Raw genomic sequence first — 97,951 nt, 5'->3', positions numbered from 1 at the left:
GATGATCTGTTCCTCGGTAAAACGCTTCTTCACGTCCAATCTCCTTCCGTTGCGGGATTGGACTCCAAATCCTTGCGCTACTCAAAACCGGGGGGACGTCGCAAGAACAGCCGTGGTGTAGCGAACGGCATTCGGGAAAAGATGCGCGATGGAAAGCTTCCAGCTTTCAAGCTGGGCGATGGAGAAGACGCGTGGTACATGCCTCTCACTGCGCTGGCTGAGATTCTCGATAAAGCACACGAACTCCCCAAGGTCGGGGCGTCAGACCCCATCGACGCTGCATTGAAAGCGCCACTACGGGGTGGGAAGCGTCACCGCCCACTTATCAATCCGAACATTCGTAGTTGGCTAGTAATCTGGAAAGACATTTTCAGCCTGCTCGAATGGGCTGAAGAAGTGGACTTAGTAAGCTCAGACATCATCAAGGTTGATGAGTTTGAATTCTTCTTCGAAACTCAGGAAGACCGCTCTTCTTTGGATTCCACTCTTCCGCAAGCAATGAAGATGAAGCCATTCGAGCCTCTTTGAAGAGGTCGTCTCTTTTCGTTGACGGGTTGCTTCCCCGCTTGTTTAACCCTTCGCTCAACAGCTCTACTAACCGAAGGCCCCTTGACAACTTTGCACACTGAGTTATGCATAGAGCACTTTAGCTATTCATCTCTCCTAATTGTGCTCAAAGAACTTCAGTCACACTTCAATCAGCTTGAACTTTAAGTTGCACCAATCCATTCTGATAAACATCCTAACTATCGCTGGCAATTGCGCCCTTTAAATAGCGACAAGCATTACTTACTCATCTTTCAACGCCTCAAATTACCTTTGACGAAGATCAATACTTCGCGCCAAGCGCCAGGCTCCAACCTCGCTCAGGCTCTCCAGTGTCCTCGCGACGACCACTTGAGTACGTCAAATCAAGCGTGAAGTCCTTCTTACTGTCTAAGCCAAAAGAGAATGTCGATTTGAAGTAATGGATATCACGCGGTATTCCATGAAAACCGTATAGAAGCGTGTCCGTCACTAGCCAGTCAAGAGAATGTTGCCAATTTGGAAGGGCCGATATCTCAAAACCAAAACGACTCCCGAATCTCAAGTAGTTATTGAGCGTTCCTGGCTTTGCGTCCCCGAAACTCGTGTAATGTCCATCATCCAGACGTAGATCAAAAACGCTGCTTATCGTTAACTGGCTTTCATCATCATTGAGACGTGCATTGAGAAACTTCGCCCTATACGGCACAAAGCTCCCGTTAAGGCTCGCAATATGACTGCCATTGACCTTGTTCCACAGATAGTCTGGTCGTAAGGTCAACGCATAGGCTGTGCTCGGACTTCCAGATGAAGCCTCCTCAGGCCACCACTCATACAACAAGGTTGCCCCAGCGTCTCGAGTGTTCGCTGTATAAGTTGTCCCTTTCTTGGAGATATCGGTGGAATTGTCGTTGATTCCAACATAGGGAACCAACTGCCAGATGTTGCTGACATGACCGCCCTCTTGGCCCTGACCGGTGCCATTCAATGTAAATGCGTATCCAACCGCACCAACAAATTTCCTAGTGTTCTTACCTTGGACCTTATCATCCGAAAGTCCAGCCTGAAATTTATCGAGGCTCGAATACTCAGCCGTCGATGATTTACGCGCATAAATCTGATCCCCTCCGCCACGGACCCGCCACGAACTATCGCCACCTGTGGCATGGTCTGGCTTCGCCGAAGGAGAATCTTGTACTACCGTCCCACCCGTGCACGCAATGACAGCCTTGGGATTGAGAAAAAATTCTTCAGCGGTCTTTGCTTGTCCATCGGAGTGAAAACCAGGCATCTGATTTTTCAGAAGGTTGTTCATATCGATAAACGCGCTAACCATCGCAGCTTGGTCGTTTTCACCACATCCATCTTTATCTTGCTTGTTGAACTTCGGACAAATAGGCCCTTGTGCGATGACTTGTTGCTCTGGTGACAATACTTTCAACTCTGGCAATGCATGAGTCCGTTGATAAGACTCCGCTCTCCACGAGAACTTATAAGAATCCATCAGATATTCAGAAAGCAATTGACGATCCACCTGACCGTCCTTGCAAACCTCAGATGCTGGCACTGAAGCCCTCGACGTTGATGCGACCAGAAGAACTATTGTCATCCCAGCACACGCCGCCGCGCGCATTAGCTACCGCTCCGCAATTGGGTCTGGTTGTTGATTTTTGTAATCAATGACCCGACCGTGAGCTGGACTGCACTATCGCTAAAATCGGTATCAAAACTGAAGCTATAGGGCGGTTGATGCCACGCGAGACGGCCGTGGACACCCCCCAAAAATCCAAGCATCAAATCAGATGAATAACCGTAGTCCTTATCCATCGTCTTGGATGGGTCTAGTGCGTGACCATCGGCGTGTAGCTGATCACCGACCGCGCATATCACGACCGTAAGTTGGTCACTCCCTGACGTTGCGTCAAGGGCCACAGATGCACTCTGAGTCTTCTTACCCATGATACTCCCCCTTGTTGCAAAGCCAGGCCAACGTTTGGACGCAGCGCTTCCTAACGGCACAACGGATAGCGCCGTTGAAATAAAACATGGAGACGTAACTGTCACAAATAGTGACATATATGCCCTAAGGCACGCTGATTCGTGGTGGTCTCGCCACCGCAAGCCGTTTTTGACTTACCCCCTTTTTATATTCTTCAACAGCCACCCGTTAAACCGGCGTGTAAATCTATTTAAAATCCTCAACCAACCTCGGGTGGAAGCGTGCCTGTAACGGCGATCCACGCAGCTCTTGTGTAGTGCTCCAACTCTGCTTCACTCGTTAGACGCTCCAGCAACAGCTCCATGTCGAACTGATCGCTTGGCGAGCTGAATGGTCCGCCCTGTCGCTCCATCGCCAGCACCGCAATAGCCAATGCTTTTTTGACCAGGTGCAGATCGCGCATTTCGATGGTTGCCATACTGGTCACCTCGGTCAATCAGAGGAAGGCTGGAGCAGCATACCTAGAAGATAGGAAGCATGATAGTCACACTGTCAATCATCAATAACGACCGCACTTTTTATGTTTTTTTGCAGAAATCTTGTGCTCAAGAAACTACAACGTAAACACTGCCCTCATGACAACGTTGTACAAGTGAGTGCATGAGCGCTTTTGAAGCAGATGCACACATGCAGGTGTTTTCCTACATCGATGTTCATGCATCAAATTGGTAGGGTTTTATCCGTGCAATCCGTTTGAGTGATTTCGGCATATCATCATGATGACGCAATGCGCCGTCCCAAAATGATAGGAATTGCGGCACTCAATGACAGGCTAAGCAAGATTCTGTAAGCAACACACTGCACCCGCAACTTCTTGTTGACGCCTATTAGCATTTCATACTACAAAACGTCGCCCTCACAGATGACCGTGATGAATGGGCAAAGTGAGTTTTTATCTTCACATGGAGAAATGAAATGCGTGATTTGACTGTAGAAGAATTGAGCGGTGTGTCTGGCGGTCTTGATATGACCAGCGCGTACGAAACCAATGCATGGTTTGATGGACATCTGTCAGATTTTTTCCGCAACATCTATGACAGCATCTTTGAGAACAACTCGAGCAGTAACAACAACAATCCCCCGCAGGTCTCTTCTGACACCATGAATTCATTCGTCAAAGCCTGTATCCAAGCTGGCGGCACTGCCTCCTTGGTCACGGCGTCTGGCCAATCCAGTGGAAATGTCAGGCTCGTTAATGTATCGGGCGGCGTTCAGTTCATGAGACTGACCTGCAATATGCCTTCGCACTAAGTACGTCCGTACTTTAGTTTTTGCAGCTCGCCATTATTGGCGAGCTGCTCATGTAACCCCATGTTTTGATGAAGCCAAAGCCGATGTAGGAAGCCTGATGTTCATCAGGCCTACTGGCTTGAGTTTCACTCAAGCAAGCCTGTGGCCTGCTTCTCACTTGATGTGCTTGGAGCACTAGGGCCTGCAATTTAGGGACGATAATGAGTTCTCTCTACAAGGATTTTTGGCGAGAAAAGATCGTTGATGTTGGACTAATGAGCCCAAACGTGCTCGTAGACTTCGACGCAGGAATCTTGCCAAACGCTCGCGTTGTATGGCTAAACAAGCGATGGTTTTTTTCAGCAGGGATAGATCTCAACAATCCATCGGTTGAACAAGACGTTGGCCAGTGGCTGTTATCCACCTACGCCGTTTCATCTGTAGAGGAACTTTGTTCCTCAGGTTCGTTTGGAACAACGAAGCTTGGCGCCGACCGTTATGGGGCCAGCGGAGGTGCGTCTCACGGTGGAAGTGGACGCTGTGGGCACGCTGGTCTCTTCAACGCCAAAGGCGTTGGCCGTACCCCTCTGGTGTCACCGAACGTTGACTGGGCTCACTCCCATGGTTGCTTGTATCTCTTTGAGGCCATCCGTGAGGCGATAGCCAGTGAAATCGCGCTCGCTGAGATGCCCCATGGGGCAACGAGCGTTATCGCTATTATTGATGCGGGCTTTTCTCTACGCTCTGATAAGGATAGCGAGCCTGAACGCTGCGCCATTCTTGTTCGCCCCAACTTCGTACGACTCGCACACTTCGAGCGCAGTGTGTTCTTTGGCACATCTGGCTTCAAGGGCTCTGATCAATATCAGGACAGTTTGCGTGTAAAAGACGCGATTGGTGCCATCACACGAGACACTACGTTTCAACTGCCAAATACACTCGTGAAGCTTGCCGAGCAGGTCGCTGCCTCCAGAGCACATCGTCTTTGGGCAGGTCGGCCGACGACCGACAACGTCACCATGGATGGCGCCTTTCTGGATTTCGGCAATTTTCGTTCATTGCCCAATTGGAAGCGCGCTAACGATAGTCGTGGTCAGGTCTTTGGGACGGAAATGCAGGACCTTGAAAACGCCGTCACCTCCCTAGCTCACTTCTTCATCAAGCATTCCGCATTGGACCCAGGACTCACCCCTGCGCAATTGACGAAAATGATTCGAGTTAGGCTTGATGATGCTTTCCGCTCGATGTGCATATCAGCCTGTGCGCTCCCTGCTGGAGAATCCATCGCCTCCACGCTCTCCGACCTCGTTTCTTCCTACTATCAATTGCAACAACGAAGTTCCTACCTTCTCTGTGAGCCTTCACCGACCTGGGGGAGGAAGGATTGGCTCTACTATGAGATGGGACCGTTGACAGACGAGCCTAACGTTAGACACACCGAGAAGACCTACGGTCAAGCGATTCGAAGTCTCATCTTGGGCAATGGACGAAGTCGTGATGGATTGATTCCTTATGCAGCAGCCCGACGTTGGACCGCCCCGAGGCATCAGCAGAATTACCATGTATCTAGGCATCACGCCAAGCGAGTGGTAACGCAAATCATCAAGGCCGGTTCTGGCGCAAGGGATGTTCTATCGCGCTACATCTCCAGCGAAATTGCCATGAGCCGTCGAATATGGCCAAAACTTGACCCTAGCCACATCATTCTTGGCTTTGCTACAGATGTCGCGTCGTCTGTTGTATTTACCTACGACACAGCAGAAAACGCCTATACGGCCATACTTTCTGGCATCCAGATCAATGACACCCTCCGCTTGTTTGGGACTGAAATTCCCGTCAGCAATGATGCTTTCAAAGAAGCGTTCGAGATAGAGATAACCTCCCGTTACCAGCCCAGCAAGCTAAGCAGTCGCCAATCCGTGTCCGTCTTTGGAAAGATGATCGAAATCCCATCGCCGATGGTTACCTTTGCAGATGGTCTAACTGCTGCTTCAAAAATCGAGCAATGCGGAGGCAGCACTCGTGGTTAATAAGCTTATGAGCATGAGCGCCGCAGAACGAGCACTAGAGGAAGAGCGACTTATTAAGGCCACAAATGACCGCCGCTTTGCCCAGCTTGGACAAGCGATGCAGCTACTCTTTAAGACTGACCGTCGAAAGTACAGCATCGCCTCTGCTTACCTCTGGCTGTGGCCCGCAGTACGACTGAACCAGATCGTTTGCACCACGGGTCGGAGTGGCGTGTGGACTGGCTACGCAACCTGGGCCTACTTCACCCCCGAATTTGCAACGACATTCGTAAAATCCGATCCGCCCTTTCTTCATATCAGTGATTGGAACGAGGGGTATCAGCTTTGGATACTGGACTTCGTCGCACCGTTAGGTCACGCCCGCGCTTTGGTGAGCCAATTGCGTAGTCGACTATCTCGTGACTTCAAGGAAGCCCGACACGTTGTCCGTAGTCCCGATGGAAACGTCATTGGCACTCGCATCCTTCGCGTTCCGACGAGCACCCTATCCCATGGCTAAAGTCAAGGTACCTCGTCGCACGCGAATGGTGCGGTGGCTCATCGTTTTATTTTCAGCAACACTTCTGCTTTCAGGAGTGTTCCTTGGAGGTGTTTATTTCTATGGACGACACACCCCTATCATCCCAACCGAAAAGTTCGACCTGGTGTTCAAAACACTGAGCAAGAAGTACTACGACCAGACTTTTCGGGGTTATAACTGGAAAGCCGTGGGCCAAACCTTTCGTGCGAAGGTTCCTAAAGAAGACCCGAATGACACGGCTCTGACGGATATCCTCAACAACCAACTGTTTCCGTTGCTGGAAACCTCTCATCTAGAGTACGTACCCGCTTGGCTCGCAAAACCGAGTCAGCAATCAGGTCAAGTCCGTCTCGGAATCATTCTTCCCGAGCTTCGAGAGATGGCGGGCTTGATATTGATCGACGCCAAGCCCCCAACAAAGGCGGTTTTGTTGCACGTTGAATCGGGTTCGTTCCTTGATAAGCAAGGCATTCGACCTGGGCTACCCATCGATATTGACGTCTCGGCGGCTTCCGAACTCACTTCATCTGTGACCCATCGGGTAAGTATCACCTACAACGCATCGATGCCAGATGGAACTGCTCGCAAGTTGAACACGGAAGTTCCCGTTGGCTCACCCGACGCCCCTCTTCCGTACACCGACAAGGCCAAGCAGCAAATCATCGTCAGTCGCCTAGATGACGCATCTATCGACGCCCTGCAAAATCTTTTCAATGACCCATCCGTTGCTCACTACACGGTGGCTTACCTTCCCTGTGGACTGACAACCTCCATTGCCCTTCCTGGGAAGCCATCGTCTGTCATCAATGTGGTGAAGGACTCGCCTGCTGACCAGGCGGGGATTGAGCCAGGATCTTCGATTGTTGCATTAAAGACAGGCCTACTCGCGTTGAATAAAGCGCATGTCTCACTGGAAGCACTCTTGCCCAGTGGCATCAAGAAAACGTTGGACACCACCTACGAGGGAGACCTCCAGTCTGTCTCCAAGCCGTTTAGCGAAGAGCGGTCCGCACTTATGGACGGCCCCGTTCTCATCTTGAGGTTTAATCAGTTCAATGATGACAATGCGCGATGGCTCGACCGGCAATTGCGCCAACATCAGCCGTCCGCCATCGTTCTGGACTTGCGTTACAACTCGGGCGGTGGTCAGGTTGCCATGCAAAAGATCCTTGCCGAGTTCCTACCATCCGGGACACCCATCGCCACCCTCAAGAACGCAACCGAGCAAACACGGCTCCTCGTTCCTCCAGGCGCTCAGCCACTTGAATCTCGGTTGGTTGTGCTGATTGGTCCCGCATCAAGCAGTGCTGCTGAAGTAACGGCGTCTGTCCTAAAGCATTACAGCCGAGCCAAGCTTGTCGGCCTACCCACAGCTGGGGACGTCATGAGTGCAAGCAGTCTCACGTTTCGCGATGGATCAATTCTGCAAATACCCGTCGCAACCGTGCTTGACCCATCTGGCGTCAACCTTGAGCGTGTGGGGGTCACCCCAGACATCATTCAACAAAACACGTTGGCCGACATACGGCGTGGACGCGATGCGCCACTTGAGTGCGCCAAAAGTCTTCTGGCGGGCACGACTTGCCCATAGTACATAAGACAACACCCGGACCCCGTCAGCATTGTCGATAGAGAAGGCACAACCTCGTGACTAGAAAGACCTTCGATGGAACGGAAGGATCGCTACGCGACTTTTACAGGCTGTTTCGCGCATCTAAGCTTCCCATCATTCAACAAGCTGAAGCTGCCGAGTGTGCTGTAGCATGCTTGGCCATGGTGGCCAACTATTTTGGTCATCACGTATCGCTTAGCGGATTGCGGCGTCGCTTCTCCGTATCCACAAAGGGAACGACCCTCAAAGCCATCGTGGATTTGGCCGACCGAATGGGTCTTTCTTCCAGGCCCGTCAGGTTAGAGTTGTCAGAACTCGCCAACTTGCAACGCCCGGCCATCCTACATTGGGAGATGAACCATTACGTCGTTCTGAAGGCAGTGGGTCGACGAACCATCACCATCCATGACCCGTCCCAAGGGATGCGGGTTTTGCCCTATGAAGAGGTCAGCCGTAGCTTCACAGGTGTCGCTTTGGAGTTGACGCCAACGGCTTCCTTCGTCACTAAGCCCAAAGCAGAGACAGTACGATTCCGCGACTTCCTCAGCCGAGTCTATGGGCTGATTCCACCTGTCGTACAAATCTTTCTGCTTTCCGTTGTTCTTCAGGCCTTCGGGACGCTCTCCCCTATCCTGAACCAGATCATCGTCGACAATGCCATCACGCAGGGAAATCTGAGCCTTCTGACGGTCATTGCAGTCGGCATGGGACTTCTTGTTCTCATCACGGCCCTGGTTCGGCTATTACAAGGTGTCATCGACCTCTACGTTGGAACACAGCTGTCGTTTCAACTCCAATCGAATCTTTTAAGGCATCTTCTTCGACTGCCCGTTTCTTGGTTTGAGCGACGCCATATTGGCGACATCATTTCTCGCTTCTCTTCACTTCCAGAAGTCCAAAACGTTCTGAAAGGCGCGGCCTCCAATATTCTTCTCAATGCCATGATGGTGCTTTCATCAATGGCGATGATGCTTATCTACTCCCCGCTTCTGACCTCTATTGAAATCGCAACGGTCTTCCTATTTTTCGGAATCAGACTGGCACTTTTCCCGTACTTTCGTCATAAGTCCCAAGAGAATTTGCACCGCTCTGCACAGGTGCAGACCTTGTTTCTCGAAACCATTCGAGGAGCTCGAACCTTCAAACTCTTTGGGTGCGAACAAGAACGAACTGTGGCCTGGCAAAACGAACAAGCCAAAGCCATCAATACCAGCGTTGAACTATCACGCTTTGCATTGTGGGGAAGCTTTGGCACCTCGGTCCTCAGTGGCATGCAGAACGTCATCGTGTGGTTTCTCGGTGCCCGCTTCGTAATCCATGGAAATCTAACACTCGGGATGCTTCTCGCGTTTCGGGCATACACGGAGCAATTCAGTGCCGCGACCAGCGCACTCGTCGGGCAGTTCTTCGCCATCAAGACCGCTCGAATCCACCTCGAACGCCTGAGTGACATTGTCCAGGCTGAACCAGAGCGTGGCATCGACCACGAAGGCGAGTTCGGGCACCGCCTTAGGGGCGACGTCTCCGTCCACAGCTTGTCATTTCGCTATGCCGAGCACGAGCCTTGGGTTCTTCGAGACGTGTCCCTCGACATCAAGGCGGGAGAGTTTGTGTGCTTCACAGGCCTATCGGGTCAAGGAAAAACCACGCTTCTCAAGCTTCTTCTTGGGTTCGATGACCCTATTGAAGGAAGGGTGTCTTACGACGCAGTGGAAATGCGCAGGCTCGGCATTCGAAACATCCGAATGCAGATTGGCGCTGTCCTTCAAGACGACCAACTGTTTAACGGCACCATTGCGGAGAATATTTGCTTCTTTGAAGCAGATGCCCTCCAGGAGGAGATCGAAGGTGCCGCCTTAGCCGCGCAGATCCACCATGAAATTACGCAAATGCCCATGGGCTATATGACCTTGGTGGGTGACCTGGGTTCGTCACTCTCGGGCGGACAACGCCAACGTATTTTGATTGCCCGCGCGCTTTATCGGAAACCAAAGATCCTCTTCCTAGACGAAGGCACATCAAATCTCGACCCAAAAAATGAGCAAACCGTGATGGAGGTCATTCGTAGCCTCCCCATCACACGCATTGTGATTGCACACAGGGAGGCCGCCATTGAAGGTGCCGACCGCACTTTTGACGTGAGCAATGGTCAAATCACGGCCATCGCCTGCGAAACACTCGCCACGCCGGCGCTGGAAGTCCTATGACGCTGTTTCGCTCCGAAGCATTGGAAGGCAAGCGTAGACAGCTTTATGGCGTGACAACCATCCATCAACCTCCGTCGTTGCTCTGGTTAACGGTTTTGGTAGCAGTGATTACGGTTGTCGTCTTCATCCTTCTCTGTACGATGCCCATCCCTCAAAAGGAAACCGTCAGTGGGTGGTTGACCCCCGATGTCGGTATTGCTCAGGTCTACTCCCCAAAAGGTGGAATCGCCACGTCAGTACAGGTCCAACTTGGCCATGTGGTCAAACAGGGCGAGAGCTTGGCAACCCTCAACACGGACACCACTGGCCCCAACGGGAGCCTCGCGACAGAGGAGAAAACCCATATTACGGCAAGGATTGCTGAGCTCGATGCCCAAATTTCAGAGAACGCAAAGAGTGGCGTCCTTGAGGTAGCGAGATTGAAACAACACGCAGATGCACTCCGGTCTGAAGCCGAAAACCTGAAGCTCCAACAGTCACTGGAAAAAGAGCAGGTCGAGATTGCCAAAGTGCAGATCGACCGTATTAAATCCGGGGTGGACAAGGGCTATGTCTCGCAAGATGAAAACGACCGACGCAGGGACTCCTTGCTGGGGAGAGAGCAGTCCTTGGCTGATATCGATAGACAGATTGCGTCCAAGATGGAAGAGGCTCGGGAAGCCAGCGTCCAAATACAGACGACCGAACAATCGACTGAGAGCAATGCTTCCAAGCTTCGCGCCGATCGGTATGCCTTAACTCAGTCGCTCGCTGAGGCAAGTGCTCAAGGTTCGAACATCCTCAGTGCCCCCATCGCAGGTCGCATCTCTTACATCAATCTCTCTGTTGGTCAATCAGCCGTCCCCAACACTCCTTTGTTTGCCATCTCTCCTCTCTCTGGCGCGCTTATCGCAGAGATCTTGGTGCCCACAGAACGAGCGGGCTTTGTTGAAGTAGGGCAGACCGTCAGAGTGATGGTCGACGCTTACCCTTTTCAGCGTTATGGCGCTATACGCGGAACAGTCATAGGAGTAAGCAAAGCAGCTGTGACGCCCAATCAGATTGCCTCTCCCATTGTCTTTAAAGAGGCCACGTACGTCGTCAAGGTGCGCCTCTCCGAAGAAAACGTTGAGACCTATGGGAAAGCGCGTGCGCTTCAACCGGGCATGACCCTGAAGGCTGACGTCATCACCGACCATCGCACCCTTTTGCAATGGGTGGTCGACCCACTCCTGGCCGCCAAGAGGCGTGCCACCGAATAGTTCTTCAAATAGGGATATCGAGGTCAAGCAACATGACGTTTGCAAAATTCAACGCCCACGTCTCTGACATCAAGACAGTTCTGAAGTCACCCAATGGGATAGCCATGCTAGGCCTTGGCTTTGGCAGTGGCCTGCCCTACCCCCTTATCGGAAGTACGCTGGGCTTTTGGCTCAGTGAGATATCAACGCCATTGGCCGTCATCGGCCTCTTTTCATGGGCCATGCTTCCGTACTCGCTGAAAATTTTGTGGGCGAGGTATTTAGACACCCGAAAGCCGTTCCTCTTTCAACACACCACTAGGCGCCGAACGGGTTGGATCATCCTGGCGCAGGTGTTAGTGATGATCTCACTGGTAGGTTTGATGATTGCTGGGTACTTTAAAAATGTGACGATGATGGCCTGCTTTTGCATCATTGCCGCGTTCGCTGGGGCCAGCCAGGACATCTCTGTAGACGCTTTTCGCATCGAGTCGGCGATGGCGTTTTCCAATCCAAGCGAAGCGCTCACCTATTACCAATTTGGCTACCGTATCGCGCTTCTATTGAGCGATGGCATCGTCTTTCTGTTGGCAACGCACATTGGGTGGTCAGCGTCCTACGCATCCATGACAATATTGATGCTGCTCCCCATCCTTGCCGCTTACAGGGCTATTGAGCCCTCTTTCATCTCATCGGGGAAAGAAATCGATCTCCATGACAAGACTGCCACTGCGCAACGGCGCGTGAATTTAAAACTCTCGAAAGTTAGTCCAGGCAAATGGGCGTGGGTACTTATCTTCTTGGTTGTAGCGTTCTACAGAATGCCTGACGTCATCATCTACCCGATGATAAATCCCTTGTATCACGACGTTGGTATCAGCAAGGACTTCTTGGCAGCGATTCATCTTGGTGTCGGGGTGATTTCTTCATTCTTTGGAATCGTCGTCGCGGGTGCCTCTACCATCCGATTTGGCTTGGTTAAATCCATGATGGTTGGGGCCATGCTTCAGTTCATCGCCGTCCTCACTTTCGCGATTCTCGCATTTTCGGGTGGAAGTCAATTGGTCGCAATCCTATCTGGCTCGTTTGAAAACATTGCGTCCAGCTTTACGGGTGTTGCACTTGTTTTATACATGTCGCAATTCATCAGTGCAGAACGTGCCGCCTCTCAGTATGCCGCGCTGACATGCGTCTATTCCTTGTTTGGCAAGCTTCTGAGTGGGCTGTCCGGTTTGGCCATCGCCCATCTTGGGGAGGGTGGTGATCGTCTGGAAGCCTATGGCGTCTTCTTCCTATTCGTCAGTCTCACCAGCCTTCCTGCCATCGCCTTGCTTTCTCTGATGCCCCGCAAGTATGTTGATGCACCCACGCATCAACTTGCGACTGCTTCATAGCGGTTCTTTCGAGAGGTAGATGCTTTAGGCAAAGAAAACATCGTTCACAAACGCGCTCCTGGCAGTGCCGACTTGCTACTTTCAGGGAGCTGTTTACATAGTGCATCCCTTTCCCGCTCAGCGTCCATGGTCTGAATTGCCTCTCGAAGATGTTCTTCCAGCGAAAGTCGGCTCAAAAACAAAGGATGGCTCCGCTTCTTCTTGACCTTGGCAAGCCATCTCTCATCCCAAGGGTCCAACCTCCGCCAAGCCAGGTCACCTCACACCTCTGCTTTATAAGGCAATTCACTGACTCGAGCGCCTCGCTCCACCCACTGTCGAATAGTTTGACGCTCAGCCTCTATGCCATCTCGATAGCGGGACGTCAGATGGTCGTACTGCAAAGCGTTGTCGTACCACCAGAGCGTGTAGACCGTGAAATGAGCCCAAATACTGTTCTCGGCTTCGCAGGGATGTTTGACACTCCGAATGTCTAGTATCCAACGGTAGCCCCACAGGCGGTGTTGCTCGTCTGGTTCCAACAGTGTCAGGTCAAATGCTTCGAGAATTGCGCGGGTCCTATTCTCGTCGGGAAAGTAACGTTGAGCGCGGTGGTTGGATGATTTCGGCATGGAAAAGCTCCAAATGAAATCATCCAATCAGTTTCCTTACTCTTGTCAATAGGGTGCCGACTTCGAAATCGTCCAATGTCGTTAGACGAAAGAGAAGACATTCAAAGACGCTTTCCTCGACCACCTGACTCCTCTACCTTAGCGAGGCGGTCTTCAAGCCGAAGCCGTTCTGCCTTATGAATGAGGGAGCGCAACGTTTCGAAATACTTTCCTTCGATTTCGCCTTTTGGATTGAGGCGCAGGGTTGAAACACCCCTCTATACTTCCACTTCATCGCATAACGTCTGGGCAGACACTGGGAGCAACGCAAATGCTTTTCGGTAGTAGACGTATATCCATCCAACGATGGAGTCGCGCACGTTGGCAAACCCTAGGTGCAACGTTGCTTCTCGGTGGACTCGCTCTGCCTGCTTCCCTTGTCCGCGCACAAACGACACCTTCGGCTCCACCAACCCTTCGCGTGCTGATTGACGGCAAGCCGGCGATGACATTGGATCGCCAAGCACTCGCCGGCATGCCGCGCATGAGCATCGACACGACAGCCATTCATCACGAATCGGCCGCCCACTGGCAAGGCGTATCTCTCAAAGACGTTCTGCAACATGCCGGCGTGCCCAGCGGCGAACAGTTGCGTGGCCACAACATGGCAACGATGGTGCGCGTGACGGCGTCCGACAACTATCAAGTTGTTTTCAGCCTTGGCGAACTCGATCCGATGCTGGGCAACGAGCAGGTCATTTTGGCGGATACGCGAGACGGTCAGCCGTTGACCAAGGATGGCCCCTTTCGTCTTGTCTTACCGGGCGATAAGCGGCCTGCGCGGTGGATTCATAATGTGACGACTATCGATGTCATCCTTGGCAACGCGGGTCACTGAAATCAAGCCTGGGGCGTTCAAAGAGAGGTCCCACAACAAACTGATCCAGATTCTTAGGCACCCCTACATGTTTCGAGCGGCGAAAAACGTGGGAATACCTCGGAACCTGGAACCGTTATCCAGCACATTGTTAAGAACGATTCCAAGTTGATTTATTGATCGACACATAAAAACTAAAGTCGTACCCGCCCAATAAAGCAGCAACTTCCTCGTAAGGAATTGTCGCTTCCAACCGCACGGGAAGTGACTTGTTTCCTTCACATTTCTCATTAGCTGACGCGAGCACCAACCCGCTTCAACCGGTGCCTGTCGCGCTCTTTCAACAGCAGCGGCATCAACTCCTCGATGTACTTCCTGGCATGCCCACGCGTGGACATGAGATGGAAGCGCCGATGCGCCTCATCCCGCCCGACCAAGGCCATGTGCGCCTTCCTCAACACATGCAGATAACCCATCAGGGGACTGCCATCGCGCAGGGGTTCATCGTCGCGCAGATCTGGAGTGGGCATCTGATTCATGATCCGATCCCTTGCGGGCAATCCGCGCGGCAGGTGGTTGTGATCAGGGATAGCAAGTCCTTGGCGTTTCTGTCGCGATCGGTGAGCGCTGGCAGGTTGAACAGTCGCTCGATCGTGGCAAGCACAGAAGTGTGGTCGTATACGGTGTGGTCGACGCGACCTTGCGCTACCCAGGGTGATACGACAATAGCAGGCACCCGCACACCGTAAACGTCAAACAAGAACCCGTTGGTGTTCAAGGACTGATCGGCACCATCGTTCGGAGGAACCGCATTGCCAGGTTTGACGGAATCGTAAAAGCCACCATGTTCGTCATAGAGGATCACAAGCAGGCTTTTTTCCCACAGCGGTGATTGGCGAATGGCGTTGTAGACACGAGCCACCAGTTGATCGCCGCCACTTAAACCATCCATCGGATGCTGCGAACTGCCACCCTCGTACGTATCGTGCACGATATCGCCGTAGCTGGGTTCGATAAAGGTATAGCGGGCGGTATAGCCTGCCGCAAGGTCGCTCTCGAAATGCGACAGATCGTCGATGTCGAAGAAGCTGATGCCCTTGATGGATGCAATCTGTGGCACACGCCCCAACATCGAACCCAGCTGGTCCTGGTAAAGGTGATAGTTACCCTTGCCCAACGCATCAAAGATCGATCCCTTCGGATAAGGAAAACCATCGACGCATTCCCAGTCGCTCATTTCCGCGGAGGTCGGCGAATGATCCAAACCCGCCGATGACGCCCCATGCAGGAAATACCGATTCGGCCATGTCGGCCCGGGCAGTGACGAATGCCAGCCATCGCACAGTACGAACTCGGTAGCCAACTTATAGAGTGCCGGCGACGCTGTACTGATGAAAGCACCCCGCATGACCTCCCCTGCGGCGGCCGGTTGCGGCGGCGTTCCTTCGTCCTTTGCTGTTGCGTAGTTGGAAACAAAGCCGGAGTTGTCGACGGGCGGATAGGCTTGTCCTCTCTGGTACTGGATGCCAGCGCCGCAGAGCTGTTCAAGCACATCCGTGAACTCATGCCCAGGATCGGTCGGCATCTGGACTGGCGCGCCATCACCAAATGCATAGACATTGCCGCCGTAAGCATTCGTATTTTGGGATGTAGCGGCGACGATGCCAGGTATGCCCGAATGCGCAAACAGATGATCGAACGACCGGTTTTCCAGCATCAGCACGAATACGTGTTGAATGCTGGTAGAAATCAGTGACGATGGAGCCGTGGCGTCTGTACCCATAGAACCCCCTAATCCCGGAGTAATCGGTTACGAGCATAGTGACGGGCGAGGCACATTCTCGCACGTTCACAAGCTCATCACGCCCCCTTGTGGCCTGCTGAATGGTGCTCTCGCTGCCTCTGGCTCATCACTTTTCCAGCGCAGGCGGGGAGCTAGATTGCGTTCCACTCCTAACCATTCACCATGCAAGGGGAAACATCATGCGTAAAGTTACTCGTGCCGCGCTCGGCATGTTTCTGGGCCTGAGCTTGTCCGGACTGGCCGTGGCTGCGGAGCCAGCTGCCACGGGTTTGGGGCAGGCATGGCCCAATGCCGTGGATGTCAGCTTGAGCCCGCACTGGCACGTTTATGTGTTCGTCATGAACGGTGTCAAATATGTCCAGGTCAATGACATTGACGGGAATGTCGTTGGTGCGGTCGGGACGGCAGGAGGACAATTCATTACGCTACCGATTGGAGAAGACTCCCAATATGTGTCGACGCCGCAGCAACGTGCGGCCAATACGTCCTCGACAAAAGCAGCAACGCCAACCACGATCTATCGAGACAGTTCAACCGTGCTCACCGCCACACAGCAAGGCAATGGGGTGACGATACTGAACGCTTCGACTGCCGACGAATGCCAAGACCCTTCTGCTTGCGGGTCACTCAACTGACGACGTCCGCAAGCCACTCATCACCCGGCGGGGCTGATCGCAACGCCGGGTAAGGCGGGATCAAGCAGCAGAATGCTGATCTGATGTCCGCCTGATATGGATCGGGTACGCGTGCGCCCCTGGAAAACCGCCGCCCTGTCTCTTACCGCTCGCAGGCCAAGGCCACTGGTCCCGCGCACAAGGCGCGGAAGCAGTTCTTCCCAGTCGATAAAGGCAAGTTGCGCGGGATACGCTCGAAAACGGGCAACGATCAATACGCCAACTCGTTCTTGTCTTTCCGCAATTCGTAAGTGGATCCGGATATCGCTCACATTCTTCTTCGTGCAAGCGTCAGCCACGACCTCCCAAATAATGCGGTAGATGGTCATGCGCAATGTGTTGGAAAGCCTGCTTACTGACCCGCGCAAATCGCACGAATAGGTCAATCCTACCTCCTTGAGCATGAGCGGCAGGCCGCCTTCCTGCAAAGCACTGGGAAGACCTCGTTCCCGTAGTGCGATGGGATATAGGCCGTCAGCTAAGCGGTGAAGTTGGTCCTGCGCAACCAGTGCATGGCGCTGATACCCCCGATCGTCAATCGCCGGCTGCAGATGACGAAGGCGTCCCATCATCATCGCAAACCCAGCTTGGACATCCTCCCTGATCTGCTCCAACGCCGTCGACGTCATACGCAACTGCATTTCACCCAAGTAAATGCTGCGCTGTGCCAAAGCCAGCGCCATGAGAACGTCCGTGCGGTCCTTCTCAACATGCTGATCGAGCGACCCGATACGCGCGCCCATGATCAACATGGTCGAAATGGCAAACGACAAGATGGATTCAGCCTGAAGGGTTGTCAAATCCCATACTGCGTTGGACATCAACAACATCACTGTGCAGCTTGCCGCCGCTCCCCCAACGGCTACCCCCTGCCATCCATGACGGAAAGCCAACCAAACTACCGGGAGAAACATGGCAACCTGAGCCATTTGCCGTATTGGCGTGTCGGGCGCTGCGCTATATCCAATCCACAACAACAAGGCAAGAACCGGAAATCCCAGGCAAGCGCTCTCGAACAACAGACGGCTGTTTTCGATTTTGCTTTGCAGTTCTGACCAACTCTTGACGACGAGCTTCTGATAGCCAAGCAAGGCAAGCGGCGCAACGGTAAGAATACCCAAGAAGCTACCCACAAAGTAACGTGGGACCCACTTGGAATAGCTCAAATCGTAACCTGACGGGAGGTTTTTTGCGGTCAAAAGCACGCCAAAGTCGCGCAGCATCACAATCACAGCTACCAACAAGGCACAACTGAGCAGCCTGCCCATATTGATGTGAGTTGCGTTGCTCAGAACTGGAGGCCAGTGCTTGCGTAGCCAATAAACTACTGGCGCTACATAGACGATAGGCGCAATGGCGCAAGCAATCCCCCAAGCCACGCCCCAGGTGGATGCGCAGACATAACCCATGCCGATGTACCAGCCAGACTCACCGATGATCAACGCAAGCCAATAGCGATAAGGAACAAGCAAAAGCACGGCGAACCTCAGTCCAGCCGTAATCTGCCATTGAGGTGGCGACAATGCTCGGAACGCCGTGAACGCAACACCATAGCCCAAAGCCACGGCCACATGGCGAACCCAAGGTCTCTCCCAAAGTCCCTTCCCCATCGATCACCCCTTATTTTTGACCGACTCCCCAAGCGTCGGCTTGGACGTCCAAACGCGGAGCGATCATTCGATTCCAGGCGTGAAACTGTGGTGAAGCGGCGTTTGCCCTGCTCGATGGACTTTCGCCATGCCGGACAATGCGCGGCTCGCCATGGATTTTTTGCGATGCATATCACAGGGATCGACGCGGTAGCGGAAGTGCTGCCTCACCAAGGCGCAGCACGCAGACAAGTCCCTTTCGCCCCTGCTCATGCCGGAGCAGACAAGGCGGATTGCCGCTAAAATCCACGGACGCCCGCACCACCTCCACGCAAGGTGAACGCAAGCTGCGCGGCCAAGGTGAAGCCGTTTTCACAAGCACCATCACAGTAAGGAAGCGCAACCCATCGTGAGTGCATCCAAGCAACAGCCTCACTTGCCCCACATCGAGCCTGGCCTGATGGTGATCCACGGCAACCGCCAGGAGGATCTGCGTGATCTGCTGGCGGCCTGGCTGCAGCGCGCGCCATTGCAGCCGCTGGAAAACGAGTTGATGCTGGTGCAAAGCAACGGCATCGCCCAGTGGCTCAAACTGGCGCTTGCTCGCCCGGTGGCGGCAGGCGGCATGGGGATCAGTGCCGCGGTCGATATGCAGTTACCAGGCCGGTTCCTGTGGACGGCGTATCGTGCCGCGTTGGGCGAGGGCGCCGTACCGGCCACCTCGCCATTCGACAAATCCCGCCTGGTTTGGCGCTTGCTACGGTTGCTGCCGCCATATCTTGCCGAGCCCGCCTTCGCCACCTTGCGTGCCTTGACCGGCGAGAGCGGCGATTGGCGGCGGCTGTACCGCCTGGCCATGCAAGTGGCCGACTTGTTCGACCAGTACCAAGTGTTCCGCACCGATTGGTTGGAAGACTGGGAACACCGCAACGACGTGCTGCGCGACGGCGTGCGCAATCGCGTCAAGGAGCTGCCACTGGCGCAGCGTTGGCAACCCAGGCTGTGGCGGTTGTTGCTGGACGATGTTCCAGCAGCGCAGCGCGATAGCCATCGCGCGGGTGTGCATCGGCGCTTCATGCAACAGATGCAGTCGCCCGATTGGCGCCCTGACGCGCTGCCGCGGCGCATCGTCGTGTTCGGTATCACCTCGCTGCCACCGCAGGTGCTGGAAGCATTGACGGCACTGGGGCGCTACAGCCAGGTGCTGCTGCTGGTTACCAACCCCTGCCGGCACTACTGGGCCGACATCATCGAAGATCGCGAGTTGCTGCGTACCGAACATCGCCGCCACGCAAACAAGCCGGGCTTGCCGCCAGAGCCACGTTTTGAGGATCTGCATCTGCATGCCAATCCCTTGCTTGCGGCATGGGGCAAGCAAGGGCGGGATTTCATTCGCCAACTCGACGCATTCGATCAACCTGAGCGCTATCGCGAGCGTTTCACGTCCATCAAGCGCAGCATCGATCTGTTTCAGGGACTCGGCCGTGACTCCTTGCTGCACCAGATCCAACAAGCGGTGCTCGAACTGGAACCGGCACCTGCCAATCCGGCGTTACGCAAGCCACTGCCCGACACCCGCTCGCTGCATTTCCACGTCGCGCACAGTCCACAGCGCGAAGTGGAGATTCTGCATGACCAATTACTTGCCCTGTTCGAGCAGGCTGCACGCGAAGGACAACCCTTGTCGCCGCGCGACGTGATGGTGATGGTGCCGGACATTCAGACTTATGCAGCACACGTGCAGGCGATCTTCGGGCGCATCGCCGTCGACGATCCACGTTACCTGCCCTACCATGTGGCTGACCAGTCGGGCCGCCATACGTCGCCGCTGATCACAGCTCTTGAGCGGCTGCTTACGCTGACCGAGTCGCGCTTCACGGCCAGCGATGTGCTGGACCTGCTCGACGTACCCTCGTTACGTCGCCGCTTCAACATTGCCGAAGATGATCTGCCCACCTTGCGCCGCTGGATTGCCGAATCGGGTATTCGCTGGGGCCTGGATGGCAAGCAGAAACAAACCTTCGGTTTGCCGCCGGACGAACAAAACAGCTGGCGCTTTGGCCTGCGCCGCATGCTGCTTGGCTACGCCACCGGCGATGGACCTTCGCTCAACGGCATCGCACCGTACGCGGAAATCGGCGGCCTTGATGCCGAGCTGATCGGCCCGTTGAGCCAATTGCTGGAAACACTTGAACACTACTGGCAACTGTTCGCCTCGCCGGCTACGCCGTTGCAATGGAGCGAGCGCCTGCGTCATCTGTTGCACGATTGCTTCGACACACGCGGCGACGAGAGCGACGCCATGCGCATCGATCGCCTGGAAGATGCGCTGGACAGCTGGCTCGATGCCTGCCATGAAGCAAGCTTTGCACAAGCCATTCCGCTTTCCATCGTGAGCGAGGATTGGCTGCAGGCGATCGACCAGCAGCATCTTTCCCAGCGCTTCATGGCTGGTGCCGTCAACTTCGGCACGCTGCTGCCAATGCGCGCGATTCCCTTCCGCGTCGTCTGCCTGCTCGGCATGAACGATGGCGATTATCCGCGCCGCATTTCTCCGCCCGATTTCGATCTGATGGCAGCAGCAGGCCAACATCGGCCAGGTGACCGCTCGCGCCGCGAAGATGATCGCTATCTGTTTTTGGAGGCCCTGCTATCTGCACGCGATGTGCTGCATATCAGCTGGGTGGGGCATAGCGCGCGCGACAACAGCGAGCTCCCGCCATCAGTACTGGTAGGGCAGCTGCGGGATTACCTTGCCGCGGGCTGGCGCTTGCCAGATGACGATGCCGAATCCCGCCAACACCTGCTGGACGCGATCACCACCAAGCATCCCCTGCAGGCTTTCAGCGAACGCTACTTTGATCCGGCATCGCCGCTTTTCACCTATGCGTCGGAGTGGGCACATGCGCGTCGTGCAAGAGCACCCGCCGAAGCCGCGCCGCTACCGCCCTGGCAGACGGAGCCGGTGCTGGATATCCGCCGCTTGCAGCGCTTTCTCGCAAGACCGGCTGCCAGCTTCTACAGCGAACGGTTGAAGGTACGCTTCGAGGACATCGACACCGGCCTGGATGATGATGAGCCCTTTGCGCTGGATGGACTGGAGAATCACGCCGCCACGCAAGCATTGCTGCAGAGCGCACTGACCGCTGACGATGCAGATGCCGAGCCTGCGCTGCTCAACGCAGCGCTTCGCTTGCGGCAAGAGGGTGTCGTCCCGGTCGGTGGATTCGGTGCGCTTGCGGTGGAAGATATCGGCGATGACGTGCGCCAGATCTTGCGCCGGTGGCAGGCATCCCTGGCCCATTGGCACGCACGAACACCGGCGCAGGAATTGCGCCACGTATATGGCGATCTCATCGTAGAAGGCTGGCTCGATGACATGCTCAGCAGCGATGACGGAAGCCTGGTACGCCTGCTACCCATGGCCGGCCAGCTTTGCCAAGGCAAGGCCATTCGCTATGACAAGCTGCTGCAACCGTGGGTGTTGCAATTGCTCGCCAATGCGAATGGCATCAGCATGGCCAGCCGCTTCCTGGCACCCGACGCCACGGTGGTACTGAAGCCGCTCGACAGTCACGAGGCAGCGGTAGTGCTGAACGCCTTGCTGGATGGCTGGAAAGAAGGCATGCAGAAGCCTTTGCCCATTGCGCGCCTCACTGCCTATGCATGGTTATTGGCAGAGCGGAATGAAAAAATCCCAACCGATGCCGCGCGCCTTTGCTACGAAGGAAGCGATGCGCCTGGCGCACCGTCCGGCGAAGTCAACCGCGAGCCAAGCCTGGCGCGAATGTGGCGTGGCTTTTCCATGCTGCATGCCGAAGGTTTCGAACACTGGTTACCGCTATACCGGCCGTTGCTCGACGCTGCCGACATGGAGAGTGACGCATGAGCGAGATGCTGCCACTCGATCCGCTGCACCTGCCCTTGCAAGCTATCCGCCTGATCGAAGCCAGCGCGGGTACCGGCAAAACCTGGACGCTGGCCGCGCTGTATCTGCGGCTGGTGTTGGGCCACGGTGGACAACCTTCCCAGCTGCCTGCGCAGATTCTGGTGGTCACCTTCACGCGGGCAGCGACTGCCGAATTACGCGAACGCATTCGCGAACGGCTCGCTACGGCGGCGGCGGCATTTCGTGGCCAGCAGCAGGCCGATGATTTCCTGCAGCGCCTGATTGCCGAATACCCGAATGCCGACGAACGCGCCGCCGCGGCACGCCAGTTGGACCTCGCCGCACAATGGATGGACGAAGCGGCGGTCTACACCATTCACGGCTGGTGCCAGCGCATGCTCGCACAACATGCCTTCGAAGGCAGCGAAGCAGCTGATGACGTCGCTGATGAAAATGCACGGCTCGCCGAAGCCGTGCGCGATTACTGGCGCCGCTTCTATGCACCACTCGATGAAATGGAAGCCGCCTGCATTGCTGGGCAATGGCGTAGTCCGCAAGCGCTGCAGCATGCTGTGCGCCCCTTGCTAAAGCTCCCGCTGCAGCATGTGCGCATTCAAGGCCGTCCGCTGCCTGACGTTGCCGACCTGCCTGAAGCACTGCGCCAGCATCAGGCACCACGACGCCAGGCGGAACAGAAGGCCCGCGTCTTATGGCAAAACGATGCCGACACGATCGAATCGATGCTGCGCACGGCCGTACAAACCAAGGCGCTGAAGAACAATATCTTCCTGCCCAAGACGGTGGAGCGCGAACTGCCTGCCTTGCGCAAGTGGGCCAGTGGCGACGACATCGACAAGACAACGCTTGAACGCTATACGCAGGCAAAGCTCGATAGCGCCGTCAGCAAAGGCAATTCGCCGCCGGCGCATAAGGCTTTTGAAGCAGTTCAAGCCTTGCTCGATGTGTGCAAAACCGAGCCGCCGCTTGGACCTTTGCTGCTTTCGCACGCGCTCCCATGGGTTACCGCGCGCATCGACCAGATTCGCGAGCGTCAGGCCAAACCCGGCTTCGACGACATGCTGCGTCAGCTCGATGCAGCCTTGCATGGCCAGCACGGCGAACAACTCGCGGACACCATCGCTGCACAATATCCGGTGGCGCTGATCGATGAATTCCAGGACACCGACCCTCTGCAGTGGCGTATCTTCCAGCATATCTATGCGAACCGATCAAACACCGGCCTGCTGCTGATCGGTGATCCCAAGCAGGCGATCTACGCGTTTCGCGGCGCAGACATCCATACCTATCTCGCGGCACGTGAGCAAGCACAATCGCCCACCTGGACGTTGACGACCAATTACCGCTCCACGTCGTCCTTGGTGACGGCGGTGAATCGTGTTTTTCAATACGCTGATCAATGGCAGGATGGTGCATTTGCATTTGGTCACGGCGCACATGGCCTGCCCTTTCAATCGATACGTGCGGCCGGCGCCAAACAAGACCTGCTCTACGATGGCCAGCCCCTTGCGGCCATCCATATGGAAGTTTTCTCCGGTGACAAACCACTAGGCATAGGCGTCTATATGGAAACGGCCGCTGCTTATGCGGCGACGTATATCGTGGATCTGCTCGATGCGGCGCAAGCCGGGCGCTGCGCTTTCGTAGACGAACATGGCGGGAGGACCGCGTTGCGCCCTCGCGATATCGCCGTGCTGGTACGCAGCAGGCGTGAAGCCGCTTGCATCCGCACGGCGCTACGTCAGCGCGGCGTACATAGCGTTTATCTCTCCGAAAACGATTCGGTATATGCCACCGAGGAAGCTGCGGACATACTGCTATGGCTACACGCATGCGCCATGCCTGCCTCCGACCGTGCCATGCGCGCAGCGCTCGCCAGCGCCACCATGCAGCGCAGCTTGGAAGAACTGGACCGCCTCAACCACGATGAGGCGTATTGGGAAGGATGTGGCGAGCGCTTCCGTGAACTGCAACGCCTTTGGCAGCGGCATGGCGCGCTGGCCATGCTGCACAACTTGCTGCACGTGTTCGACCTACCCGCACGCCTGCTGGCCAAGAGTAACGGCGAGCGTGTGCTGACCAACCTGCAACACCTGGCAGAACTTCTGCAGCACGCGGCAGCCAATCTCGACGGTGAATACGCATTGATTCGCCACCTGGCCTCGCAGATCACGCGCGCCTGTGAAGGCAATGCGGAAACTAGCGAAGAACAGGTCGTGCGCCTGGAAAGCGAAGCGGATCTGGTGAAGGTCGTCACCATCCACAAGTCGAAAGGCTTGCAGTATCCCGTGGTGATGCTGCCGTTCGTCAGCCGCTTCCAGGATGCGCCACGCGGTAGCGTACAACCCTGGCATGACGATGCGGGTAAAACGTGGATCGACCTGGAGCCCGATGCACAGGTCCAGCAACGCATGGACCGCGAGCGCCTGCAGGAAGATCTGCGCCTGCTCTATGTGGCGCTGACGCGTGCTGAGCATGCATGTTGGCTGGGCGTGGCCTGCGTGGCCGATCGCAACAAGCCCTTGTTGCATCGGTCTGCATTCGGTTACGTGCTTTCCGGTGGAGCGCAACCGATTGAACCCGCCGATCTGCTGACACGCCTTGAGGCGTTGCGCGATGGCTCGCGTGACATCGACATTCACCTGGCGGGGGAATCGCCAGGCATGCACGTTTATCGTCCACCGTATCGGCCGCACAACGAACGCCAGGCACGTGTTTATACGCTGCCGCCGCCCGAGTCTTGGTGGATATCAAGCTACAGCGCGCTTACTCATGGTGAGGGCGAAACGATGCGTCAAACCGCACCCGACACCGCCACCCAGGATGTGCTGACGGAAGCCGTGCGTGAATCCGTCGAATGGACCACGGCGACCATCGACTACGGCATGCACGCCTTTCCGCGCGGCGCGGACGCCGGCACCTTTCTACACGATCTGCTGGAATGGATCGCGGAAGCAGGGTTTGCTGCCGTTGCCAGCCATACCGCCGAGCTGGAGCAACAGGTTGCGCGCCGATGCCAGCGGCGTGGATGGCAGCAGTGGATCTCACCGCTCAGCCAATGGCTTCCCGCGTTGCTGCAGACATCGTTGGCACTGCCTGATGGCGATACGCTGGCACTCGCGCAACTGGCCGATCGCAAGCGCTATCAGGCGGAGATGGAATTCTGGTTCGAGGCCCATCGCGTCGATACACAGCAACTGGATCAGCTTGTCACCCGCCATACGCTTGGCGGTCTGCCGCGCCCCTCGCTGCCGCCCCATCGTGTCAACGGCATGCTCAAGGGTTTTATCGACCTGATCGTGGAGCAGCAAGGCCGCTATTACGTGATTGACTACAAATCCAACTGGTTGGGCGACACGGCTGCGGCATATACCGCGGCCGCGATGCGCGACGCGACGCTGCAATCCCGCTACGACCTGCAGTACGCTATTTACACGCTGGCCTTGCATCGACTGTTGCGCGCGCGGCTGCCGGGATACCACTACGAACACCATGTCGGCGGCGTGCTGTATCTGTATTTGCGCGGCGTGGATCAGGCCGGGCATGGCGTGCATACGGAACGCTTGCCGTTTGCGTTGATCGATGCGATGGACCGGCTGTTCGCACAGGAGGCGGTTACGCATGTCGCGTGATGCCTTGCTGGCGATGCTTGCCGAAGCGGCAGCGCGGCGTGTACTGCGTCCGTTGGACCTGGCCTTTGCCCGGTTCATTGCCGAATGCGATCCACACGCCGAAGCACCGCTTCTGTTGATGGCCGCGTTGGCGAGCCGGCAATTGGGCGATGGCCACCCATGCCTGGATTTGCAGGCGCTGGATACCTTGGCGTTGGAGCAGGAGTGGCCGGATGCATGGCTGGCGTTGCTTTCCAGTACGCCATCACCGACATCGCCGGTGATGGCTGGCTCCGATGGCCTGCCGGCTGACGCACCGCTGGTGCTGGATGGACATCGGCTGTATCTGCGCCGCTACTGGAATTACGAGTGCCGCGTCGCCGCCGGCATTTCCGCGCGGCTTGATGACAACAGGCTGCCGGCCGAAACACTGCACGACGAATTGCAGCGCCTGTTCCCTGCCGACGCAGGCGCGGCCATTACTTGGCCACGCGTCGCATGCGCACTTGCCGCACGAGGTGCCTTCAGCGTTATCACCGGCGGACCTGGCACCGGTAAAACCACTACGGTGGTACGCCTGCTCGGCCTGCTCCAGACCCTGCAGTTGCGCCAGCACGACGCGCCATTGCGCATCCGTTTGGCTGCGCCCACCGGCAAGGCCGCTGCACGCTTGAACGCTTCGATCGCCCGGCAGATCGCCCTGCTCGATGTGACAGAACCGGTGCGGCAAGCGATTCCGCTGGAGGTAGAAACCCTGCATCGTCTACTGGGTGCACGCCCGGATAGCCGCCGCTATGCCCACGACAGCCGCCATCCCCTGCATGTGGACGTGCTGGTGGTCGACGAAGCCTCGATGATCGACCTGGAGATGATGGCGGCTGTGCTGGATGCCTTGCCGCCGCACGCACGACTGATCCTGATTGGCGACAAAGACCAGCTTGCTTCGGTGGAAGCCGGTGCGGTGCTGGGTGAACTCGGCCAACGTGCGGAGCAAGGTTGCTACACCGTAGCGACCGCACAATGGCTGCTCGCGGCAAGCAGCGATGACATTACGGCGTTCGTTCGCGACGATGCGCAATCGCTCGACCAACGCATTGCCATGCTGCGCAGTAGTCATCGCTTCGATGCGGTAAGCGGTATCGGACAGCTGGCCGCTGCCGTCAACGCAGGCGATGCGGCGGCGGTGAACGCGCTGCTTGAGTCGCCATCGCCCGATATGACGTGGATGGCATCAAGCGTTACGGCAACGCCTATCGCACCATGGGTAGCGGATCGGTTTGCGGAAAATGAGCCGCAAAGTTTCAGCTTCTATCTGGAGCAATTGCGGCGACACCGCCCTGCCCTCGATGCCGACGATGCAACGTATCGGCAATGGGCACACGACGTACTGGAAGCCTTCAACCGCTTTCAGGTGCTGTGCGCCGTGCGACAGGGGCCGTCCGGCGTCGAGCACCTGAACCGGGATATTGCTGCCGCGCTACAGGCTAAGGGCCTGATCGAAGCCGACCGTGGCTGGTACGAAGGTCGGCCGGTGATGATGACGCGCAACGACTACAGCCTCGGTCTGATGAATGGTGACGTCGGCATAACGTTGCGCATGCATGGGATCGATGGCGAGCTGCGCTTGTATGTGGCATTTCCGATGTCGCGTGCCACGTCATCGCCCGCATCGCAAAATGATGGCGCGCAGGTGCGTTGTGTCCTACCGTCACGGCTTGGCGATGTGGAAACTGTCTATGCCATGACGGTGCACAAGTCACAGGGTTCGGAGTTTGAACATACCGCACTGGTATTACCAGACGACGCACCTGCCGTGCTGACGCGAGAGCTGCTGTATACCGGGATTACGCGTGCACGGCGGTGGTTGACGTTGGTGGGTACGCAAGCGGCAATCGAGCACGCGCTGGCGCAGCGGACGCGGCGATATTCAGGATTAGCGGAGAGGCTGGCGGCCTCGTAGGTTGGGGTGTGAACCCTAATGTATCCCCACGTTTTCCGCTTGATGATCTGAAAAAATCAGCAAGCTAGCCAGGGTCTATTAAATTACCTCAACGTCATTCCGACGAAGGCCGGAATGACGTTGAGGTAAAAATGCTAAGTATTGGCCGCGAAAAAGCCCATCCTTGAACAGCTCGAAAAACGTGGGGATATATCAGGGTGTGAACCCCAACATGCTGATCCGATGGATATGGCGATGTTGGGGTTTGCACCCCAACCTACAAAGCCACCAGCCTACCAGCACTTCCCGTTGGCATTCACAGCACTATCCACTCTGTTCGGCAACTTGCGCCCCGCATTGTCGATAGACAAACTTCCACACGCATCCCCTGCCTGCCGGCCGACAGGCACCGCCGTCACAACAAAACCCTGATCATCGTCACCCGTCACACTCATCACCACTTCGTAATAGCCATTCGGTGACAGTGCTGGATCAGCATAACCAAGCTTGCCAAGAGCATCCGCATAGCGGTTATACGTGGCATACCAGCGCTCCTGAGCCTGAGCAATGGCCATCAGCGTGTGGTGCGCATCCGTACGATGCGAACGCAACGCATAGCGCGAATAGGTTTGCGCCGCCAGCGCTGCCAATATCGCGGCAATGGCCATTGTCACGAGCAATTCGATCAAACTAAATCCACGCATGCGATCCATCGCTACTCCTTAGGAATCCGGTGTCAACAAAGACCATGAGCGGCGGCGCCACAAGGGGCTATCCAGTGAAAGCGGCAGGTTGAGGTCGCCTCCGCTTCCTTTCAACGTGATGCCAGGCAGGACCAGCTTGCCACCGCCCACGCGTGTCGCCGTCGGCAAGCTGCCGGTTGTCGGCGGGTTTGCCACCAAGGCGCCTGCATACGAACCGCCACCAAAGCTGACGATCGATCGCGAGCCACCTGTTGCCGCATCAATCGCCATGATCGCACCTTCAGGTGTATCACCATGAGGAATCAAGGTGCTGATCAGCACGGTATTGGTGTTGAACAGCGCGGTAGGCGTGGTCACCACCCGTTCGCCGGCAACCAAATCCAAGTCGATACGCCAACCACCCGCCTGCATCGAAACGGGATTCGACGTGAGGCTGCGCAAGCTCGCACTACTACCAGAAGCGGGATCGGTGACCGTCTGCTCACTCAATATCTGCGGCTGGAGGCTGCCGTGCTGCACGGTCACTGGCTGGCCTTGGCTATCACGCTGATCGCGTATGCCGTATATCGACTGTACGGCGGTATCCATTTTGTCATCGTTGCCAAGGTACTTGCCGGTGCCGAACACGACCATGAAACGGTTCGTCATTGGGTCCGGGAAAAGGCGCGGCATCACTGTAATGGGCTGCTCACCTTGTTGCACCGGCCGGTACGCCAAGGTCACTTTCCAAGCTTCCGGATTCAATGCGGTTAGATCGAAACGCCACAGATTGCCGGCAAGATCACCAGCAAAGGCAACATCGTCGACTTGGTCGTTGTCGTAATCACCAAGCACGGGCGTGGTCAATCCATAACTGCTGACGCCATCCATGGATGGTGTCTTGAGTTCCGTGATCACCGCTCCGGTTTGCGCGTCCAGCACGAACAGCGCGCTATAGCCAGATGGCGTACTGGCTTCTTCGCAACGCGATGGTTTTTCCGGCTTGCTGCAATCGGCGAAGTAGCCGCTCGGTACCAGCACGGCCCAGCGGCCGTTTGCCAGCCGCGCGATGGCCGGCTGCCCGTAGGTATAACCGAGATCCGCTGGATGGTAGGTAGCGCCGGTTTCCGATGCGCCGTTTGGCATGTCGGCATCGAATTCCCATAGCACCGTGCGCTCGGGAGCCGTCTCGCTGGCTGTGTCCGGATCCGTAATATCCAATGCGTACACACCACGGCCTCCTAGGCGCAAGCCACCCGCCAGCAAGGTGTGCCACTCGTGTCTGCCGTTCTCGCTAAAAAACACATCACGTGTCACGGGTGTGGCATCCACGGTCGGTTGGAATTGAAAACCCCGCGCGTGTGTAAGGTTGCCAAGATTGCCGTATGCCGCGCGCGGCACATAGGCCCATTGCTCCTTGCCTGCATCGCGGCCGCTTTCATACGCCTTGCAAACGCCTTGCGTGTCCTGCGTCTTGCAAACTGGAGCCGGCGCATAAAACGCATGCAGCATGCCGTCGTTGGCAGCCACGTAAAGCATGGGCAGACGACCTGCATGCTCCGCGACGAACTGCGCGTAGCTCTGCGCGCCGATGGCCGCTTCTGGCGCGACGCCAGCAGTCTTTGGCCATGCATTGGCGTAGCTCCCAGTGGGATAAGCCACGTACACCGCTTGCGAATGGACGATTGCACCCAGCACGCTGCTGCGCTGACGCAAGCTGCCATCGAGTTCCAGCGAACGAACGCCGCGCAGATAGTCAACGCGTGCTTCCAGTGTATCGACCGGATTTTCTGGCGCCTGCGTCGTCAGGCCGCGTTTCTCGTCCTCATCGAAGGGAGCCGCTGGCTCGAAAGCCATGCCGGCAATCTCACCGGATTCATGCCTGCTTGCGGTAAGTATCGTGCGGCCAGCAGGCGGCGTGATCAGCGGATGGGTGAGCATCGAACCGGCGTCCCACACCATGCCTGTTGTGGCACCATCCGCATCCAACGTCGCGGCTTTTAGCGCGCCGGACCAATCGACCGGATCATAACCACCAAGGAAAGCCAGCGTTCCATCCGTCAAGACGCTGTCGTTCAACGCAAGCGTGGCCAATGAGGGGAGGGCTCGTGAGCGATCAAGCGGTACAGGGCTCAGTTCCACCGTGCCGGGAAGGCTGGCCGCAAATGCCTGCGCGAAGGGCATCAACATGACGCAAGCGCATGCCAGCCACCGGTTCCGGAATTCAAGGACGAACCGGCACATTGAACGTACTCTGCACCACACTCACCACATTGGCATTGCCACCCGTGGCACGTGCCGTGATGCGATAAATATGCATGTTGACCTGCCCATCATTGTTTGGGCCGGTGTTGCCCGATTCATGCAGGCCACCTACGCCTGGCGGGCGCTCGCTGCCCAGATCTTCGATGATGTAGACGGGATTCTTTGCCAGCGCAGGTGTGTAACCACCACCTATTGGCCCCGTATAGGCGACGCCGACGTTGTCGATCCAACCTGCAGCGGTCTGAAACTTGGTTACTGCGCCGTTTACGGCATAAGGCGCGCCATCGGGGTGATAAACCACGCAGCCATCGTCCTGCGTGACAGCGGCTTCCTCGCAGTGCAAACGCGTACCCACTTGGCCGGCAAGCGACCATAGTTTGTATTCCGCACCGCGTAATGCCGTTTCCGCACTCATGCGTGCCTGCAGCGTATTACGCAAACTGCCGGCCATGCGCTCCTGCAACAGAGCGTGCTGTGAGGCCACGATGGCGAGCATGCTCAGCAGGACGAGAAACACCAGGGCCATGAACAAAGCGAAGCCGTTCCGTGCACGGCGACCACATCGCCACGCTCTGGTGGGTATTGATGGTGCCCCAAATTCGTCGTCCCGGTGAAAGCCGGGAGTCGGTGGTGTTGCTTGTAAATCAAGTCTTCGCATCCTTGCAGCCCTCCTATGGATTGGCATTGCGCACGGCAACCACCGCCGTGAACTCTCGCCGCAACACCGGTAATGGAAATCCCTGCTGCAAAGGCGTGACCTTTCGATCATCAGCCGTCGGCGATGCGGGCGTGAATATCCCATCCGCCGCATAGCTGTAGGCCAATTCATCCGGTATCAGTGAGTGCAAAGGGTTTTGTCCCGACATCAGCAAGTCGATTTCAATCAAACTGACCAAGCGCCACAGACAGCCACGATCGTTGCTGCCGCGAATCGGCAGCGGTACGGGCGGGCAATCAGTACGTGTGCTGTTATCCACCTGTTCGGCCGTGTAATAGCGCACCGTGCCATCCGGCCGCTGCACGCCATATTTGAAATCCAGCCGCTCTACGCCGCGCGCAATTTCCTCGCCTACGCCCTCTAGCGAGGAAAGACCACCATTGACCCGTCGCACCAATGCACCGGTCGTGTTCCCCATGCCATCGCCGTTATTCACGACTTTCAGGTAATAAGTAACGGTTCGCAGGTCACGGCTGACGCTGAACAACTTCGGCGCAGCCATGTTCTGGAATACCTGCGGCTGTACAAAGTTGCCGCCAGTAGATGTGAGTCCACTGCTACCCATCCCTGTGACCGCGAAGATCTGCGCGCTGGAACAATCAGCCAGCATCACCAGCGGCGCATCATCCTTCACATCAATCGCTTTTAATTCGCCAGGCAGCGGATGCAATCGGATCGTTACCGACCCATCCGCGTGACTGAGTAACGTACTGCCTATCGCGCTTTCCTCCGGCATGATCGCCCAGCCGCCCGCAGAATTGAGATAGCGCACCGTAAGCACCGACGCACCTATCACGCGGCTGTTAGCACTTTTACCCATCGCCGGAATGCTGAAACCAGCCGGATTACGCTTATTGCTCGGGTCCATTGGCTTGCAATCGCTCACCGTGCAGTCGTAGCCACGCATCGTCAGAAACGAAGGTAGCGAATACGGTTCACTCGGCGCCGATGGATACGCAACACCCCACTGCGTCGTCACGTCACCCAATGCACTCATCAGCACATGGGAGCCATTGGCATAGACGGTGGGTGCGCGCAGCTCATCCAGATACGGCCCCGCAGCGCTCGGGTGCGCCGCACCGCCTGTGACGCTGCAGTACTGCGCGCCAGCCATGGAGAGATCATTCCTGATCTGCGTGATGGCGAAACGCCCTTCCTCCTGCAAGCGCGCAAGCTGCTCCTGCACCTGGCGGCTGTTCGAGGTGGACATAAACACCGCCGCGATGCCCACGCTCACCAGCAGACCCAGTGCCATCGCGATCATCAATTCGATCAGGGAAAGTCCCAGACAGTGCCGTTTCACGGCTGGAACTCCCAGGCGAAGGTTTGCGGTGGCGCATCGGCGTCGATGGATCCTCGCTCGGCCCAGCGGATATCCATCAAGCAACTGCCCCCGTAAGGTGGCCGCATGGCGATCTGCTCCCGGGACGGCGCAAGACGTACGCCGCCTTGATCGCACCGAATGCTGGCCGTCGTGCCTGGCGGCAGAAAGGTCTCAAGCTGGCTACTCCAGCGCTGCCGGTCGTACAGCGCCAGTTGTCTGGGCGCGCAACCGGCAGTGCAGCTCTGCGTGTTTGCATCCGGGTAGTTGCCGTCGTAATCGCCGTTCCAGACGCCGACAAGGTTTGCCTGCATGCGCTCGGCCATGTTCTGTGCGAGAAAACTCACCTGCGTGCGCAGGTACGCCGCCTGGTTGGCTCGTGCGGCCATCGCCATCAAGCCAGCTGCCCCAATCAATCCCAGACTGAACACCAGCATGGCAACCAGCACTTCGATCAGCGTGACGCCTCGCGAATACGATGGCAGCGGCATCAGTACCCCTCCCTGTTGAACCGGCCGCCACTCTGGCCGCGTACCCCAGTCCGCGTCAGTCGGCCATTGCCCCAATCTGCGGTCCGAATCCTGCCAACCCGCCAGAGCTTGCAGGTCGCGAGACACCCCCTTAAACTAAGCGGCTCCGCCGGAATAGCTCAGTTGGTAGAGCGGCGCATTCGTAATGCGTAGGTCGTAGGTTCGATTCCTATTTCCGGCACCACATACCTGTCCAACGCAATCCAGTAGCGTTCGACAAACCCTTTAAAACCCGCCATCTGGCGGGTTTTTTTGTGCCATATCGTCCAACGCCGTCCAACCCAATCCCGCCTTTTCTGGGGGTAGTTCCGGGGGTAGTTGGTGCCAAGCAAGACAATGAGTGTTCGACTACCCCCAGTCAGCGTGGGCTGACGGAAGTGCTAGTCGATGACGCCGTAGCGCGCGCCGAACCTTTCAAACTTTTTGACCGCAGCGGGTTGTTTCCACTCACGACTCCGCACGGAGCGAAGTACCGGCGGCAGAAGTTCCATCTCCTTGGCAAAAAGCGTCAATGCTCATTGCGCGTGTATCCCGAAATTTTACTTTCCGAAGCTTGCACAGCGAGAGACCGCGATCGCGCACAAGTAGCAATGGGACTCGATCCAGTTGAAGTACGGCGCCAGTCTCGAGAAGGCTCTGCTCCACCAAACTTCCTAGCCGCTCACGATTTCCAATGATGGCCAACAGATGAACCTGTCGATCCAACGCGTGGCCGCCTTGTGGAGGTCGACAGATAGCTCGTCGCGTTGCAAACGAGTAGCCACATTTCTAGCGATATGCCTACACGAGTTGAAGTCATTTTCCTACATAACGACTGCATTACAGCCCGCAGAATAAATGCGGCACGACGATTGACTGCTTTTGCCATAGCTATTAGCAGCCAGCCTCGTCCAAACGGATATTCCAGGGGACATATACGAGAAAGGAATTTCAGGAGAACGCGCTTGCTTTTCCCAAAGAAAGCATACCCGTAACTCCGGCGGCCCTTTTCCGCTCTGAATTTCTGAAACGTGGCCGGCAGACTGAGCCACCACGGATGTTCAATTGTCGATCGCTCTTTTAGAAGCAAGTCTTTTTGAACCATCACAAGCAAAAGGAGTGTTTCATGCTTAAGAAGATCGGAATGAAGCTGCTTCCACTTGCAGCCATCATCGCAGCAACCTCGCTTCAACCCGTATTTGCTCAAACATCGAATACCGCTGGAACAATCAAGCAAATCGACACCGGCTGGGAATCCGACACGTTCGGTGTAATGACGGCAGCACCCATGATCAATCCTGCTGGTTGCCCAGCGACCGACATGTACGAATCAAGCCAACCCGCAGGCGGATATAGCACGTACTACGCTGCCGCCTTGACTGCTTTCTCAACAGGGTCCCAGGTAATCATCGTCGTCTCAAACACCACCTGCACTCAGAACCGTCCGACGATTATCGGCCTGTACCTTGTCGGGTCCTGATTCCACGACACGTTGAATTAGGCAACGCGTACAACTGAGCGACGATTTGAGGGAGAAATGCGGCCATGAAGAGAATCATTGCGATTCTTTTTCTTGCAATATCAATGACTGGAATTGCGAATGCACAAAGCATTCAAAAGTACCTTGGATACTATTACGGAGACGCCAACAACCCGCCGTCAACAGCGCTTAGCGAATTCCAAACCAGCTCAAATCTCTATCATATCGCGGGCTGGTCAACCGACGAGTCCGCCGCAGGAAGGTCTGAATCGACTCAATATCTATTGAGTCAATTGGCGCTGGCGAAAGCAGCTCACATGCATGCGATCATTCCCGGCTATCCATTTTTATTTCAACAAGACAGCGCAACTGGATGCTTTACAAACGATCAGGGCGCTGCGCAGTCCTGGAATACGGTTGTCCAGGCGATGATATCGGCTGGATATATCGACGTCGCGTCGCCAGACCGAAGCGTAGTCACTGCAATTTACGTCGTCGATGAGCCCAATGGGCCACAGGTGGCGAACGGACCAAATTGCCTTCCAGACGTATCTGGCCAGCCAAATCCGGCCTTACAAAACGCAATAAACGCGATACGCTCCAACCCCAATACCACAACCATTCCACTTGCCACCATCCTTAATGGTTATGTAGGGTTTGCAAATTTCTCCAGCGGCATGAACCTCTTTGATTGGGTGGGGTTTGATAATTATTCTGACTCTACGAGTCAGTGGCAGTCGCAGCTCGCTACTCTTAAAGCTTATGCGCCGACGAAAAAGTACATACTTGTTCCCGGATCGCAAAGTGCAAACATCCCCAATCAATGTGTTGGCACGCAATCACCAACACCGTTTATCAATGAATTTCAAACAGATCCACAGGCAGTTTGGCTGGCACCATTTGTCTGGTTCTCAAAAGGCAGCTGTTTGGGCGTCAGAGACAATCCATCGCTGCGATCAACCTATACAACGCTAGGGACGAGCATCAAAGCCCAAGGATGCAGTTCTTCAACAGCTGCCCGTAATTTTTGTAAACCACAAGCAATTCCGCAAATTGTTACCACAATTTTATTCAATAGCAGTCAATGATGTCCCGTGATGAGCTCCGGTAACGTTGTCGCGCGCGAAAGTGCGGCCATTCCCCAGAAGTCGATCCACTCCCAACAAATACCGACAAAGCTTTCCACTGGCTCGCCTGCCTGGGCTTATGAGGCGTTTCAAGCACGCAAATGGAGAAACAAATGTTGAATAAATTTTCGTCACAAATGGCTATGACGGTTGCCCTTTCTATCGCATCCTTGAGTGTTTCGGCGCAAACCTCCACTACCGATACCAATAGAACCGTGAGCGCCGTGGGCATTCAAGCTGGCGTAGCGTACCTCCAGACCTCACCAGCACCTTCAGGAAACTGTATTTACAATACTCTCTACATCGGTGGCATTACCGGCAATGCGGGCAATGCAGCCGCTTACGCGACAGTCCTGGCGGCGCAGACGAGCGGCCAGCAAATAACTCGCGTTCAATACACCAATACATCAGGCACTTGTACAGTTGTATTGGTTGAGACGGGTCCGTAAATCGCTCGCTGGTTTTTGTGAGCCCAAGGATAGAAGGTTCATATCCTTACCTGATCAATCTGCGAAACACCACCATCGACATTCGCTCAGATCGGCACGATTGACGTTGGTGGTGTTTCGCAGTTGGTGTCGGATGGCTTCTTATTGCCGATCTGAATCATCCATGCCATGGATGCCCGTGCTGTACGTCACTTCTCTGGCTGTACGTTGCAAAAGAAGATATGAAGGAGATTTACTCTCCCGCTCACATTGCACGATGTCTTCACGATCAAGGCTCCCACTAAGGCAAAACCGAATAGCCAGTGAGATGCAGATAGGCGCCGCCTTCCTTGGCGTTTGGAACCCCTGGCATGAAGCGGATCGTATGATGGCCCGCTTTGGGCCAGCGCCAGGCGAACAAAATGGCGTTTGGCGTACGCCGGCCGCTGCTGGATTTGTTTTGCCAGATGCCGGTTTGATCGAAGGTTTCGACACCGTCGACAACGACACGCGCACGCCCGGCTTCACAACAGTTATCACCGATCGTGCCGATCAACGCGATCGCCGAACCATCAAATGTGATCGGCTCCGATTTCAGCGTGATATCGCGTTCTATGACATGCGCGCCCGACCAATCGTTGTTCGTTGACACTATCGTATTCGGCGAGATTGCTGCCGCTGCAACCTCTAGTGCGAATCCGCCATTGCTTTGCCATACGCTCGTCAATGCGCTGGGAGCCGGCCCGTCGAAGAAACGCCCGAACGTACCGTCGTGTGCGCGTGCCGACCACGCTGCAGTTGCATTGCGTAACAACCATTGCTGCGCTGGCTGGTCATGGTGTTCGGCGGCGAGTTCGTAGAAAGCCTCAACCAAGGGCTCGACGATGTCATTTTCAGCTTGAAGATCGGTAAAGATGCCATGCGCATCGGAAAGGTGTTCGTCGACCGCGCGGGCGGTTTCGAGCGACTCTTTCAAATAGGCGGTATTGTGCGTGGCGCGATAGAGATGCAATCCACTCCAGATCATGTCGCCGTTCACGGAGGCGAAAAAGCGATGCGGAACCTCTTCGCAGGTTTTGCCATCATCGAAGACATACACGCTGTACAGCGGCACTTTCGGGTCGAGGAAATACCGGCGTATCGATGCATAGCGCGTTGATGCCGACGTGAGGTAACGCTGCTCGTGCGTGGCCTCATAAAGCAAGAGTGCGGCCTTCACCGCATTCGCATCGGTTTCAAGCGTTTTGAGGTGATTGGTTCCACCATCGGCGAGTTGATAGTCGATGGCGGGACATGCGCCGCGTGCAAAGACTTGTGCGTGTTCGACGAAATCAAAGGCGTCGCGTGCTTTTTTCAATGCGGTGGGATCGTGCGTGATCTCGTATTCGCGTGATGCCGCGATCGAATCCCACTCCGGAACATCGCTCCACGAACTGCACGTTGCACCCTCAGTGCAGGGAGCTGGATAGGATGGCGCGGTTTGCTCAAGCGCGCGCATCAGGGGAGCAATCTTGGGATCGCCGGTCGTTTTCCAGTGCAGCCAAAGCGTGTAGGTCATGGAGTCGACGCCCCAGTCCTGATTGGATGCATGACAATCTGCCGCGGGGCATTCCCGCCACTTTCCGTCTCCGGTGTAGAAGACGCGCACCATGGTGTCGACCGCATCCGAGCCAGCTCGGTTGAAGCTTACAGGCACGGCCACGACTGCGAGCAGAGCCATGCAGCCCAATATCAATCTAGTCATGCGTATGCTCCGTCCACTCGACCTGCCCCAAATAACACGTGGCAGTGTTCTGCAGGGTCAAATAACGGACCGCATACCTAGAACGAATGAGGCGAGACTACAGCCGCTCCATCTCCACATACTCCACCGGCACCGGCTTCACCCGCGCAGCCCACACCACACCGGCCACCAGCAACGCCACACCGAGCATGGTCTGCGCACCCGGCAACTGCCCCCGCAACAAAAACGCATAACTCAACGCTGCCAAGGTTTCGAACACGATCAGCTGTCCGGCCGTTACGGTAGGCAATCGTTGGCTCGCTTCGTTCCAACATGTCGTCCCCAGCCAGGAAGCGAACAGGCCGATCGCTACCATCAATGCGATGAAAACAGAGGGGCGCGGGCCAAATGGCATGGCAAAGTCGCTACCGCTGACGCGCATGCCCAGCCACAGCAATGCATAGCCGATGAGCGCCAGCGGCAAAGTGGCAATACCTTGTGCCGTTGCCCATGTACGCGGGTTGCGTCCCGGATGGTGACGAAGCCAGTCAGCATTGCGCAGCGGATACCAGGTCCAGCACGCCACTGAAATCAACGCGAGCAAAGCGCCTGTGACGTAACGTAGGAGATCGGCTTGACTCCGACCATGCAACGACGCCAGCTCGGCCTGATTCACACAGGCGATGCCCGCGGCAATGAGTAGCAACGACGGCGTCAGGCGCGCCCAAGGTAAACGGCCGTCACGCTCCGCATTGCGCAGGTTGGCGGCTATTGCGATCACCACCGGCAGCGTGCCGATGATCATGGTGGGCAACGGCGCACCTGCACGCTGTATGGCAGCCGCCAGGCACACGTAATAAAGCAGGTTGCCCACCGTTGCGAGCTTTAACGCTTCCATCCAATCGGCACGGCTGAGCTGGCGCAACGCTGCGCGATCCAGCCATGCCAACGGTAGCGCAATCAGGCCGAAAGCAAGATAGCGGCCCACCGATTGCAACGCGGCGGGGTATTCGGGCACCAGTAGCGGGCCGACAAAAACCAGCCCCCACATCAGACCGGCGACGAGTGCGTAAAAGGTTCCTGTCCACATGGCACGTAGCGTCGAGTGCATTGCCTGCGGTGTCTTGTACGAGATTGCTATCGCTGCAGCGCCCGCTGGTAGCGGGCCGGCGTCGTGCCATAGCGGCGTGCGAAGGTGCGCGTGAGGTGGGCCTGGTCGGTCAACCCGGTCGCTGCCGCGACCTGGGCCGGCGCCTCACCCGCAGCAAGCAGGCGCTTGGCCGCGGACAATCGGAAGGCCATCAACATCTGCTGTGGCGTGGCGTGATGGCGTGCCTGGAACTGGCGCAGAAAATGGAAGGGACTCAGCCCTGCCACGGCCGCAAGTCCATCCAACGTGACACGCTCAGCCAGGTGTGCATGCAGGTATTCAATGACCGGCGCAAAGCGTGAAGATGCTTCGGGGCGCGATACAGAAGATTGGCGTGCATGACGGCGAAACTCCCTCAGCAGTTGAAACAGCAAACCGTCGAAGGCGAGCGGTTCGCGCGTCTGCCATAGCGCATCGAGGAGTGCGGTGATGTATCGAGCACCCGACATATCGGCATGCACTGCATCACCGAACCACCAACCGGGCTCACCGGTAACCTCCTCCACCACGGTTTGCTCGATGTAGGCCATGCGATAGCGCCAACCACCGTCGGTCTCGGCACAACCGGTGTGCAACTCATCCGGATTCATCAACACCAGCGAATCAGGCGGTGCCAGATGTTCGGCACCTCGATAGCGGAAGCGCTCTACGCCGGATTCGATGGCGCCCAGCCCGAAACCTTCGTGGACGTGCGGCTCAAAGGCATGTCGCACGATGTGCGCACGATACAATTCGACGCCTGGGCGATGCGCGGGGCAGCGGAATTCGGCGGTATCCGCTGGGTTATCGAAGGAATGGGGAACGCCATGCATGGACGAATAATGGCACAGGAAGCGGTCCGCACTTCTGCCCACTAATCGGGAAAATCATGCGCCTGTCTTGTCCTGGCCACTCAACCGATAAATGTACGCTTCGACCCGTGTGCCATCTCGAAGCTGCACCGAGGTCAGTACGCGCTCATAGCCATCGCCTTCGAATTCATCCAGCCGCGCCCAATGCGCGGCAAGCTCTGTAGACGTGAATACGAGGCCCGGCACTTCGTCGCCCTGCTCATCCAACACGATGCCGGGATAGCCGATTGCCGCACCCCAGCCTTCCTGAAATAGCCGTCCCTTGACGGTCGCGGGCTCCCAACTGCCCGGCAGGTGTGCCAGCACGTGCTCATTGGGTTTGCCGGGAGCAAGGGTTCCGTAAACGAAGAGCCGATGAGTCATGGTCTTGATCAAGCTCTGGACAAGACAAGCATCTTCGCACGCGCAGATGCGCCGACAACGAAAAGCCCGGCTTGCGCCGGGCTTTTCATCAACCGCTTCCGATGCTTGATTGCGTTATTCACCGTAGTAACGCGTGGTGTAAACCACCGTGCGGGTAGTGACTACCGGCGGCGGTGCGGGTTGATAGACCACAGTTGCAGGTTGATAGACCACCGCGGGAGCCGGCGCGTAATACGCCGGCGGCGGAGGCGGCGCCACGGCGCCCTCGACCAAACCTGCCACGGCACCTGCTACGACGGCGCCGGCAATCCAGCGGCCACCGCTCCAATAACCACCACGATGCCAATCGTGATCATGCCAGCCGCGGTCATGCCAGCCACCACGATCCCAATCACCACGATGACCCCAACCATCATGATCGTGCGCCGATACTGCTAGCGGCGTAGCCAGCACAGCTGCAACTGCCAAACCCATCCACATACGACCGACTGCTACATGCTTGCTCATGACGACCTCCGTTGGTGTCGGCGTCGATGCTCTGCTCGATGGGCTTAATAACTACTGAAGGTTTTCTGCCGCTTATGCGACACGGTTCCAAACTCTGATTTGCATCACACGGCATCATGTGCGTCGATATCGCCGCTCATGACAGCTGCGTGCTCTTCGAGCAGAAAAACGGGCTTGAACGCATGTCGTTTAGCATTGGCTAACGACTTGTGCGGGTATCATTCAGCCTTGTCGCCATTCAATGAGCGTCATGGAAAGCAGGGGTGAACGCAATGACAGATTTAGTGACCGATTGGGGGATTCAAGTATGAGCAAGTTCGCAATCAAGACTCTTTGCGCGGCTGTTGCCGTGGCAGCTGTCGCCGGCCTGACGGGCTGCAGCCATCAGGCCAATGCGGATCCGGCGCTGGATGCTTCGCAGCAGCAACAGCAACAGCAGGCTCCGCAAGACGCAGGTCCGCAATATGCCCAGGTGGTCAGCGTGACGCCGGTGCATCAGCAGGTGAACACCCCTCACCAGGTTTGCCAGGATGTGGTGGTGAATCACACCGAGCCGCCGAAGGATCAGCACAACATCGCAGGCACGGCGATCGGCGCAGTGGCCGGCGGCTTGCTGGGACACATGATCGGCCATGGCAAGGGCAACACCATAGCGACGGTAGGCGGTGCCGTGGCAGGCGGCTACGCCGGTAACCGCATCGAAAATGCCCACCATCAGGGCACGGTGACGTCCACCACCGAACACGAGTGCAAGACGGTCACCGATTCCAGCGACCGCGTCATCGGCTATGACGTGCAGTACGTTTACAACGGCGTGACCCGTACCACCCGCATGGACCATGATCCGGGCAATCGCGTGCAGGTACAGGAAGGCGTGACGTCGGTGTCGGACGCTCGATAAGCCGACCAACATTCGCCGTTCCACCAAGAAGGTGGCGATCGATGGATCGCCACCTTTTTTATGGGCTATCGCCCATGGCCACCCACCACCCTCCAGCCATCCTTGTCAGAAGAGCCAGGCATGCCAGTCTGTCCTGATAATTGACAGCGCTGTCATATCCCAAGAACATGACTGCCAATTCCACTGGGCCAGCCCTGCCGGCGCCCACCGACCAAGGACCGCGCATGCATCACGTTCGAGGCGTTTGTTCGCTCCGTCTGGGTATTCTGTGTTTCTCCGCGCTTGCCACTACCCTGCCCGCCTTGGTTCTGGCCCAGAACCAAGCCGCCAGCACCATCGTGCATCCGCAAACCTGGCCTGCCGCGCATTCGCCGCTGCCGCCCGATCCCGCGCTGGAAAAGCACATCCACACGCTGCTGGCATCGATGACGACCGAGGAAAAAGTCGGGCAGATCATTCAGGCCGACATCAGCAGCGCGACGCCTGAAGACGTGCGCAAGTACCACCTCGGCTCCGTTCTCGCTGGCGGCAATTCCAAACCCGGCGGCTCACGCATCGCCGATGCGCAGCAGTGGCTGGCGCTGGCCAAGGCCTATGAGAAGGCTGCCATCAACGTGCCCCAAGGACGCCCAGCCATTCCATTGCTGTTTGGCATCGATGCCGTACACGGCAACAACGGTGTCGTGGGTGCGACGATTTTTCCGCACAACGTGGCACTCGGTGCTGCGCACGATCCCGAACTGATTCGCCAGATCGGCGCGGCCACGGCGGAGGAAGTCCGCGCCATCGGCCTGAATTGGGCCTTCGCGCCGACCCTGGCCGTCCCGCAAGACGTGCGCTGGGGGCGCAGCTACGAGGGTTTTTCATCCAATCCCAAGCTGGTGGCTGAGTACGCTCCTGCGGCTATCGAAGGTTTGCAAGGCAAGCCGGGAACATCCGAATTTCTCGATGCGCATCACGTGATCGCCAGCGCCAAGCATTTCCTGGGCGACGGCGGCACGCATGACGGCATCGACCAGGGCGATGCACAAATCAGCGAAGCAACTTTGCGCGACATCCATGGCGCGGGGTATCCGCCCGCGATCGATGCCGGTGTGCAAACGGTGATGGCGTCGTTCTCGAGTTGGAACGGTGTGAAGATGAGTGCCAATAAGGGACTACTCACCGATGTGCTGAAAGACCGCATGCATTTCGACGGCTTCGTTGTCGGTGATTGGAACTCGCACGGACAGGTTCCCGGTTGCAGCAATGAAGATTGCCCTGCCGCCATCAACGCCGGTCTGGACATGTACATGGCGCCGGACAGCTGGCGCGGCCTCTACGAACACACCTTGCAGGAAGTGCGCAACTGCGTGATTCCCATGGCGCGCCTGGATGATGCGGTCGCGCGCGTATTGCGGGTAAAGCTGCGGCTTGGCCTGCTCGATGCCAGCAAGCGTTCCGCACCGTCGCTCGATGGCAAGCTCGACGTGCTTGGCAACGCGGCGCATCGTGCAATAGCACGCCAGGCAGTGCGTGAATCGCTAGTGCTGTTGAAGAACGAACACCATCTGCTGCCGCTCGATCCGCACCAGCACATCCTCGTGGCCGGCGATGGTGCAGACAACATTCCGAAGCAAAGCGGCGGATGGACCCTCACCTGGCAAGGCACTGGCACTACCAACGCCAACTTCCCGCATGCGCAATCGATCTGGAGCGGCATCCGCGAACAGGTGCAAGCGGCCGGCGGCACGGCAACGCTCTCCGCGGATGGATCGTTTACACAGAAGCCCGATGTCGCCATCGTGGTGTTCGGCGAAGACCCGTATGCGGAATTCCAGGGCGATCGGCCCAATCTCGCCTACAAGCCGGGCGACGACAGCGATCTGCAACTGCTCAAGCACCTGCATGCCCAGGGCATACCCGTCGTGGCGGTGTTCCTGTCTGGCCGCGTGCTGTGGATGAATCCAGAGATCGATGCGTCCGACGCGTTCGTCGCGGCGTGGCTGCCCGGCTCGGAAGGCGGCGGCATTGCCGACGTGCTGCTGCGGAAGCACGACGGCAGCATCCAGTACGACTTCCACGGCAAGCTTTCGTACGCATGGCCGCGCAATGCGGCGCAGACGAATCAAGCCGATGCGAATCCATTGTTCCCGTATGGCTATGGCCTGCGTTATGCCGATAACGGTGATTTGCCCGAACTATCCGAAGATCCCGGTATTCGCCTGGATAACGTACAGAGCGGCGTGTACTTCATGCGCGGCAAGCCTGCGACGGGTTTCTCGCTGATCCTGACGGATGCGGGCGGCGATACCAAGCCGGTTACCGCCATGCCTGCCAGCAGCCCGCAAGGCGATTTGCACGCGACCGCCGTCGACTATCACGTGCAGGAAGATGCGCGACGCTTTGCGTGGACGGATAAACATCCTGCGCAGTTTGCGATCGTCGCCGAGCATGCCCAGGACGTGTCGCGCCAAGCCAATGGCGATATGCAGGTCGTGGCGACGTTGCGCGTCGATACACTTGGTGCCGGCGATACCACGATAGGTGTGGCTTGCGGTACGAATTGCCACGCTGAAGTTCCGGTGCAAGCCGCTTTAGCGTCGTTGCAGAAAGGTCATTGGACCCGCCTGGGTGTGCCGTTGAAATGCCTGCAGAAGCGCGGAGCGGATATGAGCCATATCGATCAGCCGTTCGTGCTGAATAGTGCCCCGGGAACGACGATTTCGATTGCGTCGGTGACGCTGGCCTCGAATGCGGATCAGACGGTGGAATGTGAGGGGCAGTGATACTTTTTACCCTTTCCCAAGGGCATGGCGCAGATTGGGGTGAGGCGCAGCCGAACCCCAACATGACATGCAGTTCCTGTACACGTTGGGGTTCGCGTTCCGCTCACCCCAACCTACGCCGCTAAAGTCAATCACCCTGCTACGGGCATCTGACTACGTACTACACCGCCGCGCTGCAAATACGCTCGACACATCTGTTCTACCAACTCCCGATGTTTCGGCAGATCGTTCATCGCATGCGCTGACACCTGCTGGATCGCCGTGAACTCACGCGTAGCCTCATCCATGCGCGGATAGCTGTCGCGCATCGACTCCAGATCCGTGCGGAACTCCATGCCGTAGAGCACGTACTGCCAGCTCGACGGCATGAACATCTCCAGATCGGTAACGAAATCGAGGCGATGCGGCGGCCGATATCGCCAAGCCTTCAAACGATCGCGCAAGGCCTCAGGGATACTCGCCGAATCGGTATTGTCGATCCAAAACTTCGTATCGGTACGTTGCGTCAGGCAGTAATGCATCTTGATGAAATCCAGCACGCGCTCGTAACGCGCACAAATCATGGCGTTGAAGTGTCTGGCTGCACGATCCATGTCATCAAGGTCCGTCGGCAGCAGATGCGTGAGCAAGTAGGTGCCAAGTTCAACCAGGGCGATGCCGGTCGATTCCAACGGTTCGACAAAGCCACCCGCCAAGCCGATGCCAACACAATTGGCACGCCAATGCTCCGGGCGATAACCGGTTTCGAACTTGATGTGCAGAGGTTCCAACCCGTCGGCTGCGCTGCCGAGATGCTGGCGTATCACCTCCTCCGCACGCGTCGCATCCGAGTGGCGTGACGAATACACATACCCCACGCCGCGCCGCTGCTGCAGCCCGATATCCCACGTCCAGCCGGCTTCCTGCGCCGTGGCGATGGTGCAACACGCAATCGGCGTATCAGGGCGCGGATACGGCACTTGCATCGCAACGGCACGATCCACGAACAGCACGTCAGTGCGGCTGCGGAACGGCGACTGCATCGCGCCGCCTATAAGCCGGCTACGCAATCCGGTGCAATCCACGTAGAGGTCCGCTTTCAGTTCTCCAAGCTCTTGCGTCACCAAGCTGGCGATGGCGCCGCGCTCATCCAGTTCGACGCGTTCCACGGTCGCTTCGTGGCGCTTCACACCCAGCTTCTGGCCATGCTCAGCCAACACCACGGCGACGCGCGCCGCATCGAAGTGATAGGCGTAATTCATCGGTCCTTGATAATCGGGATCGCTGACGCGCTTGGGTCCATGTCCCTCTGCAACAAGGCGGTATTGCATGGTGACCGCTTCTGCGAGTTGCGTGCCTCGCTGTGCGCCGCCAAGCAGCCAGTAAGGCAGCAATTCCGGACAGCCCGGGCGCTGGCTCGGCAAGCTGAAAGGGTGGAAAAAATTGGCCGGCCCTTCGCTGCCCGGCGGACGCACCCAGTGGTCGTAGCGAATGCCCTGCTTGAAGGTCGCGTTCGCGCCTGTCAGCAACCGTCCTTCATCCAATCCGATCGCAGACAGCGTGCCGCGAATGGATGGAAACGTAGCTTCGCCCACGCCCAGCAGGCCAATACCGGGCGATTCCACCAACTCCACGCGGATGCTGCCCGGCGCTGCCGCGTTCAGATGTTTAGCCAGATAGCAGGCCACCAGCCAGCCAGCCGCCCCACCACCTACCACCAGGATGCTTTGCAAACGTGCCATGTCTTTGCCCTCCCCGGGCAGTCGTCATGTTGCTATGCAGCGAGCTTCTGCGCCAAAAGCCGCCTACTATCCCCATATGACAGCGCTGTCATATCGTATCAGCACTGTCGCTTCCGTGGGGCCAGCCGGGTGGACTGGGAAAAAGGCGGGCTCCACTCAACAACGCGAAATTCATTTTTTTGGAGGGGATGAAATGACGCTTCACCACTCGGCCATGTACGTCGCGCTCGCTGCCGTGCTTGCCTCGGCCCCTGTCCTCGCCATGGGACAGGACGCGACACCGCAGGTCTCGACCAACAAGGACAGCGGATCGTCCAAGCAGAAAGTGAAAAGCCTGGAAACCATCCAGGTCAGCGCCACCAAACGCGAAACCCCGCTGCAGCAAACCCCGGTCGCCGTCACGGCGATTACCGCCGACGCGCTCGACAAGGAGCGCGTGATGACGGTGCAAGACATCTCCAAGCTGGTGCCGGGCCTGCAGGGCACCAGCGAGGGCGACCATGACGTGACGACGTTGACCATGCGCGGCATCGGCAACGACAGCGCCAAGACGGAATATGCCGATCCGGAAGTCGCCCTGTTCATCGATGGCGTCTACGCGCCACGTGCGGAATCGGCCACCAGCCTGCTGCTGGACATCGACAGCGTGCAGGTGCTGCGCGGCCCGCAGGGCACGCTGTGGGGGCGCAATTCCACTGCCGGCGCGATCGACTTTGAAACCGTGAAGCCCGATCCCCAAGGCGGCTTTTACGGCAATGCGCAGATGTCACTGGGCAATTACAGCCAGTCCGGGCAGAAAGCGGCGATCAATCTGCCGATCAGCAGCACGTTCGCCATGCGTGTGGCGGTGGCACACGAGCAGCACGACGGCTACGTGAATTATCAAAATCCGGGAAGCGAACTGCCGTCCGTGGCACAACAGCAGACCGCGTATCTGGCCAGCGGCGGTAATCCGGCGAATTTCCAGCCGATCAACCAGGCGCTGTACGTGCAAGGCGGCGACAAGTACAACGCGCAAAACCAGTCGGCCGCACGCATCAGTGCGCTGTGGCAGCCGGTCGAGTCGTTCAAATGGAATCTGTCGTACGAGTATTTTCTCGACCGCGGCACACCGGACATGAACCTGATGCAGAATCCGCGCCCCGGCCAGGATTTCTGGTCAGCGCTGATTGACGTGGCGCCCTATCTGCATCGCACCTCCAAGACGGTGCGCAGCCGCATGGATTGGCAGATCAATGAGGATATCGCGCTCACCTATATCGCCGGCTACAACCGTTTTTCCGGCTCCAGCAACTATCAACAGGATGCCGGCGCAATCCTGCCTACCAGCTTCACCACCGGCGGCGTGTATCAGGACGATCGCACCAACTATTCCAACTACTCCAGCTACAGCCATGAATTCGATTTGAAGTCGACCGGCCAGCACGCCGTGGATTGGATTCTCGGCCTGTACTACTCCGCCGAAGACAACAACATCCGCTTCGACATTCCCATCATGAATGGCACGCAGCAGGGTACGGTGAACTGGCAGGGCTCGTTTATTCAGCCCAAGGAAACCGTGCAATCCGAAGCGGTGTTCGGTCAGGCCGTGTGGCACGTCACCGACGCCTTCAACCTGACGGCTGGCGCACGCTTCTCCGACGACACCAAGAAGAACGAAGGCGGCATCAACTGGGGTTGGGCATATGACCCAGACGTGCCGCAAGTACCGATCTCGTCGAGTGCCCTGCCGCAGGATGTGGGCTTCACCGTGTCGCAGCACAACGACGCCACGTATCACAAGAACAAGGTGACGTGGCTGACGCGCGCTGATTACCTCTTCAGCAAGAACGCGATGGTCTACGCCAGCATATCGACTGGCTATAAATCAGGCGGCACTGAGGACGGCGGCGCGCTGTACAAGCCGGAAACGCTTACCAACTACGAAGTCGGTGCCAAGTTCACCTTTCTCGATGGCCACCTGACCTGGAACAGTGCGGCGTATTACGAAGACTTCAAGAACTTCCAGCTTTCCGCGCCGATCGTCTATCAAAACGGCAACCACGGACTAGGTTTCTCCAACGTGCAAGGCAGCACCAAGGTGGCTGGTTTCGAATCGGAGCTGACGTTACAGGGGCACGACGATCGCGCCAACCTGGTGTTCTCGGCGATCCCGAAGAAAACACTGGGTACGCTGGTCTATGCCGGCAGCAACGATTACGCCGGGTTGCCGCCCTGCCCGGCGCAATCGAACCTGTCCAGTTGCATGAACATCACCGGCCACACGCTGCCGCATGCGCCGGATGCCTCGCTGACTGCGATCTACGAGCACGATTTCCATCTGTCCAACGGTGGCCGCATCACGCCACGCTTGTCCTCGCAGTATCAGAGCACGCAATGGCTGAGCGTGTTCAACCTGGGCCCTGGCGATCAGCAGAAGTCGTACGTTCGCACCGATCTTTCGCTGCGCTATACCGAGCCGCAAGATCGTTGGTGGGTGAATGCGTATGTGCAGAACGTGGCGAATGACGAGATCCGCACCAATGCCATGCGCTTCCAGGAAGCCAACGGTAGCTTTGTCTATGTGTCCCAATACCTGCCGCCACGTACGTACGGCATCGAACTGGGGGTGTGGTTCTGAGCAGGAAACACTCCCGCCTGCTCGGCGTGGCGCCTCCCTTCCCGGAGGCGCCACCTTTTAAGTTCTCGCATGCCTGAAGGCCCCTCCACTGTCATAACTCTTGTAAACAAACGGGCTCGCACGGCATAGTCACTGCGCAATACGGTGATGTCAGGAGCATGCATGCGGGTACGCCTGGAAGATGTCGCGCGCGCGGCGGGTGTATCGCCCAAGACGGTATCGCGCGTCCTCAACGAGGAAGCGTACGTCAAGGACGACACACGCAAGCGCGTGCTCGCCGCCATGGAGTCGATGAACTATCGGCCCAGCCCTTCGGCGCGCGGCCTGGCCGGCAGCCGGTCGTTCCTGGTCGCCATGCTGTACGACAACAACGACAACCCGGCATCGACCTATCTGGCCGAAATCCAGAATGGCGTGCTCGACGCCTGCGATGCGAACCGCTACAGCATGATGGTATGCCCGCTGCGCATGCGCGGCCCGGACTTCATTCGCCGTGTCGATGCGCTGATTTCCGATCATCATGTGGACGGCGTCGTGCTGACACCGCCGCTTACCGACCACCCGCCCCTGCTTCGCCGCTTGCGCGAACGCGAAGTACCTCACTCCAGCGTTTCACCAGTAAGCCGCAACGATGCGATCGGCGTGTGCATGGATGATGAGCATGCGGCACAGGCGCTGGTCACCCATCTGATCCAACTGGGACACCAGCGCATCGCGCATGTGCTTGGCATTGCCAATCATGGCGCAACCCGCTGGCGGCTTGCCGGCTACAAGGCGGCGCTTTCGGCCGCCGGCATACCTTACGATCCGGATTACGTGGTGCAAGGCGAATTCATGTTCGGCTCCGGTGTGGCGGCTGCGCGCAAGTTGCTGACGTTGCCGGAACCGCCTACCGCCATCTTCGCTGCCAACGACGACATGGCGGCCGGCGTCATGTGGGCCGCGAATGAGCGAGGCATGAAGGTGCCGCGCGATGTATCCGTCTGCGGCTTTGACGACACGCCTTTGGCGAGCCAGCTATGGCCGCCGTTGACCACGGTGCGCCAGCCGGCACGCGAAATGGGCAAGCTGGCGGCACTGCAACTGATGGAATTGTTGCGCGGCAAGGGCTCGGGCTTGCTGGTGCAAGTGCCCTATTCGCTGCAACTGCGCGAATCCACCGGCGAGCCGCCGAAGGGCTCGTGACAGACCCATAAGCACACAAATACGACGTGCATGAAAAACCTCTCGTGCAGCCACGAGAGGTTTTTCAATCACCGCAACGTCGTCAGTAGCTATTAGTGTTTCTGATTGTAAATATGCTTGCTGTTGTGGTTCTCGGAACGATTGAGGTTGCGCTGTTCCTGCTTGGTCAGGTGACCATTGTGCTTGGCCTCGTCAGCGGATTCACGGCGGGCGATGTTGGCATCATGCGTTTCATCGCGCGCGGCCTGGGCCTGTGTCATGGTGCCGTTCTTCAAGCCGTTGTTAATGCGATCCTGCTGGTTTTCCAGGCGGTTGTTCACTTCGTTGACGCGCGGATGGCCGGGAACATCGGTTTGCGCGAACACTGTGCCTGATGCCATCGCTGCACCGATGACCAGACCAACCACAATGAGTTTCGACTTTGCATTCATGGCAAATTCCTTGGGATGTTTTAGCGGACGTTCGTTGGAATCGGCGCTTTGCCGTTAACGACAAAGCGACATGCATGCGTCGAGTGGGTCATCTTTTGAATTGCCGATGGTGTCTCCTCTAGCATCCTGCTCCATCGTGTGCCCCTTGCCCTCGCAAGCGCCAAGAACGAGCGGCCATGGCCCGCGTTGACAAGTGCACTAACCAGCGCAGGGTTGATTCAGCTGGCCATTATGTTGCGTTGCGAAGACGGTTTCGCGTAAGCCTGCTTGCTCGCCCTGGTGGCGCATCGCCTATACTTCGGATCTGCGCGCACGGGTTTACACCATGCGCGAACACCTCATGCCCTCGTAGCTCAGTTGGATAGAGCGTCCCCCTCCTAAGGGGAAGGTCGCACGTTCGAATCGTGTCGGGGGCACCATTTTTCTCATTGCGTACCTGTGCGTTGCAACGCACCAGCCGGCTGGCACCCCCGGCTCGGCCGGCATGAGATCGCCTGTTAGAATAGGCGTTTCCCCATTCCCAGGCGCCTAGGCGCCACGTCTCAGGAGTCCGCATGTCCCACGAAATCCTCAAGGCGCTCGGCCTTACCGGCGAGCAGTCGGGTACGTACCTCGGCAACGGCGAGTGGTCCAAGACCACCCATGCGGGCACGCTGCAACCGCTGAACCCGGCCACCAACGAGGTGATCGGCACCGTCCATGCCTCCAGCGCCGCCGATTACGAGATCATCGTCAAGCGCGCACAGGAAGCATTCAAAGTGTGGCGTACCACCCCTGCCCCGCAGCGTGGCGAAGCCGTGCGCCTGTGCGGTGAAGCACTGCGCAAGCACAAGGATGCACTGGGTTCGCTGGTCGCGCTGGAAATGGGCAAGATCAAGCCCGAAGGCGACGGCGAAGTGCAGGAGATGATCGACATCGCCGATTTTGCCGTTGGCCAGAGCCGCATGCTGTATGGCTACACCATGCACTCGGAACGCCCGGGCCATCGCATGTATGAGCAATACCAGCCGCTGGGCGTGATCGGCATCATCAGCGCGTTCAACTTCCCTGTCGCGGTGTGGGCGTGGAATGCGATGCTGGCTGCCATCTGTGGTGACATCTGCATCTGGAAGCCCTCGCCGAAAACACCGTTGTCGGCGATTGCTGCGATGAAGATCTGCAACGAAGCGCTGAAGGACGGCGGCTTCCCGGATCTGTTCTTCCTTTTCAATGACGCCGGTACGGAACTGTCGCAAGCGTTCGTCGACGACCACCGCATTCCGCTGATCAGCTTCACCGGTTCCACCAAGGTGGGCCGCCACGTGGGCGAGCGCGTGGCCAAGCGTATGGGCCGTTCGCTGCTGGAATTGGGCGGCAACAACGCGATCATCGTGGACGAAAGCGCGGATCTGAAACTGGCGATTCCGGCGATCGTATTCGGCGCCGTCGGCACTGCCGGCCAGCGCTGCACCACGACGCGTCGTTTGTTCGTGCATGAGTCGATCATCGACGATGTAACCAATACGTTGGTGGCCGCTTACAAGCAGGTGGAAGGCAAGATCGGTGATCCCACGCTCGCCACCACGCTGATGGGCCCGCTCAACAGCAAGGAGGCGGTGACCGCTTACCTCGCCGCCGTCGAAAAAGCAAAAACCAGCGGCGGTACGGTGCGTACCGGCGGTGCAGCGTTGGCTGATCGCAAGGGCAACTTCGTGCTCCCCACCATCGTCACCGGTTTGAAGAACAGCGACGACGTGGTGCAGACGGAAACCTTCGCACCGATTCTCTACGTCATGCCGTTCAAAACGGTGGACGAAGCCATCGAGCTGCAGAACAGCGTGCCGCAAGGCCTATCTTCCTCCATCTTCACGCAAAATCTGAAAGTGACCGAGCAGTATCTGTCGGCGGCGGGTTCGGATTGCGGTATCGCCAACGTCAACATCGGCACCTCCGGTGCGGAAATTGGCGGTGCGTTCGGCGGCGAGAAGGAAACCGGCGGCGGTCGCGAATCGGGCTCGGATGCATGGAAGGTGTATATGCGCCGGCAGACCAATACGATCAATTATTCGGATGCGCTGCCGTTGGCGCAGGGGATCAAGTTCGATCTGTAAGTCGATGGCATGGCTCCCTCTCCCTCCGGGGAGAGGGTTGGAATGAGGGGGCTACCTCGCGTGATACGTGATAGCACCTCACCGTCATTCCGGCGAAAGCCGGAATCCAGTGCAAACACGCGTCCGAAGGACACAAAACCATGTGTTGAGTACTGCGCACGGCTCATTAAAACTGGATGATTCGCTTCGCTCACCCCTCCGGGGCCGTCCTTTGGACGTTCTCCGCGCTTTGCGCTCCGTCCGGCCTTCGCCGGAATGACGACAAGGCAAGATTGCGCAACATCGATAAAATATAGATCTCGTGGAAAAGCCTTCCCGATCACGTATGGAGCAGGCACGCCATGGCTTCGCCTAAACCCTTCCCCTTCGACTTCCACGGTTACCGCATCGTCATCGCCGGCGGCAGCAAGGGCATCGGCCGCAGCATGGCGCTGGCCTTCGCCGCATCTGGCGCAGCGGTATCGATCTGTGCACGCGGCCAGACCGCACTCGATGAAACCGCCAGAACCATGGCCGCGCATGGCAATCCAGTACATACGAAGTCATGTGATCTCGGCGATGCATCCGCCATCGATGCTTACATCAACGCCGCAGCCGAAACACTCGGCGGCATCGACGTATTGATCAACAACGCCAGCGGCTATGGTTTTGCAGATACGGAAGAAGATTGGGCCGCCGTCTTCAATATCGACATGATGGCGGCCGTACGTGCGTCGCGCGCCGCGTTGCCGTATCTCTCCAAGTCCCCGTACGCGAGCATCCTGCACACCAGTTCCATCGCGGCGCTACACCCACGCCCGAACATGCCTTCCTACGGTGCTATGAAAGCGGCACTTTCCCACTACACCACGTCCCAGGCCCTGGCACTGGCTGCACAACACATACGTGTCAATGCCATCGCGCCAGGTTCCATCGAATTCGAAGGCGGGTTGTGGGACCGCTGCAAGCATGAAGATCCGGCGCGCTATACCGCTGTGCTGTCGAAAATCCCCTTCGGCCGCTACGGCACGCCGGAAGAAGTGGCGCACGTGGCATTGTTCCTCGCCTCGCCGTGGGCAGGCTGGATGACGGGACAAATCCTGTGCGTCGACGGTGGCCAGCAGTTATCTCGCTGAATCAGGTATGGAGGTGAAGGTCATGAAAGATTTCAACAGCACCGAACGTTTCAGCGATCGCGTTGCCGATTACGTCCGCTATCGCCCCACCTACCCTGAAGCGTTGATCGATTGGCTGCGCAAAGCGCACGGCGTAACGCCCGACTGGCGCGTAGCCGATATCGGCGCCGGCACGGGCATTTCCTGCAAGTTGTTTCTGGACGCCGGCCACACCGTGATGGCGGTGGAACCGAATGCGGCCATGCGCGGTGCGGCAGCCGAATGGCTGGGAAGCCACCCCAAATTCCTCACGGTGGATGGACGGGCAGATGCCACGAACCTGGATGACGCCAGCGTCGATCTTGTTTCTGTGGCGCAAGCATTCCATTGGTTCGACCCGGAAAGCACGCGGCGCGAATTCCATCGCATTCTGCGCCCAGGCGGTTTGGCAGCCATCTACTGGAACTCGCGCCGCCTCACTGGTACGCCGTTCCTGGAAGGCTACGAGGCCCTGCTGCACATCTACGGCACCGACTACACCAGCGTCGCCGAACGCTATGCCGACGAGCCACGCATGCGTGAATGGTTCGGCGAAGGCTGGCGTGGCACGGCCAGTTTCGATCATCGCCAGCTGCTGGATTTCGATGCACTGCGCGGACGGCTGATGTCGTCCTCGTATGCGCCCCAGGCCGGCCATCCCAAGCACGAGCCCATGATCGAAGCGCTGCGCAGGCTATTCGACGCCTGCGCGGTGGACGGTCGGGTAAGCTTCGACTACGACACACGCATCTACGTTGGTGAGATTCCTTGATGTATCACTGGCTGCGCCCACTGCTATTTAAACTGGATGCCGAAACGGCACATGGCCTGACCTTGTATGGCCTGGACGTCGCCTGGCGTAGCGAGCTGATGCGCTTTGTGGCGGCACCGGCAGCAGAACTGCCGGTAGACGTTTTCGGCATCCGCTTCCCCAATCCGGTGGGACTTGCCGCAGGGTTGGACAAGAACGCAGCACATCTCGATGCACTCGGCGCATTGGGTTTCGGCTTTATTGAAGTAGGCACGGTGACGCCGCGCCCGCAGATCGGCAACGATCGCCCGCGCCTGTTCCGGCTGCCTCAGCACGACGCCATCATCAACCGCATGGGCTTCAACAATGAGGGCGTCGACGCACTGGTGCGCAACGTACAGGCATCCAGCTATCGCGGCGTGCTGGGTATCAACATCGGCAAGAACAAGGACACGCCCAACGAGAAGGCCGTGGACGATTACCTGTTCTGCCTCGAGCGCGTGTATACGCACGCCAGTTATATCACCGTCAATATTTCCTCACCCAATACCAAAGGCTTGCGCGATCTGCAGGAAGAAGCCACGCTGCGCCGCTTTATCGAAACCCTGCGCGAGGCACAGGAGCGGCTCGGCTCGCAGCAGGGCAAGCGCAAGCCGATGCTGTTGAAGATCGCGCCTGATCTCTCCGAAGTCGAACTGGACAGCATTGCCGAGGTCTTGCTCGCGTCCGGCGTGGACGGCGTGATCTGCACCAACACCACCATCGATCACGCTTCTGTTGCCAGCGATCCGCGCGGCAACGAAGCTGGGGGACTATCCGGAAAGCCGTTGCGCACACGCGCCACAGAAGTGGTGCGCGGCATGCGCCAACGCGTGGGCGATCGGATGGCCATCATCGGCGTGGGTGGCATTCTCGAAGGCGACGATGCGGTAGAGAAACTCGATGCCGGTGCCCAGCTGGTGCAAATCTATTCCGGCCTGATCTACCGCGGCCCGGAACTGATCGCCGAGTGCGTCAATGAAATCCGCCGCCAGCAGGAACATCGCGATGCACGCTGACCGTGTCGACATGGGCGGTTACACGTTGATCGAAAACGCATCGCTGCTCAAGCGCAACACATTGCGCGTCGATGCACGCGCCAAGCTGCTGGCTGAAATACGCGACGCCAGCAAGCTGCCGGAGCTGCTGGATTTCCCCGCCATTCGCGCCAGCCGCCTGCAAGTGCTGGGCGAAGGCAGCAATATCCTGCTCACCGGCCATGTCGATGGCACCGTGTTGGCGATGGAAACGCGCGGGGTGCACGTGGAACAGGAAGGCGACCTCACCCGCATTGCTGTCGCTGCCGGCGAGCGCTGGGACGACTTCGTGCGCTGGACGCTCGGCCAAGGTTTTGCCGGGCTGGAAAACCTCATCCTGATTCCCGGCACGGTCGGTGCGGCCCCCATCCAGAACATCGGCGCCTACGGCACGGAAGTCGCCGAATTCATCGAGAGCGTGGAAGCGTGGGATCGCATCGAGCGACGCGTGGTCACGCTGAATCGCACAGCTTGCGCGTTCGGCTACCGCGACTCGCTGTTCAAGCACGAGCCGGACCGTTTCATCGTCACAGCCGTGCGCTTCGCCCTACCCCGCCAGCATGCGTTGCGCGTGGACTACGCCGGCATCCGCGGCGAGCTGGAACGCATGGGCGTCAGCAACCCCGCACCGTTCCACGTCGCCGAGGCCGTCGTGCATCTGCGCACACGCAAGCTGCCTGATCCAGCGGTGATAGGCAATGCTGGTAGCTTTTTCAAGAATCCCATCGTGGATGCCACGCAAGGCGAAGCACTAAAACGCGAATACCCCGAACTGGTCGCGTGGCCCGGCAAGGATGCACGCTGGAAACTCTCTGCCGCCTGGCTGATCGAAACAGCCGGCTTCAAAGGCACGCGCGAAGGCGACGCCGGTATCTCCAATCGCCATGCGCTGGTGCTGGTCAATCACGGCAAGGCCAGCGGCCAGGAGCTTTGGGCATTCGCGCAGCGCGTGATCGAAGGTGTTGATGCGCGCTTCGGTGTGCGACTGGAGCCCGAGCCAATGGTGATCGGTTCGCCTTGATTGTCATGGCAGGTTGGGTAACAACCCAAACATCGCGTTGCAGCAGGCATGGCGACGTTGGGATTGGCACCCTCGACCCACGTGCTCCTTTACGGAAACCAAAGCAACACATTGCCAAGATACGCGGGTCCTTATCCCACGAGGAGCCGCGTCATGAGCATCCGCAATGTTGCCGACGTCCTGGTTGAAACACTGGCACAAGCCGGTGTGAAACGGATCCACGGACTGGTCGGCGACAGCCTCAATGGCATCACCGAATCGCTGCGACGCCGCCAGGATATGCAGTGGATCCATTATCGGCATGAAGAATCGGCCGCGTTCGGCGCCGGAGCGGAATCGCAATTGACCGGTCAGCTGGCCGTCTGCGCCGGCTCATGCGGACCAGGCAATCTGCATCTGATCAATGGCCTTTTTGACGCACACCGCTCACGTACACCGGTGCTGGCGATTGCCGCGCATATTCCTTCCGCCGAAATCGGCAGCGGTTATTTCCAGGAAACGCATCCGCAAAACCTGTTTCAGGAATGCAGCCACTATTGCGAGCTGATAAGCAGCGCAACGCAAATTCATCACGCCACCGCCACGGCAATACGTACGGCAGTCGGCCAGCGTGGCGTAGCCGTGCTGGTGATTCCCGGCGACGTAGCGCTTAGCGAGGCCAGCGGTCCGGTGTTGGCAAGCGCAGGCCTGTTGCCGGTGGCGCCGAAAATCATTCCGCCGGATGCACAGCTGGACCAGCTTGCCGCCTTGCTGGGCAGCGGCCGCAAGGTAACACTGTTTTGCGGACGCGGTTGCGCTAGTGCGCATGATGCGCTGATCCGCCTTGCCGAAACGCTCAAGGCGCCGGTGGTGCATGCGCTGGGCGGCAAGGAACACGTCGAGTGGGATAACCCCTATGACGTTGGCATGACCGGCCTGATCGGCTTCAGCTCCGGCTATGAAGCGATGATGAGTTGCGACACCTTGCTGCTACTGGGTACCGACTTTCCGTATCGCCAGTTTTTCCCCGAAGACGCCAAGATCTGCCAGATCGATCTGCGCGCGGAAAACCTCGGCCGTCGCTGCCGCCTGGATCTCGGCCTGGTCGGCGATGTGAGGGCCACCATTGAGGCGCTGCTGCCTCGCCTGAAAGCCGCCACCGACGACAATCATCTGAAGAACAGCCTGCAGCATTACAAGAAAGCGCGCGAAGGCTTGAATGACCTTGCCACCGGCAAGGCCGGAAGCAAACCGATCCATCCACAATACGTCGCCAAAGTAGTCAGCGACCTGGCCAGCGACGATGCCGTATTCACCTGCGACGTCGGTACACCCACCATCTGGACTGCACGCTACTTGAAGATGAACGGCAAGCGCCGCCTGCTCGGCTCCTTCGTGCATGGCTCGATGGCGAATGCGATGCCGCAAGCCATCGGTGCACAGACGGCTTTTGCAAACCGCCAGATCGTGAGCCTGTCCGGCGACGGCGGCTTTTCCATGCTGATGGGCGACATCCTTACCTTGGTGCAACACCAACTGCCGGTGAAGATCGTGGTGTTCAACAATGGTACGCTGGGCTTCGTGGAACTGGAAATGAAAGCCTCCGGTTTTCTGCCGACCGGCGTATCGCTGGATAACCCGGATTTCTCCGCACTAGCGCGAGCGGTAGGCATCTATGGCGTACGTGTGGAAGATCCCGGCCATCTGGAAGGCGCGGTGCGTGAGGCTTTCGCTCACAACGGTCCGGCGTTGGTCGACGTGGTGACAAACCGGCAGGAACTGTCCATGCCGCCCAAAATCCAGCTGGAACAGATGAAGGGCTTCAGCCTGTGGGCACTGCGCACCGTGATGAACGGCCGTGGCGACGAACTGATCGAGCTGGCACGAAGCAATCTACGCCGCTGACGATCCTGCTCTTGTAGGCTGGGATGAAATCCCAGCACAGCGAACCGCACAAAGCTGGGATTTCATCCCAGCCTACGATCAAGCCCAACCCTTCGCAGCATTTTTTGCACGACGTCCCTGCATGTCCTCACATGCAACAAAAACGTCACCGCAAAATAAGCAACACCATACGTCGACAACACAAACGCGGCCGTCAAAATGGGCCCCCACGCTGGCATGAAGTGCTCGACCACACATGCCACCAACGTTGCAACAACCGCTGCCGCCCATAGCTTGGCCATCATCGACACGGCTACACCGGTGTGGCCGAGCTTGTGATTCATCTTCCTGCGCAACAGATGAAACTCGACCCAACCTGCCACACCTGCGGAGGCCGTCAATCCGACTGCACCCCATTGCATGGGAATGCCCAGCAGCTTCGGAATCAACAACGCGCTGCCCAAGCCCAGCACCGCCGTAAAGGCAAGCCGCACCAGCGCATAGCGCAGCGGTGTACGCGTGTCGCGCATCGCGTAATACGTGGACGAATACAATCGCCCGAAGGTGGACGCCAGCAAACCCACGCCTGAGCCGGCCAGGATCGCCCACACGTAATACGAATCCCTGGCGGTAAACGCACCGGATTGATACAACGCCGCCACGATCACGTTACCCAAGGCAAAGAACGCCATGGCGGATGGCACGATGAAAAAGGCGATGCGTTCAAGGCCGTTATTCAAGCGCGCACAGAGTTTCGCGGCGACTTCTTCATCCACATGATCGCCGGCCATGCGCGATAGCGTCGGCAGCTCCGATGCAGACACCGCCATGCCGAACAAGCTTACCGGCAACAGGTTGATCGAGGCCGCCGTGGTCATGCCCGCCACGGCGCCGCTGCCCAGCAACGTGGAAATAGCCTGGTCCACGAAGGCGCTGATCTGCACCACACCGCGCCCGATCACTACATTCATGAAACTGCCGCCCACCTGCTTTACATGCAGGCTTTGCATATCCAGGCGCAGGCGCAAATTCGGCACCAGCTTCAACACCGGCCCAAGCTGCACCAGGAACTGCAGCAGGCAGCCCAGCACGGTGCCCCACGCCAGGTACACGATCAGTCGATTCGCGTCGAGGTGATGGAAGATCAGCATGGTCAGGATCATGGAAAGATTCCAGATCACTGGCGCTGCATACGAAAGAAAGAACTTGTGATGGCTGTTGAGTATTCCCAAGCACCACGCCGACCACACCAGGATGCCGGTGCCCGGAAAAAGAATGCGCACGATCAGGATGGTGAGTTCGCGCTTCTCGCCCGTATAGCCCGGCGCAATCAGCCAGAGCAGATACGGTGTGGCCAAAATACCTAGCGCCACGATGACGGAAATGATCAACGCCAGAATCGCAAAGATCGCCCCGGCCAGACGATCGGCGTCCTCCTGCTTGTGCTGCGCCAGCAGGCGTGCATAAACCGGGATGAAGGAAGCCGATAGCACGCCTTCCCCAAACAGGTTCTGCAGGAAGTTCGGCACGCGCAAGGCAGCGCTGAAAATATCGGCCGCGTCGGATAGACCGAAGAAGTGCGAGAACACCCGCTGCCGGACCAGGCCGAACAGGCGGCTGCAAAGAATGCCTGCGCCGACCAGCAAGGCGTGGCCGCGGCCTGCGTCTTTCGTCATGGCTTTAGGAATTGATCGGAAAGGGGCAAGCGTAGCATTTGCTAGCGTGCTTCTCCCCTATTCGCAGCAGGCAACACGTAGGTTGGGGTGCAAACCCCAACATCACCATCATGATCGACATGGCCATGTTGGGCCCCGCTTACGCTCATCCCAACCTACATGGAAATCCCGGCCTACGCAGAGCAGCCCCGGCTGCTCAGCGGCGAGCCTTCGACAACAGGCGCAGCAATTCCATATACAGCCACACCAAGGTGACCATCAGTGCGAAAGCGCCATACCACTCCATGTACTTGGGAGCACCTGCCTTGGTAGCGCGATCGATCATGTCGAAATCGAGCACCAGATTAAGTGCAGCCAGACCGACCACTAGCAGGCTGAAGCCAATGCCGATGGCACCGGTTTCATGGATGAAGGGAATCTGGATATGGGTGAATGCACGCAACGCCATATCCACCACATACAACAGCGCAATACCGCCGGTTGCGGCCACCACGCCCATGCGAAACTTGTCCGTGACTTTGATCAAGCCCGAACGATAGGCCAGCAACATAACCGCCAATACGCCGACCGTCAGCATCACCGCCTGCAGCACGATACCTGGGAAGCGCAAATTCATCACCGCCGAAATGCCACCGAGCGCGAAGCCTTCCGCAATGGCATACAACGGCGCCGTGATACCGGCCCAGCGTTGCGCGAATGTGGTAACCAGCGCCAACACCAGGCCAACCAGCAAACCGCCCCACATGAAGGGGCTGATCGCGGCCAGTGCAGCGTCAAGGTTGCCGCCGGCAGCCACGTCGGCAAAACGTTGCCATGTCCAACCGCCGGTGATGACGGCCAGCACCAGCAATAAAGCCGTGCGCGTCACCGTACCATTCATGGTCATGCGTTCGCCCGTGACGGGCAAGCCTTGAAACGCCTTCTCTCGCAATACAGGATTTCCGGATGGCATATGTGCTCCTGGTTGAATCTATCGACTACGAAAAACCAATCTTACGTAGGCTGGGATGACAATCCCAGCTTTCTTGTGAGTTCGTGATGCTGGGATTGTCATCCCAGCCTACTTCGGCAGCTCATCGACCACCACGTAATGCCGCTCGCCGCGTTGCGCATCGAAATAAACAGCAGTGAGCTGCCCACTGCCCGGATCGACGAAGCGCTCGCCCGTATCCTTCCAGCGCGGATCGGGCCTGCCGCGCAGCAACGGTTTATAGCGCCAACGCTCGATCGCCAACCCGACCACCAGCAGCAAGCCGCCAAAGATCAACTGCGGCAGCAAGGCCACCATCATGCCGGTCAGGACCGCGATACCCGCGCCCACTAGCAGCAGGCCGCCGATCACATACAAGACGATAGGTAGCATGGTTCAGGTTGGCGGATCGAGTACCACGGCCGTGCCGTAAGCCACGATTTCGCTCATGGTCTGACCGATTTCGGCCGAATCGAAGCGCATCATCACCACCGCGTTCGCCCCCATCAGCTTGGCGTTCTCGACCAGTCGATCCAGCGCGTGGCGGCGTGCTTCCTCCAGCATCTGCGTGTATTCGTGGATCTCGCCGCCGACCAGCGAGCGCAAGCCCGCCATCACATTGCCGCCGATGCCACGGCTACGCACCACCACACCGAACACCTGCCCCTTCACCTGAACCACTTGACGGCCAGGAACGTTCTCAGTCGTCACCACCAGCATTGCCTCGCTCCTCGTGTCGGGGGAACTTGCGATGTGCGCACGATACTCCGTCTTCCGCCGCCGCGTGCATGTCTCTTTAGGCATAGGTGAACGGGCTGCACTGTGGCAACATCCCACGGTCTACCGTTGTTCTCCTTAAGGAACCCGAACATGATGTCGAGCCCTTTCAAGACATTGGCATGGAGCGTGTTGCTGGGTGTGGGGCTGGTAAGCACCAGTGTCCCAGTCCGCGCCGACACGCCTGGGGCTTCCAAAGCCGTGGCCAACGACAGCAACGTATTGCGAACCACCCTCGACAACGGCATGCGCGTGGTGATCGTGCGCGAAACGCTTTCGCCCATGGTAACGACACAAATCACGTATCTCGCCGGCGGCTACCAGACACCACAAGGCTTTCCCGGCACTGCACATGCGCTGGAACACATGATGTTCCGCGACAGCAAGGGCATGACGGGCGCGCAGCTCAATGAAATGACGGGCAAGATGGGCGCGGACAACAACGCCTTCACCACCAACGATGCGACGCAGTATTACTTCGTGGCACCGTCGAATTACCTTGACTTGCTGCTGCATATCGAATCGACCCGCATGGATGGCGCGCTGCTCACCCAGCAGGATTGGGAGCGGGAACGCGGTGCAATCGAGCAGGAAGTGTCGCGCGATATCTCGCAGCCGGAATTCCTGGCCTTCCAGAAAGCCGAGGGCATTCTGTATGCGGGCACCGGCTATGCGGAAGATCCGCTCGGCACACGCTCCTCCTTCGGTAAGACCACCGCTGAAGATCTGCAGACGTTCTACAAGAGCTGGTACGCACCCAACAACGCCTTGCTCGTGATCGTGGGCGACGTGGATCCGCAGCAGACGCTGGCAAAGGTGCAGCAACTGTTTGGCAAGATTCCCAAACGCACCCTGCCCGCACATGAGCCGGTGAAACTGCAGCCGGTGAAACCGGAAACGATTGCCTCCACCACCCCGCGCGGCACCGGCAGCGTGCAGTTCATGTATCGCATGCCTGGCATGATGGACAAGGACAACGCCGCCGCGCAGGTACTGCTGGACGTGCTCACCAATGCGCGCAGCTCGCTTTCCCAGCTTGCGGTGCAGGGCAAGGTGCTCAGCACCAACGCGCAGTTGCAGCCTTTCAGTTATGGCGGTGTCGGCGTGATCGAAGTCGGCTTTCCCAAGGGTGGCGATGCCAAGCAGGCACAGGCCGATCTAGATGGCGTGATCAATGATTTGCTGAAAAACGGCGTGCCTGCCGATCTGGTCGAGGCGTCGAAGCAAGCGGAAATCGCGCAGGCGGAATTCAACAAGAACAGCGCAGTGACACTCGCCAGCGCATGGTCACAAGCCATTGCCTGGATGGGCCTGAGCACACCGGAAGAAGCCGAAGACCAGATTCGCCAAGTCACCGTTGACGACGTGAACCGCATCGCACGCCAGTATTTGAAATCGGATGAGCGCGTGACGGTGGTACTCACGCCCAATGAAAACGGCCAGCGTCCGCCCGATAGCGGTGGCTTCGGTGGTTCCGAATCCTTCAACAGCAACGAAAAGCTGGATGCGCCGCTTCCCGAATGGGCCGCGCAAAAGCTGAGCAAGTTGGAGATGCCGCGTTGGACACTGGCACCGGTCGACATGAAGCTCGACAACGGCATTCGCCTGATCGTGCAGCCATCGAGCATCAGCAAGACCGTTACGGTGGTGGGCCATATCGACAACAATCCCAAACTGCAGGAAGCCACCGGCAAGGAAGGCGTGGCACGCCTGCTGGATTCGTTGTTCGATTACGGCAGCACGACGCTGGATCGCGATGCCTTCCACAAGGCGCTGGACGACATTTCCGCCAATGAAACGGGCGGTACTGATTTTGGTGTAGCGGCGCTCAGCGACCATTTCGACCGCGCCATGCAGTTGCTGGCCGACAACGAACTTCACCCTGCCTTGCCGCAACAAGGTTTCACCGTGCAACAGGAAACGCTGGCGCGTGCACTCGCCGGCGAAATGCAGTCGCCGCAATACAAGATGATGAAGGCGCTACGCGCCGGTCTGCTGCCTGCCGGCGATCCGGATCTGCGGCTGCCCACGCCTGACACCATCGGCGCACTGAAGCTGCAAGACGTGAAGGATTACTTTGCCAAGACCTATCGCCCCGATCTCGCCACCATCGTGGTGGTTGGAGACGTCACGCCTGAGCAGGCCAAGGCCACGGTGGAGCGCTATTTCGGCCAGTGGAAAGCGGCAGGTGCCAAACCCGACGTGGTCTCCAAGCCGGTGCCCGTGAATGCTTCCGGCTATGTGGTGATCGAGAACTCATACGCCTCGCAAGACCAGGTGTTGATGGGCCAGATGCTCGATCTCACCATGCACAACCCGGATCGCTATGCCTTGCAGCTGGGCAACAACGTGCTGGGCGGCAACGGTTTCGCCTCGCGGCTGATGACCGACATCCGCGTGAAGCATGGTTATGCGTATGGCGCAGGTTCCGGCATGCACTTCGATCGCTCGCGCTCGATCTTCTTCGTGCAGTACGGCAGCGACCCCGACAAGGTAGTGCCGGTCGATGGGCTGATCCGCCAGAACCTGGTTGCGATGCAGACCACGCCGATCAAGCAAAGCGAACTCGACAACGCACGCCAATATGAGATCCGCTCCATTCCTGTTGGCGTATCCAGCATCAGCAGCATCTCCCGCGCACTGCTCAATTGGGCATGGCACGGCGAACCGCTGGATCAGCCAATGGTGGCGGCGAAGCATTACCTCACGCTCACACCCGCGCAGGTGCAGGCGGCGTTCAAGAAGTATTTGAAGCCTGAGAATTTGATGCAGGTCGTGCAGGGGCCGACACCGGCGAAGCATTGAAGCGCCGCACTATGCCCCTCCCTGCTGGGGGAGGGCATAGGAGACAAAGCGATCTTGCAATGAATTCAAAAACGGACATCTGCACTGTAGGCCCACGCCGCAGCACTTGCGTGTATCTCATTTGAGATACAAAATACCTCCATGGTTTACGAGAGGCACCATGCCATGGCCACGCATACCTCAATGCTGCATGTCCGTATTGACGACGATCTTAAGAATGCCGCTACAGAAAAATTGGCAAGCTTCGGCTTGACCATCTCAGATGCAGTACGCATTCTCCTTACCCGTGTAGTCAAAGAAGGCGCGCTACCCGCTGCACTTACGGCTGATCAAGAAGCCTACGACTTGTGGTTCCGCGAAAAAGTGCAAGAAGCACTTGCCGATTCCCGTCCAGCTCATACCCACAAGCGCGTCATGGATGAAGCTCAAGCACTCATCGACAGGAAGCGTCGTGCCCGAAGTTGAATGGAAAGATTCTGCCCGTACTGATCTTTTGGAGATCATCGATTACATCTCCGACGATAATCCAGAAGCTGCTCAAAAACTGAAGGACGAAATCGAGGCGAAGACAGCAAAACTGTCTTCGCATCCCAAAATTTGCCGGCAAGGGCGGCTTGCCGGCACACGAGAGATGGTGGTCCACAAGAACTATATTGTGGTTTACACCGAAAGCATCAGCAGAGTATTCATTCTACGCGTGCTGCATGTTGCACGCTCATGGCCAGGTTCTTGAGTTTCCTCATTCGCGCTTAAGAGAGCGCTGCGTCTAACGTCCACCCTTCTCCAAATCCGGCAAAAACACCGCCAGCGCACCGATCAACGGCAAATACGCACACAGCGAATACACGTAGTCGATGCCATGTGCATCGGCGACTCGCCCAAGCACCGCGGCGCCAATGCCGCCCATGCCGAACGCAAAGCCGAAGAACAAACCGGAGATCATGCCCACGCGCCCCGGAATCAATTCCTGCGCGTAGACCAGGATCGCCGAAAACGCCGACGACAGAATCAAGCCGATCACCACGGACAGCACACCAGTCCACAGCAAATTGGCATGCGGCAGGGCCAGCGTAAATGGCGCCACGCCGAGGATCGACACCCAGATCACCCATTTGCGCCCAATTCGGTCACCGACTGGGCCACCAATCAAGGAGCCGGCAGCCACTGCAAACAGAAACACGAACAGATGCATCTGCGCGGCCTGCACCGATAAGCCGAACGTGTGAATCAAATAGAACGTGAAATAGCTGCTGATGCTTGCGAGATAGAAATACTTGGAGAAGATCAGCAAGCCCAAGATCAGCAGACACAGAACCACCTTGTTGCGGCTCAACGCTTCGCCAGGCACGTGACGCACCGCCTTGCTGCGGCTGACATGATGCAAGCGGTACCAGCGCCCCACTTGCAGCAATACGACCATTGCCAACAACGCAGCGAGTGAAAACCACGCCACGCTGCCACGCCCGTGCGGCACGATGATCCACGCCGCCAGCAATGGCCCCAGTGATGAACCCGTATTGCCGCCCACCTGGAACAGCGATTGCGCCAAGCCGTGTTGTCCGCCCGATGCAAGACGCGCCACGCGCGAGGATTCCGGATGGAACACGGATGAACCCGTCCCGACCAACGCAGCCGCCAACAGCAACACCGCAAAATTCGGTGCGGTAGCCAGCAACAGCAAGCCGCACAACGTGAAACCCATGCCAACCGGCAAGGAATAAGGCATCGGCTTGCGGTCGGTCACCATGCCGACCAGCGGCTGCAGCAGCGACGCGGTGACTTGATACGTGAGCGTAATCAGGCCCACTTGCGTAAAGCTGAGATGAAAGCCGCTTTTCAGCAGCGGATAGATCGCAAGGATCAACGACTGGATCATGTCGTTGAGCAGATGCGAAAAGCTGATCGCGCCCAGGATGGTGTAATCCGTGCGCGGCGCAGTCGACGGCAGTGAAACCGATTCGGCGGAGTTCTGCATAGTCCCTCGGGGATGGGGAAGCGGCAAAAATTGCCAGGCTGTGGGTGTCACCTTAAAGTAGCCGCGAGCGGCCTGCATACACTATCGGGTCAACTTCTGTCGAATTTGGGCCAAATGGAGGATGGCATGCGAAACACCCGCGTTATCGGCTACGAAGACACGCCCCGCGATGTGGTCGCCACCGGCAACGACTACCCCGCCGGCCTGGTATTGCCTAGCCACCGGCATAAGCGCGGGCAATGCCTGTATGCAGTCACCGGAGTACTCACCGTCACCACCAGCGAAGGCAGTTGGGTGGTGCCGCCCTACCGTGCGCTGTGGATTCCTGCCGGTGTCACCCATGCGGTACACATGGGCGGGTTGACCAGCACGCGCAGCGCCTACGTGCTCCCCGAAGTGGCCGCCAGCGCAGCCTTGCCCGCGCACTGCACCGTGATCAGCGTATCGCCCCTGTTGCATGCGCTGCTGTCCGAAGCGGTGGATCTGCCCGCCGAATACGCGCTTGGCAGCCGTGACGATGATCTGATGCGCCTGCTGGTGGCAGAAATCGCCCGCATGCCTGCGCTACCCCTCAACACCCCTTTGCCGCAGGACCCCAGGCTGGCGCAGCTATGTCGGGCGCTGCTGGCATCGCCCTCGCTGGATGTGGATATCGACCTGATGGCCCACAAGGCCGGCATGAGCCGCCGCAGCTTCACCCGTTTGTTTCGCGAGCAGACCGGCATGAGTTTCAGCGACTGGCGCCACCAGGCTTGCCTGATGGCTGCCTTGACGCGATTAGGGCGCGGACAACCGGTAACGCGCGTGGCGATGGAGCTGGGCTATAGCAGCACCAGCGCCTTCACCGCGGCATTCAGGCGTACGCTGGGTGCCGCGCCCAGTCACTACCTGATGGCTGGCAATGCCTCATGACAACCTGCCTCAACAGGCTCTTAGACGTTTTTTCGCGATAGATGTCATAACCATGTCAACGCGCCCCCGCACCATGGCAAAGCCGTGGCATGCTGGACGGTGCCACGTACAAGTATGAAATCGATGCAACGTTCCGCAAGCAAACCCTATACCGAGGACGCCATGTCCGCAGCCATCCTGCCCTCCACGGAAACAGCAGAAGCAGCCGCGCCTGCGGTCGACCTCAACGACAAAGCGCATTACATCCATCGCGAACTGTCGCAACTGCAATTCAACAACCGCGTGCTGGAGCAGGCGCTGGATGAGCGCACACCGTTGCTGGAGCGCCTGAAATTCCTGCTGATCTTTTCCAGCAACATGGATGAGTTCTTCGAGATCCGAGCGGCCGGCCTGAAGAGCCAGCTCGCGTTTGGTCACGAGATCGTCGGGCCGGACGGCATTGCGCCGAAGCAGGCGCTGACCGAGATCAGCGAGATCGCGCACCGCCAGATCGCGCGCCAATACGCCATTCTCAACGAACGCCTGCTGCCGGAGCTGGACCAGCACGGCATCCGCATCGTGCGCCGCGAGAGCTGGTCAGCTGCGCAGAAGCGCTGGGTACAGCGCTATTTTCGCCAGGAAGTGGCGCCGATGATGACGCCGATCGGGCTCGACCCCACCCATCCGTTCCCGCTGCTGGTCAACAAAAGCCTCAACTTCATCGTCGAGCTGGAAGGCGTGGATGCCTTTGGGCGCGATTCGGGCCTGGCCATCCTGCCGGCGCCGCGCGTGCTTCCGCGCATCATGCGTTTGCCGGATGAGGTGTGCGAAGGCGGCGAGAACTATGTGCTGCTCTCGTCGATCATTCACGCGCACGCAGAAGAATTGTTCCCTGGCATGGAAGTGCGCGGCTGCTACCAGTTCCGCCTCACCCGCAACGCCGACCTCACCATCGACCCGGAAGAAATGGACGACCTCGCCCGTGCGCTGCGTGGCGAGTTGTTCTCGCGCCGCTTCGGCGATGCCGTGCGTCTGGAAGTCGCGGACAACTGCCCGAAGAAGCTCACCGATTACCTGCTCAAGCAATTCGGCCTGACGGAAGCGGAGCTTTATGAAGTCAACGGCCCGGTGAACCTCACTCGCCTGTTCGGCATCATCAACCGCAGCCAGAGCCCGCATTTGCAATACCCGCCGTTCGTGCCGGCGATCCCCAAGGCGCTGAAGAAAGCCGAAGATCTGTTCCAGGTGATCAACAAGCAGGACGTGCTGTTGCTGCACCCCTACGAATCCTTCGCGCCGGTCGTGGACCTGGTGCGCCAGGCCGCCAAAGATCCAGACGTACTCACCATCGAGCAGACGCTGTACCGCACCGGTGCCAATTCGGAAATCGTCGATGCGCTGGTGGAAGCTGCACGCGCCGGCAAGGAAGTGATTACGGTGGTGGAACTGCGCGCACGCTTCGACGAGGAATCCAACCTGAGTCTGGCGCAGCGCCTGCAGCAAGCCGGCGCGGTGGTGATCTATGGCGTGGTGGACGTAAAGACGCACGCCAAGATGATGCTGATCCAGCGCCGCGAAGGTCAGAAACTGCAGCGTTATGCACACCTGGGCACCGGCAACTATCACAGCGGCAACGCACGACTGTATACCGACTACAGCCTGCTCACGTCAGATCCGGCGCTATGCGAAGACGTGCACAAGCTTTTCAGTCAGCTCACCGGCATGGGCAAGCTGCTGAAAATGAAAAAGCTGCTGCATGCTCCGTTCACGCTGAAGAAGTCGCTGTTGGACCTGATCGCGCGCGAAACCGCACATGCGGAGGCTGGCAAGCCTGCGCACATGATCATCAAGATCAATGCGCTCACTGATGCGAAGATGATCCGTGCGCTGTACAAGGCCAGCATCGCCGGCGTGAAAGTGGATCTGCTGGTACGCGGCATGTGCTGCCTGCGCCCGGGCATTCCGGGTGTTTCGCACAATATCCGCGTGCGCTCGATCGTTGGGCGGTTCCTGGAACACAGCCGCGTGTACTGGTTCGCCAACGATGGCGAAGAACGCATGTATCTGGCCAGCGCCGACATGATGGAACGCAACCTGGACCGCCGCGTGGAAACGGGCTTCCCGATCGAGGACAAGAAGCTGCGCCAGCGTATTCGCAAGGAGCTGGATCTTTACCTCAACGACAACGCCACGACATGGGAACTGCAGACGGACGGCAACTATTCGCGCCTGCTGCCGGACGATGGACAAGCTGCGCATGACGTGCAACGGCAGTTGCTGGAGAAGTATTGCGGTGTGGGTGCGCCTGCGGCGCCTTGATGCTGTCATTCTGGCGAACGTCCGGAATCCAGTATAAACATGGTGTGCGTAGCACACGACATAAAAAGGTTTTGCGTGCTTCGCACCGCGTATTTAACTGGATTCCGGCGTTCGCCGGAATGACGGTGCGGGTTACGCATGCGAGTGCCGCCTCACCCACTCCACATAACGATCGACGAAGCCCTGCAAAAACTTCTTCGTGCTCTCTACTCCGACATTCCCGTCGTCATCGATCAGCCCATCGCTGAACTTCAGAAACACTTCCGGCTGCCCCAACAACGGCACATCCAGGTAAACCAGGATATTGCGCAGGTGCTGCTGCGCCAGCCCCGTGCCCGTCGCGCCAATTGAAATGCCGCTTTGAGTGAAGACATACCGTTTTCCTCCAAAGACCAGAACGATCACGACGCATCAAAGAACATGCCTCCGCATCGGGCAACCCGGCGTGAAGTCGCGTCATCATGGCGCAGCCACAATCTCTGGCACGCGTCCTGCATAGAAAAACGTAGAGGCTTTGTTACACGTTACAAAGGCGGTACTGTTTGACTGAGGACGCCGGCGATCCCGCAACGGGCAAGGGAAACAGCAGATCGCAGAATCTGCCGATGGCCGCCGCGGCATCCCATGTAAAGAAGCGGAAGCACAAGCCACTTCATGGAACGGGGGATGGAGTGTCAGGGGACGCTTTGCGCAAACTGGGCATTGAGCGCAGGTGGTTGCTGGCCGCCGTGCCGTTGCTTTGGCTGCTGTGGTTCTCCCAAGCGGCAGCCGGCGCAAAAAACATCCCTCTGCACGGTATGTGGCGTGAGGTGACGCGGGGTGACACACCGGCCACCATCCTGGCCGCGTTCCGGGAAGGCACGCTGAAGACCTTCAATCCGGCGCTGCTGCAACGGTTTCCTCGCGACGCTCTGGGCAGCTGGGTGGTGCTGCAGCCGGAAGCCATCGGCACGGGCAAGGAGCGCGTGGTGCTGTCGATCTATCCCGCTCCGCTGGGTACGATCACCCTCTATGGGGCACACGGCCCAATCCCCTACGCGATGGATGATGCCGGCGATTCGCTCCATGGTCATGGCCGGCTGGTCTTTCGCCTTGACGCTGACCAGGCATTGTCAGCACCGATTCTGCTGAAGCTGGAACCCAGTGGCACGCTCGCCGCACCCGAGCGCTTTGCCTTGCAGAACATGGACGACTTTCTGCAGCAGGATTCCAACTGGCTCACTTTTGCCACGGCGTGCATCGCCATCATGGTGGCGATGGCGCTGATGGCGCTGTGTTTCGCCATCATGCTGCGCGACATGACCTTCGCCTGGTACACCGGCTACATGCTTTGCTACGTGGTCGTGCAGGGTGTGCAAACGGGATTCCTGTTCCACCCGCTGGGCATGAGCTGGCTGGCCGGCTCGGAGGTACTGGTGGGAGCCTCGGCGACTGCGCTGTCGGTCTCGTTCGCATCGTTGTTCATCAGTCGCTTCTGCGATGTCCAGCATTACGCGCCTGCACTGCGCGTGCCGGTGATAGCGCTGGGTTTTGCCATGCCACTGATCGTGTTGCTGCGCTGTACCGGCATTGATGCGCTGGTGGTGATGGCGCAGACGCTGGTAAACCCGGTGCTGATCCTTGGCGCTCTGTTGCTGCTCATCACCGCGTTGGCGGCAGGTGTTCGTGGTTCGCGCCAGGCCTGGTTCTTCCTGGCCGGCTGGACACCCTTGCTCGCAATCACCGCCATGACCAGCGCACAGGCCACCGGCGCCTTGCCAAGCCTGGATTGGCTCAATGATGCGAGTATCGGTATGGGCGCATTCGAAGCCATCGTGCTATCGCTGGGCCTGGCCGATCGCGCGCTCACCATGCGGCACGATCGCGACCACGTACGCGTATTGGCGGATCACGACCCGCTGACCAATATCCTCAACCGACGCGCATGGACCGAAGCGGCCAATCGTATGCTGGCCGAGACGGCGAATACGGAGCGTTCCGTCACCCTGCTATTCCTGGATCTGGATCACTTCAAGATGCTCAACGACTTGCATGGCCACGCGGCTGGCGATCGTGCGCTGGTCGCCGTCGCCGAAGTGCTGAGCAATGAGCTGCGTCCTACCGACCTTCTTGGCCGTTACGGCGGCGAGGAGTTCGTGGCGATGCTTCATGATGTGCACCAGGAGCAAGCCCTGCATGTGGCGACACGGCTATGCCGGCGTGTGCATCGGATGGAAATCCCGGTAAATCTGAATGATCTGCGCTTGAGCGTGAGCATCGGCCTGGCGATGCGCAGCATGGGCGATACGCTGGAAACGATGATCGAGCGCGCGGACCAGGCGATGTATTACGTGAAGCTGCATGGGCGCAATCAAGTGCATGCGTATGAGCGGCGAGCTGACATGATGGGTACGCCGCCACGCAAACAGCCGTAGGTTGGGGTGCAAACCCCAACATTGCCACGCGTGGCGCATAACGATGTTGGGGTTTGCACCCCAACCTACGATTTACCAGTTCATCATCTACGACCGGCAAGCTCCTTCGCTGCCGCCACAACCTCCGCGTCACCTGGCAGCACCAGGAACGCCGCACCGGCCAGCGGCGTATAGGTATCTGCGCCGACCACACGCTCCAGCGGCGTGCTGCCGAAGCCGGCTTCCACCACCGCCGTGATGACGCCCTCGCCCACGCCCGCACTCTTGCGGCCTTCGTCCAACACCAGAATGCGCTTCGCACTCTTCGCCTGCGCCGCGATAAACGCATCGTTGAGCGGCGCCAGCCAGCGCAGATCGACCACGCGCACTTTCCAGCCAAGTTCCTTTTCGATGGTGCGTGCCGAGCGCAGCGCCATCGGCACGCCGTTGCCGAAAGTGAAGATCACCAGGTCATTGGCGTCCTCGTTGTAGACACGACCTTCGCCCAGCGGCATCGCTTCGCCCGGTGCCGGATAGGCGAACTGCCACTGGCCATCGCCGCCTTCGTAGAGATCCTTCGTCATGTACAGCGCGATCGGTTCCAGGTACGCACACACGCGACCGTCCACTTTCGCCAGCGCCATCAGCGTGCGCAGCATGGTGGCCGCGTCATCACCACGACTAGGGCAGCCCACAACGAGACCTGGAATATCGCGTAGTGCCGCGATTGAGTTGTCGTTGTGGAAATGCCCGCCGAAACCACGCTGATAACCCAGTGAAGCCACGCGCATCACCATCGGATTGCGGTACTGGCCGTTGGAAAAGAACTGCAGCGAAGCGGCTTCACCGCGAATCTGATCGCAGGCATTGTGGAAGTACGCCAGATACTGGATCTCCGGTATCGGCAACATGCCCATGTTGGCGTAGCCCTGAGCCAAGCCAAGAATGACCGTTTCATCGAGCAGCGTGTTGAACACGCGGTTGCCCTTGAACGTTTTGTTCAAACCCTTGGTGACAGTGTACACACCGCCCTTCTGCGCCACATCTTCGCCAAACAGCAGCGATTCGGGATACTTCGCCATCAGGTCATGCAGCGCCTGGTTGATCTGGATCGCCAGGTGACGCGGCGGTTGCTTCTCGGGCAGCTTGTCTTCGCCGCCAAACACTGCAACGCGTTTGTCGCGGTAATCGGCGCGTTCGGCTTCGGCTTTCACTGCATCCGGCGTGTATGGCGCCAGCGGCGCCATCACCTCATCCAGCGTTTGCAACCTGGGCCGGCGATCAGCATCTTCAGCTGCAGCAAAACACCGCTTGCGGATGGTTTCGTTCAACGCCAGCAATTCATCCTTGGTATACAGGCCCGATTCCAGCGCAATGGCAACAGAGCGCAGCAGCGGGTCGGACGCCTCTACTGCAACCAGCTCTTCAATGCTGCGCCACTCGATTTCAAAATCGGTGCCGGCATGGCCCATGATGCGCGTGGTCTTCAGATGCAGGAAAGTCGGACGGCGCGTTTCGCGGCAATGATTCACCGCTTGCTGTACTTGCTCGTAGCCGCTGGCGAGATCCAAGCCATCGGCAAAGAAATAATCCAGATCACGGCGATGCTGGAAGTTGTTCGCCACCCAGCCGCTGGGCGTCTTCACCGAAATACCGATGCCGTTGTCTTCACATACGAACAAAACCGGCGCAGGCAGTTTCTGGTACGCCGTCCACGCGGCGGCGTTGAAAGCCGTCTGCGCCGTGGCGTGATTGCTGGAAGCATCGCCAAACGAAGAGATGGCGATGGAATCATTCGGTATCGGCAAGGTATGGCCGATGCGGCGCGCCTGCTCGATGGCGACAGCCGTACCCAATGCTTTCGGCAAATGCGAAGCGATGGTCGACGTTTGCGGCAAAACCCATAGCGGCTTGCTGCCCCATACTTTATGGCGGCCGCCGGAAGCGGGATCTTCTTTGCTGGCAGCGAACGACAGCGCCGAATCCATCACCGGATCCATGCCCGGCAGCTTGCGAAAGCGTTCCGCCATGAAACCGCCGGAGCGGTAGTGCAGAAAAGCGGGATCGGTATGCCGCGTCAGCCGCGCCACCATCGCGTTGCCTTCATGGCCGGAACTGCCAATGGTGTAGAACACTTTGTTTTGCACGCGCAGCACGCGCGCCATCAGATCGAGATGACGCGAGATCAGCTGCGATTCCAGCAATTCACGAAAGCCGCGTGCATCCAGTGCGCTGCCCGGCAAGATGGATTCATCGTCACGCGGCCGCGCGTTCACTTGACCCTGCCAAAGCCGCACGAACTCGGTGAAGTTCTGGTCGACGATCTCGGCGCGGTTGAAGCCCTTGTGACGGGCGGCGATAGGTGTGGCGGACATGGCGAAGGTTCTCTAACGATGATCGGTTGGCGCGCCGTTTTACAAGGCGCGTAGCAGCTCGGCGCGCGCGCGATCTTTCGGGCGGCCAAAGCTTTCCAGTATGCGAATTTGTTCACAACGTGACGGGATGGGTACCGCGATGTCTGCAACCTGCACGTGCACGACATCGTTCACCTGCACCGCTTGCCAGGCATGGGCTCCGTGTAATTGGAGATCTCCCATCACTTCCACCGGCATGCCTGGAAACAGGAAGCGTGCAAAGTGCGAGCGAAAGCGATCGGCGCCCGCAGGCGCATAGGTAGTATCTCGGCGCGATGGCCATAAGGCGATCAAACGCTCGGCGTCGGCCGTGCTGGCGAGTACATCCAGATCGGCGACGTCCACGCAAGCGCCTGCCAGCGCACACGCCGCACTGCCGATCACTACCCATGGGTCGCAGCAATGCCTTTGCAGTAGCGGTACGCTTGCCGCAATCACTTCATGCAAGGCCGAGCTGAGCGAGTGCAACGTCATTACGGTTGATGATCGCGCTGGCCACAGCATGTGGCGCTCGCAGGATTCAATTGGATGGGTGGACACTTGACCGAGCCGTACGAGCAGAACACGCAGCAATCACCCGACTTGGGACGAAGCAGTGCATTGCAGCTCGGGCAATCGTAAAAGAACACGCAGGCGTCCAGCGGCATGGTTTCCACGGTGGCGAAACCACAGTGCGGACAGGTGATTTCGGATTGCAGGATGACATCGCTCATCTTGCCCTCACCCAGCTCGGCCTGCGGCTGCCATGGATCGCCGTTGCAACCACTCTTCCCGAGTCTGTCCCCAGATTTCGACGCTGATGTCCTGGTAGGGTTCCGGCAAGTTCGAGTGACGCAGAAACCGGGAACCCAAGCGTTGGGCCAACGCCAGCGAAGGCTGGTTGTCTCCATTGATGGAGTGGATGACATCGGTCCAGTCCAGATGCTCGAACGCCCAATCCATGACCGCGGACGCGCCTTCACAGGCATAGCCCTTGCCCCATGCATCGCGCACCAGTCCCCAGCCGACCTCGTTGCCCGGCCATCCGTCCGGGTACCACGGACCGAGCCGGCCAATCCAGCGGCCGCTGGATTTTTCGATGACTGAAAACATCGAAAAGCCCTGGATCATCCAGGCACCCGCCAGTGAGAGGAAACCCCGCCATGCCACGGGACGCGATTGCACGCCGCCGATGAAATGCGCCGCTTCGGGATCGGCCATGTTGGCGGCGTAGGCATCGAAGTCCTCGTGAATGGGCGGACGCAGAATCAGGCGTTCGGTTTCGATGTGGATGTCGTGCCTTGGCAAGGTACTGCTCTTCAAGGTGGTACGAGTCGGTAGTGTCAAGCGATCACCAGAGCGAAAAGTCCAGGGAACATGTTTTCACACTCAATTTTTTGGGCGATTGCGCGTTGTATTGCCAATCAATACGGCAGCGTTGCTGACCATGCTGCGATGCATGATCGCGTGAGCGTAGGGTATCGCCATGACACTCTGTAAGGGTCGATGCGAACTCCTTCATGTTACACGTGCCCGGCCTGAGAATGAAAAACTCCCTCAAGCACAAGGATGATCATGCATAAGACGCTATTCATTACCGGTGGAACCAGCGGTATCGGCGCCGCCACCGCTCGACAGGCCATCGCACAGGGCCATCGCGTCTACGTTACCGGCCGCAGCAAGGAACGACTGCAAGCATGGCTGGATTCCTTTGATCGCACATCGCGCGAGCGCATTGTCGGCGACGTGGTGGATGCTTCCTCCTGGGACCAGACGCAACGTGCCGTGGAAGCTTGCCAGGCGCACTTCGGGGTACTTGATGTCGCCTTCGCCAACGCCGGGTTTTCCTCGCGTGGAGATCTGCTTACCGGAGATCCCGAATCGTGGCGCGACATGGTCATGACCAACGTGCTTGGCGCTGCATTGCTGATCAAGGCGACGTTGCCCGCGTTGACGAAAACACGGGGGCATTTTCTTTTCACCGGCAGCACTGCGGGACGCAAGGTTTATCCGGGCAACCTCTATACGGCAACCAAATGGGCGGTTACCGGCCTGGCTGAAAGTCTGCGCCAGCAGCTCGTAGGGACGGGCGTGCGCGTGTGCGTGATGGCACCCGGTCACGTCGATACGCCGCTTTGGGCCGAACGTCCTGATGCCATGATGTCGCCCGACGACGTCGCCCGGATGGTGCTCTGGATTCTTCAACAGCCCGATCATGTCGATGTCAGCGAAGTGATCGTGCGTGCTCTTGGCCAGGCGTTTTGAACGCCGCGTGTCAGCATCCGCACGAAGAACATTTTTCCTGCCGCTATCCCGGCGAAAGCCGGGATTCGGTTCCTGCAAGGAAAACTTCAGAATGCGTTGATACCCGTCAGCTCGCGTCCCACCACCAACTGGTGAACCGTCTCGGTGCCTTCATAAGTAATCACCGATTCCAGATTCAGCGCATGACGAATCGCCGAGTGCTCCACCGTGATGCCGGCGCCACCGAGCATGTCACGGCAATCGCGCGCAATGTCCAGCGCCATGCGCACGTTGTTCCACTTCGCCAGCGACACCTGGGTCGGCTCCATCTTGCCGGCGTCCTTCAGGCGGCCGAGCTGCAGCGACAACAATTGCGCGGTGGTGATGCGACGAGCCATATCGGCCAACTTCAACTGAATCGCCTGGTTCGCGGCCAGCGGGCGGCCGAACAACACGCGTTCCTGCGTGTAATCGATCACTTCCTTCAGACAGGCCTGCGCGGCGCCGATCGGGCCCCAGGTGATGCCGTAGCGTGCCTGGGTGAGGCAGCCAAGCGGCCCCTTCAAGCCTTTGACGTTCGGCAAGCGTTGCGCGTCGGATACACGCACGTTGTCGAGGAACAGCGCGGAAGTGACTGACGCGCGCAAGCTCATCTTCTTGTGCACTTCCTGCGCCGTGAAGCCCTTGGTGTCGGTGGGTACGATGAAGCCCTGGATGCCATCCTCGGTCTGCGCCCACACGATGGCGATATGCGCCAGGTTGCCGTTGGTGATCCACATCTTGGCGCCGTTGATGACCCAATCGCCGCCGTCCTTCTTGGCGTTGGTCTTCATATTGGCCGGATCGGAGCCGCCGTGCGGTTCAGTCAGGCCGAAGCAGCCGATGATTTCGCCCGCCGCCATTTTCGGCAGGTACTGCATCCTCTGCTCTTCGTTGCCATAGGCGTAGATTGGATACATGCACAGGGAACTTTGCACCGAAGCAAAGCTGCGCAGGCCGGAATCGCCGCGCTCCAGCTCCTGGCAGATCAGGCCATAGCTGACGCCGTTCATGCCGGCGCAACCGTATTTCTCGGGAATGGTGGCGCCCAGGAGGCCGAGGTTGGCGATTTCCGGAATCAGCTCCCCGGGAAAACGTCCTTGATCGAAGCAATCGCCGATGATAGGCAGCACTTTTTCGTCGACAAAACGCCCAACCGTGTCCTGCACCATGCGCTCCTCGTCGGTGAGCAGGGAACGGACGTCGTAGAGGTCGAGCGGGTTCAAGCGGGCTGCCATAGGAGTTCCAGGAACAGTCGGGGAAGCCCTACATTGTAGCCGTGGCCGCTAATTCCGGTCATGCCGGGGTGCAGCAGCCGTCAGCCTGGCGCCAGCCGAATGTTAAGACGGGCTTTGCTTTCACGATCCAAAGCCCTTTGCCGGGTGATCTTCGTAGGTTGGGGTGCAAACCCCAACATCGTCGCGTCATGCATAGCGGTGTTTGGGGTTACACCCCCAACCTACGAGGATGTGGGTACTCAGGTGTTGTCTCGCAGGATCAGCCCCGCCCCCTTCTCTGCCACCATCATCGTCGGCGCATTGATGTTGCCGGAGGTGACGTTGGGGAAGATCGATGCATCGACGATACGCAGGCTTTGCAGGCCATGCACCTTCAAAGCACGATCCACCACCGAGCTGGAAGGATCACCGCCCATCGCGCAACTGCCGCAAAGGTGGTAGATCGAGCCGCAATGGTTTCGGAAGTAATCCAGCATAGACACATCGTCATCCACTGTCGGACCCGGCAGCGTTTCCTCCACGGTTACAGCGCGCAACGCGCGGGCCTGCATGATGCGGCGAATCAAGCGATTGCCTTGAATGGCTTCGCTGATGTCCTTTTCCGTGCTCAGGTAATTCGGATCGATCAACGGCGTGTCTTCCGCGTGGCGGGAAGCAATGCGCACGGTACCGCGGCTGGTTGGGCGGCATGGATTGAAGCACAGTAGAAAGCCCGGATAAGGCTCTGGCTTGATTGTCGCCCGGCTACTCTTGGGTATTTGGTAGGACAGCGGATTGAAATACAGCTGCAAGTTGGGAAATGCTTCGGAGGCATCGCCACGGAAGAAGCCGCCGGATTGATTGACGCTCATCGTCAACGGACCGTTGCGCATGAGGAAATACTGCAAGCCTACTTTCAACTTGCCCCATGGCGAGCTGAACAGTCCGTTGAGGGTGGGAACGTTCGCCTTGTAGTAGTAACTGACGCACAGGTGATCCTGCAGGTTCTCGCCCACCGCTGGCAGGTGATGCAGCGTTTCAATGCCATGTTCGTGCAACAACGCCTGATCGCCCACACCGGAGAGTTGCAGGATTTTTGGCGTACCTACGGCACCAGCCGCGAGAATCACTTCGCGATGGGCATGGATATCCTGCTCGATGCCATGCTGCCGCACCTTCACGCCCATGGCGCGCTTGTGCTGGTTGAACAGCACACGCACCACCGTCGCGTTCGTTTCTATGGTGACGTTGCGGCGTGTTTTGGCCGAATGCAAATAGGCGACGTTGCTGGAGCAGCGCTGGCCATGCTTCGTATTGAGGTCGTAGATGCCCGCGCCTTCGAACTGCGCGCCGTTGAAATCGGGGCTACGCGGATAGCCCAATTCATCGCAGGCAGCCAGGAAGCTGTCGCAGACAGGATGCGTCTTGCCACGCATCGTGCTGATGTGAATCGGTCCGCTGCCACCGTGATATTCAGTATCGCCGGCTGGATGTGTTTCCAGCCGGCGAAAGTAAGGCAGCACATCACGCCATGACCAGCCGTCGTTGCCGTTTGAGGCCCAATCGTCGAAATCATGCGCCTGGCCGCGCACGTAGATCATGGCGTTGATGGAACCTGAACCACCCAGCACCTTGCCCGCCGGTTGATAAAGCTTGCGGCCGGCCAGCGCTGGTTGCGGTTCGGAGTAACGCATCCAGTTGTACCGCGGGTCGTAGTACAGCTTTACGAAACCGCCGGGCATCTTGATCCATGGCGAATCATCCTTGCCGCCGGCCTCCAGCACCAGCACCGAATGCTCTCCCGATTCGCTGAGGCGATCGGCCAGGATGCAGCCGGCGGAGCCGGCGCCAACGATGATGTAGTCGTAAATCATGAGTGCCTACTGCAAGCGGGGTCAGCCACGCGCGGGCGCGCTGTCTTTCACGTCGAATGGCTTGGCTGCCATCTGCAGATGCAGGCGATCGCCTGTGTAAGGCGTATGGGCGCGCACGACGTCCATGTTCAATTCCACGCCCAGGCCCGGCTCAGTGGACGGAATTATGTAGCCGTCTTCCCACTGCAATGGCTTTTTCAGAACTTCCGCATGGAAGCCGTGCCAAGTACCGATGCTTTCCTGGATCAGGAAATTCGGCGTGCACGCAGCGAGCTGGAAGCTGGCGGCGGCGCCGATGGGGCCGTTGTAGAGATGCGGTGCGATTTGCGCATAGAACGCCTCGGCCATGCTGGCGATCTTCTTTCCTTCCAGCAGCCCGCCGCAGCGTCCCACGTTCATCTGCAGGATCGATGCACCGCCGGCCTGCAGCAGCTTAAAGAACTCATATTTGGTCGTGAGGCGTTCGCCGGTGGCGATTGGAATAGTGGTTTTGCCGGCTACCTGCCCCATGGCATCCTCCTGACCCGGCGGGATGGGTTCTTCGAACCAAAGAGGATCGTATTTCTCCAGGCGCCTTGCCAGGCGAATCGCAGAAGAAGGCACCATCTGCCCGTGCGTACCAAACAACAGGTCAGCACGATTGCCTACGGCGTCGCGAATCTTGCGGCAGAAGGTTTCGCAACGCTCCAACACTTCCAGCGAAATCTGATGGCCGGAATATGCGGTATATGGGCCGGCCGGATCGAACTTCACCGCAGTAAATCCTTGCTCTACAGCACGCACAGCGTACTCGGCGGCCAGGTCAGGATCGCTGTAGTCGTACTCGCCCTTGCTGTTGACGGGATACAAGTAGGTGTAGGAACGCAAGCGCTCATTGACCTTGCCGCCAAGCAGTTCGTATACCGGTTTGTGGGCCGCTTTGCCGATGATGTCCCAGCAAGCCATTTCCAGACCGCTTACGATGCCCATCATGGTGAGGTCCGGACGCTGCGTGAAGCCACTGGAATACGCCTGCCGGAAAAAGCGCTCCACATGATGCGGATCGTGATCGAGCAGATAACGCTGGAAGGTATCCTCGATCGCCGGCACCATCGCTTTGGGATGAAACGTGGCCGAATAAATTTCGCCCACACCTTCGATGCCGTTATCGGTCTTTAGCTTTACGAAGAGCCAGTACATGCCACCGATGTGCGGCGGCGGAACGGCAACAACGTAAGTTTCCAGCGAGATGATTTTCATGCTGCCTTCCTTTTGGCAATGCGCTTGTTGAGGGTGAGCGCGGCGATCACGCCAAACACACCCACGGTGGCGATGTAGGAGTAGTAAATCTGGTAACCGGGCGTGCCCGGAAAATGCTGCGTGGCCCAACCGTTAATGAGCGGCAGCAAGATATCCGGCGAATAGCCGATGACCGATACGATGCCGATCGCCAACCCGGTAGTGTGTGCCGGCACATGGCAGATATCGAGAATGGCCCAATACAAGCCGCGAATGGCATACACCATCAAACCGATGAACAATATCAGGCCGGCAGCAAGCGCCACGCTATGCAGCATGGGCGCCAGGATCAGTCCGCCGATACCTAACGTTCCCAGGCTCAATACGATCGTGAGCACGCGCAGATTGGTAAAGCGGTCACCGAGCCAACCACCGCCAATGCCGCCAATAGGCCGCATCCACATCTTGGCAGTGGTGATGGTGGCAGCAACTGTCGCAGTCAGCCCCAAGCTCCCTTGCTCGAGATAGGCGGAGAAGCTGTAAGTCGCCCAGAACAAGTGATAGCCGCAGAACACGATGGTCGTCATCAGCCACAACTCGGGAAGCCTGGCGAGTGTCTTCAGGTCGTCGAGCAGCCTCCCTTTCTTCTGTTGCTTGGTTTCTTTGGCGACGTTGGTTTTGTTCGGATCACGCAGCAGGGTTAAAACGATGCCAAGTGCCAAACACAGATAGGCATACAGGTGAAGCACGCGTTGGAAGCCGTCACCGAGCGACTCGCCTTGCGTCTTCGTGTAGTAGGTGAACATCGTCAGCGCGATGGTGGCCAGCGATGCCTCGATCAGGCCACGCCCGCCATCGAGCATGCCGAAGAAGCGCCCCTGCTCTTCCTTCGTGGCCAGGGTTTTCAGGCGTTTCAGCAAGGCCGCCCAGAACGTGAGGCCGGTGGTGATACCAAATCCAAAAAAGATGATGCGCAGATAACCGTAACTCGGGTAGGTGGCGTACCACAGCGCCAGCAAACCAGTGCCCAGCAATGAAATACAAATCAGCAGCCTGGGCGGCAAACGGTCCGCCAACCAGCCACTTGGCAGGTAGCTGAGCACGAATGCCGTACCAAGACCGGAATACAAATAACCCAGTTGCTGGTTATCGATATTCAACGCGACCAGCATGCTGCTTTGATAGATCTGGCGCAGATACAGCACCGGATAAATGGAGCCCGCCGCAATCACCAGCAGCGCAAGCTGGGAATAACGGTAGAACGTGTTGTCGTTCGGAGTTTTGGCTGCTTGCCCAACACGATGTACTTTCGTATCCATGCATCAATACCTCATGACGACAAGGCGGGTCTGGGTGAACTCGAGCATGCCGTGCTTGCCGTCATCGCCGCCTAGGCCAGAACGCTTCCAGCCAGCGTGAAAACCCTGATAGGGGTCAGCGGGCATGCGATTGATGTAAAGCTCGCCCGCCTCGATGTGATGCGCGACCTTCAGGGCCACCCGGTACTGCTCGGTATAAAGCACCGATGACAAACCGAATTGATGGTCATTCGCCATCTGCAAGGCTTCGTCGAGGGTGTCATAGCGAAGCACGGGCAGCACCGGCCCAAAGGTTTCCTCCTGCACGATTTCCATGCCCTGACGGCAGTGGCTCAGCAAGGTGGCCGGATAGAAGAAACCCTCGCCTTCCGGCAGAAAACCACCCGTCTCGACCAGGGCGCCATCAATAACGGCACGCTGAACCTTGGCGTGGATTTCCTGGCGCGCGCGATCACTGATCAGCGGTCCCATGCGGCTGGGATCTTCGGCTCGATTGCCGATGTGCACGGCGGCAAACTTGCCGCGTAGCAACGCAAGGAAACGGTCGTGAATGCTGCTGTGCACATAAACGCGTTCGATGGCTGTGCACAGCTGCCCGCAATGCGTAGTCTTGGAAGCGACAATGGCACTAGCTGCCGATTCAAGATCGGCATCAGGTTCGACGATAACCGGCGTCTTGCCCCCAAGCTCGAGGGATGGCTTGGCTATATTCGCCTTGCAGTACTCCAGTACGGTGCGCCCGGCATTTACGCTTCCCGTGAGGGTAATCATCCCTACGGCTGGATGCGTACACAGCGTTGCCGCCTGGGCATGCTGCATGGCCAGGATGTTGACGACGCCAGGTGGTAATCCGGCTTTGTCGACAGCGCGCGCAATATCGAATGCACTCAGCGGCGTGTGGTTGCTGGGGCGTATTACGACGGTATTGCCGGTGATCAACGCCGGAGCCATCTTCCGCAGCAGCGTGTAGACCGGATAGTTGAATGGGATCAGGCAGGCGACCACCCCGATCGGCTCGCGCTGCAAAAGGATCGTCTCGTAGGCGTTATCGCTGGGAATAACCTCGCCTTCGATACGGCGAGCCCACTCCGCGTGATAACGGGTCATTTCCGCCGCATAGAGAGTTTCGTTGCGGGCGTCTTCCGTGCTTTTGCCCGATTCACCCGCAAGCGTTTCGCCAATGCTGCTCGCATCCTCTACCAAGGCATCGGCCAATTTGCGGAGATAGCCTGCGCGTTCCACGGCGGGCAATTTCCCCCACGGCTTCTGCGCACGTGCCGCCGCAGCAACAGCCAAGTGAATCTGCGCTTCATCCGCCTCGGCAACTCGACCTATCACATGACCTGTTGCGGGATTACGTACGTCGATAAATGACTCGTCATTCCGTGCACCGAAATGCCCGTTGATGTAACTCGATTCCTTGCGCATGACTACTCCAGATCGGTTCCTTGATAACTATCGCTTCCATCCATGCCGTCAGAAGTAATAGGCGATGTTCATATACAGCTTGCTTCGCCAGCGGTCGAAACCGCCCGCAGCAAGGCTTTGCGTGTAACTGCTGCCGCCGATGTATGGGTCGTTGCGGCCATTCAACCATTCGATGTAGATGCTCAAGGGCTTTACAGAAAAAGAGGTCCCTAGAGTGAAGCGTTGCGAATTGCGAAAATCGGGATTGGACTTCTCGTACATGCTGTACATCCCGTAGAACTTCACGTTACTGAGCCAACCACCAAAGTAGCTGTCAGCAAGCCGATAGCTCAGGTCGCCGACATAGAGGTTGCCGCGGGTCGCCATGTTGAAGGTGCCGTCATAACCGCCAACCGTGATGACTTGTTCGCCATCTGGATTTTTCGGCGCCATATCCTGGCGCGCGTACTGCAACTTCGTGCCCCAACCATCTTTCTGGCCCGCGTAGTGCAACGCATAGCTGTAGCGGCGCCCGTTGCGATGGGTGTCGTCGTTGTACAGATCGGAACCCAGCACCGATACGCCAGCTTCGCTTTTCCAGTCACCCAGTACAAAGTCGCGCGCCAAGCGCCCAACGAACAGATTGCGTTCCTGATTACGGTTGCCGCCGACCACGCCAGGGTCAGCAGGTGTAACGACGACGGAATACGTCGTGCCGTTGCTGGTACCCTGGCCCGGCCACATGGGGCGCGCGTAATAACCCGTCTGCAAATGCCAGTCACCCAGGCTTTGCATGTACTTGACGCCGACCATGTAGACGTCTTCCATCCCGATCAGGTTGCCCAGCGTTTCCCAGAACGAACTGCTATAGAGCGGCTGCAGGCCGAAGGGCACTTTGTTCAAGCCAACGTGAAGTTCGCGCTCGGCATTGAACTTGTAGCCAATCCATGCGTATTGCAGAAACTGGATGTCGCCGAAATGCTCGGTGTAGTGGTAGGGATACTGAGCCCCGTACCAGCGGTAACTCGCAGCACCCATCCAGGAGTCGGACTTGTAAGCGGTACTGAGCATGACGGTATCGATACCGATGTTATGGATGTTCCTGCGACTCTCCTGGTCGGCGCGGAAACGCACAGCGCCGCCGACATCCCAATGGTCAGTGACATTGACCGCAAAAGCGGCCGAGCTGAAACCGGATAGCAACAGAAGCAGCAAGCCTGCGATGCGCGCTGGCAAACGTTTATAAAGCACGTCAATAGCGTCCCTGCAGATAAGTAAAGGACAAGTGGCTACCGTCGATAGCTGCCACACCGCTGCAACCAAGCTTGGTTTCGAAAACCATGCTCGTTTACTCGACTATCCGGCGGTACCCGTCACAGTCCCCAGGGCGCGTAGGCATAGCTGCGCGGAATGGATCGGCACACGTCTCGCCGCCTTGTCATTCCCACCTTCCAAGGTATGCTGCACAGGCCATTCGCAGGAGGTTCTTCGCGTGTGGCCGGTGCGGAACCAGCAGACATCCATACGGCTGCTGATCGCACGCGATGCTCGCCCTGCTGCAACCCCGGAATCCGCATGATCAAAGGTATCCTTCTAGGTTTCGCCAGTTTCGCGGCGTACGCGATCAGCGACGCGTTCGTAAAGTCGTTGCACGGCTCGATACCGCCTTATGAATCCGTGTTCTTTGGCGCCGTGTTTGGGCTGTCAGCACTGCCATTCATCATGAAAAAAGGCGATCGCTGGCGCGACGTGGTGACGGCGCAGCGTCCATCCTTGTGGTGGGTACGCGCGTTGGCGGGCGCAGGCGGCAATATCGCTTCGGTTACGGCTTTTACGCTGCTGCCGATGGCCGAGGTATTCACGATGATCTTCCTGATGCCGATCTTCGTGACCATTCTCTCGGTGATCTTCCTGAAGGAACACGTCGGCTGGCGGCGTTGGTCGGCGGTGTTCGTGGGCTTTATGGGTGTGCTGGTGGTGCTGCGGCCAGGCTTTCGTGCATTGGGCGTGGGCGATATCGCGGGTCTGGTATGTGGGCTGTTTGCCGCGGCCTCAGTGGTGGCATTGCGCATGGCCGGTCCGCATGAGAAGCGCATCAGTCTTTATGGCGCTGGCGTGATTGGCCCGCTGATCATTGGCGGTCTGCTCATGCTTTCTCATTTCCGTTGGCCGAACCTGCATGAATGGGGCTTGCTTGCAGGTTACGGATTGCTCGCCGCACTGGCCGGCATACTGCTGATGTATGCCACTTTGATCGCGCCTGCCAACCGCGTGGCGCCCACGCAGTACAGCCAGATGCTGTGGGCCATCGGGCTCGGCTATTGGCTGTTCGGTGACAAGCTCGACTGGCCGATGCTGATCGGCATTGTCATGATTCTCGGTGCCGGCCTGTTCACGCTGGTGCGCGAAGAGAAAGTCACGCCATGGTGGCGGCGGCAGAAGATTGTTTGAGTTGTGTGCGGCAGCGATTTTGCTTTCATACGCAACCGTTTGTAGGTTGGTTGACGCAGCGTAATCCAACCACGCCGCCTCGAATGCTGTTGGGTCATCCCCGAATCAAGACCTGGGCGGCCCCATCTACTGCTATGGTCTAAGTCCAGCCTAAGACATCGTGGCTATGTTGCTGTAAGCATGTGCACGCCACACACCTGTGACGCCCACTATCACAATATGGAGCCCGCAAAAACCCCCAGATGGCATGTTTGTACAGGTGTGCCAATGAGTTAATTCATCGCTTGAAAATAAGGTGACACCGGACGGTGTCAACCATGCCAGCGACGAGCCGTTAAGGAACAATCCGACCGTCGCGTTGACGGACTACCGCCGCCTAAAATCGCTGGTGGCCTGCATTTGAAAACGAAAAGCGCTCCTGCAAAGTCAGGAGCCGGCATCTGGAGATGGTTATGAGTGCGGATACTCCGCGAACAGCCGGACACTCGCGCAGCAAGCGCGGCCTGTGGATCGGGGTGGCGATTGCCGTAGTGGTCATTGCCCTGGTGGTTTTTCATCTGCTTAATCGCCCGGCGGCGCGTACTGGCAGCCCCGCACAGGTCGTGAGCGTGGCCACCGCCAAACAGGGGGATATGCCGGAAATCATCAATTCGCTCGGCACGGTCACACCCCTGGCCACCGTCACGGTGCTGCCGCAGCTGAGTGGCTACCTCACCGAGGTGGCGTACCAGGAAGGCCAGGATGTCAAGAAAGGCCAATTCCTGGCCCAAATTGATCCGCGCCAATACGAGATCAGCAAGGAACAGGCCCAGGCGCAGCTCGCGAAGGATCAGGCGACGCTCGACCAGGCCCGCACCGACCTTGCCCGCTACACACAGCTTTACCAGAAGAAATCCATCGCCGAGCAGACCTATATGGACCAGAAGTTCCTGGTCCAGCAATACGAAGCGGCTGTCAAAGCGGATCAGGCAAATATTGCGCAATTCGAACTTGATCTCACTTACTGCCATATCATTGCGCCGGTCGACGGCAAGGTCGGCTTGCGCCTGGTCGATCCAGGCAATTACGTGACGCCGTCCAGCTCCACCGGCATCGTGGTGATCACCACGATGAAGCCGACCACCGTGCAGTTCACCGTGCCGCAAAATTTGCTCGGCAAAGTGTTGGATCGTTACAACACCGGCACGAAACTGCCGGTCACAGTGTTCAACAGCGACAACACCAAGCAGATTGCCACCGGCACGCTGTATGCCATCAGCAACCAGATGGCCACCAGCACCGGTACGGTAACGCTGCGCGCGACGGTTCCCAACGACAACGAAGCGCTGTATCCCAACGAATTCGTCAACGCGCAGTTGCTGGTGGATACCTTGCAGAACACCGTGCTGGTGCCGACGCCCGCTGTGCAGACCGGCGCTCCCGGCAATTACGTGTTCCTGGTCAATAGCGATGACACCGTGTCCGTGCACAAGGTGACGCCAGGCCCCAGCGACGGCAAATACACCGCGATCCTCGCCGGCCTTTCCGTCGGCGAAACGGTGGTGACGGATGGCACGGATCGCTTGAGCGATGGTGCGAAGATCCGCGTGGCGCAAGCGCATCCTGCTGGCGCAAGCAGTGCGGGCGAACCGGCATCGTCATCGTCGACAGGTGCATCGCATACAGGCGGCAAACGCAGGCACAAAACCGGCTCGGATGCCGGCTCTACCTCCTCCGCGTCGTAATCGGCAGGCGTTGATCTGATGAATATCTCCCGCCTGTTCGTACTCAGGCCCGTGGCGACATCGCTGCTGATGATCGCCCTGGTGCTGGTGGGCCTGGTGGCGATGCGCTTCCTGCCGGTGTCGTCGCTGCCCAGCGTCGACTACCCGACGATCCAGGTGCAGACCTTCTACCCCGGCGCAAGCCCTTCGGTGATGGCCACCACGGTAACGGCGCCGCTGGAAGTGCAGCTCGGTGAAATTCCCGGCCTGCAGCAGATGACGTCCAGCAGCTCAGCCGGTGCGTCGGTGATCACGTTGCAGTTCAACCTCGCACTCAACCTCGACGTCGCCGAGCAGAACGTGCAGGAGGCACTCAACGCCGCCAACAGCCTGCTCCCGAGCGGCCTGCCCGCGCCGCCGACCTATGCGAAGGTGAACCCCGCCGACCAGCCGATCCTCACGCTGGCGGTGACGTCGAAATCAATGTCGCTGACGCAATTGCAGGACGTCGCGAATAATCGCCTGGGCACCAAGATTTCCGAAGTGTCGGGCGTTGGCCTGGTCACGCCTTCCGGCGGCAACGTGCCCGCCGTGCGTGTAGAAGCCGATCCCCAGAAGCTCGCCGCGTACGGTCTCAACATCGATGACCTGCGCTCGCTGCTGGCCAACGTCAACGTAAGCCAACCCAAAGGCAACTTCGACGGGCCCGACCTGGATTACACCATCAACGGCAACGACCAGATCCAGGACCCGAAGGATTACCTGGACACGGTGATCTCCTACCAGAACGGCTCGCCGGTGTATCTGCGCGATGTCGCTCACGTCACCCAGTCCGCGCAGAACACCGAGCAAGGCGCCTGGTACAACACCACGCCGGCGATCGTGCTGAACGTGCAGCGCCAGCCCGGCGCGAACGTGATCGCTACGGTCGACCAGATCAAGAGCATCCTGCCCCAGCTCGAATCCACATTGCCGGCCGGCATGCACGTGGATATCGTCAATGACAGCACCGGCGAGATTCGCGCCTCGGTGGCCGATGCGGCGTTCGAGCTGATCCTGGCGGTGGTGCTGGTGGTGCTGGTGATCTTCGTGTTCCTGCGCAACCTGCCCGCCACCATCATCCCCAGCATCTCCGTGCCGGTGTCGCTGATCGGCACGCTGGCGATGATGTACGAACTCAACTACTCCATCGACAATCTTTCGTTGATGGCGTTGATCATCGCTACCGGCTTCGTGGTGGATGACTCGATCGTGATGATCGAGAACATCGTGCGCTATCTGGAAGAAGGCGAAACGCCGTTGAACGCAGCGCTGATCGGTGCAGGGCAGATCGGCTTCACCATTCTGTCGCTGACCGTATCGCTGATTGCGGTGCTGATCCCGCTGCTTTTCATGGGTGGCGTGATTGGACGTCTATTCAGCGAATTCGCGGTGACGCTCGCAGTGACCATCGTGATTTCCGGCATCGTGTCACTCACCCTGGTGCCGATGCTGTGCGCACGCATTCTACGTGCACAAGCGGAGCGCCATCCGAGCAAGTTTGAGCAAATAAGTGAAGGCCTGTTCAACAAGTTGTTGCATGCCTATGAGCGCGGCCTGCGTTTCGTCATGGACCACCAGACCGCGACGCTGGTGACCTTCCTGGTGACGCTGGCCATCACCGTGGTCCTGTACGTGGTCATTCCTAAGGGTCTGTTCCCGGTGCAGGACGTCGGTGTACTGCAAGGCATCAGCATTGCCGACAACTCGGTGTCCTATAGCACCATGGTGGACCGCCAGGCGCAATTGGCCGAGGCGATCCTGAAGGATCAGGACGTCACCAACCTGACCTCGTACGTGGGCATCGACGGCACCAATACCACGCTGAACAACGGCCGTTTCCTGATCAACTTGAAACCGCGTGATGACCGTTCCGATAGTGCCGCTGAAATCGCGCGGCGCATCCAGCAGGAAGTGGCAAACGTCCCCGGCATCAAGTTGTACCTGCAGCCGGAGCAGGACCTGACGCTGGATACCACCGTATCGCCCAACCAGTACCAGTTCGTGCTGCGCGGACCCAGCCAGCAGGCATTCCAGCAGTACGTGCCGGCGTTGATCACGCGCATGAAGCAGATCAGCTCGATCACCGACGTCACCAGCGATTTGAACAACGAGGGCCTGAGCGTCAACGTCGAGGTGAACCGCCAGTTGGCGGCGCGCTTCGGCATTACTCCCGCCACGATCGACAATGCGCTGTACGACGCGCTGGGCCAGCGCATCGTGTCGACCATCTTCAACCAGTCCAACCAGTACCGTGTGATCCTGGTCGCCAAGCCGCAGTCGCTCCCCACGCTGCAATCGCTGGGCGATCTGTACCTGCCTAGCCAGACGGCAAGCAGCGGCCAGGTGCCATTGAAGGCGATTGCGAAGATCGAAGTGACCAAGTCGCAGTTGGTGATCAGTCACCTGGCGCAGTTTCCATCGGTGACCATCTCCTTCAACCTCGCCAAGGATGCCTCGCTGAGCAAGGCCGTGAAGGAGATCAATCAGGCGGAGCAGGAAATCCGCCTGCCGCCTTCGATCACCTCGTCATTCCAAGGTGCAGCACAGGCGTTCCAGGATTCGCTCTCCAGCGAGGTGTATTTGCTGATTGCGGCGCTGATCGCGGTCTACATCGTGCTGGGCGTGCTGTACGAAAGTTTCATCCACCCGGTGACGATTCTCTCGACCCTGCCGTCAGCCGGTATCGGCGCACTGCTGTCATTGATGATTGCCGGCACCGACCTGGACATCATCGGCATCATCGGCATCGTGCTCTTGATCGGCATCGTGAAGAAGAACGCGATCATGATCGTGGACTTTGCGCTCGAAGCCGAACGCGATCATGGCAAGCCGCCGGCGGAAGCGATCTTTGAAGCATCGCTGCTGCGTTTCCGCCCGATTCTAATGACCACGTTGGCGGCCATGCTCGGCGCGCTGCCGATGTTGCTCGGTACCGGCACCGGTTCGGAGCTGCGCCGGCCGCTGGGCCTGGCGATTATCGGCGGCTTGACGTTGAGCCAATTGTTGACGCTGTTCACTACGCCGGTGATCTATCTGTTCTTCGATCGGCTGGCGCAGCGGTTCAACCGCAAGCCGTCGCTGGCGGCGGGAGACCATACGCCGTGAGCATGAGCGCGCATTTCGTGTCCAGCCTTGAACTTCCCCCTCCCCTGCGTGCAGGGGCGGGCTGGGGTGGGGTTGCACGGGCTTGCCGTACAACATGCTTTTGCCGCGACGTTGCGAGCTTCACCCCACCCCAACCCTCCCCTACTGCACGTAGGGGAGGGGGCCGCATCTCGCGCGGGCGTAAATATCGCCGAGTGGCCGCATGAACATCTCTGCCCTCTTCATCCGCCGCCCCGTCGCCACCACCCTGCTGGCGATTGCCATCCTGCTATCCGGCATCCTGGCGTACTTCCGCCTGCCGGTGGCGCCGCTGCCGAACGTCACCTATCCAGTGGTCGTCGTGCAGGCCAACATGGCCGGTGCGAGTCCGTCGATCATGGCTTCCACCGTGGCCGAACCGCTGGAAAAACGCCTAGGTGCGATCGCTGACGTCACCGAGATGACCTCGGCCAGCTATGTCGGCTCATCGCAAATCGTTGTCCAGTTCGGCCTCAGCCGCGACATCAATGGCGCCGCACGCGATGTGCAGGCCGCGATCCAGGCAGCGCGCGCCGACCTGCCGAGCACGTTGCGCAGCAATCCCTCCTATCGCGAATACAACCCGGCTGATTCGCCGATCATGGTGCTGGCGCTTACCTCCAATACGTTGACGCGCGCGCAGCTCTACGATTCGGCCGATTCGGTAATCCAGCAGCAGCTCTCGCAGGTGGATGGCGTGGGCCAGATTACGCTGGGCGGCAGCGCCCTGCCCTCCGTTCGCGTGGAACTGGAACCAAATAAGCTCAACAGCTATGGGATCGGGCTCGAAGACGTGCGCGCGGCCATCAGCGCCGCCAACGCGGACAGCGCAAAAGGCCACATCGATCAGGACGGTCTGCGCTACGAAGTCCAATCCAATGACCAGATCAACAAAGCTGCGCCGTACCGCGACCTGATCGTCGCCTATCGCGATGGCTCACCCGTGCAATTGCGCGATGTCGCCGACGTACAAGACTCGGCAGAAAACATCCGCAACATGGGTTTGTACAACCGCAAGCCCGCCGTGCTGGTGATCGTGTTTCCGTTGCCTGGCAGCAACATCGTCAAAACGGTCTCGCAGATCCGCAAAGTGCTGCCGGCGATCGAAGCGACCTTGCCAAGCAGCATCAAGGTCGGCGTCGCGATCGATCGTTCGCAATCGGTCAATGCGGCGGTCGGCGACACTCAGCGCTCGTTGTTCGTCGCGGTGTTGCTGGTCATCGGTGTGGTGTTCGTGTTCCTGCAATCACCACGCGCCATCCTGATTCCTTCGGTGGCGTTGCCGCTGTCGATCATCGGCACATTCGGGCCGATGTTCCTGATGGGTTACAGCATCGACAACCTATCGCTGATGGCGCTGACCATCGGCACCGGCTTCGTGGTCGACGATGCGGTGGTGGTGCTGGAAAACATTGTGCGTCACGTGGAAGCAGGCATGGACGTGCGCGAGGCGGCACTGAAAGGCAGCGGCGAGGTCGGTTTCACGGTGATCTCGATGAGTCTGTCGCTGATCGCGGTGTTCACGCCGATCCTGTTGATGCCGGGCATCATCGGCCTGCTGTTCCATGAATTCGCAGTCACGCTTTCGACGGCTATTTTGCTGTCGATGGTGATCTCGCTGACGGTCACGCCCACCATGGCCGCCTACATACTGCGCCCTGGCCAAGGATTGCATTCCAAGGCGCGTTGGGCGGTGTGGTACGAGCGGCAGTTCGATCGCTTCAAGCAGGCGTATTCGCGCTCGCTCACCATGGTGCTCGACCGCGCCGGGTTGGTCGGCCTGGTACTGATCGGCCTGATCCTGCTCAATCCCTTCATGTTCAAGCTGCTGCCGTCCACGTTCTTTCCGGAACAGGACAACGGCATCCTGATGGGCCAGATCATTGCCGACCAAAGCATCTCCTTCCAGGCCATGGAAAAGAAGCTGGCGCAATTGCAGTCGATCGTACAGAAGGACCCCGCGGTGGCGTCCGTAGCGGGTTTCGCCGGTGGTCGCGCGCTCAACACCGCCAACTTGTATGTGGAGCTGAAGCCGCTGGCGGAGCGCAAGCTTTCGGCCGCGCAGGTAGTCGAGCGGCTGCGGCCGAAGCTCAATGCGATTTCCGGTGCGAAGCTGTTCCTGCAAGCATCGCAGGATCTGCACATCGGCGGCCGGTCATCCGCATCGGAATACCAATACACGCTGACCAGCGACGACCCCGATGCGCTGTATACATGGATACCCAAGCTGGTCACGGAGCTTGGCAAACACCGCGATCAACTGGTGGATGTGAACTCCGACCTGCAGCAGAACGGCTTGCAGACCTTCGTCAATTTCGATCGCTCCACCATGGCACGCTACGGCTTTGCACCCAACCAGATCGACGCCGTGCTGTACGACGCGTTTGGCCAGCGCACCGTGTCCACCGTTTACAACGAGCTCAACCAGTATTACGTAGTGATGGAAGTTGCGCCGAAATACTGGCAATTCCCGCAAATGCTGGATCGCATGTATTTCAGCAAGGCCGCGGGTAATGCCACTGGCACACAGCAAACGCAGATGTCTGGCAGCCTCGTGAAGGGCGTAACGAGCTATAGCGCAGTAAGCGCATCTGCCGGCACGTCGTCGAGCACCAATGCGCTCAATGCGAACGCTGAAGCGAACGCACTCACCAATGCCATCTCCAATTCCAAAGGCGGCACCTCCAGCGGCAGCGCCGACAGTACCGCGGCGGAAACCATGGTGCCGTTCCCGACCATGATGAGCTACACGAACAATCATACGGCCACGCAGGTCAATCATCAGGGCGGCCTGGTCGCTGGCACCATCTCGTTCAACCTGCCGCCTGGCGGTTCGCTGAGCAAAGCCTTGGCATCAGTCCAGCAGGCCATGCAGGATATTGGCATGCCCGCCTCCATCCACGGCGCTACGGCCGGTGCGGCGCAGGTGTATTCGCAATCGATGTCGACCATGCCGCTGCTGATTCTTGCTGCACTTGGCGCGGTGTACATCGTGCTTGGCATTCTCTACGAGAACACCGTCCATCCGATCACCATTCTTTCCACCCTGCCCTCCGCAGGTATTGGTGCGGTGCTGGCATTGCTGATCTTCGGCACGCCGTTCTCGGTGATCGCCATGATCGGCATCATCCTGCTGATCGGTATCGTGAAGAAAAACGCGATCATGATGATCGACGTGGCGATTCGCCTGCAACGTGATGAAGGCTACGAGCCTGTGCGTGCCATCCACGACGCTGCGGTGTTGCGCTTGCGACCGATCATGATGACCACCGCCGCCGCCGTGCTTGGCGCGGTGCCGCTGGCCGTCGGTGTCGGCCAGGGCGGATCGCTGCGCCAGCCACTCGGCATCACCGTGATGGGTGGCCTGATTCTCAGCCAGGTATTTACGCTGTACACAACACCGGTGATCTATCTTTATCTTGACCGTCTGCGCGCAAGACTGGCCCGTTGGTCGGCCACATTGCCGTGGAATCGGTCGGACGCGAGTGCATGACTATGAAGACTTTGCATACCGTTCTCGCCGCCTCGCTGGCCATGCTGCTCGGCGGCTGCATGGTCGGCCCGGACTATCACCGTCCGCAGGTACCGATGCCCACGCAATACAAAGAACTGCCGGGCTGGACGGCGGCCTCGCCGGAAGCGGATGGCGCACCGAAAGGCGATTGGTGGACCAGCTTCAACGATCCGCTGCTCAATCAGCTTGAGCCGATGGTGTCGGTGTCCAACCAAACCGTGCAGCAGGCATATGCCAATTACCAGGAAGCGTTGGCTAACGTGCAAGTGGCGCGTGCATCCTTGTTTCCCACGCTTGGCGTCACCGGCTCGGCCAACAAGCAACGCAGTGGCACGAGCAACAGCACTTTAAGCAGCTCGACATCGCGGCGGGCCGTCAGCACTTCCGGCTCGCTGGAAGGTAGCGCGAGCTGGGCGCCCGATCTGTGGGGCAAGGTGCGCCGCTCCGTCGAAGAGAGCAAGGCCACCGCACAGGCCAGCCAGGCGACGCTGGCCAATGCCACCTTGTCCGAGCAGATTGCGCTGGCTAATGCAGTGATCGAATTACGCATTACCGACGCTGATATCGATCTGTTTCAGAAGACGGTGGATGCATACACCGAATCCCTGCGCGTGGTGGAAAACCAGGGCACGGCCGGCACTACGGCACCTTCTGATGTGATCACGGCGCGCACGCAGCTGGAAAGCGCCAAATCCAGCCTTATCCAGCTCGGCATCGCGCGCGCGCAATACATGCACGCGATTGCGGTGCTGGTCGGTAAAAATCCCGAAGAGCTCGACATTCCGCACAGTACAAGCGTGCCGAATCTACCGACCCTTCCAGTCACCATGCCGTCGACGCTGTTGCAGCGCCGTCCGGATATCGCCGTGGCCGAGCGTCAGATGGCCGCAGAAAACGCGGCGATCGGCGTTGCCGTCGCGGCGTACTATCCCGATCTGACACTGTCCGCCTCGGATGGCTTTTCGCAGGCACCGCTGGCTGGCCTGCTGCATGCAGCCAATCATGTCTGGTCATTAGGCGCGGATGCCAGCGAAACCGTGTTCGACTTCGGCGCACGCCACGGCCAGGTCGCTGCGGCCAAGGCGGCCTACGAAGCGGCCGTCGCCAACTACCGCGGCAGCGTGCTGACCGCGCTCGAGGATGTGGAGAACGATCTGTCGGACCTGCGCATCCTCGGCCAGCAGGCCGAAGTACAGGACGCCGTGGTACGCGATGCGACGCAGGGCGCGCAGATTGCGCTCAACGAATACCAAGCCGGCACGGTGGACTACACCACAGCTGCCACCGCACAAGCCACGCAGCTGAGTGCACAGCAGAGCGCGCTGAGCATTACGCAGCAGCGCCTGCTCGATACGGTATCGTTGATCAGTGACATGGGCGGCGGCTGGTCAGCCGATCAACTCGATGCCTCGCAAAAGTCGACCACCAACCGCTGACCCACTATGTCCATGCCTACCAACACCGCTGCTGACCAATTCGAGCTTTCCCCTATCGTTGCCGGTTTGTGGCGCATCACGACGTGGCAATTGAGCGTGCCCGAACGCGTGCGCTGGATCGAGCAGGCATTGGAGATGGGCATCACGTCGTTCGATCACGCGGACATCTACGGCGATTACCGTGCCGAAGCGCTGTTCGGCGAAGCGCTGCATGCATCGCCCGGCTTGCGCGACCGTATGCAGCTGGTCACGAAATGCGGCATTCGACTGCGTTCGCCGCAAAAGCCCTATCGCATCACCTATTACGACACCAGTGCTGCCTACATCCGAGCGGAAGTTGAGCAATCACTGCGCAATCTGCATACGGAACAACTGGATCTGGTGTTGATCCACCGCCCCGATTACCTGATGGATGCCGCTGCGCTGGCGGAAACCTTCGCCGCCCTCATGCGCGAGGGCAAAGTGGCGCGCTGGGGTGTTTCCAATCACACCACCAGCCAGTTTGCGCTGCTGCATCAGCATTGCCCGTTGGTCACCAATCAGCTGGAGCTATCGCCGCTGCAGATGGGCTCGCTGGATGACGGTACGCTCGATCAGGCGCAGCAGCTTGGCTTGCGGCCGATGATCTGGTCACCGCTTGCAGGTGGGCGTTTGTTTACGAGTGACGACGAGCAGGCGCAGCGCGTACGAATGGAGATGTCGGCGATTGCTGCGCGTTATGGCATTTCACTGACCACGCTGGCTTTTGCGTGGGTGTTGCGGCACCCGTCACGGCCGTATCCGATTACGGGAACGGGGCGTATCGAAGGTTTGCGTGAGTCGGTAGCGGCGCTGGATGTGCGGCTCGATGCGGAAGACTGGTATGCGATCTGGACCGCAAGCAAGGGACATTCGGTGCCTTAAGTCTTCAAGGCCGTCATTCCCACGAAAGCGGGAATCCATTGTCGCCCTTTACGCAAGAAGCAAAATGGATTCCCGCTTTCGCGGGAATGACGGCCATTAGATTACGGATTACTTACCCCATGCGGCACATGCCCTGTCGCCACATGCTTGCGCGCTGATTCAACGTTAGCAGGTGAATCATCGAAAAAGATGTCCGCGCCGAACGCATCCAAGAAGGGGCCTTTGTCACGGCCACCGAGGAATAGCGCTTCATCGATACGCACACCCCAGCGGCGCAAGGTAAGAATCACGCGTTTGTGTGCCGGTGCCGACCGCGCCGTGACCAGTGCGGTACGGATGGGCGAGTTTTCAGCAGGAAACGCCGCTTGCAAGCGATGCACTGCGGTAAGGAACCCGCGGAACGGCCCGACCGATAATGGCTGTTCCGCCAGCTCGGTTTCGCTGCGGTGGAAAGCCTCCAGCCCCTCCTCGCGCGATACGCGCTCTCCTTCGTCGCCGAAGATCACGGCATCGCCATCGAAAGCAATACGCAATTGCTCGCTGGCACGCGGCGGCGCCGTGGACGGCAGAATGGTCGCGGCAGCTACGCCAGCCTTCAACGCGCGGCCGACATCCTCAGCGTTGGCAGACAGGAAAAGATCGGCTCTGAACGGCGCAATGTAGTCGGAGGTCGGTGCGCCGCTGGTAAACGCCGCACGGCTGATTTCCAGTCCGTAATGCTGGATGGAATTGAAAATGCGCAGCCCCGTATCGCCTGAATTGCGCGACAGCAGGATCACCTCGACCGGCGGCACGTCGCCGGCCAGCTTGTTGAGGCCGAGCAGCTTCTGCACCAGCGGAAATGCCACG

General features: G+C 58.4%; 75 protein-coding genes, 2 tRNA genes and 1 pseudogene (1 of these 78 running past the window's edge). 42 read left to right on the top strand and 36 right to left on the bottom strand.

Features of this window, described 5'->3' with window-relative positions:
* Window positions 1-528 (top strand): hypothetical protein (locus IEX75_RS20345; RefSeq protein WP_188797148.1); only part of this gene is annotated, 528 nt, incomplete at its 5' end.
* Between the two features lie 301 nt (window positions 529-829).
* On the opposite strand, the gene IEX75_RS20340 is transcribed toward IEX75_RS20345, so the two are convergent.
* From IEX75_RS20340 to IEX75_RS20330, 3 genes are all read right to left on the bottom strand, one after another.
* Window positions 830-2,059, bottom strand: a complete 1,230-nt coding sequence (locus tag IEX75_RS20340; protein ID WP_188797146.1) for a hypothetical protein — start codon at window positions 2,057-2,059, stop codon at window positions 830-832.
* Between the two features lie 98 nt (window positions 2,060-2,157).
* Window positions 2,158-2,484, bottom strand: coding sequence for a hypothetical protein (locus IEX75_RS20335; RefSeq protein WP_188797144.1), 327 nt, complete (start codon window positions 2,482-2,484; stop codon window positions 2,158-2,160).
* A 239-nt stretch (window positions 2,485-2,723) separates the two neighbouring features.
* Entirely contained in the window at window positions 2,724-2,942 is a 219-nt protein-coding gene (locus IEX75_RS20330) for a hypothetical protein (protein WP_188797142.1), read from the bottom strand.
* A 497-nt stretch (window positions 2,943-3,439) separates the two neighbouring features.
* On the opposite strand from IEX75_RS20330, the gene IEX75_RS20325 reads away from it, so the two are divergent.
* The 7 genes from IEX75_RS20325 to IEX75_RS20295 all read left to right on the top strand — a co-directional run bounded on the left by IEX75_RS20325 (window position 3,440) and on the right by IEX75_RS20295 (window position 12,737).
* The gene (locus tag IEX75_RS20325; RefSeq protein ID WP_188797140.1) at window positions 3,440-3,775 is read left to right on the top strand and encodes a hypothetical protein; all 336 of its coding nucleotides are present in this window, start codon (window positions 3,440-3,442) and stop codon (window positions 3,773-3,775) included.
* A 200-nt stretch (window positions 3,776-3,975) separates the two neighbouring features.
* Window positions 3,976-5,784: a protein adenylyltransferase SelO family protein gene (locus tag IEX75_RS20320; protein ID WP_188797138.1), complete on the top strand. Its 1,809-nt coding sequence runs from the start codon at window positions 3,976-3,978 to the stop codon at window positions 5,782-5,784.
* Between the two features lie 7 nt (window positions 5,785-5,791).
* Window positions 5,792-6,283 carry a toxin-activating lysine-acyltransferase gene (locus IEX75_RS20315; protein ID WP_308422165.1) on the top strand — a complete coding sequence of 164 codons (492 nt, stop codon included), beginning with the start codon at window positions 5,792-5,794 and terminating at the stop codon, window positions 6,281-6,283.
* On the top strand, window positions 6,276-7,895 hold the full coding sequence (locus IEX75_RS20310; RefSeq protein ID WP_188797134.1) for a S41 family peptidase: 1,620 nt from the start codon (window positions 6,276-6,278) through the stop codon (window positions 7,893-7,895). Before IEX75_RS20315 ends, IEX75_RS20310 begins: the two co-directional genes overlap by 8 nt.
* Before the next feature lie 56 nt (window positions 7,896-7,951).
* Window positions 7,952-10,123, top strand: coding sequence for a peptidase domain-containing ABC transporter (locus IEX75_RS20305; RefSeq protein WP_229720991.1), 2,172 nt, complete (start codon window positions 7,952-7,954; stop codon window positions 10,121-10,123).
* Window positions 10,120-11,364 (top strand): HlyD family secretion protein, encoded by a 1,245-nt coding sequence (locus IEX75_RS20300; RefSeq protein WP_188797132.1) that lies wholly within the window; start codon window positions 10,120-10,122, stop codon window positions 11,362-11,364. The genes IEX75_RS20305 and IEX75_RS20300 overlap by 4 nt, the downstream gene beginning before the upstream one ends.
* Before the next feature lie 32 nt (window positions 11,365-11,396).
* Entirely contained in the window at window positions 11,397-12,737 is a 1,341-nt protein-coding gene (locus tag IEX75_RS20295) for an MFS transporter (RefSeq protein ID WP_188797130.1), read from the top strand.
* A gap of 260 nt (window positions 12,738-12,997) precedes the next feature.
* On the opposite strand, the gene IEX75_RS20290 is transcribed toward IEX75_RS20295, so the two are convergent.
* Complete coding sequence (locus tag IEX75_RS20290) at window positions 12,998-13,348, bottom strand: hypothetical protein (RefSeq protein ID WP_188797128.1); 351 nt, start codon at window positions 13,346-13,348, stop codon at window positions 12,998-13,000.
* 523 nt (window positions 13,349-13,871) lie between these two features.
* Between IEX75_RS20290 and IEX75_RS20285 the strand changes: the two genes are divergently transcribed.
* Window positions 13,872-14,225 carry a molybdopterin-dependent oxidoreductase gene (locus IEX75_RS20285; protein ID WP_188797126.1) on the top strand — a complete coding sequence of 118 codons (354 nt, stop codon included), beginning with the start codon at window positions 13,872-13,874 and terminating at the stop codon, window positions 14,223-14,225.
* A gap of 269 nt (window positions 14,226-14,494) precedes the next feature.
* Here IEX75_RS20285 and IEX75_RS20280 read toward each other — a convergent pair whose 3' ends face one another.
* Both IEX75_RS20280 and IEX75_RS20275 read right to left on the bottom strand, forming a co-directional pair.
* Window positions 14,495-14,743: a hypothetical protein gene (locus IEX75_RS20280; RefSeq protein WP_188797124.1), complete on the bottom strand. Its 249-nt coding sequence runs from the start codon at window positions 14,741-14,743 to the stop codon at window positions 14,495-14,497.
* The gene (locus IEX75_RS20275; RefSeq protein WP_188797122.1) at window positions 14,740-15,987 is read right to left on the bottom strand and encodes an alkaline phosphatase family protein; all 1,248 of its coding nucleotides are present in this window, start codon (window positions 15,985-15,987) and stop codon (window positions 14,740-14,742) included. The genes IEX75_RS20280 and IEX75_RS20275 overlap by 4 nt, the downstream gene beginning before the upstream one ends.
* 200 nt (window positions 15,988-16,187) lie before the next feature.
* Here IEX75_RS20275 and IEX75_RS20270 point away from each other — a divergent pair, with 200 nt between their 5' ends.
* The gene (locus IEX75_RS20270; RefSeq protein ID WP_188797120.1) at window positions 16,188-16,643 is read left to right on the top strand and encodes a hypothetical protein; all 456 of its coding nucleotides are present in this window, start codon (window positions 16,188-16,190) and stop codon (window positions 16,641-16,643) included.
* A gap of 20 nt (window positions 16,644-16,663) precedes the next feature.
* Here IEX75_RS20270 and IEX75_RS20265 read toward each other — a convergent pair whose 3' ends face one another.
* Entirely contained in the window at window positions 16,664-18,292 is a 1,629-nt protein-coding gene (locus tag IEX75_RS20265) for an MASE1 domain-containing protein (protein ID WP_188797117.1), read from the bottom strand.
* 388 nt (window positions 18,293-18,680) lie between these two features.
* Here IEX75_RS20265 and recC point away from each other — a divergent pair, with 388 nt between their 5' ends.
* Genes recC through recD form a run of 3 tightly spaced genes read left to right on the top strand, consistent with a single transcriptional unit; the run spans window position 18,681 to window position 27,749 of the window.
* Window positions 18,681-22,160, top strand: coding sequence for an exodeoxyribonuclease V subunit gamma (gene recC, locus IEX75_RS20260; RefSeq protein WP_229720990.1), 3,480 nt, complete (start codon window positions 18,681-18,683; stop codon window positions 22,158-22,160).
* A complete protein-coding gene (recB, locus tag IEX75_RS20255) occupies window positions 22,157-25,810 on the top strand; it encodes an exodeoxyribonuclease V subunit beta (RefSeq protein ID WP_188797115.1) in 3,654 nt (1,217 codons plus the stop codon). The genes recC and recB overlap by 4 nt, the downstream gene beginning before the upstream one ends.
* Window positions 25,800-27,749, top strand: a complete 1,950-nt coding sequence (gene recD, locus IEX75_RS20250; protein WP_188797113.1) for an exodeoxyribonuclease V subunit alpha — start codon at window positions 25,800-25,802, stop codon at window positions 27,747-27,749. The genes recB and recD overlap by 11 nt, the downstream gene beginning before the upstream one ends.
* Before the next feature lie 272 nt (window positions 27,750-28,021).
* Here recD and IEX75_RS20245 read toward each other — a convergent pair whose 3' ends face one another.
* Genes IEX75_RS20245 through pilV form a run of 5 tightly spaced genes read right to left on the bottom strand, consistent with a single transcriptional unit; the run spans window position 28,022 to window position 33,206 of the window.
* A complete protein-coding gene (locus tag IEX75_RS20245) occupies window positions 28,022-28,441 on the bottom strand; it encodes a type IV pilin protein (protein WP_188797111.1) in 420 nt (139 codons plus the stop codon).
* 9 nt (window positions 28,442-28,450) lie between these two features.
* Complete coding sequence (locus tag IEX75_RS20240; protein WP_188797109.1) at window positions 28,451-30,601, bottom strand: pilus assembly protein; 2,151 nt, start codon at window positions 30,599-30,601, stop codon at window positions 28,451-28,453.
* Between the two features lie 34 nt (window positions 30,602-30,635).
* Entirely contained in the window at window positions 30,636-31,334 is a 699-nt protein-coding gene (locus tag IEX75_RS20235; RefSeq protein ID WP_268236498.1) for a pilus assembly PilX family protein, read from the bottom strand.
* Between the two features lie 13 nt (window positions 31,335-31,347).
* Window positions 31,348-32,697: a PilW family protein gene (locus tag IEX75_RS20230; RefSeq protein WP_188797106.1), complete on the bottom strand. Its 1,350-nt coding sequence runs from the start codon at window positions 32,695-32,697 to the stop codon at window positions 31,348-31,350.
* The gene (gene pilV / locus IEX75_RS20225; protein WP_188797103.1) at window positions 32,694-33,206 is read right to left on the bottom strand and encodes a type IV pilus modification protein PilV; all 513 of its coding nucleotides are present in this window, start codon (window positions 33,204-33,206) and stop codon (window positions 32,694-32,696) included. The genes IEX75_RS20230 and pilV overlap by 4 nt, the downstream gene beginning before the upstream one ends.
* A 147-nt stretch (window positions 33,207-33,353) precedes the next feature.
* Here pilV and IEX75_RS20220 point away from each other — a divergent pair.
* From IEX75_RS20220 to IEX75_RS20205, 5 genes are all read left to right on the top strand, one after another.
* Window positions 33,354-33,429: transfer RNA gene (locus IEX75_RS20220), tRNA-Thr, on the top strand.
* Between the two features lie 70 nt (window positions 33,430-33,499).
* Window positions 33,500-33,922: an Arm DNA-binding domain-containing protein gene (locus IEX75_RS24500; protein ID WP_425490570.1), complete on the top strand. Its 423-nt coding sequence runs from the start codon at window positions 33,500-33,502 to the stop codon at window positions 33,920-33,922.
* 428 nt (window positions 33,923-34,350) lie between these two features.
* Window positions 34,351-34,704 (top strand): hypothetical protein, encoded by a 354-nt coding sequence (locus IEX75_RS20215; protein ID WP_188797101.1) that lies wholly within the window; start codon window positions 34,351-34,353, stop codon window positions 34,702-34,704.
* 65 nt (window positions 34,705-34,769) lie between these two features.
* Window positions 34,770-35,792 (top strand): hypothetical protein, encoded by a 1,023-nt coding sequence (locus tag IEX75_RS20210; protein WP_188797099.1) that lies wholly within the window; start codon window positions 34,770-34,772, stop codon window positions 35,790-35,792.
* 152 nt (window positions 35,793-35,944) lie between these two features.
* Window positions 35,945-36,280: a hypothetical protein gene (locus IEX75_RS20205; RefSeq protein WP_188797097.1), complete on the top strand. Its 336-nt coding sequence runs from the start codon at window positions 35,945-35,947 to the stop codon at window positions 36,278-36,280.
* Window positions 36,281-36,560: 280 nt separating this feature from the next.
* Here the strand turns inward: IEX75_RS20205 and IEX75_RS20200 are convergent, their stop codons facing one another.
* The 5 genes from IEX75_RS20200 to IEX75_RS20180 form a co-directional block, all read right to left on the bottom strand.
* Window positions 36,561-38,003: a glycoside hydrolase family 76 protein gene (locus tag IEX75_RS20200; RefSeq protein ID WP_188797094.1), complete on the bottom strand. Its 1,443-nt coding sequence runs from the start codon at window positions 38,001-38,003 to the stop codon at window positions 36,561-36,563.
* 97 nt (window positions 38,004-38,100) lie between these two features.
* Window positions 38,101-39,072 (bottom strand): DMT family transporter, encoded by a 972-nt coding sequence (locus IEX75_RS20195; protein WP_188797092.1) that lies wholly within the window; start codon window positions 39,070-39,072, stop codon window positions 38,101-38,103.
* Between the two features lie 47 nt (window positions 39,073-39,119).
* Window positions 39,120-39,944 (bottom strand): AraC family transcriptional regulator, encoded by an 825-nt coding sequence (locus tag IEX75_RS20190; protein WP_188797090.1) that lies wholly within the window; start codon window positions 39,942-39,944, stop codon window positions 39,120-39,122.
* Window positions 39,945-39,998: 54 nt separating this feature from the next.
* Window positions 39,999-40,346, bottom strand: coding sequence for a gamma-glutamylcyclotransferase family protein (locus IEX75_RS20185; protein WP_188797087.1), 348 nt, complete (start codon window positions 40,344-40,346; stop codon window positions 39,999-40,001).
* Window positions 40,347-40,460: 114 nt separating this feature from the next.
* On the bottom strand, window positions 40,461-40,853 hold the full coding sequence (locus tag IEX75_RS20180) for a hypothetical protein (RefSeq protein WP_188797085.1): 393 nt from the start codon (window positions 40,851-40,853) through the stop codon (window positions 40,461-40,463).
* Between the two features lie 307 nt (window positions 40,854-41,160).
* Here IEX75_RS20180 and IEX75_RS20175 point away from each other — a divergent pair, with 307 nt between their 5' ends.
* Window positions 41,161-41,754, top strand: a complete 594-nt coding sequence (locus IEX75_RS20175) for a glycine zipper 2TM domain-containing protein (protein WP_188797084.1) — start codon at window positions 41,161-41,163, stop codon at window positions 41,752-41,754.
* A 224-nt stretch (window positions 41,755-41,978) separates the two neighbouring features.
* Window positions 41,979-44,522, top strand: a complete 2,544-nt coding sequence (locus IEX75_RS20170; RefSeq protein WP_188797083.1) for a glycoside hydrolase family 3 protein — start codon at window positions 41,979-41,981, stop codon at window positions 44,520-44,522.
* 131 nt (window positions 44,523-44,653) lie between these two features.
* Here IEX75_RS20170 and IEX75_RS20165 read toward each other — a convergent pair whose 3' ends face one another.
* Entirely contained in the window at window positions 44,654-46,243 is a 1,590-nt protein-coding gene (locus IEX75_RS20165; protein WP_188797082.1) for a tryptophan halogenase family protein, read from the bottom strand.
* Between the two features lie 193 nt (window positions 46,244-46,436).
* Between IEX75_RS20165 and IEX75_RS20160 the strand changes: the two genes are divergently transcribed.
* Window positions 46,437-48,863 (top strand): TonB-dependent receptor, encoded by a 2,427-nt coding sequence (locus tag IEX75_RS20160; protein WP_188797081.1) that lies wholly within the window; start codon window positions 46,437-46,439, stop codon window positions 48,861-48,863.
* A gap of 162 nt (window positions 48,864-49,025) precedes the next feature.
* Window positions 49,026-50,048 (top strand): LacI family DNA-binding transcriptional regulator, encoded by a 1,023-nt coding sequence (locus IEX75_RS20155; RefSeq protein WP_188797080.1) that lies wholly within the window; start codon window positions 49,026-49,028, stop codon window positions 50,046-50,048.
* Between the two features lie 92 nt (window positions 50,049-50,140).
* Here the strand turns inward: IEX75_RS20155 and IEX75_RS20150 are convergent, their stop codons facing one another.
* On the bottom strand, window positions 50,141-50,479 hold the full coding sequence (locus IEX75_RS20150) for a hypothetical protein (RefSeq protein WP_188797079.1): 339 nt from the start codon (window positions 50,477-50,479) through the stop codon (window positions 50,141-50,143).
* 342 nt (window positions 50,480-50,821) lie between these two features.
* Between IEX75_RS20150 and IEX75_RS20145 the strand changes: the two genes are divergently transcribed.
* From IEX75_RS20145 to poxB, 7 genes are all read left to right on the top strand, one after another.
* A tRNA-Arg gene (locus tag IEX75_RS20145) sits at window positions 50,822-50,898 on the top strand.
* A gap of 135 nt (window positions 50,899-51,033) precedes the next feature.
* Window positions 51,034-52,569, top strand: coding sequence for an L-piperidine-6-carboxylate dehydrogenase (gene amaB, locus IEX75_RS20140; protein WP_188797078.1), 1,536 nt, complete (start codon window positions 51,034-51,036; stop codon window positions 52,567-52,569).
* A gap of 341 nt (window positions 52,570-52,910) precedes the next feature.
* Complete coding sequence (locus IEX75_RS20135) at window positions 52,911-53,684, top strand: SDR family NAD(P)-dependent oxidoreductase (protein ID WP_188797076.1); 774 nt, start codon at window positions 52,911-52,913, stop codon at window positions 53,682-53,684.
* A 22-nt stretch (window positions 53,685-53,706) separates the two neighbouring features.
* Entirely contained in the window at window positions 53,707-54,474 is a 768-nt protein-coding gene (locus IEX75_RS20130) for a class I SAM-dependent methyltransferase (protein WP_188797075.1), read from the top strand.
* Window positions 54,474-55,511, top strand: a complete 1,038-nt coding sequence (locus IEX75_RS20125; RefSeq protein ID WP_188797072.1) for a quinone-dependent dihydroorotate dehydrogenase — start codon at window positions 54,474-54,476, stop codon at window positions 55,509-55,511. The genes IEX75_RS20130 and IEX75_RS20125 overlap by 1 nt, the downstream gene beginning before the upstream one ends.
* A gap of 10 nt (window positions 55,512-55,521) precedes the next feature.
* Window positions 55,522-56,550 (top strand): UDP-N-acetylmuramate dehydrogenase, encoded by a 1,029-nt coding sequence (gene murB / locus IEX75_RS20120; protein ID WP_188797194.1) that lies wholly within the window; start codon window positions 55,522-55,524, stop codon window positions 56,548-56,550.
* Between the two features lie 153 nt (window positions 56,551-56,703).
* Window positions 56,704-58,434, top strand: a complete 1,731-nt coding sequence (poxB, locus tag IEX75_RS20115; RefSeq protein WP_188797070.1) for a ubiquinone-dependent pyruvate dehydrogenase — start codon at window positions 56,704-56,706, stop codon at window positions 58,432-58,434.
* Between the two features lie 62 nt (window positions 58,435-58,496).
* On the opposite strand, the gene murJ is transcribed toward poxB, so the two are convergent.
* The 4 genes from murJ to IEX75_RS20095 all read right to left on the bottom strand — a co-directional run bounded on the left by murJ (window position 58,497) and on the right by IEX75_RS20095 (window position 61,779).
* Entirely contained in the window at window positions 58,497-60,089 is a 1,593-nt protein-coding gene (gene murJ, locus IEX75_RS20110; RefSeq protein ID WP_188797068.1) for a murein biosynthesis integral membrane protein MurJ, read from the bottom strand.
* A gap of 196 nt (window positions 60,090-60,285) precedes the next feature.
* Window positions 60,286-61,041: a Bax inhibitor-1/YccA family protein gene (locus IEX75_RS20105; protein WP_188797067.1), complete on the bottom strand. Its 756-nt coding sequence runs from the start codon at window positions 61,039-61,041 to the stop codon at window positions 60,286-60,288.
* A gap of 108 nt (window positions 61,042-61,149) precedes the next feature.
* Window positions 61,150-61,452, bottom strand: a complete 303-nt coding sequence (locus IEX75_RS20100; RefSeq protein ID WP_188797066.1) for a hypothetical protein — start codon at window positions 61,450-61,452, stop codon at window positions 61,150-61,152.
* Window positions 61,453-61,455: 3 nt separating this feature from the next.
* Window positions 61,456-61,779, bottom strand: a complete 324-nt coding sequence (locus IEX75_RS20095; protein WP_188797065.1) for a YbjQ family protein — start codon at window positions 61,777-61,779, stop codon at window positions 61,456-61,458.
* Window positions 61,780-61,929: 150 nt separating this feature from the next.
* Here IEX75_RS20095 and IEX75_RS20090 point away from each other — a divergent pair, with 150 nt between their 5' ends.
* The 3 genes from IEX75_RS20090 to IEX75_RS20080 all read left to right on the top strand — a co-directional run bounded on the left by IEX75_RS20090 (window position 61,930) and on the right by IEX75_RS20080 (window position 65,374).
* A complete protein-coding gene (locus tag IEX75_RS20090) occupies window positions 61,930-64,641 on the top strand; it encodes a M16 family metallopeptidase (protein ID WP_188797064.1) in 2,712 nt (903 codons plus the stop codon).
* Window positions 64,642-64,806: 165 nt separating this feature from the next.
* Window positions 64,807-65,106: a type II toxin-antitoxin system RelB/DinJ family antitoxin gene (locus tag IEX75_RS20085; RefSeq protein WP_188797063.1), complete on the top strand. Its 300-nt coding sequence runs from the start codon at window positions 64,807-64,809 to the stop codon at window positions 65,104-65,106.
* The gene (locus tag IEX75_RS20080; protein WP_188797062.1) at window positions 65,093-65,374 is read left to right on the top strand and encodes a type II toxin-antitoxin system RelE/ParE family toxin; all 282 of its coding nucleotides are present in this window, start codon (window positions 65,093-65,095) and stop codon (window positions 65,372-65,374) included. Before IEX75_RS20085 ends, IEX75_RS20080 begins: the two co-directional genes overlap by 14 nt.
* 33 nt (window positions 65,375-65,407) lie before the next feature.
* On the opposite strand, the gene IEX75_RS20075 is transcribed toward IEX75_RS20080, so the two are convergent.
* A complete protein-coding gene (locus IEX75_RS20075; protein ID WP_188797061.1) occupies window positions 65,408-66,616 on the bottom strand; it encodes an MFS transporter in 1,209 nt (402 codons plus the stop codon).
* A gap of 126 nt (window positions 66,617-66,742) precedes the next feature.
* Between IEX75_RS20075 and IEX75_RS20070 the strand changes: the two genes are divergently transcribed.
* Both IEX75_RS20070 and ppk1 read left to right on the top strand, forming a co-directional pair.
* Window positions 66,743-67,528 (top strand): AraC family transcriptional regulator, encoded by a 786-nt coding sequence (locus IEX75_RS20070; protein ID WP_188797059.1) that lies wholly within the window; start codon window positions 66,743-66,745, stop codon window positions 67,526-67,528.
* Window positions 67,529-67,690: 162 nt separating this feature from the next.
* Window positions 67,691-69,826 carry a polyphosphate kinase 1 gene (ppk1, locus tag IEX75_RS20065; protein ID WP_188797191.1) on the top strand — a complete coding sequence of 712 codons (2,136 nt, stop codon included), beginning with the start codon at window positions 67,691-67,693 and terminating at the stop codon, window positions 69,824-69,826.
* A gap of 132 nt (window positions 69,827-69,958) precedes the next feature.
* Here the strand turns inward: ppk1 and IEX75_RS20060 are convergent.
* Window positions 69,959-70,183 (bottom strand): annotated as a pseudogene (locus tag IEX75_RS20060) (NADPH-dependent FMN reductase); the annotation flags it as partial.
* 314 nt (window positions 70,184-70,497) lie between these two features.
* Here IEX75_RS20060 and IEX75_RS20055 point away from each other — a divergent pair.
* Window positions 70,498-72,240 carry a sensor domain-containing diguanylate cyclase gene (locus IEX75_RS20055; RefSeq protein ID WP_229720988.1) on the top strand — a complete coding sequence of 581 codons (1,743 nt, stop codon included), beginning with the start codon at window positions 70,498-70,500 and terminating at the stop codon, window positions 72,238-72,240.
* Between the two features lie 83 nt (window positions 72,241-72,323).
* Here the strand turns inward: IEX75_RS20055 and IEX75_RS20050 are convergent, their stop codons facing one another.
* The 4 genes from IEX75_RS20050 to IEX75_RS20035 are packed head-to-tail and all read right to left on the bottom strand — an operon-like array spanning window position 72,324 to window position 75,959.
* Entirely contained in the window at window positions 72,324-74,594 is a 2,271-nt protein-coding gene (locus tag IEX75_RS20050; protein WP_188797056.1) for a thiamine pyrophosphate-dependent enzyme, read from the bottom strand.
* 39 nt (window positions 74,595-74,633) lie between these two features.
* On the bottom strand, window positions 74,634-75,107 hold the full coding sequence (locus tag IEX75_RS20045; RefSeq protein WP_188797054.1) for a nucleotidyltransferase family protein: 474 nt from the start codon (window positions 75,105-75,107) through the stop codon (window positions 74,634-74,636).
* A complete protein-coding gene (locus IEX75_RS20040) occupies window positions 75,107-75,346 on the bottom strand; it encodes a GDCCVxC domain-containing (seleno)protein (protein ID WP_188797052.1) in 240 nt (79 codons plus the stop codon). The genes IEX75_RS20045 and IEX75_RS20040 overlap by 1 nt, the downstream gene beginning before the upstream one ends.
* 7 nt (window positions 75,347-75,353) lie before the next feature.
* On the bottom strand, window positions 75,354-75,959 hold the full coding sequence (locus tag IEX75_RS20035; protein WP_423373269.1) for a GNAT family N-acetyltransferase: 606 nt from the start codon (window positions 75,957-75,959) through the stop codon (window positions 75,354-75,356).
* A gap of 228 nt (window positions 75,960-76,187) precedes the next feature.
* On the opposite strand from IEX75_RS20035, the gene IEX75_RS20030 reads away from it, so the two are divergent.
* A complete protein-coding gene (locus tag IEX75_RS20030; RefSeq protein WP_229720987.1) occupies window positions 76,188-76,877 on the top strand; it encodes an SDR family oxidoreductase in 690 nt (229 codons plus the stop codon).
* Window positions 76,878-76,963: 86 nt separating this feature from the next.
* Here the strand turns inward: IEX75_RS20030 and IEX75_RS20025 are convergent, their stop codons facing one another.
* From IEX75_RS20025 to IEX75_RS20000, 6 genes are all read right to left on the bottom strand, one after another.
* On the bottom strand, window positions 76,964-78,133 hold the full coding sequence (locus tag IEX75_RS20025) for an acyl-CoA dehydrogenase family protein (RefSeq protein WP_188797049.1): 1,170 nt from the start codon (window positions 78,131-78,133) through the stop codon (window positions 76,964-76,966).
* A 239-nt stretch (window positions 78,134-78,372) separates the two neighbouring features.
* On the bottom strand, window positions 78,373-79,986 hold the full coding sequence (locus IEX75_RS20020; protein WP_188797047.1) for a GMC family oxidoreductase: 1,614 nt from the start codon (window positions 79,984-79,986) through the stop codon (window positions 78,373-78,375).
* A 21-nt stretch (window positions 79,987-80,007) separates the two neighbouring features.
* Window positions 80,008-81,225, bottom strand: coding sequence for a mandelate racemase/muconate lactonizing enzyme family protein (locus tag IEX75_RS20015; RefSeq protein WP_188797045.1), 1,218 nt, complete (start codon window positions 81,223-81,225; stop codon window positions 80,008-80,010).
* Entirely contained in the window at window positions 81,222-82,523 is a 1,302-nt protein-coding gene (locus IEX75_RS20010) for an MFS transporter (RefSeq protein ID WP_188797043.1), read from the bottom strand. Before IEX75_RS20010 ends, IEX75_RS20015 begins: the two co-directional genes overlap by 4 nt.
* 3 nt (window positions 82,524-82,526) lie before the next feature.
* Entirely contained in the window at window positions 82,527-83,951 is a 1,425-nt protein-coding gene (aldA, locus tag IEX75_RS20005; RefSeq protein ID WP_188797041.1) for an aldehyde dehydrogenase, read from the bottom strand.
* A gap of 48 nt (window positions 83,952-83,999) precedes the next feature.
* Entirely contained in the window at window positions 84,000-85,181 is a 1,182-nt protein-coding gene (locus tag IEX75_RS20000) for a hypothetical protein (RefSeq protein ID WP_229720986.1), read from the bottom strand.
* Window positions 85,182-85,505: 324 nt separating this feature from the next.
* Here IEX75_RS20000 and IEX75_RS19995 point away from each other — a divergent pair, with 324 nt between their 5' ends.
* From IEX75_RS19995 to IEX75_RS19970, 6 genes are all read left to right on the top strand, one after another.
* A complete protein-coding gene (locus tag IEX75_RS19995; protein ID WP_188797040.1) occupies window positions 85,506-86,381 on the top strand; it encodes a DMT family transporter in 876 nt (291 codons plus the stop codon).
* A 452-nt stretch (window positions 86,382-86,833) separates the two neighbouring features.
* On the top strand, window positions 86,834-88,105 hold the full coding sequence (locus IEX75_RS19990; protein WP_188797039.1) for an efflux RND transporter periplasmic adaptor subunit: 1,272 nt from the start codon (window positions 86,834-86,836) through the stop codon (window positions 88,103-88,105).
* Between the two features lie 18 nt (window positions 88,106-88,123).
* Window positions 88,124-91,231 carry an efflux RND transporter permease subunit gene (locus IEX75_RS19985; protein WP_188797038.1) on the top strand — a complete coding sequence of 1,036 codons (3,108 nt, stop codon included), beginning with the start codon at window positions 88,124-88,126 and terminating at the stop codon, window positions 91,229-91,231.
* 202 nt (window positions 91,232-91,433) lie between these two features.
* A complete protein-coding gene (locus IEX75_RS19980) occupies window positions 91,434-94,742 on the top strand; it encodes an efflux RND transporter permease subunit (protein ID WP_188797037.1) in 3,309 nt (1,102 codons plus the stop codon).
* Window positions 94,739-96,199, top strand: coding sequence for an efflux transporter outer membrane subunit (locus IEX75_RS19975; protein ID WP_229720985.1), 1,461 nt, complete (start codon window positions 94,739-94,741; stop codon window positions 96,197-96,199). Before IEX75_RS19980 ends, IEX75_RS19975 begins: the two co-directional genes overlap by 4 nt.
* A gap of 6 nt (window positions 96,200-96,205) precedes the next feature.
* Window positions 96,206-97,102 (top strand): aldo/keto reductase, encoded by an 897-nt coding sequence (locus IEX75_RS19970; protein WP_229720984.1) that lies wholly within the window; start codon window positions 96,206-96,208, stop codon window positions 97,100-97,102.
* A gap of 101 nt (window positions 97,103-97,203) precedes the next feature.
* Here the strand turns inward: IEX75_RS19970 and IEX75_RS19965 are convergent, their stop codons facing one another.
* On the bottom strand, window positions 97,204-97,951 hold the 3' portion of the coding sequence (locus IEX75_RS19965) for a 5'-nucleotidase (protein ID WP_188797036.1). 182 nt of this gene lie beyond the right edge of the window; 748 of the gene's 930 nt are visible here — the last part of the coding sequence; its start codon lies off the right edge, out of view; its stop codon occupies window positions 97,204-97,206.

It is taken from the genome of Dyella nitratireducens (assembly GCF_014642835.1).
GTDB classification, from domain to species: domain Bacteria; phylum Pseudomonadota; class Gammaproteobacteria; order Xanthomonadales; family Rhodanobacteraceae; genus Dyella_B; species Dyella_B nitratireducens.
The sequence above is the reverse complement of the archived record's forward strand: the minus strand, read 5'-3'. Positions and strand labels throughout refer to the sequence as shown.

Coding starts and splice junctions, on each gene's coding strand:
- IEX75_RS20335 (WP_188797144.1), bottom strand. CDS start 2,484: ATGGGTAAGAAGACTCAGAGTGCATCTGTGGCCCTTGACGCAACGTCA.
- IEX75_RS20330 (WP_188797142.1), bottom strand. CDS start 2,942: ATGGCAACCATCGAAATGCGCGATCTGCACCTGGTCAAAAAAGCATTG.
- IEX75_RS20325 (WP_188797140.1), top strand. CDS start 3,440: ATGCGTGATTTGACTGTAGAAGAATTGAGCGGTGTGTCTGGCGGTCTT.
- IEX75_RS20320 (WP_188797138.1), top strand. CDS start 3,976: ATGAGTTCTCTCTACAAGGATTTTTGGCGAGAAAAGATCGTTGATGTT.
- IEX75_RS20315 (WP_308422165.1), top strand. CDS start 5,792: ATGAGCATGAGCGCCGCAGAACGAGCACTAGAGGAAGAGCGACTTATT.
- IEX75_RS20310 (WP_188797134.1), top strand. CDS start 6,276: ATGGCTAAAGTCAAGGTACCTCGTCGCACGCGAATGGTGCGGTGGCTC.
- IEX75_RS20300 (WP_188797132.1), top strand. CDS start 10,120: ATGACGCTGTTTCGCTCCGAAGCATTGGAAGGCAAGCGTAGACAGCTT.
- IEX75_RS20295 (WP_188797130.1), top strand. CDS start 11,397: ATGACGTTTGCAAAATTCAACGCCCACGTCTCTGACATCAAGACAGTT.
- IEX75_RS20290 (WP_188797128.1), bottom strand. CDS start 13,348: ATGCCGAAATCATCCAACCACCGCGCTCAACGTTACTTTCCCGACGAG.
- IEX75_RS20285 (WP_188797126.1), top strand. CDS start 13,872: ATGAGCATCGACACGACAGCCATTCATCACGAATCGGCCGCCCACTGG.
- IEX75_RS20280 (WP_188797124.1), bottom strand. CDS start 14,743: ATGAATCAGATGCCCACTCCAGATCTGCGCGACGATGAACCCCTGCGC.
- IEX75_RS20275 (WP_188797122.1), bottom strand. CDS start 15,987: ATGGGTACAGACGCCACGGCTCCATCGTCACTGATTTCTACCAGCATT.
- IEX75_RS20270 (WP_188797120.1), top strand. CDS start 16,188: ATGCGTAAAGTTACTCGTGCCGCGCTCGGCATGTTTCTGGGCCTGAGC.
- IEX75_RS20265 (WP_188797117.1), bottom strand. CDS start 18,292: ATGGGGAAGGGACTTTGGGAGAGACCTTGGGTTCGCCATGTGGCCGTG.
- recB (WP_188797115.1), top strand. CDS start 22,157: ATGAGCGAGATGCTGCCACTCGATCCGCTGCACCTGCCCTTGCAAGCT.
- recD (WP_188797113.1), top strand. CDS start 25,800: ATGTCGCGTGATGCCTTGCTGGCGATGCTTGCCGAAGCGGCAGCGCGG.
- IEX75_RS20245 (WP_188797111.1), bottom strand. CDS start 28,441: ATGGATCGCATGCGTGGATTTAGTTTGATCGAATTGCTCGTGACAATG.
- IEX75_RS20240 (WP_188797109.1), bottom strand. CDS start 30,601: ATGTTGATGCCCTTCGCGCAGGCATTTGCGGCCAGCCTTCCCGGCACG.
- IEX75_RS20235 (WP_268236498.1), bottom strand. CDS start 31,334: ATGCGAAGACTTGATTTACAAGCAACACCACCGACTCCCGGCTTTCAC.
- pilV (WP_188797103.1), bottom strand. CDS start 33,206: ATGCCGCTGCCATCGTATTCGCGAGGCGTCACGCTGATCGAAGTGCTG.
- IEX75_RS20215 (WP_188797101.1), top strand. CDS start 34,351: ATGCTTAAGAAGATCGGAATGAAGCTGCTTCCACTTGCAGCCATCATC.
- IEX75_RS20210 (WP_188797099.1), top strand. CDS start 34,770: ATGAAGAGAATCATTGCGATTCTTTTTCTTGCAATATCAATGACTGGA.
- IEX75_RS20205 (WP_188797097.1), top strand. CDS start 35,945: ATGTTGAATAAATTTTCGTCACAAATGGCTATGACGGTTGCCCTTTCT.
- IEX75_RS20200 (WP_188797094.1), bottom strand. CDS start 38,003: ATGACTAGATTGATATTGGGCTGCATGGCTCTGCTCGCAGTCGTGGCC.
- IEX75_RS20195 (WP_188797092.1), bottom strand. CDS start 39,072: ATGTGGACAGGAACCTTTTACGCACTCGTCGCCGGTCTGATGTGGGGG.
- IEX75_RS20190 (WP_188797090.1), bottom strand. CDS start 39,944: ATGCATGGCGTTCCCCATTCCTTCGATAACCCAGCGGATACCGCCGAA.
- IEX75_RS20185 (WP_188797087.1), bottom strand. CDS start 40,346: ATGACTCATCGGCTCTTCGTTTACGGAACCCTTGCTCCCGGCAAACCC.
- IEX75_RS20180 (WP_188797085.1), bottom strand. CDS start 40,853: ATGAGCAAGCATGTAGCAGTCGGTCGTATGTGGATGGGTTTGGCAGTT.
- IEX75_RS20175 (WP_188797084.1), top strand. CDS start 41,161: ATGAGCAAGTTCGCAATCAAGACTCTTTGCGCGGCTGTTGCCGTGGCA.
- IEX75_RS20170 (WP_188797083.1), top strand. CDS start 41,979: ATGCATCACGTTCGAGGCGTTTGTTCGCTCCGTCTGGGTATTCTGTGT.
- IEX75_RS20165 (WP_188797082.1), bottom strand. CDS start 46,243: ATGGCACGTTTGCAAAGCATCCTGGTGGTAGGTGGTGGGGCGGCTGGC.
- IEX75_RS20160 (WP_188797081.1), top strand. CDS start 46,437: ATGACGCTTCACCACTCGGCCATGTACGTCGCGCTCGCTGCCGTGCTT.
- IEX75_RS20155 (WP_188797080.1), top strand. CDS start 49,026: ATGCGGGTACGCCTGGAAGATGTCGCGCGCGCGGCGGGTGTATCGCCC.
- IEX75_RS20150 (WP_188797079.1), bottom strand. CDS start 50,479: ATGAATGCAAAGTCGAAACTCATTGTGGTTGGTCTGGTCATCGGTGCA.
- amaB (WP_188797078.1), top strand. CDS start 51,034: ATGTCCCACGAAATCCTCAAGGCGCTCGGCCTTACCGGCGAGCAGTCG.
- IEX75_RS20135 (WP_188797076.1), top strand. CDS start 52,911: ATGGCTTCGCCTAAACCCTTCCCCTTCGACTTCCACGGTTACCGCATC.
- IEX75_RS20130 (WP_188797075.1), top strand. CDS start 53,707: ATGAAAGATTTCAACAGCACCGAACGTTTCAGCGATCGCGTTGCCGAT.
- IEX75_RS20125 (WP_188797072.1), top strand. CDS start 54,474: ATGTATCACTGGCTGCGCCCACTGCTATTTAAACTGGATGCCGAAACG.
- murB (WP_188797194.1), top strand. CDS start 55,522: ATGGGCGGTTACACGTTGATCGAAAACGCATCGCTGCTCAAGCGCAAC.
- poxB (WP_188797070.1), top strand. CDS start 56,704: ATGAGCATCCGCAATGTTGCCGACGTCCTGGTTGAAACACTGGCACAA.
- murJ (WP_188797068.1), bottom strand. CDS start 60,089: ATGACGAAAGACGCAGGCCGCGGCCACGCCTTGCTGGTCGGCGCAGGC.
- IEX75_RS20105 (WP_188797067.1), bottom strand. CDS start 61,041: ATGCCATCCGGAAATCCTGTATTGCGAGAGAAGGCGTTTCAAGGCTTG.
- IEX75_RS20100 (WP_188797066.1), bottom strand. CDS start 61,452: ATGCTACCTATCGTCTTGTATGTGATCGGCGGCCTGCTGCTAGTGGGC.
- IEX75_RS20095 (WP_188797065.1), bottom strand. CDS start 61,779: ATGCTGGTGGTGACGACTGAGAACGTTCCTGGCCGTCAAGTGGTTCAG.
- IEX75_RS20090 (WP_188797064.1), top strand. CDS start 61,930: ATGATGTCGAGCCCTTTCAAGACATTGGCATGGAGCGTGTTGCTGGGT.
- IEX75_RS20085 (WP_188797063.1), top strand. CDS start 64,807: ATGGCCACGCATACCTCAATGCTGCATGTCCGTATTGACGACGATCTT.
- IEX75_RS20075 (WP_188797061.1), bottom strand. CDS start 66,616: ATGCAGAACTCCGCCGAATCGGTTTCACTGCCGTCGACTGCGCCGCGC.
- IEX75_RS20070 (WP_188797059.1), top strand. CDS start 66,743: ATGCGAAACACCCGCGTTATCGGCTACGAAGACACGCCCCGCGATGTG.
- ppk1 (WP_188797191.1), top strand. CDS start 67,691: ATGTCCGCAGCCATCCTGCCCTCCACGGAAACAGCAGAAGCAGCCGCG.
- IEX75_RS20050 (WP_188797056.1), bottom strand. CDS start 74,594: ATGTCCGCCACACCTATCGCCGCCCGTCACAAGGGCTTCAACCGCGCC.
- IEX75_RS20045 (WP_188797054.1), bottom strand. CDS start 75,107: ATGACGTTGCACTCGCTCAGCTCGGCCTTGCATGAAGTGATTGCGGCA.
- IEX75_RS20040 (WP_188797052.1), bottom strand. CDS start 75,346: ATGAGCGATGTCATCCTGCAATCCGAAATCACCTGTCCGCACTGTGGT.
- IEX75_RS20030 (WP_229720987.1), top strand. CDS start 76,188: ATGCATAAGACGCTATTCATTACCGGTGGAACCAGCGGTATCGGCGCC.
- IEX75_RS20025 (WP_188797049.1), bottom strand. CDS start 78,133: ATGGCAGCCCGCTTGAACCCGCTCGACCTCTACGACGTCCGTTCCCTG.
- IEX75_RS20020 (WP_188797047.1), bottom strand. CDS start 79,986: ATGATTTACGACTACATCATCGTTGGCGCCGGCTCCGCCGGCTGCATC.
- IEX75_RS20015 (WP_188797045.1), bottom strand. CDS start 81,225: ATGAAAATCATCTCGCTGGAAACTTACGTTGTTGCCGTTCCGCCGCCG.
- IEX75_RS20010 (WP_188797043.1), bottom strand. CDS start 82,523: ATGGATACGAAAGTACATCGTGTTGGGCAAGCAGCCAAAACTCCGAAC.
- aldA (WP_188797041.1), bottom strand. CDS start 83,951: ATGCGCAAGGAATCGAGTTACATCAACGGGCATTTCGGTGCACGGAAT.
- IEX75_RS19995 (WP_188797040.1), top strand. CDS start 85,506: ATGATCAAAGGTATCCTTCTAGGTTTCGCCAGTTTCGCGGCGTACGCG.
- IEX75_RS19990 (WP_188797039.1), top strand. CDS start 86,834: ATGAGTGCGGATACTCCGCGAACAGCCGGACACTCGCGCAGCAAGCGC.
- IEX75_RS19985 (WP_188797038.1), top strand. CDS start 88,124: ATGAATATCTCCCGCCTGTTCGTACTCAGGCCCGTGGCGACATCGCTG.
- IEX75_RS19980 (WP_188797037.1), top strand. CDS start 91,434: ATGAACATCTCTGCCCTCTTCATCCGCCGCCCCGTCGCCACCACCCTG.
- IEX75_RS19975 (WP_229720985.1), top strand. CDS start 94,739: ATGACTATGAAGACTTTGCATACCGTTCTCGCCGCCTCGCTGGCCATG.
- IEX75_RS19970 (WP_229720984.1), top strand. CDS start 96,206: ATGTCCATGCCTACCAACACCGCTGCTGACCAATTCGAGCTTTCCCCT.